Here is an 83635-nt window from a genome sequence, read left to right as displayed (position 1 = left end):
CCACGGGACTCCGTGGCGCGAGCCGCTTCCGGTTGTGCGGAAGCGCGAGGCGCGGCGCCGCGCGCGGCGCCTCGCGCTGCCGCGCGTCAGTCGCGCCGGGCGCCCTGCGCGGCGTGCACCGTGAACACGGTGGGCTCGCGGTACCCGGCCGAGGCGAAGGCGGACGTGACGGCGTCCGTGATCGCGCCACGGGCCTCCCGGTCGACCAGCGCGATCGCCGCACCGCCGAAGCCGCCACCGGTCATGCGTGCGCCGACAGCGCCGTGCGCCATTGCCGTCTCGACCGCCAGGTCGAGCTCCGGCACCGAGATCTCGAAGTCGTCGCGCATCGACGCGTGCGAGGCGACGAGCAGCTCGCCGATCGCGCGCGGACCCTGCTCGCGGAGCGTGCGCACCGTGTCGAGGACGCGCTGGTCCTCGGTCACGATGTGCCGGACCCGTCGGAAGGTCTCGTCGTCGAGGAGCTCCTGTGCGCGGGGCAGGTCCTCGACGGCGACGTCGCGGAGTGCCTCGACGCCCATGGCCGCAGCGCCGCGCTCGCACGAGTCGCGCCGGGCCTTGTAGCCGCCCGTCGCGTGGGCGTGCTCGACGCGGGTGTCGATGACCAGGACCTCGAGCCCGTTGGCCTCGAGCGCGAGGTCGACCACGGCGGTGTCGAGTGTGCGGCAGTCGAGGAAGACGACCGCGTCCTGCTCACCGAGCAACGAGGCGGACTGGTCCATGATGCCGGTCGGGGCGCCGACGGCGTGGTTCTCGGAGTACTGCCCGACGCGGGCGAGTGCCTTGCGGTCGAGGCCGAGCTGCCACAGGTCGGTGAAGGCGAGCGCGACGCCGCACTCGATCGCGGCGCTCGACGACAGGCCGGCGCCGACCGGGACGTCCGACTCGATGAAGACGTCGAAGCCGGTCTTGTCGGACAGGTCGGCTCCGGCCTGCTCGCGGAGCGCCCAGGCGATGCCGAACACGTAGGCCGACCAGCCGTCCATGTTCTCCGGCGACAGCGCGTCGAGCGAGAGCTCGTGCACCGCGTCCGGCTCGAAGGCCGACGCGACCCGGATCAGCCGGTCGTCGCGCTGCGCGATCGACGCCACCGTCCGGCGGTCGATCGCGAACGGCAGCACGTAGCCGTCGTTGTAGTCGGTGTGCTCACCGATCAGGTTGACGCGGCCGGGCGCGGAGTACCGCACCGCCGGCTCGTACCCGTAGACCTGCTGGAACGTCATGCGCGTTCGATCCCTCCTCGGATGAACTCGGCCGCCTTCTCGGGCACGAGGTCCCCGATCCAGGCACCCATGGCGGCCTCGCTGCCGGCCAGGAACTTGAGCTTGTCCGCCGCGCGACGCGGGGACGTGATCTGCAGCATGAGCCGCACGGTGTCCCGCGCGGTGTGCACCGGCGCCTGGTGCCACGCGGCGATGTACGGCGTCGGGGTGTCGTAGAGCGCGTCGAGCCCGCGGGTGAGCCGCAGGTGCATGTGCGCCAGCTCGTCCTTCTCGGCGTCGGTCAGGCCGGCGAAGTCGGGGACGTGCCGGTGCGGCAGCATGTGGATCTCGATCGGCCAGCGGGCTGCGAACGGCACGAAGGCGGTGAAGTGCTCGCCCTGCAGCACCACGCGCTCGGAGGCACGCTCGTTCGCGAGGTGCTGCTCGAACAGGTCGGGACCGAAGCGCTCGATCGACGCGAGGAGCCGCTGCGTGCGGGGCGTGACGTACGGGTACGAGTAGATCTGCCCGTGCGGGTGGTGCAGCGTGACGCCGATCGCCTCGCCCCGGTTCTCGAACGGGAACACCTGCTGGATGCCGGGCATCGCCGACAGCGCCGCGGTGCGGTCCGCCCAGGCCTCGACCACGGTGCGGGCGCGTGACTCGCTGATGGAGGCGAACGAGCCGCTCGTCTCGGGGGAGAAGCACACGACCTCGCAACGACCGACGCTCCGGAGCTGGCGGTTGAGCCCGACGTCGGACAGCGATTCGAGCGACTCCGGGCCGTCCTCGGCCTCGAGCAGGGGTCCGAACGAGGGCGAGCGGTTCTCGAACACCGCGACGTCGTAGCGGCTCGGGATCTCCGACGGGTTCGCGGCGGTCTGCGGCGCGAGCGGGTCCTGGTCGGCCGGCGGCAGGAACACGCGGTTCTGCCGGCTCGCCGCGATGGACACCCACTCGCCGGTCAGGACGTCCTGCCGCATCCGAGCCGTCTCCGGTCGGGGGTCGAGGACACGCTGGTCGATGCTGCGCTCGGCGGGCAGCTGCGTGTCGGCGTCGTCGAAGTAGATGAGCTCGCGGCCGTCGGCGAGCGTCGTCACGCGCTTGGTGATCACCGACCCACCCTACCGCGCTCGTGAAGCGTTGCGAAAGGCTCCGTAAGTGCGCGAAACTCGTGTCGTGGACGACGACCTCTCCTTCCTCGCCGGGTCGCTGCCCGCGCCGCTGCGGCAGGACCGCATCGTCTCCATCGTCGAGGGCGCGCCCGGTCTGGTCCGGACCGCCGCCCTCGCGGCGGCGCTGGGCACGAGCGAGGTGACCGTCCGCCAGGACCTCGCCCTGCTCGACCAGGAGGCCCGCATCCGGCGGGTGCGCGGCGGTGCGGTCCGCCTCGGGGTCGGTTCCACCGAGCGCCCCTTCGAGGAGACCGCCGTCGAGCACCAGGTGGCGAAGGCCGCGATCGGCCGCGCTGCGGCCGACCTGGTCCGGTCGGGTCAGTGCGTCGTGCTCGACGTCGGCACCACGCCCGCGGCGGTCGCGGAGGCCCTGGTGGCGCGGTCCGACCTGGTCGACGTCACCGTCGTCACGAACTCGCTCACCACCGCACTCGCGCTCGAGCGGGCGGTCCCGCGCTTCACCGTCGTCGTCACCGGTGGCACCCTCCGGCCACTGCAGCACTCCCTCGTCGCGCCGTTCATGGGTGCCGTGCTGCCGATGATCGCCGCCGACCTGGTGTTCCTCGGGGGGACCGGACTCGACGTCGGGCACGGCCTGACGAACGTGAACCTGCCCGAGACCGAGGCGAAGCGGATGCTCGCCGCCGCGGCCCGGCGTACCGTCGTGGTGGCGGACGGCTCGAAGTTCGGCCGGGCCCACCTCGGTGTCGTCCGTCCGCTCGAGGACATCGACGTCGTCGTCACCGCCGGGGTCACGGCGGACGCGGTCGCTCCGATCCGGGCGGCCGGCGTCGAGGTGGTCGTGGCGGACGAGGACGGCCGTGCAGCACCAGACGGAAGGAAGTCGCAGCCATGACCGCAGCAGCACCCACCGGAGGGCAGTACCACCTCCGGCACGCAGGACCGGACGGGGTCGTCGAGGCCGTCGTCACCGAGGTCGCCGCGGGGATCCGGGAGCTCCGGGTCGCCGGGTTCGACCTGACCGAGCCGTTCCCGGTGACGTCGCTGCCGCCGGGCGCCGACGGCATCGTGCTCGTGCCGTGGCCGAACCGCGTCGCCGGTGCCGTCTGGGAGCTCGACGGGAAGCGGCAGCAGCTGGACGTCTCCGAGCCCAAGTACGGCAACGCCTCGCACGGGTTGCTGCGGTTCTCGCCGTACCGCGTGGTGTCGCAGACCGGGTCGTCGATCGAACAGCAGGCGACGATCCACCCGCAGCACGGCTGGCCCTTCACGCTCGAGACCCGCGTGCACCACGAGCTCGTCGACGACGGTGTCCGGGTGACCCACACCATCGTCAACCGCTCCGGCGTCCGCGCTCCGTTCGCGGTCGGCGCGCACCCGTACCTCCGTGCGGGCGACACCCCCGCCGAGGACCTCGTCGTCACGCTCGACGCCGCCACGGCGTTCACGGTCGACGAGCACAAGATCCCGGACGGCACGGTGTCCGTCGAGGGCGCGCCCTACGACCTGCGGTCCGGACAGCGCGCCGGGGACGCCGACCTCGACACCGCGTACCGGGACGTCGCCGCCGACGAGCACGGCGTGCGCCGCACGTCGCTGCACGGCCCGGAGGGCGACGGCGTCGAGCTCTGGCAGGACGAGTCGTTCCCGTACGTGCAGGTCTTCACGTCCCGCGAGTTCCCCCGCGGCGACGGCACCGGGCTCGCCGTGGCGGTGGAACCGATGACCGCGCCCGCGAACGCCCTGAACTCCGGCGAGGGCCTGCGCTGGCTCGAGCCCGACGAGTCGTGGACCGGCACCTGGGGCATCCGCCGCGTCTGGTCCTGAGCGCCGCGGTCTCGCCTGGGACCGCTCTGCCGGATCCTGACCCGGACCCGGACCCGGACCCGGCCGGACCCGGTCGTGGTTCCTGGTCGCGAGACATGCCGCTCAGGTCCTCGGCCAGCGGCACGTCGTGCGACCGGAACGATCTCGGGCGGCGCGTTGTGCGACCAGGACGGCGGGCACGAGACCTGCGAACGCGAGATGCATGCGCAGCACGTGAGCGACCACGAGACCTCCGGACACGACGAAGGCCGCCCCGTCCGGGGCGGCCTTCGTCGTACGTGCTTCCGGTGCGTCAGGCGCGGCGCATGCGCAGCGCCTCGACCGCGAGGGACTCCGTGCCGTAGCGCCCGATCTCCTGTGCCCAGGCCGGGTCGTCGCCGCGCAGGGCCGTGTACTCCTTGCCCTGCCGGCACACGTAGCCGAGGACGGCGGTGGCGGTGGCGACCTCGACGAAGTCGGTGCGGATGTGCCGCGTGGTGACGCGGGCGTTCCGGCGGAGGGTGTCGAGGAGGAGCTGGTTGCTCATCGTGGTGTTCGTCGCTGCGGCGAGCTCGACGATGCGGCGCGCGTCACCGGTGGTGCTGGCCTGCGTGGCGTCGATGGGCTCGGTCACGGTGTACCCCGTTCGTTCTCTGGTGCTGCGGTGCTGTTCGGTCCGTGGATCAGGACCGGGAACGACACTATCGGCGCTGTGCAGGCAAACCGCTGAACAGGGTCTGGACTGTGCACAAGACGCACCATGAACATCCTGTGACGGAGTTGTACCCCGGTAGGCGTCTCACGAGAGAGGAGGTGGGCCCCGTGGGGCTCGAACCCACGACCCTCGGATTAAAAGTCCGGTGCTCTACCAACTGAGCTAGAGGCCCTCACCCGCAAGGCTAGCGGGTGAGGGCCTCCAGACGAGAACCAGTGCTGTCGGTCAGCTGCGGCGCCCGGTGAGCGTCCGCAGGAGCCACATGACCACCGCGATGACGAGCAGCACGATGCCGACCCACAGCAGGAACTTGAGGCTCGCGGTGAAGCCACCGACGAACAGCAGGACGACCGCGATCACGGCCAGGATGACGAGCAGGGCGTTCATGGAGTCTCCTCTTCTCAACGTCCGGGAGGAGTGCCTCCCTGCCGGAGCACGGTACCCGTGCGCGCCCCGTTGCGTTCGTGGCGAACGGGGGACGTGGGCGTCGGCGGCCGCGCCTACACTCGCCGGGTGCCTCGCGATCACCACCGTCCCGTCCACTTCACCGACCAGGAGTTCGCCGCGATCCAGGGCGGCGAGGACCCGGCACTGGTGAACCGTGTCGCGCACGAGACGGCGAACGCGCTGCTCCACCGCGTGCGGCAGGACCCGGACCCGGCGGTGGTCGAGCGTCTCGTGACGTACACGGACGTGCACGGCATCGATGCGATCGCCGAGCTGTGGGCCCGCGTGGGCGCGCACACGCTCCCGGGGGCACTGTGGCGCATCTACCTGGTGCGGGTCGTCATCCGGCAGAACCCGGAGGAGATCGCGTACTTCTTCGAGCGGGGCACGGAGCGGATCGGCACGATCGACGAGGCCGTCGCGGGTGCCGAGCAGCCGACGGGTCCTGCGGAGATCCTGACCCTGGCGGACCACATCCTGCACGGCCTCTACACGGGGGACCTCGCGGTGGCGCTCGACCGCGGCGCGGCGTTCTGCCGGCTGACCGCGGCGGGCGCGACCTCGGTGGCGGACGACGCCGACCTGACCGCGGGGGACCGCGCGAGCGAGCTGACGCGTCGGGCGCTGCGCTTGACGGAGCTCGCGGCCGACCTGACCGAGGCGGCGGCGCTCTGGCGTCGCGACAGCCTGGACTGAGCGAGGGGCGGGGCGGATCGACGCCGCGCCTCCAGACCGGCTACCGCCCACGCCGGATCGCGCCCCCGCTCGGACGTCACACGCCTGAGCACACGGGGCGACGTCCGGGCGAGGGCGGGGCGCAGCGACAGACCGCGACGGCGGACGGCGACGAGCAGGGCCTGCGACGGTGGACGGCCTGACCCGACCGCCCCCGGACATGCGAAGACCGGGCCGCAGAAGCGCCTCTCGGCGCGAGGCCGCTCGAAGCGGCGAATTTTGGAGCCCGGGGCTTGCTGCGGCCCGGCGAGATCGATCCTACGAGACACGTCCTGTGCACGTGGCCGTGTTCACTCTCGGTGGACACGTTGCGCGGTCGGGCGCGTCACGGACACTCGCAGCCGCAGCGCACGCAGCCGCAGCGCGCGCAGCCGCAGCGCGCGCAGCCGCGCAGACGTGCCGTGCGTACATCCGCACCCTGCACACCGGGCGGGCGGACGCGCAGCAGGCGACCAGCAGACACGAGCCGGACACAGTTCCTGCACCCGGGACGGGCACGTCGCCCAATCCGCTCGGGCGACGGTGCCGAACAGTTGGTGTGACGCTCCTCGCGGACGTCACAGCGAGGGCCCGCTCGACCCGGTCCGGTACCCGCCGGTCAATTCCCTGCGGGTCGTGCGGCCCTCGCCCAGACTCCACCGCCGCGAGGATCCGAACCACCCGAACCCGACCTGCGAAGTGATTGCACATGTCGGAACCGATGCCACCGAGAGGGGGGAAACCTGCAATGCTTGCGCTCGTGGAACACGACACCGAGGCCTGGAGCTCCACCGAGCCCACCCCCGTGTCGCCTGACGATCTGCTCGCCCGCGTCGCCTCCGGCGACCAGGCAGCCTTCTCCGACCTCTACGACGCCCTGTCGGGTCGTGTGCTCGGTCTGGTGACGCGACTCCTGAAGGACCGCGCCCAGTCCGAGGAGGTCACGCAGGAGGTCTTCCTCGAGGTGTGGCAGCAGGCCACCCGCTTCGACCGTTCGCGCGGCACCGCCGCCAGCTGGGTCCTCACGATGGCCCACCGACGAGCGGTCGACCGGGTCCGGGCATCGCAGGCGTCGCACGACCGGGACACCAAGATCGGCATCCGCGACCTGGAGTCCGGTTTCGACCAGGTCTCCGAGTCGGTCGAGATCCGGATCGAGCACGAACGCGTCAGCCGCGCGCTCGCCAAGCTCACCGAGTTCCAACGCCAGGCGGTGCAGCTCGCGTACTACGGCGGCTACTCGCACAGCGAGATGGCCGAACGGCTCGGTGTCCCGATCGGCACCGTCAAGACCCGTCTCCGTGACGGGATGATCCGACTCCGAGACGAGATGGGGGTGACGTCATGACCGAACGCCACGACGACCCTGCCCTGCTCACCGGGTCGCACGCCCTGGACGCCCTCTCGGACGACGAGCGCGCGCTCCTCGAGCACGCTCTGACGACGTCGCCGGAACTGCAGGCCGAGACGGACTCGCTCCGCGAGACCGCGCTGCAGCTCGCGTACGCCGTCGAACCGATCGACCCTCCGGCGTCGCTCAAGGCGTCGCTGATGGCACAGATCGCACGGACCCCGCAGGCCGCGCCGACGGACCGCACGGCGCCGGTCGCCGGCCTGGAGGCTCCGCTCGCCTCCGCCGCGTCCCCCGCGCCCGTCGTCGGAGCAGCTCCCGCCCCGGCGCCGGTCGCCGAGACCGGGAACGTCATCGGTCTCGGAGCGGCTGACGCCGCCGGGTACGCCGACGGTGCGGCATCCGCGAAGGCCCGCCGCCGCTGGTTCCAGCGTCCGGCAGCCGCCCTGTCCGCCGCCGCCGCCGTCGCCGTGGTGTTCCTCGGTGTCGGGCTCGGCGTCGGCACGAACTTCGGCCAGACCGAGGGGACCAGCCCCGGGACCACGCAGGCCTCCGGCACGCTCGACTCGATCTACGCCGCGTCCGACTTCCAGCGCACGACCGCGAAGGTCCCCGGTGGGGGCTCCGCGACCGTGGTCTGGTCGCACGACGTGGGCAAGTCCGCGGTGATCCTCGACGGCGTCGAGCAGGCGCCGCAGGGCAAGACGTACGAGCTCTGGTACATCGGCTCCGAGGGTGGCGAGATCGTCCCCGCCGGTCTGGTCGACAGCGCCCGCAACGGCGTGCACACGGCGGTCCTCGACGGCAAGCTCACGCCGGGTGCGGCGATCGGCATGACGGTCGAGCCGGAGGGCGGCTCCGACCAGCCGACCTCGACGCCGCTCATGGCCGTCCCCACGACCCAGGCGTAGCACCCGCAGGGACGAACGGCGGGCGGCGGATCATCCGCTGCCCGCCGTTCGTCCGTGCGGGGCAGTGGAGCGCACGACGGAGGCCCGGTGCCGTCCGTGGCGGACGTGCACCGGGCCTCCAGGCCGACCGTCAGGAGACGGACCGGGCGCCGATCACCCGAAGCGACCCGAGACGTAGTCCTCGGTCGCCTGCACCGACGGGTTCGAGAAGATCGTCGCGGTGTCGTCGAACTCGATGAGCTTGCCGGGCGCACCGGTCCCCGCGATGTTGAAGAACGCGGTCTTGTCGCTGACGCGCGACGCCTGCTGCATGTTGTGCGTGACGATCACGATCGTGAAGTCCTTCTTGAGCTCCTCGATCAGGTCCTCGATCGCGAGGGTCGAGATCGGGTCGAGCGCCGAGCAGGGCTCGTCCATGAGCAGGACGTCCGGCTGCACGGCGATCGCCCGGGCGATGCAGAGCCGCTGCTGCTGCCCACCGGACAGGCCCATGCCGGGCTTCTCGAGGCGGTCCTTGACCTCGTTCCACAGGTTCGCGCCCTGCAGCGAGCGCTCGACGACGTCGTCGGCCTCGGACTTCGAGACGCGCTTGTTGTTGAGCTTCACGCCGGCGAGCACGTTGTCGCGGATCGACATCGTGGGGAACGGGTTCGGACGCTGGAACACCATGCCGACCTGCCGGCGGACGAGCACGGGGTCGACGCCCTGGCCGTAGAGGTCGTCGCCGTCGATCTTGACGGAGCCCTCGACGTACGCGCCGGGGATGACCTCGTGCATGCGGTTCAGCGTGCGGAGGAAGGTGGACTTGCCGCAGCCCGACGGGCCGATGAAGGCGGTGACGGTGCGGGGCTCGATCGTCATGTCGACGCCCTCGACGGCCTTGAACTTCGAGTAGTAGACGTTGAGGCCGTCGACCTCGATGCGCTTGGACACGTGGTTTCCTCCGGGGTGGGTGGTCGTTGCCGCTCCGCTGACGCGGTGCGCGGGCGGGCCGTGCTGGCCGATGCTGTCGGCCGGAGCGCGGGCGCTCGGTGCTAGCGGGGGAGCTTGGGGGCGAAGAGTCGGGTGATGAAGCGGGCGAGCAGGTTGAGCACCATCACGATGAGGATGAGCACGAGTGCCGCGGTCCAGGCCCGGTCGACGAACGGCACCGGGTTGGCGCCCTGCTGCGAGTACTGCGTGTACGCGAACACCGGCAGCGTCATCATCGGGTCCTTGAACAGGTCGTAGTTCATGCTCGCGGTGAAGCCGGCCGTCACGAGCAGCGGCGCGGTCTCGCCGATGACGCGCGCGATCGACAGCATGACGCCCGTGGTGATGCCGGCGAGGCTCGTCGGCAGCACCACCTTGAGGATCGTCAGGTACTTCGGCACGCCGAGTGCGTAGGACGCCTCGCGGAGCTCCATCGGGACGATCTTCAGGACCTCCTCGGTGGAGCGGACGACCACGGGGATCATCAGCACGCTCAGAGCGATCGAGCCGACGAGACCGAAGCGGGCACCGGGGCCGAGGAACAGCGCGAACAGCGAGTAGGCGAAGAGACCGGCGACGATCGACGGGATGCCCGTCATGACGTCGACGAAGAAGGTGATGCCCTTCGCGAGGGCGCCCTTGCCGTACTCGACCAGGTAGATCGAGGTGAGCAGGCCGATCGGCACGGAGATGAGCGCGGCGAACAGCGTGATCTCGAGCGTCCCGACGAGGGCGTGCAGTGCGCCGCCGCCCTCGGAGATGACGCCGCGCATCGACGAGTTGAAGTACTGGGCGTCGAAGCGGGCGAGGCCGTCGGCCAGGACCGTCCAGAGCAGCGACACCAGCGGCAGCACCGCGATGACGAAGGCCGTGACCACCAGCGAGGTGATCAGCCGGTCGACCGCCTTGCGCCCGCCCTCGACGATGCGCGAGACGACGACGATGAGCACGTCGAACAGGACGGTGCCGAGGAACAGGGCGGCGACGACGTTGAAGTCCTTCACCGCACCGCCTGCGTTCAGCAGGGCGAAGACCGCGACCAGGGCGACCCAGGAGCCGACGAGGAGGAGCCACGGCACGGACTTGTGCAGCTTGCCGTTGGCGTAGACGTTGCCGGCGGTGCCGGTCTGACGGAGGGCGAGGGACATCGGGCGTGACCTCTCAGGAGACCCGCTTGCGCACGATGTAGCGCGCCAGCATGTTGATGACCAGGGTGATGACGAAGAGGATCAGGCCCGACGCGACCAGTGCGTTCAGGGCCGTGCCCGACGCCTCGGCGAACTGCAGGGCGATGTTCGCCGCGATCGTCGAGGGGTTGAGCGACGTCAGCATCTGGAAGGTGACGTTCGTCGAGACCGACAGCACGAGGGCGATCGCCATCGTCTCGCCGAGCGCACGACCGAGGCCGAGCATGATCGCCGACACGATGCCGGACTTCGCGAACGGCAGGACGGACAGGCGGATCATCTCCCAGCGCGTGGCGCCGAGGGCGAGCGCGGCCTCCTCGTTGAGGGTCGGCGCCTGCAGGAAGATCTCGCGCATGACCGCGGTCATGATCGGGATCGCCATCACCGCGAGGACGATCGACGCGGTCAGGATCGTGCGGCCGGTACCGGACACCTGGCCGGAGAACAGCGGGAACCAGCCGAGGTACTCGTTGAGGAAGCCGTAGAACGGCTTGAGGAGCGGCGCGAGGACCACGATGCCCCAGAGGCCGTAGACGACCGACGGCACCGCGGCCAGCAGGTCGATGACGTACCCGAGCACCGGCGCGATGCGGCGCGGTGCGTAGTGCGAGATGAAGAGCGCGATGCCGAGGGAGAGCGGGACGGCGATCACGAGCGCGATGAGTGCCGAGTAGACGGTGCCGAAGACGAGCGGACCGACGTAGACCCAGAAGTTCGAGGCGTTGTTCGGCAGCTCACCGACCTTCGCCGAGAAGGCCGGGAGGCTCTGCCACACCAGGAAGGCGGCGACGAGCACGAGCACGAAGAGGATCAGGCTGCCGGCGACCACCGAGGCGGTCGAGAACACCCGGTCGCCGACGCGGACGACGGCCTTCGGCTTGGCGGGGGAGACGGTGGCCCCTGGCTGGGCCGGTGCGGTCGTCATGGGACTCCTGTCGGAGGGGAGGCCGGGCTCGTGGAGGAGCGGCCGGGGGAGGCGACGGGGTGGTGCTGGTGGGGCCGGGCGTACCCGGTGGTGCTGGTGCTGCGTCCGGGCCGGACGGGCGAGAACCCGGACGCCGGTCAGGGTGGGTGGGACCGGCGTCCGGGTGCTCAGCGGGCCTTACTTGATGGAGGCGACGGCCTTCGCGGCCTTCTCCGACAGGTCGGAGGAGAGGGCGGCCGACTTGGCCTCCTTCGCGGCGGCCTCCTGCGCGTCCTGCGTGACGACGTAGTCGAGGTAGCCCTTCACGAGCGCACCCTTGTCGGCGTCCTTGTACTCCTGGCAGGCGATCGCGTAGGAGACGAGGACCAGCGGCCACGCACCCTCGGCGGTGTCCTTGCGGTTGATGTCGATCGCGAGGTCGTTCTCCTCACGGCCCGAGACCGTCTCGGAGTCCGCGACGACCTTGGCAGCACCCTCGGCCGAGATCTCGGTGGCCTTGTCGCCGACCATGAGCTTCGCCTTGTCGAGGTCACCGGCGCCCGAGTCGTCGATGTAGGTGATGGCGTTCGAGGCGCTGGCCATCGCCGAGGCGACGCCCGAGGTGCCCTTGGCCGAGTCGCCGACCTGGTAGGGGAAGGTCTGGCTGGGCTCTTCGGTCCAGACGTCCGACGCGTTCGCCGAGACGTACTCGGAGAAGTTCTGCGTGGTGCCCGAGTCGTCCGAGCGGTGGATCACGGTGATGTTCGAGTCCGGCAGGTCGACGCCCTTGTTCAGGTCGGCGATCTCCGAGGCGTTCCACTTGGTGATCTTGCCCGAGAAGATGCCCGCGATGGTCTTCGCGTCGAGCGTCAGGTCGGAGACGCCGTCCACCTTGTAGGCGATGGCGATCGGGGAGATGTAGACCGGGATGTCGATGGCCTTGTCCGTGCACAGGTCGAACGAGCCCGAGAGCTCCTCGTCCTTCAGTGCAGCGTCGGAGCCGGCGAAGTCCGCGGCACCCGAGATGAAGTTCTTGCGACCGGCGCCGGAGCCGTCCGGCGAGTAGTTGACCGTCACGCCGGAGGCGACGTTCTGGAAGTTCGCAGCCCAGGTGGCCTCAGCGGTCTGCTGCGCCGACGAGCCGGAGCCGGTCAGCGTGCCCGAGAGCTTCGAGTAGTCGGTGCCCGAGCTCGAGGTCGGCGCTGCGGCGTCGCCGCTGCCGCTCTCGTTCGCCGCGCAGGAGGACAGCACGACGGCGCCGGCGATCGCGATCGCTGCGATCGAACCGATTCGCTTGATGTTCAACAGGGGTCCCTTCGGGAATGTCAGTGCAGGCGGGACCGCTGCTGGTCCCTCGGGCCGGTGCTGACCCGGGAGCGACTGTAGGGACGCGAGGTGACGGGGATGACGCTCCTCGGTGAACGGGAGGTGAACGAGGGGTTGTCCCGGCTCGGGTGCCGGACGACCGAGCCGTGGTGGGTGCAGGATCGGGTCACCGTGCGTGGGTGAGACCCATGCAGGTGCATCGGTTCACGCGGCGGCGGCGCGGGTCGGATCGCCGCGCCGAGCGCTGGTCCGAAGGGTCTTCGTCGTGGACTGTCCGGAGGCGCGGCTCACGACCGTCGCGGAGCCCGGCCTGGAGGCGCGGCTCACCACCGCCTCGGTTCTCGGCCTGGTGTTCACCGAGCGGACGGTCGTCTCCGCCCCGGTCGACTCAGGCCGGGACGGTGTTGCGGTGCGTCTCGACGGCGACGAGCTTCTCGCCCGCGATGTGGAGCACGGCGAAGTCCCCCACCGAGAGCATCGCGGCGCGGCGCAGGTCGAAGCGACGACGGTCGTCCGCGGTCGCGGAGGCGATGCGGGCGATGATGTCCGGCAGCACCGGACCGTGGGAGCAGAGCACCGCGGACTTGGCCTTCGCGATCCGCTTCTGCACGACGCCCTTGACGTCGGCGGCGCCGCGGTCGTGGGCGTCCTGGCTGATGTCCGTCGTGCTGGAGACACCGACCTTCGTGCGCGCGGAGAGCGGCTCGACGGTCGCGAGGCACCGCGCCGCCGTGCTGCTGACGATCTTCTTCGGACCGAACGCCGCGACGGGTGCTGCGACGGCCTTGGCCTGGGACCGTCCGACCGGCAGCAGCGGGCGGGTGGCGTCGGGGCCGTCCCAGTCCGAACCGGGCACGGTCTTCGCGTGCCGGAGGGCGATCAGCGCGAAGGTCCGGTGCTCACCGGCCGCGACGCGGTCGGCGAACCGGTCGAGGATCGCCACGTCGCGCTCGTACGTGAGCCGTGCCCGTGCCTGGTCGACGGTCACCCACTCGATCGCGGCGACCTCGTCGTTCGGACGGAACTTGCCCGCGCGGTCGTACTCCTTCGATCCGACGCGGGCGGCCCAGTAGTGCACGACCTTCTCGCGACCGCTCGGGAGCACGTACTCCGCCGTGCCGAGCGGCGCCCCGAGGTGCACGCGGTACCCGGTCTCCTCGTCGATCTCCCGGACGGCGGTCGTCGGTGTGCTCTCGCCGGGGTCGACCTTGCCCTTCGGCAGGGAGACGTCCTGATGGTGGTCCCGGTGGACGAGGAGCACCAGCGGTACTCCGTCCCGTTCGCGCCAGACGACCGCGCCCGCCGCGACGACGGGCCCCGTGGGGCCGCCGCTCACCGAGCCGAACGCTTCCGGGCCGAGATCTTCCGCATGAGCACATTCTGCACGTCGTCGAGCGGGCGGCCGTCCGGGTCGGTGGAGCGGCGCGTCCACTCGCCGTCGGACTCGAGGTGCCACGAGCTCGTCGTCTCCGCCATCGCCAGGTCGAACATCTCCTCGACTTCGGCCACGTGTGCCGGGTCGGTGAGCCGGACCAGAGCCTCGACGCGACGGTCGAGGTTGCGGTGCATCATGTCCGCCGAGCCGATGAACACCAGCGGGTCGCCGTCGTTGTGGAACGTGAAGGCACGCGAGTGCTCGAGGTAGCGGCCGACGACGCTCCGGACGCGGATCGTCTCGCTGACGCCTTCGATGCCCGGCTTGAGCGAGCAGATGCCGCGCACCCACACGTCGACGGGCACACCGGCCTGGCTCGCCAGGTAGAGGGCGTCGATGATCTGCTCGTCGACCATCGAGTTGACCTTGATCCGGATGCCGGACGGCTTGCCGGCGCGGGCGTTCGCGGCTTCGGTCTGGATCCGCTTCACGAGCCCCTTGCGCAGGTGCAGCGGCGCGACGAGCAGGCGCTTGAACTTCTTCTCGATCGCGTAGCCCGACAGCTCGTTGAACAAGCGGGTGAGGTCCTTGCCCACCGTGTCGTCCGCGGTGAACAGCCCCATGTCCTCGTAGATGCGGGACGTCTTCGGGTTGTAGTTGCCGGTACCGATGTGGCTGTAGTGCTTGAGCGTGCCACCCTCCTGCCGGATGACGAGCACGAGCTTCGAGTGCGTCTTCAGTCCGACCAGGCCGTAGACGACGTGCACACCGGCCTTCTCGAGCTTGCGCGCCCAGGTGATGTTGTTCTGCTCGTCGAACCGCGCCTTGATCTCGACCAGGGCCAGGACCTGCTTGCCCGCGGCGGCGGCGTCGATCAGGGCCTCGACGATCGGGCTGTCGCCGGACGTGCGGTACAGCGTCTGCTTGATCGCCAGGACGTTCGGGTCGGCGGCCGCCTGCTCGAGGAACGCCTGCACGCTCGTCGCGAAGGACTCGTACGGGTGGTGCACGAGGACGTCGCGCGAGGCGATGGCGCGGAACAGGTCGGGCTTCGTGTTCGGCTCACCCGGCTGGAACTGGACCGGCGTCGTCGGGACGTGGCGCGGGTAGTGGAGGTCCGGGCGGGCGATCTTCGCGATCTCGAACAGCCCGCCGAGGTCGAGCGGCGACGGCAGGCGGTAGACCTCCTGCTCGGTGATGTCGAGCTCACGCACCAGCAGGTCGAGGGTCACCGGGTCCATGTCCTCGGTGATCTCCAGGCGGATCGGCGGACCGAAGCGCCGCCGGAGCAGCTCGCGCTCGAGCGCCTGGATGAGGTTCTCGGCCTCGTCCTCCTCGATCTCGACGTCCTCGTTGCGGGTGACGCGGAAGACGTGGTGCTCGAGGACCTCCATCCCCGGGAACAGGTCGTCGAGGTGGTTCGCGATGAGGTCCTCGAGCGGGATGAAGCGCATGCGCCCGGATCCGTCGTCGGGCAGCGCGATGAAGCGGGAGAAGTTCTGCGGCACCTTGAGGCGCGCGAACTCCTGCCGCTGGGACTTGGGGTTGCGGACCCGGACGGCGAGGTTCAGCGACAGCCCCGAGATGTAGGGGAAGGGGTGTGCCGGGTCGACCGCGAGCGGCATGAGCACCGGGAAGATCCGCTCGTTGAAGTACTCACGCATGCGCAGCCGGTCGGCCTCGTCGAGGTCGGACCAGTGCTCGACGTGGATGCCCGCGGCGTCGAGGTCGGGCTTCAACGACTCGATGAAGGCGGCGGCGTGCCGGTCCTGCAGCTCGTGTGCCTTCGCCGCGATGTCGCGCAGCACGTCGCTCGGTGCTCGCCCGACGTTGGTCGGGACCGCGATCCCGGTGTCGATGCGACGCTTGAGGCCCGCGACGCGCACCATGAAGAACTCGTCGAGATTGGACGCGAAGATCGCCAGGAAGTTGGCGCGCTCGAGGAGTGGCTGCGTGCGGTCCTCACCCAGCTCGAGCACGCGCTGGTTGAAGCGGAGCCAGCTCAGCTCGCGGTCGAAGTAGCGGTCCGAGGGCAGCGACTCGTGCTCGATCTCGACGACCTCGTCGAAGTCGTCGAGGTCGGGAGCGACGGATTCGCCGTCGAGCTGCGGTTCGGTGTCCATGCCGACATCCTGCCACCAGCCCCCGCTGCCCGGAGGAGCACAGGTGGCCGCTGTGGAAACCGAGCGTGAACGACCCGCCTGTGCAGGGGCGTCTGCCTGTCGCGCCGGTCGTACCCCTCGAAGTGGGGGAGGAAACGTCACGATATACGGACGGTGACATTGCCGGGCTTCGCGGGTATGGTGGGCGGCGTTCAGGCCTCCGGGGGGATTCCACTGCGCGGGGGTGCAGGTACGAAGAGAATGAGGTTGACCATGTCGCGTGTCCTTTCCACCGAGCAGGCGAAGTCCGCCATCCGACAGATCCAGTCCATCGTGAACGGCGGCTTCACGGACCAGATCTCGCAGCTCGACGCCCAGGGGCGCATCCTGTCCGACTCGAACGTGTGGGACGGCCCGCTCGCCTCGACGTTCCGTGGGTCGACCTGGCCCGAGACCAAGGCTGCCCTCGACAAGGCGAAGACCGAGCTCGAGCAGCTCCGCACGCAGCTCGACAAGATCTCGCAGGACATCTTCACCGCGGGTGGCGGCGCGTAAGCACCCACCCCACGCCCGGTCCGCCGTCTCGGTGGGCCGGGCGTTCGCGGTCGGGGGGCCGACCGCACCACGAGAACGACCAGAACGAGCTGCAACACATCCGGGGGATGCACCATGGCCGACCTGCACGGCAACGAGCCCGTCGAGTTCGACAACGCGACGGCTGATGCGCTGATCCACGCGCTGAACGGTTCTGCTGAGTCCATCGACGGACAGAGCGGGAGCCGCACGTCCTACGTGACCACCGCGGCGCAGGAGTTCCGCGGGCACTTCTCCGACCTGTTCGCGAGCAACTCGGACAAGGCGCACAACGACGGCAGGACCATCGCCGACAACCTGCGGACCGTCGCGACATGGGTGCAGCAGATGAAGGAGGCGGCCGAGCGCGAGAACGCACGCCGCAAGAAGGCCCGCGACTGGTACGAGGAGCACGAGGACCGGAACTTCATCGAGTGGCTCGGCGACAGGTTGCACGGTGCGCCCCAGCCGCCGGAGGTCCACCACGAGGCAGCTCCGACGTTCCGTCCCGCTGACGGCCCGAGCACCGCGCGCGACACACCGGCCCCCGGCTCGGGTGGTGGTGGCGGCGGTGGTACCTCGTCAGCGCGCCCGGCTGATCTCCGTGCGTTCGCAACCGGCACGCGTTCCCTCGACCAGGCGCTCGAAGGGAAGCCGGCGCAGCTGCGGGGCAAGCTCGCCGAGTTCGCCGCGCGTTGCTCGTGGGGTCACATCGACGCGGGCGGACTGGTGAACGCGTTCGACAAGTGGCTGCAGGCGAACGGCCAGGACGCCACCTGGGCCGACACCGTCGCGGACGCCTTCACCGCGGCCGGGGGCGAGGGCAACGTCTCGACGGTCGCGGACTCCGCGCTCGCCGCGGCCCTCGCCGCCGCCGGTGTCTCCGAGACCCGCCAGGACCTGCAGTTCGAGCCGCCGTCGGCGTACGGCGCCCAGCCCACGACGGGCTTCTCGATGGACCCGGTCAACACCACGACCGGCAACTTCCTCGAACCGGAGCTCGACCTCGGGTTCACCGGTGCCTCGGCCTCGCTCGAGGTCACCCGCATGTACAACTCCCTCGACGAGCACGTCGGGGTCTTCGGCCCCGGCTGGTCCTCGATCCTCGAGACGCGCCTGCTCCTCGACGACGAGGGGGCGACATTCGTCGGCGCCGACGGCCGTCAGATCCGCTTCCCGCGTTCCGGCGAGGGCTGGGACCGCGGTGTCGGCGAGAACCGCTGGCTCGCCGCCGAGCGCGACCTCCTCGTCGTGCGCGACAACGCCGGGGTCCGGATCGACTTCACCCCGTCCGGTCTCTGGACCGGGCAGCGCGGCGGAGTCGGGACGGCGGTCCGGGTCGTCCGCGACGCCGACGACCTCGTCGTCCGCCTCGAGCACGAACGCGGCCGCTGGGTCGAGATCGAGCACGTCGACGGACGCGTCGCGGTCCTCCGGGCGTCCGACGGCCGACGGGTCGAGTACGGCTACGACGACCACGGGCGGCTCGTCAGCGTGACCGAACCCGTCGGGACCCGCCGCTACGTGTGGAACGACGACGACCTCATCGTCACCGTGACATCGGCTGCCGGGGTCGTCGAGGTCGACAACACCTACGACGACCAGCGCCGCGTGGTCGAACAGGTCAGCCCGCACGGCCGAGCGGTGCGCTTCGCCTACCTGCCCGGTCGCGTCACGGTCGTGTCCGACCACGACGGTTCGCGCGCGAACTCCTACATCGCCGACGCCAAGGGTCGGCTCGTCGGGGTCATCGACTCCGACGACCGACGGCAGTCGATGAGCTACGACCGGCACGGCAACCTCGTGTCGGCCACTGAGCGAGACGGCTCCGTCACGGTTCACGCCTACGACGACCGCGGTCGGAAGACCCGGACGGTGACCCCCTCCGGCGGTGACATCACCTACGGCTACGACGACCAGGACCGGGTGACCACCGTCGTCACCGAGGCCGGGGCGGTCGTGTCCTACCAGTACCACGGCGACGACCGCGACCCGTCCGTCATCGTCGATCCGGTCGGCGGCCGCACCGAGCTCACGTGGACGGACGGGGTCCTCACCCACGTGGTCGACCCGACCGGGGTCGTCCTCGACCTCGAGCACGACGACTTCGGCGAGCTGGTCGCGACCACGAACGCGGTCGGGGACACCGCCCGGATCGAGCGCGACGCCGCTGGTCGTCCCGTCGCCGCGGTCAGCCCGTCCGGTGCCCGGACCGAGTACCGCAGGGACGCGGCGGGGCTCCTCGTCGAGCGCCGCGACCCTGACGGTGCCGTCTGGCGGTACGAGCACACGGCCGGTGGGCGCGTCGCGGCGGTCATCGATCCGCTCGGAGCTCGCACCAGCTTCGAGTACGCGGCGAACGGCGAGCTGGCGACGACCGTCGACCCCCTGGGTCGGCGGGTCACGCGGACGTTCGACGACCAGGGGAACGTCGCCGCCTTCGCCCTGCCGGGTGACGCGGTCTGGACGTTCGCGCACGACGGGTTGTCGCGCCTCCAGGCCGTCACCGACCCGACGGGCGCGACGTGGCGGCACGAGTACGACGCCAACGGCGGCCTCGCCGCCACCGTCGACCCGACCGGCGTCCGGCAGGAGATCGCACGGGACGTCGCGACCGGCGTCGCGACCCTGCGTGATGCGTTCTCCGCGACCACGTTCCGTTTCGACGAGTTCGGGCGACCCGTCGAGCAGACGAGTGACGAGACCGGTTCCGAGCTGGCGACGTACGACGCAGCCGGACGGCCCGTCGAGCTCGTCGACGGCGAAGGCGGCCTGACGCGCATCGAGCGCGACCTGGGTGGGCGGGTGACCGCGATCGTCAGCCCGTCCGGCGCCCGCTCGACCTACGAGTACGACGCGTGCGGGCGTCCGTCCGCGGCCGCCGACGCCACAGGAGCGCGGACGACGCTCACGTACGACGCGGACTCCCGCGTCGTCGCCCGGACACTGCCCACCGGCGAGGTCGAGGAGACCACCTACGACGCCGTCGGCCGCGTGGTCGCGCAGACGACGGCGGGATCCGGCACGAGCCGGTACCGCTACGACCGGGCCGGGAGGCTCGTCTCCAGCCACGACGCACGCTTCGGTCACCGACGGTTCCGCTACGACGCTGCAGGGCAGCTCGTCGAGGCCGTCGACGGGCTCGGGGGCGCCACCCGCTTCGCCTACGACGGGCGGGGCCGGCTCACCGAGGTCACGGACCCCGCCGGCGGTGTCACGCGGCGCCGGTACGACGGAGCAGACCGCGTGGTCGCGGTCGTCGACCCGCTCGGCCGTGAGACGACGGCGCGGTACGACGCGGCCGGTCGCCAGGTGGAGCAGACCGACCCTGAGGGGCGCACCACCAGCTGGACCTTCGACGCTGCCGGCCGCTCGACGAAGGTCCTGGTCGACGGTCAGCTGGTGAGCGAGACCCGACGCGACGCCGTCGACCGCACCGTCGTCGTCACCGACCACACCCGTGGAGCGGGTCGGACGGTCGACCACGAGCTCGAGTACGACCGCCGCGGGCTCCTCGTTCGACGGAGCCGGGGTGGGCGTTCCGTGCGGTGGGAGTACGACGCCGATGGCAACCGGACTGCGCGGATCGACCCGACGGGTAGGCGAACAGAGTGGCGCCGTGACGCAGCGGGACGTGCGGTCGCGGTCGAGCGGAAGGGTCTCGCTACCGCCGCGTTCACGTACGACGCAGCCGGGCGGATCGTCCAGGCGTCGACCGGCGACGTCGTCCAGTCGTGGTCGTACGAGCGGGGTGCGCTGGTCGCCCACACGACGACGACGCCCGATGGCGCGTTTGTCACGCGCATCGAACGCAACGACCAGGGCCGGATCGTCGCGCTCGACGGTCCGGGCGGTCGTGTCGAGTACGCGTACGACGACGCCGGGCAGCTCGTCCGTGCCGGGAGCTCCGCGTGGGAGTACGGCGACGGTGGGCGGCTGCTCCGCGAGGTCGTCGACGGTGCTGCGACGACGTTCGAGTACGACGCTGCCGGGCAGCTCACGGCCTCCGTCCGAGGCGAGGAGCGGACGGAGTACCTGTACGACGGGCTCGGTCGACGGATCCGTCGTACCCGCCCGGACGGGTCGACCGAGAAGTACGCCTGGTCCGGCCTCGGGTCCCTGACCGCCGTCGTGTCGCGGGACCGTTCGTACGGTGAGACCGGTCGGGTCGAGATGTGGACCGACGTGCTCGGGGAACTCGCCGAGGTCGGCGGCGCCGAGGTGTGGTGGGACTCCGCCGCGCCGCTGCCCGCGATGGTGTCGATCGGCGGGAAGAACGTGCTCGACCTGCCGGGCGGCGCGGTCGCCGTGGGCGATGCCTGGTCGATCGCAGGCTGGCGGAGCGCTCGTTCCACGGACCCTTCGGACCCGTGGGCGGTGCTCGCCTCGGTTCAGGGAGCGGCGCTACCCACCGGCGTCTCGCTCACCGCGGACGGAGGGCTGTCGATCGCCGGGCTGGAGTGGCTCGGGGCGCGCGTGTACGACCCGGCGGCGCGGGGCTTCCTGTCGACCGACCCGATGGCGCCCGTGCTCGGTGGAGCGTGGTCGGCGAACCGGTACTCGTACGCCGGGAACGACCCGATGCACGCGATCGACCCCCTGGGGCTCCGACCGGCGACGGACAAGGACCTGGCGGCGTACCGGGATGCGAACCAGGGCGTGATCGGCGCAGTCCGAAACTGGGCCGATGAGCACTCGGATGTCATCTCTGCCGTCGCCATCGGAGTCGGTATCGGTGCGTCCATCGCGCTGATGTGCACCCCTGTCGGTCCTCTCGCCGCGATTGCGGTCGCGGCTGCCGGTGGCGCCGCCTTCGCTGGAGGAATCTCGATCCAGACGAACAAGGGCAAGGACGGCAAGGTCGATTGGGGGAAAGTTGGAGTGGACACAGCGATCGGCGGGTTGCTGGGTGCCTTCGGTGGAGCTGGTGTCGCGGCCGGCGCTCGGGTTGCACAGACCGCATCCAACGCCGGCCGAGTAGGGAGAGCGGTCGTCGCCAACATGTCAGTGAACGGCGGCGTTGGAGCAGTGGGATCTGGGGCGTCTTACTCGATCTACAATCAGGACAACTTCTCCTGGCGCGGGCTGGCGGGGAGCATGGTTGGCGGAGGTATCTCGAGCAGTCTTGGCGGCATTGCGGGGCCGACGGGCGGAACCTTGGCGAAGATCGGGCAGCCTGACGCGGCTTCAGCGGCGGCAGCGCGCATCTGGAGCGCAGGCATTGGTGGCGGTGGCAGCATGCTCGGCGGCTGGGCTGGCGACAAGGTTGGGGGCGAAGAGACAACCGGTTTCGATCTCCTCTGGGACGGCTCGTGGGGAGTGGCGGGAACATTCGTGCCGGGTGGTCCCACGCAATCATCGACGCTGAACCAGTTCGGACGCTTCGCGCCGAGTACCGTGGAAGGCGTGTTCAGTAATGGAGCCAATGCAGTGAGAACTTGGACTTCAGCGGGTGTTGGGGCCACCCTCGGTGTCGGAAGCGACGGCATGCGGGAAGCTCTCAAGAGCGTGGGCGGGCCGTGACGAACAAGCGAAGCCGTCCTAGAGCTGACGGTGGTGGCGTTCGACAGCCACGGGGAGTGCTGGTCACTTGCGGAGTGCTCGTCGTTGTCGGCACTCTGATCCCTCTCCTCTTCGCTGGTAGGGCTGCTTCCCAGGTGCTCGTGTACGTGCTGATCGGTACTTTCTTTGGATGCCTTGTCGGCGGTTTGAGCCTGCGCTTCCGTCCCGTCACGATAGGTATGCCGATAGTCGTGGTACTGATCTTCGTGGCGCTCTTTGTGTTCGAGCGTCTCGACGGGCTTTGGGCCTTTTCAGTACCGCCCTACTTGTTCGGATCTTTCGCTGCCGCCAGCGTGGGCTCGCACCTGCGCAGCCAAGCCAGGACGGCGCGGGAGCGTCGACTGACTGATCGCACTTGATTTGGAGTCGGGATGTTCAAGAAGACACCGAAGCGGGATGATGGCATTCCGGAGGCTGAGGTTGTCCCCTGGTCGACGTCGGAGGTGCGACTGAACCTCGTCAGAGAGGGTGCCAGACGAGGGCGACCGAAGTGGTTCGTCCAGGTCGAGTGCGGCGGTGTTTTCGGGCGTTTCCTCCGTTCAGATCTCGAAGCGCTTCTCGCTGGGCAGAAGCGGGTTATTGAGTCGCTGACGGAACAGCCGCTCCTGTACTTTGCATCACCAATTGATCTAGCTCCCACTTCTTTCGCGATGGAGTCGATGGCCGACGTGGCGCAAGACTCGGTCGCCCTTCTGGTCGAGTCCGAAGACCCACGTCCGCTCGCGGTATTAACGGCACCCGAAATCGACAAGGCCCGCCGATGGCTAGCGGTGTGACCGCGATCGCGCTGGGAACCGCTCCATCCCTCTTGGGGCCTTCGGTTGTCGGAGGGCGGAGCGACTCGGCCAAGAGTGGCACAGTCCTTGGTGTTCTCGCACAAGCGGCATTTCTTTCTTGCTCGGAAAGGCGGGCCGATCAACAATATCGACTGCGGCTCATTGGTGGGATCAAGCGCCGCGGATGAAGGAGTGAAGATTGGGTGGAGCGGCGATGCAGGGGGATATCTCGCTGAGACCGGGAACGGAGCAGCAACTTCGGCCTATTTCGGCGCCGACCCGAGCCTGCGTCGGCTGACCGGACGTGAGAAGCGCGGCCCAGTCGGCGGATTGAACGTCCCGACGGGGATCGCGGTACTTCCTTGATTCCGGACGCACTCAACGGAGTCGTGTCGGATGCGCAAGGGCCAAGATTCGTGCAGCTTCAAGGGCAAGGAGCCAACTGAGAGGTGGGAGTGCACGAGACACTCGGGGATTCATCGCAGGAGCGAGGTTGGAGGTCGAGGCCGAACGGGAATGCCGTTCGCCTGGTCTTGTTCGGAGTATTCGTCGTAGGCGCAGTCTTCTCGCTCTTCATTGGTCCGGCGTTGTTGACCAACTTCGATCGCTCGCATCGTACGGAAATTCGTTGCCACGTTGACGGAGCTGACGGGCGCGCAGCAAGGCCATCAAATCGCGGCGTCGGTGGCTCGATTCCGCAGGTGACGATCAGAACCTCGGATTGTGGCGACCTGATCTTGCGCGAGGGTGTGACGCGCGCAAACTCGGCTGATCTTGTCAAACAACTCAAAAGGAGCTCTGTCTTCGATATCCAAGTTGGAGAGGGTAGCTGGAAGTTACGGGGCGTGCTTGACGCTCTCCATCGCGATCCGACGGCGTTCAGTTTCTCGCCGGTTGACTGATGAGTAATCTCCCCCGGCTTCTCCGGCCGCTCAGCGGATCGGCACGCAGTTGAAGCCGGGGCAGTGGAGCTATGATTGGGGCGTTTCGAGGTGCAAGGATGAACCATGCTCGGCCAGTGGTTGGGAAGCGGGTCAAGGTGTTCGCCGTGCTTGCCCTTATCGTGCTGGGGCCTCTCGCCCTCCTGATCGGAGGGTCGTTGGCTCTTGTTGCTCATGACAAGTCGCACCTCATCTCGATTGACTGCACAGTCACGAGTGCAGAGTCAGCTGCCGGCTCTACGCGTTCGTCGAAGGGGATCGGCAGTTCCACGAACCAGGTCTTCATCAAGACGAACTGCGGAGAGTTCGTTCTCGAGGCTGGCGTGACTACTGCCAACTGCGCTGAGATAGCAAACGAGCTTGATCGCGGAGGCCGTTACGAATTCGATGTCGGCGAAGAATCCTGGAGGTTGCGGAGCTTCCTTGAAGCCGTCGGCATCGCTCGCGTGGTGTACGGGTACGAGCCCGTCTTGGGGAGCTGAGCGCCTTCAGCTGGTGTTTCTGGACCGAATCTTCGGCGGTCCTCGGGTGCTTCGCGGGCCGATCGGCAGTCTCGAGTGAGATTCATGGACCGGGATCAAATGCCGAGACAAAGGAATGAAGACTGGGTGAAGCGGCGATGCAGAGGCTGTGGATCGCGGGGTGAGGGCGGCCGTGGAGGACTGATGGAAGAACCGAAGGCTGAGTCGGGACCGGCAAGACGGGTGGGATGGCGCTTCTACCGTGCCCTCGGACTCGTCGTCGTCGTCGCCTCGGTTGCGCTGGTCGGCCCGTTCGCGCTGAGTTGGATCGACGCCGCCATTCGTGTGCAGATCATCTGTTCCGTAGAGGCGGCAGAACCGCTGAAAGGAGGGAGTGTGACGAGGGCGGGTTCGGGCACGTCGTTCAATGAGATCGAGATCACAACGAGTGACTGTGGGAAACTCTTGCTGCGTCGGGGGGTGACAGCGGAAAACGCTTCGGAACTCGCTGGGCAGTTGATGAGCGGAGGCAATTACCGATTTGAGGCCGGGCAAGGGTCCTACGCTATCCGCTCCGTGCTGCGACTGATCGGACGGGATGTGACAGTGGAGCGACCAGTTCAAGTCCATTGATCACGCCTGACCAAGGCGTCGGCTACTCCTTGGCTGAGATCGCTCGGCCGGCACAGCGCTCTACTCGCCGATGGTACCGCCAGCGGCGTTGTCGGCGGTCTGGCCGGTCCAGCAGGTGAACACTCGGGCAGAGGCTGTGGCCCTGACTAAGGACCTTCTCAGTAACGGGGCAGTCGCGGAGACGATTTGGCTGGCACTCACCGGAGGGGGTCATGCGCTCGGCTCGGTGACGCAGAACCTCGTTGGTGGTGAACGAGTTGATGCTGGTAGGGCACTCACATCGGGCGGCATCGGTATGAGCGCGGGCGCATTGACGGACGCTTTGCCCTGCAACAAGATGCACGGAGTTGGTACGAATGGGTCACCGGTCCGGAGGTCAGCAATCGGCGCACGCTCCCGTCATGAGCAGCTGAGGCGGTCGTCGTCGCCCGGGTTCAAGAGGGAAACTGACGTGAGCGACTGTCGTGCGGAACATGCGATTCGTGAGACCGATGGTGGTCCGGTAGCCGGAGTGGCGAATTGAGAGCGAGGGGTGCGTGTCGCACAGCAGGCTGAATGGTGGCCACTCCTCACCGAGCGTGCTGTCGGTCGTCAGGGGGCGACTCGTCTTCGCGGCGGCAGTCCTGGTCATACTCGCGGTGGTGGCCTTCTTCTTTTTCGGGCGGCAATGGATCGCGGCATACGACGAGGATCACCCGGTCACCTTTGACTGCGTGATCTCGAGCGCGAAAGCTTCCGCAGTTTCTACGCACTCCGGCCGCGGTGTGGGTTCGTACACAGAGCAGGTAGACCTCCACACGTCGAACTGTGGGCATCTCGTGATCCGGGACGGCATCACGAGTGAGAACAGTGCTGCTGTCGCATCGACCTTCGAGAGGGGCAAGAGGTACCGGATCACCTTGGGTGAGGCCTCGCTGAGTCTGCGTACACCGTTGTCCGTGCTCGGGGCGGTGCCAGAGGTTCGGGGATGGGAACGAGGATGAGAAGAGAACGGGTCAGGAAGGCGCAGGTGAGGCGCGCGTCGGGGGCGAAGCGAGGGAACCGATTCGTCTTCGGGATGCTCGGGGTGATCGTCCTCGGAGTCGCTGGGCTCCTGGTAGCAGGGGAAGTGTTCAGGCACTACGACCGGGAGCACCCCATCTGGGTGACCTGCGTTGTCGAATCGGCGTCTCCCGCTACGGGTGGATCGACGTCAGGACGCGGGATCGGGGCCACGTACGATCAGGTCGAGATCGCCACGGATGGCTGTGGACCACTCGTGCTGCGCCGGGGCGTCGACGAGGCCAACAAGGAGCGTCTGGCTGCAAGCTTCAAGCGAGGCACTGGTCACCGGTTCGCGGTGGGCGCTGCTTCCTACCGGTGGCGTTCGGTGCTGCACTTCTTCCGGGCGCCGGTGATCGTGACGGATTCGGCACCACTGCCCGAAGAGGGTCGAGGTTGACAGACAGACAGGTGCGTCGCGAGGCGTCGGAGCCTCGACGCTGGGGATCGCCATGGTGCTGACGTAGTTGACCGTGCCGGAACGGGAGCAGGGTCGGAGCCACCCAGCCTGATACGTTGGATGCAGGCGCCGGCCCTGCCGGCGCCTGCACATCGAGTACCGCGCACAGGGGGCGCCGGCGCTCGAGGGGGCGTGTACGACCGGCCGCGGGGCGGCAGGAGCACGGAACTTCGGGGACGTCCGGCGCGCGAGTGCTGACCGCGAAGGACCATCATGACGACGCCGAACAACGGGCAGCCCGGCGACTGGCAGCCGAACGCGCAGCAGGCACCCGGCTCCCAGCAGCCGAACCAGCAGGCACCCGGCTTCGGGCAGCCGGACCAGCAGACGCCCGGGTACCAGCAGCAGCCCTACGCCGGTACCGGCGCGGGTGTCCCCGCCTGGCAGCCGCCGACCCCGGAGAAGAAGGGGAAGAGCGTCGTGCTCCGCATCCTCATCCCGGTCGTGTCCGTCCTCGCCGCTGTCGGTGCCTCCGTGGGCGTCCGCGCGCTCTTCAACGCCAACGCCGAGCCGTCGCCGTCAGCTCTCGCGACCGAAGCGGCGAAGCAGGTCAACGAGAACTACACGTTCCCGCTCGAACTCGACGAGGTCACGCGGTGGGACGGCGTGACGGCGGACGGCGCGGAGCTCGACTACGCCTACACGATCGACTCCTCGGTCGATCCGGCGAGCCTGACCGCGGCGGACCTCAAGTCGTCGGTCGTGTCGAACGTCTGCCAGAAGAAGGAGTCGCGCGACCTGCTGTCGAAGGCGATCGTGATGCGGTACTCGTACGTCTTCGAGGGCACCGACCGCACGATCGACTTCTCGGTCACCAGCGCCGACTGCTGAAACCCGAGCGGGAGGACTGAGGAGGGGTGACTCCAGCACGGCGAGTCTTCCACGTGCTCCTCGCAGCGGTGGCCTTGACCAGCAGTGCGTTCGTCGAGGTCGGGCACTTCCACGTCACGGGCGGGGCGTTCGCCGTCGTCGCCGGCCTCGGGCTCGCCTACGGCGCGGCGCTCGTCCGCGTCGGGGCGGCGGGCTGCCTCGTGCCGACGGTGCTGTTCCTCGGGAGCTTCGTGGTGCTCGGCGTCCTCGTCGAGCATGCGTCGGACTGGGGGCCGCTACAGTACGGGTGGCTGCCCGCGGTGCTCGCCGGCGCGTTCCTCGCCAGGGTGCTGTTCCCGAACGTCGGGGCGCGGCGGCGCAAGGAGACGGCGGGCCGCGGGCTGCGCACGGCCGGCGGGGAGTGGCTGCGCGAGCTCGGCCCGATCATGCTGTGCATGGGGGCGTTCTGCGTCGCCGCGATGGGGGCGCTCCTGCACAGCGAGGGCGATGAAGCGCTGCGCTACGACGATGCACTCCGGCGGTCCGGTGTGGTCGTCACCGGCGAGGTCGTCCACGTCGAGCGTGCACACTTCACGGGCTACAAGGGACGCGGTCGGACTGAGTACACGCCGGTCACGCGGCAGTCGTTCGAGGGTGTCGAGTACGAGACGGCGCTCGACGAGTACACGGTGACGAACGACCAGGACTACTACCGCGTCGGGCAGCGCCTGCGGATCATGGTGGATCCGGACGACCCGACGACCGCAGGCATCCGATCCGCGGAACTCCGCGAAATGTTCGTCGGCAGGGTCGACCGGGGCCGCGGCTTCGCGTTCACGGCCCTGCCGCTGCTGGCCGCGGGGGCGCCGCTCCTCGCGGTGCAGACCATCGAGGGCATCACGCGGAGGATCCGCACCAGGCACACCCGGCGGTGGGCGAAGGCCCGGCAGCAGGTACTCGCCATCCGACGGCGCGCGCGCCGTCGGGCCGCCGGAGTCGCGTCAGCCCACCGCGCCGGTGCCTTCCCGCCGAGGGACTCGCGGCCGCCTAGGGAGCCCCGCTCGCCGGCCCGGTGATCACGCGACCGTCACCGGAGCAGCAAGCGACGGGGCGAGGCGACCGACCTGACAGAGCGGGCCGTCCGGAGGACCTGCACCGCGCCTCCAGTCCGGGTCGTGCAGATCAGCGGACGACGGTCAGCGCGGCAGGCCGCTGACCCACGCGCGGAACGTGACAGCGTCGCTGTCGCGGAGCACGACTGCTGGTGCCTCCTGCGCGTCGTACAGGAGCGCGAGGCTCTCCGCTGGCAGGCCGGCCAACTGCCGACTCCCGAGAGACGTCGGGGCGACGAGCGCAGGGCTGGCGAGGAACGCGAGGGGCTGCGAGTCGGACTCAGCGACCGCCATCCGGCCGTCGATGAGCGCCCGGACCTCGGCGGGCTGTAGCACGACGACGTCACCGCCGACGAACAGGCGGATGACCGGACGCACGCGACCGCCGGAGCCGAGCGGGACGGTGGTCCAGTCGGCGCTGCACGCGACACCGCGCCAGGGTGGGATCGAGACGCCGTTCGACCCGAGCGCTGCGGGGGCCGCCGCGCGGGGACGGACGACGCGCTCCTGCAGGTACGCCTCGAGCTCCGCGTACCCGCGGGCCAGCCCCATCACGTGGAAGAGTCGCTTCCCCGTCGCGTCACGTGCCTGCAGGCCGCCGTACTGGTTGGCGATCGGCAGCACCGCCGCGATCTCGCTGAGGTCGACCCGACGCTCCTGGTGGAGGCCCTGGCGGACCAGCAGGTGGTCCTCCATTGCGAGCACCCGGGTCCGGCGCATCGAGCGGGAGAGCACGATGCCTCCGATGCCGGCCAGCAGGAGGACGATCGCAATGACGACGAGGCTGGGTTCGACACCGGTCGAGATCGTCGTCGCGGCGCCGAGTGCCAGCAGGGCTCCGACCACGAGGAAGACGATGCCGACGACCCGGATGAGGACCCACTGGAAGGTCCGCAGGCGCACGGTGACGATCGCGCCTTCCTCGTTGGGCAGCGACTCTCCCCGCTCCCGACGGCGGCGATCGCTGCGCTTGGTCGCCGCCGTCACGGATGTCGTGATGACGAACGCCGCGACCATCGCGATGCCCACGGACGTGATCGTGATCCACATGTGCCGTCCCCCTCGTGCTGCGGCCCCTGGACCGAGTGGCCGACCGCCACGTTCACGACGGTCGACCACTCGATCATGCATCCCCGACCACCATTTGGCGTTCGGCGATCCCCCCAGGGCAATGTGCAGAGTATCAATTCCAGGAGGAGCTGCAAGTTCGTATGTCGCCGTGCTGTGGCTCGAACGGGGGTGGTCTCCTCCTGTGGAGGACGGAACCTCACGGTATTTCAGCGGTTAGGATCGATCACGCAGTCGATTCTTGAGGGGGACGATCGTGATGTTGACGCGCGCCGGGGGAACCGGGAACCGGCAGGGGAGCCGCATCGGGGGAGTGGTGGCCGTCACGGGCGCACTCGCGCTGGTGCTCGCAGGGTGCACCGCCGACCAGGACCAGGTGACGGATCCGTCACGCGTGCTGCAGACGGTGGACACGACGCTCACGACGAACGGCGCCGTGAACGCGATCTCGGACACGACGATCTCGGTCGCCGGAGAGCGCTCGTCCTCGAAGACCGTCGACCACGACGTGCAGGACGCGGCGGGGGACCTGCCGCTGCGGATCACCACGCAGTACACGACCGACAAGCGCTCCGGGACCGACCTCGCCGACCTCGACGGGTACTCGGGTCGCGTCGAGATCGACGTCACCGTCGAGAACCTCACGGTCCGGTCGCAGAACCTGTCGTACGACGTCGCAGGATCCTCTCGTTCGACGCCGGCCCTGGTCGGCGCACCGTTCAGCGTCGCTGCCTCGACCGTGCTCGACGGCGTCGCGCCGGACCGCATCGTGACCGAGTCCGTCGACGGTGGCGCCGCCACCGACGGCGTCGTGAGCACGAACCCCGCCGGTGACGCCGTCGTCCAGTGGGGACGGCTGCTCGCTCCGCCGACCTCGGGTGCGAGCAGCACGCTGCACCTCGTCGCCGACGTCCGCGACTTCTCGACGCCCGCGATCGACGTCGCAGCGCAACCCGGGCTGACGACCGACCTGTCGACCAGCGGCGTGATGAACGGGGCGTTCGGGTCCGAGACGGACTCCGAGCTCGCCCTGCAGCGCCGGACGATCGACCTCATCGCACAGGTCAACGAGGTGCTCGCCCGTGCCGGCGGCACCATCACCGAGGTCCGCACGAACCTCGAGTCGACGTCCGAGACCCTCGGTGTGCGGACGGCGGAGCGGCTGCAGGAGAGCAGCGCGTCGCTCGCAAGCACGATGCAGTCGCTGTCGGGGGAACTCGGTTCGCTCAACGGCGACCTCGGCTCGACCGTGCAGGCCACGCAGTCGACGGTGCTGCAGCAGCTGCAGCAGACGACGGGCAGCCTCGACGCGCTGCTCGGGGACACCTCGGCCAAGGCACCGGCGCCCGTGTTGGACGGCGAGGGGTGCGCTGCGGTCCCGCAGACCGGGGCGGCGGGCTCGAGCGTCTACGGCAACCTCCTGCGCGTCTCCGCGCAGCTCGAGGGGTACGCCGACGCGAGCGAGGCGTGCAAGCAGCAGGTCAGCGCCCAGCTCGCCGCCGCCGTCGGGCCGGAGCAACCGGACGAGACCACCTGTGCGATCAACGACAACGTCGACTCACTGACGTGTTCTCTCTTCACTTCTTCGAAGTCGATCAATCAATCGCTCATCGGTCTTGTGAAGGCTGGGGACGACATCGCCACCGTCTTGCGCGGACAGAAGTTCGAGGAGGCCTCGGGCAGCGTCGTGAAGCTGGAGACGACTCTCGATGGCCTGTCGAAGGCGCTCGACGATTACCAGACCGGTGCCGACGCGTCGACCCTTGGAAAAGCGCTGGATGCTCTCGCCGAGAGTTCCACCGCCTTGGCTTCGCGCTCCGACGAACTGCAGGCCGCGCTGAAGTCGGTCCACGACCAGGCTGATTCGGCTCGGTCGCTCATCGACGGGGTCGGTCTGCCTTTCTCAATGGAGCGTCAGAACGCAGCAGTTGCAGATCAGCTGTGCTTACTGGCGGCGCTGAACCGCATTTCGGAGGAAGATGCAGCGCGCCTGCGCGGCTACCTCACAGCAGAACCTTGTGCAGGGGCCGAGCCGGACACGACCTTGAGCCCGGGTCCAGGGTTCGACACTCCGCTGGACGCGCGTCTCGAAGACCAGGCGAACCGCTGGCAAGAAGTCGCCGACGGCACGAAGTCCGAGGGAGCGGCACAGGGAACGGTCGGCGCGTCGGTGAGCGATCTCCGATCCGATCTCGACCAGCTTCGCGCTGCCATCCGGGATGTGCGCGATGCGTCGGCAACTGGTGGTTCGAACGTCGACAAGACCGTGCAGGACCTTCGCGAGGGCATCCAGCAGGCCCAGTCGGAACGCGCGACTGTTGCGAAGCAGCTCGAGTCCGCGCAGCAGACGCAGCTCGACCTGGCGAATCAGGTTCAGGAATCGTTCGCAGATGCTTCCGACAGCTCGACAGCCGCGCTCGCGGAGGCGCTGCGATCGCAGGTGCGAGTCGTCAGCGAGGCATCCGCGACGAGCCGGAAGGCCGTCGTCGATGCGTTCGACAAGTCGATCGCCGGCCTGCGCACCACCTCGGGCGAGGTCACGAGCGACTCGAAGGGCACGATCGACGAGCAGAAGGGCTCGCTGCAGGAGCAGAGCAACAGCCTCGCCTCGTCCGTGGACGAGCAGACCGCGGCGAGCCTCCAGCGCATCGACGCGAGCACCAGCGCCTCGGTCCGCGACGTCGAGGGTGCCAGCACGCTGCTCACCGGCGACCTCAACCGCGTGATGCTCGACCTCGGCGACCGCGAGGTCAACGGCTCCGGCATCCTCGGCGCGATGGCCACGAGCGCAGCGAAGTCCGACTCCGCCGACTACCAGCTCGCCCTCGCATCGCAGAACGCCTCCGGCTACGCCAACGTCCGTGCCGAGGACGTCGCGGGCATCCTCCTGCAGCAGCAGCAGTTCCGCGCCTCGCTCGACCGGGCGGCGAAGCTCCCCGCCTTCCGTCTCGACGTTCCGTCCAGCGCGACGTCGACGACGCTCTACGCCTTCCGGATCGGAGCCGAGCGATGAGCCACGTGCAGGACCACTCGACCGAGGCGGCCGCAGCGGAGCCCGCGGAGACCGCAGCGCCCGACGCCGCCCGGACCCGGAAGCGCCGCCGCACCGCGATCATCGTCGCGGTGGCCGTTCTCGTGGTCGCCGCCGTCGTCACCGCGCTGCTCGCGGTGCGTGTCTCGGCCTCGACCCCGGCCGAGGCGGTCTCCGCGACGGCACCGGTGCCGATCAGTGTCTCCCACGTCCCCGACGGCACGAAGATCGGCGTCGTGGTCACCCTCGGCGACGGCGAGGGTGCCCAGTGGGACGACGCCGCGCAGGGTGCCCTGGTGGCGCAGCGTCGCCTGGAGCTCGGCGGCACGGACGTGCAACTCGTGACGAAGAACGACGGCGGGTCCGCCGACGGCGCACGGAAGGCCGTCGAGGCCCTCGCGTCCGACGGCGTCTCGGGCATCGTCGTGGCCACGTCCGGCGACCACGTCCGTGGGGCGTTCACCGCGGCGGCCGACGCCGGCATCCCGGTCGTCGCACCGTACGCGGCCGGCGCGGACGACGCCTGGTCGACCGCGCCGTCGACGGAGTCCGTCGCGACGGCGCTGCAGGACGCGCTCGGCGACGCCGCGTCGCCGCTGCTCGTCGACCTGGGCGGCGGAGCGCCGTCCGGAGTGCGGTTCGCCCACGTCGTCGACGCGACGAGCGCACCCGACCTCGGCGCTCTCGCCACCACCGTCGCGCAGCGCACCGGCGCGGCGGCGGGCTCCACCGACGCCACGACGGCCGACGACCAGGCTGCAGCCGAGCAGGCCGGAGCCGAGCAGGACGGGGACGAGCAGGCGGCACCCGACTCCGACGCCGTGGTCGTCAGCGGTCCGGCCGGACGACAGGGAGCGCTCGTCGCCGCCCTCCAGGAGGCCAACGTCACCGCTCCGGTCGTCCTGACCCCCGAGGCCACCAGCCCCGCCTTCGCGGCTGCGCTCGCCCAGGCGGGCGGCAGCCTCAGCGGCGCCTTCCGCACCGTCGGGGTCGAGACCGACGACGCCCGTGCCCTGTCCTCGGACGCCGAGGGCCGCGCCATGTCGGCGTTCCTCGGCGGCGTGCGGGTCCTCGCCGACGACGCGGACGCGAAGAACCTCACGGGCGACCGGTCGTTCGCCTCGGTGGCGACCGTGGCCGACGCCCGCAGCCACGACGCCGTCGTGGCGCTCGTGACGGCCGTCGGGACGGCCCGGAGCACGGACGCCGCCGCGGTGTCGGACGCGTTGGCCCGGCTCGACCTCGGGGCCGGAGACGGCCTCGCAGGCCCGGCACTCGACTTCGGCTCGCGACAGGCCCTCGGCGATCCCGCCGGCGTGCTCGCCGCCTCCGCGCAGGACCTCGGGCTCCGCCCCGCCGCTGCGACCGAGGACGACGGGGCCACGCCCGCGCTCGTCTGGTTCTCCGACTCGACCGACTGACCCCGTCCCACCTGCACCACCCGCACCGCCGCACCACGCCCAGGGAGGACCGCCCATGCGCCTGCTGATCGAGCTCGACGACCGCCGCGAGACGATCGAGGCCGACGGGTGGGCGGAGTCCTCCACGCTGGGAGACCTCGTCGCGGCGTCGCTCGGCACCCCGCTCGACCCCGGCACACCCCTGGCGGTCGACGGTCACCGGACGAGCTCCGACACCCCGTTGCGCGACCTGGTGCTCCTCGAAGGGTCCCGGGTCGCCCGCACCACCGAGGAGCCACCGCGCGCCGTCGACGGGTGGAGCGTGACCCTGGCGGGCGGCCTCGGGGCGGGCGTCGTCGTCCCGGTGCCGCGCAGCCGTCGGCTCGTCGTCGGACGCGCTCCGCAGGCGGACGTCGTGCTCCCCACCGAGAGCGCGTCCTGGGAGCACTGCACCTTGGAGCGCGAGGACGACGGTGTCCGGGTGCGCGACTCCGGGTCGACGAACGGCACGGTCATCGCGGGGGAGCGCATCGACGACGAGGGCGTCCTGCTGACCGGGACCACGAGCGTCATCGTGGGCGGCGCGGTCCTGCTGCTCCGTCCCGAGCTGCCGGAGACGACCGTGCCGGCAGCGGGCACGTTGCCCAACCTCACGCCGGCCGCCACGGCGCCGTTCAACCGACCGCCCCGGCCGGGACGGCTCACCGACACCGAGCCGGTGTCCCCGCCGACGCGCAGGGACGTCGCCCCGGCGTCGAAGTTCAGCTGGATCACGGTGGCGGCTCCGCTCGTGCTCGCCGGGGCGATGGTGCTCCTGCTCGGGGACGCCCGCTTCGCGCTGTTCGCGCTGCTCAGCCCCGTGACCGCGATCGGCATGTGGTTCGAGCAGAAGCACCGCCGGGCGAAGAACCTGAAGGAGGAGGAGACGCGCTTCACCGAGGCGGTCGAGACCTTCCGGGGCGAGATCGCCGCGGCGGCAGCCGTCGAGGCGGCCCGCCGGCAGGACCTCGTGCCCGACCCGGCGACCGTCGTGCGTCGAGCGCTCGTCCCCACCACCGACCTGTGGCAGCGTCGGTCGGACGACGACGACTTCCTCAGCCTGCACGCCGGTACCGGTGACGCGCCGTGGCGTCCCGAGGTCGACCAGCGGGCGGCGTCGTCGAAGCTCGAGGACGAGGCGAAGGCCGCGATCGCGGACAGCCGGCTCACGGCGGCGCCGGTCGTCGCCGACCTGTCGGACGCCGGCGTGGTCGGCATCGTCGGTGACCGCGACGGTGCGCTCGCCCTGGCCCGCAGCCTGCTGGCGCAGGCGACCGTGCACTGCGGACCCGCGGACCTGACGGTCGGGGTGTTCTGCGACGCGGGCCGCGAGGACGACTGGTCCTGGGCCTCCTGGCTGCCGCACACGCGCGTCGCGGGCAGCAGCACCGGCGCCCGGTGGATGTCGGCGCAGCGCGACCAGAGCGCCGCCGTCCTGCGTGGGCTGCAGGAGTCGCTCGACGAGCTGCCCACGCCGAACCTGCTCGTCGTCGTGGACTCCGACGTCCTCACTGAGGGCCGCGACGCCCCGGCACGCAGCCTGCTCGGCCGGGGCCGCGCGGTCCCCGGTGTGTCGCTGCGCCCGGGGGAGCGACGCCAGCGGGTGAGCGGCATCGTCATCGCGACGAACGAGCAGCAGCTGCCCGCCGCCTGCACGTCCATCGTCACGGTCGGTGCGGACGCGGCTGCGACGGTCTACCGCCCCGAGGACCGCACGCGGGTCGAGGACGTCGTGCTCGCCGGCCTCACCCCGGACACGGCGGAGCGCGCCGCCCGCGCCGTCGCCCACTTCGACGACCCGGAGCTCACGGTCCCCGGTGCATCGCTGCCGTCGCTCGTCCGCCTGCCCGAACTCCTCGCGCGGAGCGCCGCGGCCCCTGGCGGCACCGCCCGCGCCACCGCCCCGGGCGCGGGCCACGGCGCCGCCGCCGTCGACACGACCACCGCCGAGGGCGTCCGGACCCTCTGGCAGACCAGCACCGGTACCTCGACCCCGGTCGGTTCCTCGGAGTCCGGTCTCCTGGAGATCGACCTGGTGCGCGACGGCCCCCACGGCCTGGTCGGTGGGACCACGGGTTCCGGCAAGAGCGAGTTCCTCCGCTCGTTCGTCGCCGGCCTCGCGGCCCGGAACGACCCCACCCGGCTCAACTTCCTCCTCGTCGACTTCAAGGGCGGCGCCGCCTTCGCCGCCTGCGAACGGCTGCCGCACACCATCGGCACGATCAGCAACCTCGACGAGCAGCTGGCAGACCGAGCCATCCGCGCGCTCGAGGCCGAGCTCGAGCGTCGCCAGCGGGTCTTCGCGACGGCCGGCGCCGACATCGACAACCTCGACGCCTACCTGGCGACACGGCCGACCGAGCCGATGCCGCGCCTGCTCTTCGTCGTCGACGAGTTCGCCATGCTCGCGAAGGAGTTCCCGGACGTCCTGACCTCGCTCGTCGCGATCGCTGCGGTCGGCCGGACGCTCGGCGTGCACATGGTGCTGGCCACCCAGCGGCCGGCCGGCGTCGTGAGCGAGGACATCCTCGCGAACACGAACCTCCGGGTGGCGCTCCGCGTGCAGAGCCGCGAGGACTCGACGAACGTCATCGGCGTGCCCGCCGCGGCGGGCATCGGCCGCCAGCAGACCGGCCGCGCCTACGTGAAGCTCGGGCAGGACGACATCACCCCGGTGCAGACCGCCCTGGTCACCGGCCGCGCGCGCGACGAACGGGTCGAGCAGCCGGTCTCCGTCCGCCCGACCGACGTGTTCGGCGTCCCGGCACCGGCGCCCGCACCCGGGCCGAGTGCGTCGGACGGCACCGACCTCGACGTCCTCATCGAGGCGATCCGCGCCGCGAACGACGCCGCCGGGTACGCGGCACCCCGCCCCATCTGGCCCGAGGCGCTGGGAGCCCGGGTCGACCTGGCAGACGTCCCGGAACCGTCCGACGGTGCCCGCCGCTTCGTGCCCGTCGCGCTCGCCGACGACCCCGACCACCAGCGCCAGGTCGCCGGCGGCTGGGACCTCGACGAGGGCAACCTCGTCCTGATGGGCATCCCGGGCAGCGGCACGAGCACCGCCCTGTCCGCCCTGGCCCTGCGTCTCGCGCGGACGACGAGCCCCGACGACCTCGACCTCCTCGTCCTGGACATGGGACCGGGGGACCTGGCACCGCTCGCGCAGCTGCCGCACACGACGGCCTACGTCGGGTCCGGCGCCGGGGCGGGCGAGCTGCAGGCCCGCTTCCTCCGACACCTGCGCGCCGACCTCGAACGCCGTCGTGCGAGCCCCGGCGGACGTCGCGCCGTCGTCCTCATCGATGGCCTCGCCGCACTCCGCGACGAGTACCAGGACTTCGAGGGCCAGCAGCTCCTCGACGCCCTGTACCGCGTCTACGCCGAGGGGCCGGCGCTGGGGATCTCCTTCGCCGTCTCCACGACGCGGGCGAAGGCCGTCCCGTCCGCCATGGATGAGGTCACGACCCAGAAGTGGATGTTCCGCCTGGCCGACCCGTACGACTACGCGTCCATCGGGGTCCGTCCGAAGGACGTCCCACCGCCCGTGCCGGGTCGGTACATCGACTCGACGACGAAGCTGCAGAGCCACGTCGCGACGCCGTCGGTGCCCCTCGCCGGAGCCGTCGCCGAGGTCGCCGCGGCGTGGCCGGACGCCGCGGCGAAGACGAGCGCCGTCGGACGTCTGCCCGATGCGGTCCGGGTGCAGGACCTCCGGACCCCGGCCCGCTTCGACACGGAGCCGTGGCGCCTGCCGGTCGGCATCGCGGAGGACGACCTCGGCACCGCGGCGCTCGAGGTCTACGACGGCGAGCACGTGCTCGTCGCCGGCCCGGCGCGCTCCGGCAAGTCGACGGTGCTCCTCGCCCTCGCCGACCTGGCACGGTCCGCCGAGGGCGTCCGCCCCGCCGTGTGGGCGGTCTGCGACCGCCGGTCCCCGCTCGCCGACGGCGTGTTCGACCGCCTCGCGGTCGGTGCGGACGAGGTCCCCGCCCTGCTGGCCGGCCTCCGCCTGGAGCGGGGCCCGGTCCTGCTGCTCGTCGACGACGCCGAACGCTTCGACGACGCCGACCAGTCGATCGCCTCGCTGCTGTCCTCCGAGCGGCCGGGCCTGTGCGTGGTCGCGGCCGGCCGGTCCGCCGACCTCCGATCGCTCTACAGCCACTGGACGCGATCGGTCCGGAAGTCCCGCTGCGGCGTGCTGCTGCAGCCCGACGTCGACTACGACGGCGAACTGCTCGGTGTCACGCTGCCGAGACGGGCCCCCGTCGCGCTGACCGTCGGCCGCGGCTACGCCGCATCGGGCGGTGCGGTCCGGCTCGTCCAGACCGCCGCCGCCGGCGCCTGACCGGCGCGACCACCACCGGACGGGAGGCGCATCGCACCGCCGCCACGTGCCTCCCGTCCGGCGGGTCCGCGACCGGGAGGCACGGCACACCGCCGCCACGCACCTCCCGTCCGGCGGATCCGCGACCGGGAGTCGCGGTGCACGCCCGCCGCGCGCCTCCCGGCGTGACCCACGTCACGTCCCGCGACGGCGGACGCCGGTCAGTCGCGGGTGGTGATGCCGAAGGGCGAGCTCTCGAGGTCCGTGAAGTTGCCCACCGTCGCCCGGACGGTGCAGGACGGCGCGACGGACAGCGCGGTCACGACGAGGCCGTCCGAAGACACGGCCAGCGCGCCCGAGCACCCGTCGGCGAAGCGCACCCCGGCCTCCCCGCCGGCGACGTCGGTGAGCATCTCCGACGGCTTCCCGGTCGAGGGGCTGCGGTAGAGGGGGTTCAGTTCGTCGGCACCGCTCGGCCACACGGGTACGAGCGTCACGGGCAGCGTGGTCTGGCTCACCGTGCGGTCGGGCGTGCGGACCTCGACGCCCTGCAGTCGCTGCACGGGGTACGAGGTCCCGGTCACGGCCTGGTCGGTGACGGCCGTCGTGGTCGCGCTGCCCGCCGCGTCGAGCCACTCCTGGAGCCCGGCCTGGTCGGGCACGTCGGACAGCCGCACGGTCGCCTGCACGGTCAGGTCCTCGCCCGCCGGGACCACCACGTCGGAGAGCGTCCAGCCGCAGCGGACGTCGACGCCGGTCAGCGACGGTTGGTTCCGGGCACCACTCGCCTCGTCGCCGGTCCACGTCACCGCGGGACACTCGGACCGCGCTCCGACCCCGGGCACCACCTCGAGCAGCGGGCCGCGGAGCGTCGCGGACTGGGCGGCGTACGTGATCGACAGGTCCACCGTGCCGGCCTGCGGGTCGACGGTCGCCTTGCGGGTCGTCGAGAGTCCGGTCGGCAGCGGACGGTCCTGCTGGTAGGCGCTCGCGGCCTGCGCCGTGCGGGCCGCACTCGGGGTGTCCTTGCCGCCCACGGCGCCGGGGAGCCAGACGACCCCGCCGACGACGAGTGCGGCGACGAGCACCACGCCGAGGGCACCGAGCCCGAGCATGCGGTTCGTGAGCCAGTCCGGGCGCTGCCACCGGCCGCGCGCCGGGGCCTCGGGTTCGCGAGCGGCGGCGACCGGAGGGCGTGCGAGCGGCCGGAAGACCGTCTGCGAGCCTGCCTGCCCGAGTTCGGGCACCGGTCCGGCGTCCTCAGCAGCAGGTGACGGGCCGGAGCCGTCCGCCGGGGGACCGTCGGACGCGGTACCGCCGCCGGGACGGAGTCCGCGCACCACGGTGGCGGGCCGCTCGACCTCGGCGAAGGACTCCGGCTCGGCAGTCGGGGCCAGCGCCGGGGCGTCGGCCAGCTGTCGGGCGAGGCGGCGCAGGGTGGCCGCGGCGTCGGCGGCCGCGGGGCGTGCGGCCGGGTCCTTGGCGAGCATCGTCGACACCGCCGTCCACAGCGACGCGGGGACGTCGAGCTGCGGCGGGTCCGAGGTGACGTGGCGGTAGGCGACGGCGAAGTCGGTGCCCGGTCCGGCGAAGGGGGTGCGTCCGGCGAGCAGCTCGTAGAGCATCACCCCGGCGCCGTACACGTCGGCCGCGGGGCCTGAGCGCCCTTGGCTGATCGACTCGGGGGCCATGTACTGCGGCGTGCCGAGCAGCCCGGTCGTGGTGCGCTGCCGGTCGGCCATGACGGACGCGATCCCGAAGTCCGACACCCGGACGTCGCCCGTGGCGCCGGGTGCCCACGGGGACGCGAGCAGCACGTTGTCGGGCTTGACGTCGCGGTGGGTGACGTCCTGCCCGTGCGCGGCGGCGAGGGCGTCGAGCGTCTCGGCGGTGATCGTCAGGGCGTCCCGGGGCGGCAGCGTCCCGGCGTCGGTGAGCAGGTCGCGGGCGGAGCCCCCACCGACCAGGTCCATGACGATCGCGAGTCGGTCGCCCTCGACGACGAGGTCGCGCACCCGGACGATCGACGGGTGCTGCAGGCCGAGCAGCACGGTGCGTTCGCGGACGAACCGCTCGACCACGGCCGGGTCGGCGGCGAGCTCGGCGCGCAGCAGCTTGGCGGCGACGTGCTCCCCGGTCGCGGTGTGCTCGGTGCGCCAGACCTCGCCGGTCGCGCCGGTGCCGAGCAGGTCGACCAGCCGGTACGACGCACCGAGCGGTTCGCCGCGGCCGTACTGCGCCCGACCCTGCTCCGTCACGTTGCCCCCGACTGCCCCCGGTCGACCCCTCGTCGACCTCGCGTCATGTTACCGGCCGGACCCTGCGGCGTACTGCACGTCGATCGCGTGCTGCGTGAAGCCGGACCGGCGGTACAGCGCCAGCGCGGGCTCGTTGTCGCCCTCGACGTAGAGCGCAGACGCGGTCAGTCCGCGACCGGCCAGCCGGGCCGAGCCCGCGCGCATCAGGACCCCGCCGAGCCGACGCCCCTGCAGGTCCGGCCGGACCGCGACCGCGTAGAACTCGCCGACGCCGTCCTCGACCTTGAGCCAGCACGATCCCGCGAGCGCGCCGGAGTCGTCGCGCAGGAGCAGCAGGTCGTCGCCGGAGAACCACGGCTCGGCCTCGCGGGCGCGCAGGTCCTCGAGCGTCATCCGGCCCTGCTCGGGGTGGTGCGCGAAGGCCGCGGCGTTGAGGGTCAGCCAGGCGTCCTCGTCCTCGGGGTCGCCCGGGCGGAAGGCGTCGAGCCGGTACCCGTCGGGGACATCGGCCCCGGTGGGTTCGTCCGACACCGTCGCCCGGAGCTGCAGCAGGGTCCGTACCGGAGTCCAGCCGTACCGGTCGGCGAGGGCACGGGCGGCCGGGTGGTCCCCGTGCGCCCACGCGAGGCGCGGAACGCCCGAGGCCGCCGTCGCGCCCCCGGCGCCCGGGGTGAGCACCTGCGCGACGAGTGCCGACCCGACGCCCTGGCCACGGGCCTCCGGGGCGACGACGAGTTCCAGCTCGCCGTCCCGGACCACGGCGACCCCGCGTTCGTCCCCGACCACCGCGGCACGGCCGGCGCGCACGTCGACCAGGGTCTGGTCGGAGAACGGCGGGGCCTCGCCCGCGGCGGTCGCGGCGGCGGCGAGCATCTCGACGACGGCGAGCACTACTGGGCCGCCAGCCGGTCGGCCTCGTCGTCGTGCACGTTGAAGCGGTAGCCGACGTTGCGGACCGTGCCGATGAGCGATTCGAGGTCGCCGAGCTTGGCGCGGAGCCGTCGCACGTGCACGTCGACCGTGCGGGTGCCGCCGAAGTAGTCGTAGCCCCAGACCTCGCTCAGGAGCTGCTCGCGGGTGAAGACGCGCGAGGGGTGGGAGGCGAAGAAGCGCAGGAGCTCGAACTCCTTGAAGGTGAGGTCGAGCGGCCGGCCCCGCACCTTCGCCGAGTAGCTCGCCTCGTCGATGACGACCCCGGAGGCCTGGATCTTCGAGCCCGACGGGTTCTTGGCGGCGCGTCCCGTGGTGAGGCGGATGCGCGCGTCGACCTCGGCGGGCCCGGCGCTCTCGAGCACGACGTCGTCGACGTTCCACTCGCTGTTCACCGCGGTGAGCCCGCCCTCGGTCACGACGAGGATGACCGGCGTCGTCGAGCCGCTCGTCGCGAGGATCTTGCACAGCGCCTTGGCGCTCACGAGGTCGAGGCGGGCGTCCACGAACATCAGGTCGCTCTGCGGGGCGTTGACCAGCTGGGCGGCCTCGGCCGGGACGTGGCGGATCCGGTGGCTCAGCAGACCGAGACTCGGCAGGACGTCGCCGGGCGCGGCTGAGGTGAGTACCAGGAGCTGGGCCACAGGACCTCCAGAACGAGGGGACGTCGTGGAGCCATCCTAGTGATGTGTCGGAAGAGGCCCGCCGACCGGCCGGTCGGTCGGGCGTCCCGGTCGGCGAGGCCCTGTCATGATGGAACGCGTGACCGAGCCCGTCCCGCCCCTCGACCAGCGCCGCCTGCGGCTCACCTCCGTGCTGCCGGTCTGGGTCCTCGCCGTGGTCGGTGCGGTGCTCGTGCTGGCCCTGACGCAGAAGGACTCGTTCGCCTGGCTCCTGCTCGTCTTCGTGCTCTGCGTGCTCGTGAGCTTCGTGCTGCAGCTCATCACCGCGACCAAGGACGGGCTGGTCGAGCGGATCAGCATCGCGTCCTCCGGCGCCTTCGTCGTCGTGCTCGTCACGGCCGTGGTGCTGCTGGCGCGCTGAGCCGCGCGACCCGAGACCCGCGACCGCGCGACCTGCGACCGCGCGGCACGCCCCCTGGCGCCGTCAGGCGTCCCGCGTAGACTCGCGGCATGGATTCGCTGCTTGCGCTCGAGCTGTTCTACGTGGGCCTCCTCGGCCTGGCGTCGCTCGCGATCGCGTTCATCTCGGTCGTCGTCGTCGTGAAGCTGTTCAAGGGTCAGCGTTGATCGAACTGCCCGAGGGTCTGGCGCCCGAACTCGTCCCGCTGTCCTGGCTCGTCGGTGTCTGGGAGGGCACGGGCGTCGTCGAGTACCCGGTGGGTGACGAGGACGAGCCCCGCAAGTACGAGTTCGGCCAGCGCGTGAGCTTCAGCCACGACGGCCTGCCGTACCTCAACTACTCCTCGACGACGTGGCTGCTCGACGACGACCACACGCCCCTCGCCGCCGAGATGGGCTACTGGCGCATCGACCGGCCGAACGAGCCCGGTGACCGCGGTCCCGCGATGCTCATGGGCGACGGCCCCGCGCCGTTCAGCACGGTGGAGAGCGTCGAGGCGCTCCGGAACACGACCGACGGCTTCGACGTCGAGGCCGCGATCATCCACCCGACCGGGGTCAACGAGCTCTACGTCGGCCGCGTCAGGAAGGGCCGGATCGACCTGGCCACCGACGCCGTGATGCGCTCGCCGAACGCGAAGGACTACTCGGCCGCGACCCGCCTGTACGGGTTGGTCGAGGGCAAGCTCTTCTGGGCGTGGGACATCGCTGCGCTCGGGCAGCAGCTCACCTCGCACGCCTCGGGGCAGCTCGCGAAGGTCGACTGATGTCCGCCTTCAGCGGGCGCGACGGTTTCGTCGCGACCGAGGCCGGTCCTGCCGCCCACTTCGGCAACCCCGTCGGTGAGCAGCGGGCGCTCGCCTCCGGTCGCGCGGTCGTCGAGCTCGGCCTCGGGGTCGTCACGGTCAGTGGTCCGGACCGCCTGTCCTGGCTCAACTCGATCACCTCGCAGCTGCTCACCGGGCTCGAGCCCGGCGTCAGCACCGAGACGCTCGTCCTCGACCAGTCCGGCCGCGTCGAGCACGCCGCACGGGTGGTCGACGACGGCGAGCTCACCTGGCTCCTCACCGAGCCCGCGGACGCCGCACCGCTCGCGGCCTGGCTCGACTCGATGCGCTTCATGCTCCGCGTCGAGGTCGCCGACCGGTCGGCCGACCTCGTCACGCTCGGCCGCTTCGCGGGTTCGGCAGCGCCCGACGGCGTGGTCGTCGAGTGGGTCGACCCGTGGTCGTCGGTCACGCCCGGCGGATGGGGCTACGCCGCCCCGGAGGCCCATCCCGCCTCCGACTGGACCCTCCGCATCGACGTGGTCACCCCGGACGCCGTGGCTGCGCTGGCAGCGTCGGACACGCCGGTCGCGGGGCTGCTCGCGTTCGAGGCCCTGCGCATCGCCGCGTGGCGGCCCTCGCTCGCGGACGTCGACGAGCGGACGATCCCGCACGAGCTCGACTGGCTCCGCTCCGCCGTGCACCTGTCGAAGGGCTGCTACCGCGGGCAGGAGACCGTCGCCAAGGTGCACAACCTCGGGCACCCGCCGCGCCGCGTGGTGATGCTGCACCTGGACGGCTCGGACGGCGTGCTGCCCGCGCCGGGCACCGCGGTCGAGCTCGACGGCAAGGACGTCGGGCGGCTCACCGCGTCGGCGCTCCACCACGAGCTCGGGCCGGTCGGGCTCGCGGTCGTGAAGCGCTCGCTCGACCCCGCCGTGACGCTGACCCTGACCGTGGACGACGTCGTGGTCACGGCCGCGCAGGAGACGATCGTCCCGCCGGAGGCCGGCGCGACGGCGAACGTCCCGCGCCTGCCCCGGCTCGGAGCCGTGCGCCGCTCGTAGTCGTCGTCGGACGCGGTCCGGCGAGACTCGGCCCCGCGGACGTGTTCGCGCCCGCACGACCGTGGACGTGTCCGCTTGGGCGAGTCTCGTGGCGCGGCGGCCGCTCAGGCGGGAGCGACGGCCGACCACGGGACGCTGAGCTCGCCGAGACGCCAGCGCGTCACCCCGTGCAGTACCGGCCAGCCCCGGTCGCGCATGCCGTGCACCGTCGCGATCCACCGCTGGCGGGGGCCGTACGTGCCGAGCGGAGCGGCGACCGCCCACGCACGGTCGAGGTCGAGCAGGAACGCGTGCACCCGCTCCCCGGGGACGTTGCGGTGGATCAGGGCCTTCGGCAGTCGCTCCGCCACGATGCTCGGCAGCTCGAGGTCGGCGACGCGCAGGGACACCGTGAACGTGTGCGGCTCGTGCTCGTCGAGCGTGACCCAGGACGCCACGCGGCCGACCTCGTTGCAGGTGCCCTCGACGAGTGTCCCGCCGGGCTGCAGGCGGTCCTGCATGATCCGCCACGAGTCGACGACGGCGGATTCGTCGTACTGCCGCAGGACGTTGAACGCCCGGATCACGGCGGGACGGCGGCCACCGGGCGTCGGCGTCTCGAAGCCGCCGAGCCGGAACGTCACCCCGTCACGGGTGCCCGCGTTCGCCAGCGCCACGCGTGACGGCTCGATCTCGATGCCGGTGACCTCGACGTCGGGTCGGACCCGGGCCAGCCGGTCGCGGAGCTCCAGGGTCGTCGTCGGTCGAGCGCCGTACCCGACGTCGGCCACGAGCGGGTCGTCCGTCCGGCGCAGGACGGGGAGCGCGGCGATCCAGCGGTCGACACGACGGAGCCGGTTGTACCCGGTGGTCCCGCGCGTGACGTTCCCGATGGGCATGGACCCCAGGGTACCGAGGCGCACCCGCTCGGTAGACTCGGACGCATGACCTCCACGCTCGTCCTGCTGCGTCACGGCAACAGTGACTGGAACCAGAAGAACCTGTTCACCGGTTGGGTCGACGTCCGGCTCTCCGAGCTCGGCGAGAAGGAGGCGAAGCGTGCCGGCACCCTCATCGCCGAGTCGGGCATCGTCCCCGACGTCCTCTACACGTCGCTGCTGACCCGCGCGATCCAGACCGCCGACATCGCCCTGCTCGAGGCCGACCTGGCCTGGCTGCCGGTGAAGCGCGACTGGCGCCTCAACGAGCGCCACTACGGAGACCTGCAGGGCAAGGACAAGGCCCAGACGCTCGAGCAGTACGGCGAGCAGCAGTTCATGGAGTGGCGTCGCTCGTTCGACGTGCCGCCGCCCCCCATCGCGGACGACGCCGAGTGGTCGCAGGCCGGGGACCGCCGCTACGCCGACCTCGGCGACCAGCTGCCCCGCACCGAGTCGCTGAAGCTCGTCATCGACCGGCTGCTGCCGTACTGGGAGTCCGACATCACGAAGGACCTGGGCGAGGGGAAGACCGTCCTGGTCACCGCGCACGGCAACTCGCTCCGCGCCCTCGTGAAGCACCTCGACGGCATCTCCGACGACGACATCGCGGGCCTCAACATCCCGACGGGCATCCCCCTCGTGTACGAGCTCGACGACGACTTCCGTCCGACGAAGCCCTCGTACTACCTCGACCCGGAGGCCGCCGCTGCCGGTGCCGCCGCGGTCGCCGCGCAGGGCGCCAAGAAGTAGCACCAGCACGACGAACGCCCCGCCGGACACCGGCGGGGCGTTCGTGCACCTCGGGCGGGCCTCAGACGAAGTGGTCGGCGATCTCCTGCACGAGCGCCCCGACGTCGTAGGGGCGACCGGTGTCGACCCGCACGACGGGGACGCCCGGCAGCCCGATCGGTGCGGCCGCGTCGCCGTGCTCGTCCCAGAAGGCCAGGATCTCCGCCAGGTCCCCGTGCACCTCGTGCCGGACGGGCAGTGTGCCGGGCTCGTACCGGTCGCGCAGCCGGTCCGCGGCGGTGACCCGGTCGACCTGGCAGAACACCTCGACGGCGCGCGGTGAGCCGGCGGAGGCGAGTCCGGCCTCCAGACGGTCGCGGTCACGGGACGGCAGCCAGACGGCGTCGAGGACGACCCCGTTCTCGACGGCCTGCGCCATCGACCACATCGTGTCCATCGCGATGCCGCCGAGCTCGCGCGAGCCGATCATCGGACCGACCACGTCGGCCAGGGGTTCCTTGATGCGGTCCTTCGACAGGAAGGGACAGCCGAGCACCTCGGCCAGGGCGGCGCCCACCGTGCTCTTGCCCGAACCGGGCATCCCGTTGACGACGATCGCGACCTGAGCCATGCCACGATCCTGGCAGAACCCGTCAGGCGGGGGAGGCCGTCACCGACGCGGCGCCGGTCCAGTCGCCGGTCGCCAGGTACTCGACCTTCTTGGCGATCGACACCGCGTGGTCCGCGAAGCGCTCGTGGTAGCGCGAGGCCAGGGTCGCGTCGACCGTGTCGATCGGGTTCCCCTTCCAGGTCTCGCCGAGCACGAAGTCGAACACGCTCGCGTGCAGCTCGTCGACGGCGTCGTCCTCGTCGCGGATCTCCGCGGCCAGGGCGATGTCCTCGGTCGCGAGCAGGCGCGTGAGCTTCTGGGCCATCTGCACGTCGTGCGCGCCCATCTGCTTGAAGGTGCCGCGCAGGCCCTTCGGCACGACCTTCTCGGGGAAGCGCTGGCGGGCGAGCTGCGCGATGTGCTCGGCCATGTCGCCCATGCGCTCGAGCGACGAGCTGACGCGCAGCGCGGTCACGACGACGCGGAGGTCACGGGCGACCGGCGCCTGCCGCGCGAGGATGTCGATCGCGATCTCGTCGAGGCTGTTCGCCGCGTGGTCGATCATGGCGTCGTCGGCGATCACCTCCTCGGCGAGGGCGACGTCGGACTCGCTGAACGCCTGCGTCGCACGGGTGATGGCGGACTCGACGAGTCCGGCGATCTCGGTCAGACGCTCCTGGACGTCCTGGAGCTCCTGCTGGAAGACTTCGCGCATGGGGGATGTGCCTCTCTGATGCGTACCGGACGAGTGTCGTCAGCCCAGGTGAACGAACGGTGACCTGCGGCTGAACACCTCACGATCCGGGGCCTCGACTGAGCGGAAGCGGGGTGAACGGCGTCGGAACCCCGCGTGACGATCCCTACACTGGCGGCATGGACAACGCGTGGCTCGTGCCACTGTCGATGCTCCTCGGCGGGGTCTTCGGCGCAGGGGTCGTGGTGCTGGTCATCACGGCGGAGCGCACGGCCCGGGCAGCCGACGTCGCGGAACGGACGCTGCCCGACGGCGTCGCCGCGGTCATCGCCACGATGCACAACCCGGCCGTGGTCGTCGACCCCTCGAACACGGTCGTCGCCGCGTCGCCGCAGGCACTGACCGTCGGGCTCGTCGTGCGGCGGAAGCTCGTGCACGCCGAGCTCGTCGCCCTGGTGGACCAGGTGCGCAGGAGCGGGGAGATGGGGTCGGAGGACCTCGAGCTGCCCCGCGGGCGCAGCGGGGAACTGGTCGGCTACCTGAGCTTCCGGGCGGCGCAGCTCGGCAACCGCTACGTGCTCGTCACGGCCGACGACCTGACCGAGAGCCGCCGCATCGACGAGGTCCGACGCGACTTCGTGGCGAACATCTCGCACGAGCTGAAGACCCCCATCGGGGCGATCGGCCTGCTCGCCGAGACCCTCGTCGTCGCCGCCGACGACCCGGACCACGTGAAGCGGTTCGCCGGGCAGCTCATCACCGAGTCCGAGCGGCTCGGGGCCCTGACGAAGGACATCATCGAGCTGTCGCGGCTGCAGTCGGTCGACACCCTCGAGAACAGCGAGGAGACGTCGGTCGACAAGATCGTGCAGGCGGCGGTCGACGCGAACGAGGTCGTCGCCCGCGCCCGGGAGATCGAGATCGTGCGGGCCAAGCGGTCGAAGCTGCGGGTCATGGGCGACCCGGGGCTGCTGCAGGTCGCGGTGTCGAACCTCATCGCCAACGCGGTCAAGTACTCCCCGGACCACACCCGTGTGGGCGTCGGCGTCCGCTCGACCAAGGGCTTCGTCGAGATCGCGGTGACCGACCAGGGCGTCGGCATCCCGGAGGCCGACCTCGACCGCGTGTTCGAGCGCTTCTACCGCGTCGACCCCGCACGGTCGCGGGCGACCGGCGGCACCGGTCTCGGGCTCGCCATCGTCAAGCACGTCGTCGGCAACCACGGCGGCGACGTCCGCGTCTGGTCGCAGCCCGGCAAGGGCTCGACCTTCACGATCCGCCTGCCCGAGGCGGATCCCGAACTCACCACCGCACTCGAAGAGCAACTGGAAGAGCAGTCATCGTGACCAAGATCCTCATCGTCGACGACGAGCCGGCCCTGAGCGAGCCCCTGGAGTTCCTCCTGCAGCGCGAGGGGTACGAGACCGCCGTCGCCGCGGACGGCGTGACCGCGCTGTCGAAGTTCGACACCGAGAACCCCGACCTGATCCTGCTCGACCTCATGCTGCCCGGGCTGAGCGGCACCGAGGTCTGCCGGCAGGTCCGGACGCGCTCGAACGTGCCGATCATCATGCTCACCGCGAAGGACTCCGAGGTGGACATCGTCGTGGGGCTCGAGCTCGGCGCCGACGACTACGTGACGAAGCCGTACTCGACCCGTGAGCTCCTGGCCCGGCTCCGGGCGGTGCTGCGTCGGCGCACCGAGGACGACCCGGGCGACAGCGGCATCCTGCAGGTCGGCGGGATCCGGATGGACGTCGAGCGGCACACCGTGTCGGTCGACGGGGCGGAGACGCCGATGCCCCTCAAGGAGTTCGAGCTGCTCGAACTCCTGCTCCGGAACGCCGGACGCGTGCTCACCCGCGGGCAGCTCATCGACCGCGTGTGGGGGTCGGACTACTTCGGGGACACGAAGACGCTCGACGTGCACATCAAGCGCATCCGGTCGAAGATCGAGCGCGTGCCGAGCGCCCCGGAGGTCCTGGTGACGGTGCGCGGTCTGGGGTACCGGATCGAGGGCTGACCGGCGACGCACGGGAGGCCCGGTGCCGGTTCTCGGAACCGGCACCGGGCCTCCGGTGCGTTGCGTCAGATCGTCGCGCCCGTCCGGCGCGCGGCGGTCAGTTCGTGCCGCTGTCGCCCTCGGACGAGTCGGTCTGCGAGTCGCCCGACTGGGTGCCAGGAGCCGTGGCGTCGCCGGTGGGCTCGGAGCCGCTCTCCGACGGCGAGGTCTCCGTGCTCGACGGGGTGGCCGACGGGGACGTCGTCGGGGCGAGGGTCTGGTACTCCTCGAGGGCGCTGGTGAGCACCGGGACGTTGGCCGAGACGCCCTCGGCGCCCGAGTACGAGAAGTACGTCTTGACGAGCGAGCCGGGGACGGCGTCGGCGCCCGAGAAGACGAGCTCCGGCTGGCCAGCGGAGCGCGTGCCCTGCGTCTCGGCTCCGGACTGGACGCTGGACTCGGCCTCGCTCGAGGGACCGGCCGGGACGGCGGGATCGACGTGCGAGTTCGCCGGGATCTCGACCGTCTGGGTCACGCCGCCGACCTCGACGCTCATGGTGACGTCCTTCGACCCGGTGTTGATGAAGCTCCCGACGAAGCGCGCGTCCTCGCCGCCGTCGGAGATGAGCAGCGCGTTCCGGATGTCGATCGAGCCGGTGCTGACGTTCACGCCGTCGGTGATCTGCTTGATCTCCTTGGTGTGCGCGGGCGACATGAACTCGCAGCCGGTGGCGCCGAGCGCGATGGATGCCGCAACGGCGACGGACACGAGTACCCGAGCTCGCAAGAGATTCCTCCGGAAGATCACGATGTGGACCAGGCGGTCCGCGTCCATCCTACCGATCGTCGGGGGTGCGGGCCGCCCAGGCCCCTTACCCGAAAGGTCCTTGTGGTAAACTGGGGGTCCTGGGAACGGAGCCTGATACATGCAATTCGAGGTCGGCGAGACCGTCGTCTACCCCCACCACGGGGCGGCAACCATCTCTGAAGTCAAGACGCGCGTCATCAAGGGCGAGGAAAAGGTCTACCTGAAGCTGCGTGTCACGCAGGGTGACCTGACGATCGAGGTGCCGGCGGACAACGTCGACCTGGTCGGCGTCCGTGACGTCATCGGCAAGGAAGGCCTCGACAAGGTCTTCGAGGTCCTGCGGGCGCCCTTCACGGAAGAGCCCACGAACTGGTCGCGCCGGTACAAGGCGAACCTGGAGAAGCTGGCGTCCGGTGACGTCATCAAGGTCTCCGAGGTCGTGCGCGACCTCTGGCGCCGCGACCAGGACCGCGGGCTCTCCGCGGGTGAGAAGCGGATGCTGGCCAAGGCCCGGCAGATCCTGATCTCCGAGCTCGCCCTGGCCGAGAAGACCGACGAGGACAAGGCATCGACCGTCCTCGACGAGGTCCTCGCCTCGTAGCGCGGACCGCCGCTGGACGACACGACGACGACCGCCCTGCTCCCCGATCGGGTGAGCAGGGCGGTCGTCGTCGTCGCAGCCGGGTCCGGCACGCGGTTGGGCATCGGGGACGCGAAGGCGTTCGTCCCGGTCGCGGGCGAACCGATGCTCACCCGCGCCCTGCGCACCGTGCTCACCCTGGCCGAGCCGACCGTCCTCGTGGTCGTGGCACCCGCAGCCCGGCTCGACGAGTGCCGCGCCCTGGTCGCGGCGACCGCCGGACGCGCGGTCGACCTCACCGTGGTCGTCGCGGGCGGTGCTGACCGCCACGCCTCGGTCCAGGCGGGCCTCGACGCCCTGCCGCACAGCATCGAGTGGGTCGGTGTCCACGACGCCGCCCGCTGCCTGACGCCGGCGGCGCAGTTCGACGCCGTGTTCGACCGTGCACGCGCGACCGGTGACGGCGTCGTCCCGGCCCTGCCCGTCACGGACACCGTCAAGCGTGTCGACGCGGACGTCGTGGTCGAGACCGTCGACCGGTCGGCGCTCGTCGGGGTGCAGACGCCCCAGGTCTTCCCGCTCGCCGCACTCCGGGCCGCCTACGCGGGCGCCGAGCGCTCCGAGACCGACGACGCGGGTGTGTTCCGGGCAGCCGGGGGAACGGTCCGCACGGTGCCGGGTGACGCCGACGCGTTCAAGATCACCACGCGGTGGGACCTCGCACGGGCCGAGGCGCTCGTGGCCTCCCGCACCGGTGCGGCAGCCGCGGCGCCCGACGTCCGCGTGGGCCTCGGGGTCGACGTGCACGCCTTCGACGCCGCGTCGCCGTGCCGGGTCGGGCTGCTCGACTTCCCCGGCGAACCGGGGCTCTCCGGGCACAGCGACGGCGACGCGGTCGCCCACGCGGTCTGCGACGCACTGCTGTCGGCGGGCGGCCTCGGTGACATCGGCGGGCGCTTCGGCACCTCCGACCCGCGCTACGCCGGGGCCACCGGTGACGTCTTCGTCCGCGGGGCCGTCGAGCTCCTGCGCTCGGCCGGTCTCGCGCCGACCTCGGTCACGGTCCAGGTGATCGGGAACCGTCCCCGCATCGGTGCCCGACGCGACGAGATGCAGGCCGCCCTGGCCGCGGTCGTCGGTGCTCCCGTCGCGGTCTCCGGCACGACGACGGACGGCCTCGGCCTGACCGGGCGCGGTGAGGGGCTCGCGGCGATCGCGACCGCCGTCGTCCGGCCGCGCTGACCGCTGCCGACCCCCTCCGTCACCCGGCGCGTCCGACGTCCTAGGCTTGGGGCGTGACCGTTCGCCTGTACGACTCCCGCGCCGCAGCCGTCGTCGACCTCGTCCCGCTGGTCGACGGACAGGTGAGCATGTACGTGTGCGGGCCGACGGTGCAGTCGTCGCCGCACATCGGGCACCTGCGCTCGGCACTGGTCTACGACGTGTGGCGCCGGTGGCTGACGTACCGCGGGTACCGGGTGACCCTCGTGCGGAACGTCACCGACATCGACGACAAGGTGCTCGACCTGGCCGCGGGCACCGACGAGCAGTGGTTCGCCCGGGCGTACCGCGTCGAGCGGGAGTTCACCGCCGCGTACGACGCCCTCGGGATCCTCGCCCCGACGTACGAGCCGCGGGCGACCGCGAGCGTGCCGCAGATGCACGAGATCATCGAGCGGCTGATCGAGCGCGGGCACGCGTACGCCGCCGCCGACGGCACGGGCGACGTGTACTTCGACACCGGCAGCTGGGAGTCCTACGGCGCCCTGACGCGCCAGCGACGCGAGGACATGGTCGAGGCCACCGACGCCGACCCCCGCGGCAAGCGCGACCCGCGGGACTTCGCGCTGTGGAAGGGCGCCAAGCCGGGCGAGCCGACGACGGCGACCTGGGACTCCCCGTGGGGGCCGGGCCGCCCGGGCTGGCACATCGAGTGCTCGGCGATGTCGCGGCGCTACCTCGGCCCGGCGTTCGACATCCACGGCGGAGGCCTCGACCTGCGCTTCCCGCACCACGAGAACGAGCTCGCGCAGTCGACCGCGGCCGGCGACCCGTTCGCGTCGTACTGGCTGCACAACGGCCTGGTGACGGTCGAGGGGCAGAAGATGTCGAAGTCCCTCGGGAACTCGATCTTCGCCGCCGACTTCCTCGCGTCCGCCCGTCCGGCCGTGGTCCGGTACTTCCTCGGCGCGGCGCACTACCGGTCCTCGATCGACCACCACGACGGCTCGCTGGCCGAGGCCGAGGCCGCCTACGACCGGATCGAGGGGTTCCTGGCCCGCGCGGAACCCCGGCTGGAGGGGGTCCCGCTCCGCGACGCCCCGGCCGTGCCCGACGCGTTCGCGGCCGCGATGGACGACGACCTCGCGGTGCCGCAGGCGCTGGCCGTGCTGCACGAGACGGTCCGTGCCGGGAACGCCGCGCTCGACGCCGACGATGCGGAAGCGCTCGGGGTCGCGTACCATCAGGTGGCCGCCATGGTCGAGGTCCTCGGCATCGACCCGCGAGCGGCCCACTGGTCCGGTGGTGCGCAGGACGTCTCGGCCGCACCGCTCGCCGCGCTCGTCGACCGCCTCGTGCAGGAGCGCGCCGAGGCCCGTGCGGCACGCGACTTCGCCACGGCGGACCGGGTGCGGGACGACCTCGCAGCCGCGGGGATCACCATCGAGGACACCGCAGCAGGAACACGCTGGAGCATCGCCTGACAACGGCCGTGCCGGACAGGAGAGAGCAATGAAGAACGTCTCGGGGAGCAAGAAGGGTCGGCCCGGCGCCGTCCGCTCCGGCCGCAAGGGCAACAAGCAGGTCGGCTCCGGCGGCCAGGGCGCGCAGGCGCTCGAGGGGCGCAAGCCCACGCCGAAGGCCGAGGACCGGCCGTACCACCCCGCCGGCAAGCGCAAGGCGGCGAAGGACCGGCTCGACGCTGCCCGCGGCCGTCACGGTGCGTCGAGCTCGCCGCAGCAGCGCACCGGTCGGCCGCCGCAGCGCAAGAGCGACGACTCCGAGCTCGTGACCGGGCGCAACTCCGTGCTCGAGGCCCTGCGCACGAAGACCCCGTCGACGACGCTGTACATCGCCGCCCGCATCGAGGTCGACGACCGTGTCAAGGAGATCCTGGCGCTCGCCAACCACCGCGGCGTCCCGATCATGGAGATCATGCGGCCGGAGCTCGACCGCATCACGGGCCACGACAGCGTGCACCAGGGTGTCGCGCTGAAGGTCCCGGCGTACGAGTACGCCGTCGCCGAGGACCTCGCCGAGCGCGCGTTCTCCCGCGACCAGGTCCCGCTCATGGTCGCCCTCGACGGCATCACCGACCCGCGGAACCTCGGCGCGATCATCCGCTCGACCGCGGCCTTCGGTGGCCACGGCGTCATCGTGCCGCAGCGCCGCTCGGTCGGCGTCACGGCGTCGGCGTGGAAGACGAGTGCCGGTGCCGCTGCGCGCACGCCCGTCGCGATGGCGCCGAACCTGACGCAGACGCTCAAGTCGCTGAAGTCGATGGGGCTCTTCGTGCTCGGTCTCGACGGCGACGGGGACGTCGAGCTCGATGCTCTCGAGCTCGCCGACCGGCCGATCGTGATCGTCGTCGGGTCCGAGGGCAAGGGTCTGTCCCGCCTGGTCACCGAGACCTGCGACGCGATCGTCTCGATCCCGATCTCCAGCGCCACCGAGTCGCTCAACGCGGGCATCGCCGCGAGCGTCACCCTGTGGGAGGTCGCCCGGCGCCGTCGCGCCGAGTAGGCGAGCGCTGCGCGGTGGCGCAGCGCGCAGCCACCCGACCACCTGGAGGCCCCCGGGGGGGGGCCCCCGGCCCCCCCCCCCCCCCCCCCCCCCCCCCTCCAGTCCGTCCGGCTACACCGTCGCGCGCCAGTCCTCGACGTCGTCCTCGTGTGCCGTGTCGTCGTCGACGACGGGGATCGGCAGCGTCATGGACGACGTCGGCGGGTTGATGAGCAGCCGCTCGTCGCGGCGGTGCCGCAGCACGTCGTTGATGTACGCGGTCGTGGCCTCGGGCAGGGAGACCGAACGCTCTTCCTCCTGGGACATGAACCAGCGGTGCTCGAGCAGCTCGTGGAAGACCTCGGCGGGCTCCAGACGTCCGCGCAGGTCACGCGGGATCGAGCGGATCACCGGCTCGAACACCCGGGACACCCACTCGTGCGCCACCATCTCCTCGTCGAGCTGGTCCCGCCCGTTCCGCGCCCGGTAGGCGTCGAGGTCGTTGAGCAGGCGCCGCGCCTGGTTCTCGCCGGCGTCGAGCCCGGTCAGCCGGAGCAGACGCCTCTGGTGGTGTCCGGCGTCGACGACCTTCGGCTGGATCCGCACCTGCGAGCCGCCCTCGGTGGTGTGGATCGAGAGCTCCTCGATGTCGAACCCGAGGGCGTTCAGACGCTCGACCCGGTCGTTGATGCGCCAGCGCTCCTTGACGTCGAACTGCTCGGTGCCGGTCAGTTCCTTCCAGAGCGTCCGGTACTGCGCGACGATCCGGTTCGACACGTCCACGGGGTCGGCGTTCTCGTCGAGGCGCCCGCCGGCCTCGAGGTCGAGGAGCTCACCGGCGATGTTGACCCGGGCCACCTCGAGGTCGTTCTCGCGCTGGCCGTTGGAGAGGCCGCCCGGGTAGAGCTTCCCGGTCTCGGCGTCCACGAGGTACGCGGCGAAGGCACCCGCGTCGCGGCGGAACAGGGTGTTCGACAGCGAGACGTCGCCCCAGTAGAAGCCGATGACGTGCAGGCGCACGAGCAGCAGCGCGAGGGCGTCGACCAGGCGTGTGGCGGTCTCCGGTCGCAGGGTCTGCGAGTACAGCGCGCGGTACGGCAGCGAGAAGCGCAGGTGCCGGGTCACGAGCACCGGGTGCAGGGGCTCGCCGTCGGCGTCGGCTCGGTTCGTGATCACCGCGACCGGGTCGACGCACGGCACGTCCATGCGCTGCAGCGTGCGGAGCATCTCGTACTCGGCCCGCGCGACCTCCTCCCCGGTCTCCTTGACTGCCGCGACGTACCCGCTCAGGTGCACGAAGCGCACGAGGTGCCGCGAGATGCCCTTCGGCAGGGCGACGATGACGTCGTCGGGCCAGTCCTCGAGCGGCAGGTCCCACGGCAGGTCGAGCAGGCCGGGGTCGACGGTGGCGGCGGTGATGGCGAGGGAGTCGGGCACGGTTGGCTCCTGGAGGGCGCGGCACCGGACGTCGGGCTCGTGGCGGCGGCACCACGCGCACGGCGTCCGGTGGGTGGAACAGCGGGAGCCCGCGCCCGCCCTGGTGAGGCGGGCGCGGGCTCCCGGGGGAACTGCGCAGACTACGCGCTGACGACTGCCTTGTCGTCGAGGCGCTCGCCCGACTCGGTGTCGAAGGCGTGCACGTGGCCCTGCTTCGGCGTGATGACGATCGTGTCGCCGATCGACGGGTGCGAACGCCCGTCGACGCGGGCGACGATGTCCGTGCGCTGGCCGTTCACGTCGGCGTGGCCGTAGAGGTAGCCGTCGGCGCCCAGCTCCTCGACGACGTCGACCGTCACCGGCAGGCCCTCGCCCGAGGTCGACACGACGACGTCCTCGGGGCGGATGCCGACGGTGATGTTGCCGGAGCGCGCGTTCGACAGGGTGTCGCGGTCGAGCGGGTGGTTCAGCGTGCCGAACTTGATGCCGCCCTCGATGACGTCGGCCGGCAGCAGGTTCATGGCCGGCGAACCGATGAAGCCGGCGACGAAGACGTTGTTCGGCTTCTCGTACAGGTCGCGCGGGGAGCCGACCTGCTGCAGGATGCCGTCCTTGAGCACCGCGATGCGGTCACCCATGGTCAGGGCCTCGGTCTGGTCGTGCGTGACGTAGACCGTGGTGACGCCGAGACGACGCTGCAGCGACGCGATCTGGGTGCGGGTCTGCACGCGGAGCTTGGCGTCGAGGTTCGACAGCGGCTCGTCCATGAGGAACACCTGCGGCTGACGGACGATCGCGCGGCCCATCGCGACGCGCTGACGCTGACCACCCGAGAGCGCCTTCGGCTTGCGGCCGAGGTACTGCTCGAGGTCGAGGAGCTTCGCGGCCTCCTGCACGCGGGTGGCGCGCTCCTCCTTGCCGACACCGGCGATCTTGAGCGCGAAGCCCATGTTCTCGGCGACGGTCATGTGCGGGTACAGCGCGTAGTTCTGGAACACCATCGCGATGTCGCGGTCCTTCGGCGGGACGTCGGTGACGTCGCGCTCGCCGATGCGGATGGCGCCGGAGTTGACCTCTTCGAGGCCGGCGAGCATGCGCAGGGAGGTGGACTTGCCGCAGCCCGAGGGGCCGACGAGGACGAGGAACTCGCCGTCGGCGACGTCCAGGTCGAGGGAGTCGACCGCGGGGCGGGTGCCTCCGGGGTAGAGACGGGTTGCCTTGTCGTAGGTGACGGACGCCATGAGCGTTCGATCCTTCCTTCACCGGCAGGTACGTGCCGGACGATCCGTTGTGAAGCGGTTGCCCGTGGGGGCCCCGGATGGTCGTCGTCGACCATCGGTGCTCATACAACACGAGTTCCCCCGCCAGCGCCAGTGTCCGGTCCGACCTGGTTGGCTGGTCCCAGGAAGGACCACTACGATCGGCGGGTCCGTCCGGCGTACGGGGGAAGGCGAGGCCGTGCGGACGTCAGGAGCAACGTGAGGACCAACGACGCATGACCAACCGCCCCGAGGGTGACGCACGCGCCGCGCGCAACGAACGACGAGAGGCCGCACGGCAGCGTGCCCAGCGAGCACGCACCCAGCAGAAGCGCCGGCAGCGCGGCACACGCCTGGGACTGCAGATCGGGCTCGGGGTCGTGCTCCTCGCCGCGGTGGCGGTCGTCACGCTGGTGCTGGTCGACTCGGTGAAGCCCGCCGGCCCCGGACCGTCCACGATGTCGCAGGGCGGCATCACGATCGGCGAGGGTCTGCGCCCGGTCGGGGCGTCCTCGTCCCCGACGCCCGACGCGACCGACGCGTCCGACCCGGTGCGGATCACCATGTACGTCGACTACCTCTGCGACACCTGCGCGCAGTTCGAGGACGCCAACAGCGAGTACATCGCGAGCCTGGTCGACTCCGGCGCCGCGACGGTCGACATCCACCCGGTCGCCGTGCTGACGAACCGGTCGCAGGGCACGAAGTACTCGCTGCGCGCCGCGAACGCCGCGGCCTGCGTCGCGGACCGGTCGCCCGACCAGTTCTACGCCGTGAACCAGGCGCTCTTCGCGCGGCAGCCCGACCAGGGCACCTCCGGCCTCACCGACGCGCAGCTCGAGCGGCTCGTCACCGGGGTCGACGGCGTGCAGGACGCGGCCGCGATCCGCGACTGCATCCAGGACCAGACCTACGCCAAGTGGGTCGACGAGCGCACGGCCGACGTGACCGGCGGCGACATCCCCGGCTCGTCGCTCGACGAGTTCCCCGGGCCGCCCCTGGTGCTCGTGAACGGCAAGCAGTACGAGCTCACCGCGCCGATCACCAACGACGACTTCCGCACCTTCGTGGTGTCGGCGGCCGGGGCGTCGGACGCGACGCCGTCGCCCACCGCGACCCCGACCCCCTCCGCGAGCGCGTCCGCCGGCTGACGTCGCGACCGGTCGGCGGACCGACGGACGGGAGGCTCCCCACCGGACCGGTGGGGAGCCTCCCGTGCGTCCGGGGGCGGCTCGTGACCCGAACGTGCGTCCGCGGCCCGCGGATCAGAGCTGGGAGCCCGGCACGCTGAACGTGTCGCAGGCGGTGGCCCCGCGCTCGTAGCCCCGCGTGAACCACGCCTGGCGCTGGGCGCTGGACCCGTGCGTGAACGAGTCGGGGTCGACGCGACCCGTGGCCCGTTCCTGGATGCTGTCGTCGCCGACGGCGCTCGCGGCGGACAGCGCGTCGGCGATCTGCGCCCGGGTGACGGGTTCGAAGAACGTCTCGCCGTTCGCGTCGCGGGTGGTCGCGGCCGAGCCCACCCAGGAGCCCGCGTAGCAGTCCGCCTGCAGTTCGACGCGGACACTCCCCGAGGACGCGCCGGTGCCGGAGCGGTCGGTGTCGGCGAAGGTGCCCTCGAGCTGCTGCACGTGGTGGCCCCACTCGTGCGCGACGACGTACATCTGGGCGAGCGGACCGCCGGACGAGCCGTACCGGGACTGCAGGTCGTCGTAGAACGCCGTGTCGAGGAAGATCGAGCGGTCCGGCGGGCAGTAGAACGGGCCGGTCGCCGCCGAGGCCTGGCCGCAACCGGTGTCCGTCGACCCGTCGAAGAGCACGAAGCCCGGCGTCGTGTACGAGATCCCGAGGTCGGCGGCCTCGGCCGTCCAGTAGGCGTCGAGCGACTCGGCCGCGCCCTCCATGCGGCACTCGACCCGCTGGTTCGCGTCGCGGCCGGTGCGGCACTCCTCGGCGGGCTGCACCGTCTCGTCCTGCTGCTGGATCTGGGTGGTGCCACTACCGTCGCCGACGATGCCGCTCAGGTCGACCCCGGTGAACTGCGCGATGAGGAACACCACGATCGCCGCGACACCGACGCCGCCACCACCGATCGCCGCCGTCCGCCCGCGGCGCTTCACCTTCCCGCCGCTGAGCTGCGAGTCCTCGTTGAACGTCATGCCGCCGACCGTACCCGCAGCCGGCCCGCGTAGCGTCCGGTGCGTCGGCACCGCCGACACCTGTCGTACAACAGCACGATCCACCCGGAAGGAAGCAGCACCATGGCCACTCCGATCAGCACCGTCATGAGCCCCGCCCGCTACGTGCAGGGCAAGGACGCGATCACCCGCGTCGGGGAGTTCGTCGCGCCGATCGGGAAGCGTCCGTTGCTCGTCGCCGACGACGTGGTGTGGGGCATCGTCGAGGACGCCGTCCGCACGAGCTTCGACGCCGCCGGGCTGCCGGTCGAGCGGGTCGGCTTCGGACGCTTCGCCACCCCGCAGGCGATCGACGACCTCACCGCGAAGATCCGCGAGACGGACTCCGACGTCGTCGTCGGCCTCGGCGGCGGGTCCGCGATCGACGCCGCGAAGGCCTCCGGGCACCTCGCCGGGATCCGCTGGGCGAGCGTGCCGACCGCCGCGAGCACCGACGCCCCGACCTCCGCGCTCGCGGTCGTCTACTCGGAGGAGGGGGAGTTCATCGAGTACCGCTTCTTCCCGCACAACCCGGACCTCGTGCTCATCGACACGAAGCTCGTCGCGAACGCCCCCGTGCAGTTCCTCGTCGCGGGCATCGGCGACGCCCTCGCGACCTGGGTCGAGGCCCGTGCCGCGAAGCGCGCGAACGCCGACACCATGGCCGGCGGGCTGCAGACCGAGACCGGTGTCGCGCTCGCGGAGCTGTCGTGGGAGCTCCTGCACGACAACGCGCTCCAGGCGATCGAGTCCGTGAAGGCGAAGGTCGTCACGCCCGCGCTCGAGAAGGTCGTCGAGGCGAACACCCTGCTCTCCGGGCTCGGCTTCGAGTCCGGTGGCCTCGCCGCGGCGCACGCGATCCACAACGGCCTGACCGCGGCCCCGCAGGCGCACGGCCTCGCGCACGGGCAGAAGGTCAACGTCGGCACGATCGCGCAGCTCGTGCTCGAGGGGGCGCCCGCCGACGAGATCGAGGACTTCGTCGTCTTCACGACGAGGGTCGGACTGCCGAACACCCTGACCGAGATCGGGCTGACCGTCGACGACCGGGACGTGCTCCGGGCCGTCGCCGAGGCCGCCACCGTGGAGAGCGAGACGATCCACAACATGCCGTTCCCCGTGACCGCCGAGGCCGTGGTCGATGCGCTCGTGGCGATCGAGGGCATCTCGCGCAGCATCCGTGCCGCCCACGGGCTGCCGGAGCCGGAACTGTACCGCGCCCACTGAGCGCGGACGGAGGGGGTGCGAGCAGCATGGCGGCATGGCCGACCTCGATGAACAGCACCCCCTCTTCCTCCTCGCGATGGACCAGCGGTCCTCGCTCCTGGAGCACACCTACGGCGACGAGTCCGGCGAGCCCGCGGACGAGGCCGACGCCCAGCGCGTCCGTGCCGGCAAGCAGCTCGTGTACCGCGGTGTGCTCACCGCGCTCGCCGCAGGGGCCTCCCGTGCACGCACCGGCGTGCTCGTCGACGAGCGGTACGGCGACGACGTCGCCCGGCTCGTCCGCGAGGCCGGGCTGCAGCTCGCGATGCCGATCGAGCGGTCCGGCCGCGACTGGTTCGAGCTCGAGTACGGCGACGACTGGCTCGCGCACGTGGACTCGTTCGACCCCGACTTCGTGAAGGTCCTGGTCCGCGACAACCCCGCGTTCGACGCCGGTGACCGGCAGGCCCAGGCCGAGCGGCTCGCCGAGGTCTCCCGCGCCCTGCACGACGCCGACCGCGCGTTCCTGGTCGAGCTCCTCGTCCCGGGCACCGACGACCAGCAGGCGCAGGCGGACGACTACGACCGCGACGTCCGCCCGGGACTCGTCGTCGAGGCCATCGGGTACCTGCAGGAGCACGGGGTCGAGCCGGACGTGTGGAAGCTCGAGGGCCTCGACCGCACCGAGGACGCCGAGCGCGTCGTCGCCGCCGTGCGCGCCGGAGGTCGGGACCACGTGCAGTGCATCGTGCTCGGCCGCGACGCCCCCGAGGACCAGCTCGACCGGTGGCTGCGCGTCGCAGCACCCGTCGACGGCTTCGTCGGCTTCGCCATCGGGCGGAGCAACTGGGAGGACGCGCTCGACGACGTCGTGCAGCAGGGGCTCGACCACGAGGCGGCCGAGCAGGTGATCGCCGCCAACTACCGGCACTTCGTCGACACGTGGCTCGAGGCGCGTCCCGACGTCGTCGACGGGGTGGACGCCGGCGCGGCCTGATCCCGTTCCCGTCGACGCCGGGTCGGTGTCGGGCGCGGACCGGCGTCAGGTGCGGACGAGCGGCTCCATCGTCGCCAGGTCCGCTCCGATGCCGACGTCGACGAGCTCGATCCGCCCGGCGAGCGTCGCCCCGGGGCCGGTGAGCAGGCCCGCCTTGACCCCGCCGAAGGTCACGGTGACGTCGGCGTGGAGCACGTGGTCGTCGGCCACCGCGCCGGTGTCGACGTCGATGCCGCTCGGCACGTCGACGGCGACGACGAACGGGGCGCGCTGGTCGCGGGCGAGCTCGCGGATCGCGTCGACGACCTGCCGAGCGGGGGAGCGCAAGGGGGTGCCGCCGCCGGCACCGATGCCGAGGATGCCGTCGAGCACGAGGTCGGCTCCCGCGGCGGCCTCGGCGGCGACCGCCGCCAGGCGCTCGGCGTCCGGGGTCGCGGCGGCCCGCAGGACGTCGGCCGCACCGGCGTCGTCAGGGTCCGTCGGGCCGTCCGGGGCCCACGCCGCCGGTTCCGGAGCGACGCGCCAGCGGCGGTCCGGCCGTGCCGGTGGGGCGAGGCGCGACCCGGCGTCCAGCGCCGCTGCCAGGCCCGCCTCGTGGACACGTGCGCCGACGCGCAGCACCGTCACGTGCCTCCCGTCCGACGCCAGGTGCGCACCCGCGAACAGGGCATCACCGCCGTTGTCGCCGCTGCCCACCAGCAGCAGGACCGACCCCGGGCCGTCCTGCGGGCGGACCGCCGGGTCGTCGAGCAGCTCGCCGACGATGCGGGCCAGCCCCGCCGCCGCGCGCTGCATGAGGGGTTCGCCCGCCTCGAGGTGCGGCCGCTCCGCCGCCCGGACCTGATCGCCGCCGTAGCCGTCCATGGCCACCACCATGCCCCGGTAGCCTGGTCGCGCCATGTCACTCGTCCCCGAAGCGCCCCGTCCCCGTGCCGTGATGTCCCCGGACGGCCTGAAGCTCGCGACGTACGACTTCGGCGAGCCGGACGCCCCCGTCGTGGTGGCCGTGCACGGCTTCGCCTCCGGCGCCGTCCTGAACTGGCACGCCTCGGGGTGGACCCGTGACCTCGTCCGAGCGGGGTACCGCGTCGTCGCGCTCGACCAGCGCGGGCACGGTGCCTCGTCGAAGCCGCACGACCCGTCCGCGTACTCGATGGACCTGCTCGTCGCCGACGTCACCACGGTCGTCGACACCTACCTGCTCGACGACGTCGCGTTCCTCGGGTACTCGCTCGGCGCCCGTGTCGGCTGGCACACCGCCGAGCAGATCCCGGACCGGATCTCGCGGGCCGTCCTCGGCGGGATCCCGGACGCCGACCCGATGCGCCGCGTGGCGGTCGACCAGGCGAAGGCGTACATCGCCGACGGCACCCCGGTCGAGGACCGGGTGACGAACGGGTACCTGCAGATGGCGGCGAACGTCGAGGGGAACGACCTCCGCGCGCTCGTCGCGATGGTCGAGGGGATGCGGAACAGCGTCGAGCCGACGCCGGAGAACGCCCCCGCGCAGCCGATCCTGATGGCGGCGGGCAGCGAGGACGGGATCCGGGACAGCGCCGTGCGGCTGGCCGAGGCGGCGCCGGACGCGTCGTTCTTCGAGATCCCGCGTCGGAACCACTTCAACGCCCCCACGTCGCGCGACTTCCGTGAGCGTGCGATCGCCTTCCTGTCCGAGGGACGCTGAGGGGGCGGTGCGCACCCCTGACGGGTACTGGCAGGTCCCCGCTGGCGGAGGAGACCGGGCGTAGCGTCCCGGCCATGGACTACAGACTCCTCGGCAACAGCGGGACATCGGTGTCGACGCTGACCCTCGGCACCATGACGTTCGGCAGTGAGGCCGACGAACCCACCTCCCACCAGATCCTCGACACGTTCGTCGCAGCGGGCGGCACGCTCGTCGACACCGCGGACGTGTACTCCGGCAACGAGTCCGAGCGCATCATCGGCCGGTGGCTCGCCGCCCACCCGACCGAGGCGCAGCAGGTCGTCCTCGCGACGAAGGGCCGGTTCCCCCAGGGTGACGGCCCGAACGACCTCGGCCTGTCCCGCCGTCACCTGCGCGTCGCGCTCGACGCCTCGCTCGAGCGGCTCGGTGTGGAGCACATCGACCTCTACCAGATGCACGCGTGGGACGCCCTGACGCCGATCGAGGAGACCCTGCGCTTCCTCGACGACGCCGTGTCCGCCGGCAAGATCGGCACCTACGGGTTCTCGAACTACCTCGGCTACCAGGTGACGAAGGCCGTCTACGAGGCGAAGGCCCACGGCTGGGCACCGCCGGTGACGCTGCAGCCGCAGTACAACCTGCTCGTGCGGGACATCGAGCACGAGGTCGTGCCCGCGTGCCTGGACGCCGGCATCGGTCTGCTCCCGTGGTCGCCCCTGGCCGGCGGCTGGCTCTCCGGGAAGTACCAGCGCGACGAGGCTCCGACGGGCTCGACACGTCTCGGCGAGAACCCGCAGCGCGGCATGGAGGCGTGGGAGGCCCGCAACGGCGACGAGCGCACGTGGAAGGTGCTCGACGCGGTCTCCGCGGTCGCCGACGCGCACGGTGCCTCGAAGTCGCAGGTCGCCCTCGCCTGGCTGCTCGCGCGGCCCGCGGTGACGAGCGTCATCCTCGGCGCCCGGACGGTCTCGCAGCTCGAGGACAACCTCGGCGCTGCCGACCTCGTGCTCACCGACGACGAGCTGCAGGCCCTGACGGACGCGAGTGCCCCGCGGGTCGACGACTACCCCTACGGCACCGCCGGCGTCGCCCAGCGCGAGCGCCGCATCACGGGCGGACGCTGATCGCGGTCCGACACTGATCGCGGTCGGACGCGGAGCACGGCCGTGCGCGTCGGGCATCCGCCCGGCGCGCACACAGCGGGGACGCAGTCCGACCGGCCGGTTCCTGCACATCCGTGCGGGTTCGCGTGGATCGGACCGGAACCGTGGACACGTCACCGGGTGCGGTGACACCATCGAGGGACGACCGGCTGGTTACCGCGTCGAGCGCTCGGAACGCCTCCTGATCCGCGTTCCGCGCGCCGGAGGGCCCGGGACGTCCATCGTCCGGGCCCTCCGTGCTCCCGCCGGAGGGCGTCGGCTCCCGCCGTAGGATCGTCCGGTGCCCAGTCGACGCCACGCCCTCGTGCTCCAGGACCGCCGAGCGGTACGGATCGTCGCCCTCGTCCTGCTCGCCCTGGCGGCCGCCTACCAGTGCTTCTGGCGGATCGCCGACGAGAACATCGGCGGCGACGAGTCCACCTACGTCCGCGCCGGCTTCGCGTACGTGCACGGCGCGTTCGACCAGAACCGCGAGCACCCGCCGACGGCGAAGTACCTGTTCGGGCTCGCGCAGCTCGTCGGCGGCGAGGGGGCCACCGCGCCCCGGGTCCTCGTCGCCGCCCTCGTCGTCCTCGGCGCCGCCGTCATGTTCGTGTGGCTCCGCGCCGAGGTCGGCTTCTGGGCGGGGTGGACCGCCGCGGCGCTCTGGACGCTGACGCCCCGGGGTGGATCCGGTGCGCGGCTCGACCGTGTCGCGCTCCTCGACCCGGTGATGGTGTTCTTCGCCCTGGCCGCGCTCTTCGCCGTGTGGACCTGGACACGGACCGGCCGGTGGTGGTGGCTCCCGCTGTCCGCGGTGCTCATGGCCGCCTCGGTGACGTCGAAGGCGTCGACGCTCGTACTGGTGCCCGTGTTCCTGCTCGCCCCGCTGCTGTTCCGGCAGTGGCGTCGGCTCGTCGTCGGCGGCCTCGTCTGGGCCGTGGTCTTCGCGGTGACGGTCGTCGCGCTGTACGCCCCCATGGGCATGCGGTCGGCGGTGCTCTACATGCTGGCCTTCCAGGAGGGGCAGAACGAGAACGGCCACCTCGCCGTGATCGCCGGGCAGACCCACCAGTTCGCACCGTGGTGGGGGAACTGGTGGTTCCTCGCGCAGGGCGTCGGCCTGCCGGTGCTCGTCGTCCTGGCCGCCGGGGTGCTGCTCGCGGTCGTCGTCCGTCCGGACCGGCTCGTGGTGTTCCTCGCCGCACCGCTCCTGCTGCTCGTCGCGTTCTACACGGTGGCGGCGAAGATCGCGCTGCCGACCTACTACAGCGCGTGGACGCCCTGGATCGTCCTGCTCGCCGCGGTCGGACTCGGTCGGCTCGCGGTGCTCCGCCCCCGGCCGCTGACCGGCGCGCTCGCCGCACTCCTCGTCGTCGTCGCGCTCGTCGGCAGCATCCCGACCGCGCGGGCGGTCTGGCAGACACGCCCCGAGGGGGTCGCGCGCCTCCTGCCGCTGCTGCGGAGCGAGGGCATCCGGGACGGCCGCATCTTCTTCGGCGCGATCACCCCCAGCGACTACGACCAGTACGTCGGTGCGCGCGGCGTGCGCGACGTCGACGATGCACCGTTCGAGGCGATCGTGGTGGGCCGCGACCAGCGCTTCCCGCTGCCGCAGGAGGTCACGGACCTGCTGCGCGACGAGCGGTCGTCGTTCGAGCGGGTGCGCCTGGACCGCATCGTCGTCTGGATCCCGGACGGCGAGATCGAACGGGACGCGGACGGCGAGCTCGACGTGCGGTGACGACGCGCGACGGCTCCGCCTCGGGCTGCACGAGGAGCCGTGATCTGGGGCCGGCAGCGGGACTCGAACCCGCAACCCCCGTATTACAAGTACGGTGCGCTACCAATTGCGCCATGCCGGCTGACGCGCCCATCCTACCGGCGGACGCGTCGGGGTCTCATTCGCCCTGCTCGGAGAAGTTCAGCGACAGCGAGTTCATGCAGTAGCGGTCACCCGTCGGGGTGCCGAAGCCGTCGGGGAACACGTGCCCGAGGTGCGAGCCGCAGTTCGCGCAGCGGACCTCGGTGCGGACCATGCCGAGGGACTTGTCCTCGATGAGCTGGACCGCCTCGGGGCGGACCGACTCGTAGAACGACGGCCAGCCGCAACCGGAGTCGAACTTCGTGCCGCTCTGGAACAGCTCCGCGCCGCACGCCGCACAGGTGTACGTGCCGGCGCGCTCCTCGTCGAGCAGCTCACCCGTCCACGGGCGCTCGGTCCCGGCCTGCCGGAGCACGGCGTACTGGTCCGGGGAGAGCTCCTCGCGCCACTGGGCGTCCGACTTGTCGACGTTGTACGCCATTGCTTCCTCCTGCTTCCGGTCGGGGCTCGATGGTGATGCCCGACCCCTTCAGTAAACTCGCGACGATGTCCGAGCATTCCGTCCGCCACGCCCGCTGGACCCGCCTGACGACGGACGAACTGTACGGCATCGTGCGGCTGCGGAACCGCGTCTTCGCCCTCGAGCAGCGGGTCACCGCCGACGACTTCGACGGCCGTGACCGCGAGCCCGACACCGAGCACTGGTGGTTCGGAGCCGACGACGATCCGGTCGGGTACCTCCGCCTCGTCCGGCCCGCCCCGGACGAGGACCACCCCGCTGCCAGCGAGCCGCCGGCCTGGGTGATCGGCCGGGTCGCCACCCACCCCGACCACCGGGGGCAGGGGATCGCCGGACGGCTGGTCGCGGGGGTGCTCGAGGCGCACGGTCACGAGCCGTTCGTCCTGCACGCCCAGGAGTACGTCGCGAGCCTCTACGAGCGGCACGGCTTCGTCCGGTTCGGTGCGCCCTACGACGAGGCCGGCATCCGTCACGTCGGCATGCACCGCCCGTGACCGGCACGCGCGAGCGGTACGCCACCTACGCGGCGCGCATCGCTCCGGCCTCGCCGTCGTACGCGGCCTGGGCACGCTCGGTCGACGACGACCTGGTCGCGCTCCTCGACGCGGTCCCCGAGCAGCAGCGGCAACCGGAGTTGGTCTTCGCCGTCGCACGTCGGCTGGGTGCCGACCCGTCGGACCCCGGAGCGCTCCGTGCGCTCGGCCGGGAGGCCCGTGCCGCGTTCGTCACGGCGCTCGCCCTTTCCACGGTGCAGGCCAACGACCCGCGGCGGCTCGGTCCCGTCGTCCCGCTGTTCGCGGCGCTCGCCGCGGCGGACCCGCGGCCGCTCGGCCTCGTCGACGCCGGGGCCGCCGCCGGGCTCTGCTCGATCCCGGACCGGGTGACGCTCGACCACCGGACCGGGGACGGCACGGTCCGGGTGCACACCGCCGTCGCCGAGCCGTCGGTGCACCTGACGGTCGACGCCAGCGGCGCGGTCCCCGAGCCGGCCGGCACCCCGATCCGGATCGGCGCGCGGGTCGCCCTCGACCCGAACCCGATCGACCTCGCCGAGCCCGGTGCGTTCGACCGGCTGGTCGAGGCCGTCCCGCCCGAGGCGACGGACCGCACCGCCCTGATGCGCGAGGCGGCGCGCGCGACGCTCGTCGTGCCTCCCGTCCGGATCCGTGGCACGCTGCCCGGCGACCTCGACCGTGCACTGGACGCGTTGCCGGACGGCGTCCGTCCCGTGGTGCTCACCACCGGGACCCTCGTCTACGTGCCGGGCGCCGACCGCCAGCGCGTGGTCGACCGGCTGGCAGAGCGTGGCGTGCACTGGGTCGCGGTCGAACGGACGGGCATCCTGCGCGGGGTGGCCGCGACGCTGCCCGACGACGTCGACCCGGCGGACCCGGACGCCTTCGCCACGGTGTCGCTCGACGGTGTGGCGACGGCGGTCTGCGACCCGTTCGGCGTCCGGGTGCGGTGGTTCCGGCGGCCCGGAGCCTGAACCGGGCTTCGCGACAGTCCAGCCGTGTGCCAGGGTCGGACCGCCGGGCACCCCTACGATGTGCGAGACCCGTGACCGAACCGTGACCGGAAGTGCCGTGACCGCCCTCCCCACCGACGAGCTCAGCGAGCTCGACCAGCGCGTGCTCGCGTTCGAGCACGACCGGGCGCGGCACGACCGCACGAAGGAGGCGGAGATCCGGGTCGAGTTCGACATGTCGCCGGCGCGCTACTACCAGGTGCTCAACCGCGTGATCGACCTGCCCGCCGCACTCGCGCTCGACCCCCAGCTGGTCGGTCGGCTGCAGCGGCTCCGGCACGCACGCACCCGAGCACGAGCGGCGCGCGCGTTCGTCGCCCCCGCGCCCGATCCCCGTGAAGAGGAACGATGACCGAGAGATTCCCGCGAGACCGGTTCGACGACGTCACCGACGGCCCCCGGGTCGGAGCGCACCGCGGTGCCCGTCGTCGTGGACGCGGGTGGATCGCGTTCGCCTGGGGCGCCCTCGCGACCGGTGTGCTCGTGCTCGTCGGTGTCCTCGTGCTCGCGCTGCTGAACGGCAGCTACTCGTTCCCGGGGTCGACCTCGTCGCCGCGCCCCTCGTCGAGCTCCTCGGCGTCGGCCGCGCCGTCGGAGACGCCCTCGGAGTCGCCGTCGGCGCCCGCGTCCGAGGAGCCGAGCGCTGCGGAGCCCTCGGCGCAGGGCGCGACGAGCGTCGTCGTGCTGAACGGCACGACGACGACCGGTCTGGCCGCCCGCGCCAGCAGCGCACTGACCACCGCGGGCTGGCAGGTCGCCTCGACGGGTGACGCCGGGACGACGGGGACGACGACCTCGGTCGTGTACTACCAGCAGCCCGAGCAGCAGGCCGTGGCACAGGGTGTGGCGAAGGCGCTCGGCATCGCGACGGTGGAGCAGTCGGCGGCGTTCCCGAACGCCGACGTCAGCGTCGTGCTCGGCGCCGACTACGGCGGCTGACGCGCGCTGTGTGACGGAGGTGTTTCGGGCACGTTGATTTCTGACGCGATCGGCGTGCAAGAACGTCACACCTCTTGCCTTGCCGCCGTTGTTGCACGAGAGTCATCGCCAGACGGCGATGGCGTCGTCCGCAACTGCAGCACCAGGGAGCAAGAGATCATGGCCAACGGAACCGTGAAGTGGTTCAACGCCGAGAAGGGCTTCGGCTTCATCACCGTGGATGGAGGGGGCCAGGACGTGTTCGTGCACTACTCGGCGATCGACATGTCGGGGTACAAGGTCCTCGAGGAGGGCCAGGCGGTGACGTTCGACGTCGGCACCGGGTCGAAGGGCCCACAGGCAGAGGCGGTCCGTCCCGCCTGAGCCCAGGACCACTCGACGAACGCGCCGTCCCCTCGGGGGCGGCGCGTTCGTCGTGCACGGCGCTCCGCCCGCCGAGCAGCCACCACCCGGGCCTGAGCGTGCCGGGTCCCGGCCGCAACGTGTCCTGGGAAGTCGAGCCGCGCCTCCCGACTGTGTTGCACTCACACCCGGCGAGTGCCAGAATCGGCGTTGGCACTCGCTTGCGCTGAGTGCCAGCACGACCCCCACGCACGACGTCCGGGAGGGACGAGAAACTCACATGGCTAAGATCATTGCTTTCGACGAGGAGGCCCGTCGTGGCCTCGAGCGCGGCCTGAACACCCTGGCCGACGCCGTGAAGGTGACGCTCGGCCCGCGCGGCCGCAACGTCGTCCTCGAGAAGAAGTGGGGCGCCCCCACGATCACGAACGACGGTGTCTCCATCGCCAAGGAGATCGAGCTCGACGACCCGTACGAGAAGATCGGCGCGGAGCTCGTCAAGGAGGTCGCCAAGAAGACCGACGACGTCGCCGGTGACGGTACGACCACCGCGACCGTGCTCGCCCAGGCGCTCGTCCGCGAGGGCCTCCGCAACGTCGCGGCCGGTGCCGACCCCGTGTCGCTCAAGCGCGGCATCGAGAAGGCCGTCGCCGCCGTCTCCGACCAGCTCCTCGCCAACGCGAAGGACATCGAGACCAAGGACCAGATCGCCGCGACCGCGTCGATCTCGGCCGCCGACCCCACCATCGGCGAGCTCATCGCCGAGGCGATCGACAAGGTCGGCAAGGAGGGCGTCGTCACCGTCGAGGAGTCGAACACCTTCGGCACCGAGCTCGAGCTGACCGAGGGCATGCGCTTCGACAAGGGCTACCTGTCGCAGTACTTCGTCACGGACCCGGAGCGCCAGGAGGCCGTCTTCGAGGACCCGTACATCCTCATCGTCAACTCGAAGATCTCCAACATCAAGGACCTGCTCCCGGTCGTCGACAAGGTGATCCAGGCGGGCAAGCAGCTCCTCATCATCGCCGAGGACGTCGACGGCGAAGCCCTCGCGACCCTCGTCGTGAACAAGATCCGTGGCATCTTCAAGTCCGTCGCCGTCAAGGCCCCGGGCTTCGGCGACCGTCGCAAGGCCATGCTGCAGGACATCGCGATCCTGACCGGCGGCCAGGTCATCTCGGAAGAGGTCGGCCTCAAGCTCGAGAACGCGACCCTCGACCTGCTGGGCAAGGCCCGCAAGGTGATCATCACCAAGGACGAGACCACGATCATCGAGGGTGCCGGCGACGACGAGCAGATCGCGGGCCGCGTCCGTCAGATCCGCTCCGAGATCGAGGCGACCGACTCCGACTACGACCGCGAGAAGCTCCAGGAGCGCCTCGCGAAGCTCGCCGGTGGCGTGGCCGTCATCAAGGCGGGTGCCGCGACCGAGGTCGAGCTCAAGGAGCGCAAGCACCGCATCGAGGACGCCGTCCGCAACGCGAAGGCCGCCGTCGAGGAGGGCATCGTCGCCGGTGGTGGCGTCGCGCTCATCCAGGCGTCCGTCGCGCTCGACACGCTCTCGCTCGAGGGTGACGAGGCGACCGGTGCGAACATCGTCCGCGTCGCCATCGACGCGCCGCTCAAGCAGATCGCGCTGAACGCCGGTCTCGAGCCGGGCGTCGTCGCCGCCAAGGTCCGCGAGCTCGAGTCGGGTCACGGCCTCAACGCCGCGACCGGCGAGTACGTCGACCTCGTCGCCGCGGGCATCATCGACCCGGCCAAGGTCACGCGCTCGGCGCTGCAGAACGCCGCGTCGATCGCCGGTCTGTTCCTCACGACCGAGGCCGTCGTCGCCGACAAGCCGGAGAAGAACCCGGCCATGCCGGCCGGCGACCCCACGGGTGGCATGGACTTCTAGTCCCGGTAGCCGGAAGGGCCCCGCACGCAGCGCGTGCGGGGCCCTTCCGCGTGCGGGCGCCGCGGCCCTGGCTCGGTTTCGGTCGCAAGACTTGCCGCTCAGGTTCGACTTCGACGGCAGGTCGTGCGCCCGCAACGACCGCGCGCGGCATGCCGTGCTACCAGGACGTAGGTGCTTCTCCCGCACGGGAGGCTCGGCTGCGGTCGTTCTCCACAGGTGCGCCCGCCTCTGGCTCGGGTGGTGCCGTGCGCCTCCAGGCTACGAGCATGACCACTCCGCGCGCACTGCCCAACGGCCTCGCGGAACGGGCCTTCACCGTCGCACAAGCTCGTCGGTACGGCGAGGGTACGAGCCGCATGCGCCGCGCTGATCTCCGGCGTCCCGTCCACGGCGTCCGCGTGCCTCGTGACCGCGACGCGAGCCTGGTCGACTGCATCGCCCTGGTGCTCCGCCCCGACCAGCGGTTCAGCCACACGACCGCAGTCAGCGTGTGGGGAGCGCCGGTGCCGAGGGAACACCGCGAAGGGTCGCGGGTACACGTGGCGACCATCGGCGGAGCGAGCCTCATGCGGCGTCCGGGTGTCACGGCCCATCGTGTGGCCGACGACGAGACCGTCGAGCAGGACGGCCTCCCGGTCAGCACGCCGGCCCGCGCCTGGGCCGAGTGCGCGACCCTCTTCGACTTCCGAGCGCTCGTCGTCCTCGGCGACCACCTCGTCGGACGGGCGGGACTCGCCAGGATCGAGGATCTCGCGCGTGCGCTCCGTCCCCGCGGGCACGGGGTCGTCCTCGCGCGGGCTGCACTCGAGGCCGTGCGTCCGGGGAGCGAGTCACCCATGGAGACGCTGATCCGCCTCGACGTCGTGGATGCAGGATTCCCGGAGCCCGAGCTCAACCACGAGGTGTTCGACGAGCGCGGTACGTTCCTCGGACGGGTGGACATGTGCTGGCCACAGCTCCGTATCGCGCTCGAGTACGACGGCGACCATCACCGCGAGCGCGACGTCTTCCGACACGATCAACGCCGAGGCAACGGGTTCGCTGTCAACGGGTGGATCGTGGTGCACGCGACGGCTGCCGACGCGGCTCGACCTGCGGTGCTGTTCGAGCGACTCCGTCAAGCGTTCGCCGCCCGTTCCTGAGCCGGTCCGGCAGCTCTGATGTCGCTCGCTCCCACAGGTCCGCGCCGTGCTCCGGTCGCACGACCTGCCGCCTGCGACCGTTCGAGTCGCACGACATGCCGCGTCGGCCGGAGTTGAGCGGCAAGCCGTGCGACCAGAACGGGCGACGGGCGACGGGCGACGGCCGGCGCGTCAGGCGGCCGGGGACTTCGGGGTGGGGGTGTAGTCGCGGGGGAGCAGGGGGAGCCAGACGCGGAAGGTCGCGCCGCCGCCCTCGGTGTCGAACACCTCGACGGAGCCGTTGTGCGCGTGCACGATGCCCGACACGATCGCGAGACCGAGGCCCGAGCCGCCGGTGTCCCGCGCGCGCGAGGTGTCCGCCCGCCAGAAGCGCTGGAAGATCTTCTCGCGCAGCTGCGGCGGGATGCCCTCGCCGTGGTCGATGACGTCGATGTGGGCCATGCCGAGGTCGTCGTCCACGCCGATGCCGATCTCGATCGGGTCGTCGTGCTCGGTGAAGCGCATGGCGTTGCCCATCAGGTTGGTCACGACCTGGCGGATCTTGTTCTCCTCGGCCAGGACGATCGGCGGACGGGCCGGCAGCACGACGGTCGGCAGGGGCGTGGTCTCGTCGGTCGGTACGCCGCCCTCGACGCCCATGGCGCGGTTGCGGCGGGCTCGGAGGCGCGCGATCGTCTGCCGCGAGAACGCGATCGGGCCGGTCGAGTTCGCCGACGGCGGGGAGACGGGCGTCTCGCCGGTGTCGATCTGGCCGAACGCACCCGGGCGGACGGCCTGCGGCACGCTGACGCCCGTCACGGCGTCCTCGACGAGGACCTGGATCTCGCGGTCGGGGTTCGATGCCATGGTGTCGAGTGCCGAGTCGCGCGCGATGGCGACGAGGTCGACCGGGCCGAGCTCGAGCGGCTTCGACTCGTCGATGCGGGCGAGCTGGAGCAGGTCCTGCACGAGCAGGCCCATCCGCTGCGCTTCCTTCTCGATGCGGTCCATCGCCTGGGCGACGTCCTCCTCCTTGCGGAGCGCCCCCATCCGGTAGAGCTCGGCGTAGCCGCGGAGCGACACCAGCGGCGTGCGGAGCTCGTGGGAGGCGTCACCGACGAAGCGGCGCATCTGGTCGATCGTCCGCTCGCGGTCCTCGAACGCGGAGTCGATCCGCTCGAGCATCGCGTTGAGGGAGCGGTTGAGGCGACCGACCTCGGTGTTCGGGGTGTCGGCCTCGAGTCGCTGGTTGAAGTCACCGGCGGCGAACCGGGCGGCCGTGTCCTCCACGTCGCGCAGCGGGTCGAACGTGGCCGTCACGAGGAGTCGGGTCAGCATCGCGCCGAGCAGGATCACCGAGATGCCGAAGCCCAGGAAGATGATCGTGAAGCGGCCGATGGTCTTGTCGGTGTCGGCGCTCGACACGGCGACGAGCACGTACCCGGTCTCCGAGGTGCCGCTCGACTGGTTCTGCAGCGACGCCGGGATGATCTGCGCGCGCCACTCGTGGTCGTGCTGGCTGTCGTACAGCGAGAACCGCTGCGAGCTCTGCGCCGCGGCGGAGAAGTCGAGCGAGCGGATGTCCGGTCGGCTCGAGGCGCGGGTCTGGCAGATCTTGTCGCCGCGGGAGTCGTAGGCCGCGACGTAGGCGCTCTGCGACAGGACGATCGACAGCGTGCAGTACTGCTGGCCGTCGCTGATGTTCTGGCCCTCGAGCTGCTCGGACGTCTGCTTGACCGTGTTGTCGAGCTGCTGCATGAGGTACGTCGAGAGCACCGTCATGGTGCCGAGCCCGGCGACGAGCAGCCCGAGCGCGACGAGCAGCACCGTGATGCCGGTGATCTTGGTGCGGAGGGAGATCCCGTCCCACCAGTGGCTCATTCGCGTGTGCATGCTGCCCCAACGATAAGCGGCGACCGCCCGGTGAAACCGGACGGTCGCCGTGTGCCCGGCGTCAGGACGCCTTGGACGCCTTCAGCATGTAGCCGAACCCGCGCTTCGTCTGGATGATCGGCTCGGTCGAGTACTGGTCGAGCTTGCGGCGGAGGTACGAGATGTACGACTCGACGATGCCCGCGTCGCCGTTGAAGTCGTACTCCCACACGTGGTCGAGGATCTGCGCCTTCGACAGCACGCGGTTCGGGTTGAGCATCAGGTAGCGCAGGAGCTTGAACTCGGTCGGGGACAGCTCGATCTGCGCGTCGCCGATCGTGACCTCGTGCGTGTCCTGGTCCATCGTGAGCTCGCCGGCGCGGATGATCGCGTCCTCTTCGTCGTTCATGGTGCGACGGAGGATCGCCTTGATGCGCGCGACGATCTCGTCGAGCGAGAACGGCTTGGTGACGTAGTCGTCGCCGCCGACGGTGAGCCCGGTGATCTTGTCCTCGGTGTCGTCCTTCGCGGTGAGGAAGAGGATCGGCGACGTGTACCCGGACGAGCGGAGGCGCTTGGTGACGCCGAAGCCGTTCATGTCCGGGAGCATCACGTCGAGGATGATCAGGTCGGGCTCCTCCTCGAGCACGGCGGAGATCGCCTGGGCCCCGTTGCCGACCGCACGGACGGCGAACCCGGCGAAGCGCAACGAGGTCGTGAGGAGGTCGCGGATGTTCGGCTCGTCGTCGACGATCAGGATCTTGGGGCCATCGGTCATGGTCCCATCCTCTGACCGTTCCCTAGAGGTTTCCTGGGAGCGGGTCGTGTGGTGGCTACGCGGCCGCCAGCACCTGGTCGGCGTCGAGGATCGTGTACGCGTACCCCTGCTCGGCGAGGAAGCGCTGCCGGTTCTGCGCGAAGTCCTGGTCGACCGTGTCCCGCGTCACGAGCGTGTAGAACGACGCCGGCAGGCCGTCCTTGTTCGGGCGGAGCAACCGGCCGAGACGCTGCGCTTCCTCCTGTCGGGAGCCGAACGACCCGGACACCTGGATCGCCACGGTGGCGTCGGGGAGGTCCACCGAGAAGTTCGCGACCTTCGACACCACGAGCACGTCGATCGAGCCCTCGCGGAACGCCTGGAACAGCCGCTCGCGCTCGTCGACCGGTGTCGACCCGGTGATCTCGGCGGCATCGAGTGACGCGGCGAGGTCGTCGAGCTGGTCGATGTACTGCCCGATCACCAGGATCTGCTCGCCGTGGTGCTTCTCGATGAGCTCGCGCACCACCGGGGTCTTCGCCGGCGAGGTCGCCGCCATGCGGTAGCGCTCGTCGTCACCCGACGCCGCGTACTCCAGGCGGTCCTGGTGGGGGAGGTCGATCCGCACCTCGTAGCAGGCCGCCGGGGAGATGTAGCCCTGCGCTTCGATCTCCTTCCACGGGGCGTCGTAGCGCTTCGGCCCGATGAGCGAGAACACGTCGCTCTCGCGGCCGTCTTCGCGCACCAGGGTGGCCGTGAGCCCGAGCCGCCGCCGTGCCTGCAGGTCGGCGGTGAGCTTGAACACCGGCGCGGGGAGCAGGTGGACCTCGTCGTAGACGATCAGGCCCCAGTCGAGGGCATCGAGGAGCGACAGGTGCGTGTACTCGCCCTTCCGCCGAGCGGTCAGGATCTGGTACGTCGCGATCGTGACGGGACGGATTTCCTTCGTGGTACCGGAGTACTCGCCGATGTCCTCGGGGGACAGGGTCGTCCGGCGCAGGAGTTCGTCACGCCACTGCCGGGCGGACACGGTGTTCGTCACGAGGATGAGCGTCGTCGCCTTCACGGTCGCCATCGCCCCGGCGCCGACGAGCGTCTTGCCGGCACCACACGGCAGCACGACCACGCCGGAGCCCTGCGCGAAGAAGGTGTCGACGGCCTGCTCCTGGTACGGCCGCATGTGCCAGGACGCCGTGTCGAGGTCGATCGGGTGCGGCTGCCCCGGTGTGTAGCCCGCGAGGTCCTCCGCCGGCCACCCGAGCTTGACGAGTTCCTGCTTGACCTGCCCGCGTGCCCAGGGCTGCAGCTCGATCTCCGAGGGCGAGCGCTGGTCGCCGAGCAGGGGCTTGATGCGCTTCGACCGGGTGACCTCGGCCAGGACCGACGGGTCCTCGGCGGTGAGGAGCAGGAGCGGCTGGCGCTCGAGCTCCTCGCTCGGGGAGTTCGCGATCGCCGGGGCGTCCTCGCGCTCCTCGCGCCGGATGACGAGCCGCCCGTACCGCGAGACGGTGTCGCGGATGTCGACCGTGACGCTCTGCGGGACCGGGAACTTCGCGAACCGCTCGAGCGTGCCGATCATCGACTCGGCGTCGTGCCCGGCCGCGCGGGCGTTCCAGAGCCCGAGGCGCGTGATCCGGTAGGTGTGCACGTGCTCCGGGGCGCGTTCGAGCTCGGCGAAGGCCGCGAGCTCGTGCCGGGCGTCCTCGGCCTGGGGGTGGGCGACCTCGAGGAGTACGGTGCGGTCACTCTGCACGATCAGCGGTCCGTTCATGACGGATCAGCCTAGGCGGCGCGGCTGCGAGCCGCCGCCCCCGTTGCGCAACGGTGGAGAACCGGCTCGCGGGGCACGGTTGTGCAGGGACGCGCGGCTCAGGCCTCGCTCTCGACCGCGACGACGAGCGACAGCGGCAGCGTCCGCTCCACGTCGACCGCGGTGTCACGGCCGCGGACCCGTCCGGCGGCGACCGACGTCGGCACGATCGAGATCGGTCGCTCCGACCCGTCCGGCATGCGGACGGTCAGTCGGATCGGCGTCTTCCCGCGCACCGCCAGGTCGATCTGCCGCCCGAGCCACTCCTGCTCCGGCTCCGCGTCGCCGCGCTCCGTCGTCAGGCGCAGGCGTTCCACGAGCGCATGGGCGGCCTGTTCCGGCGTCCGACCGGCGCCACCACGCCGACGGCCGGGAGGCGCGTCCGAGGCCACGGGACGGGCGGCGGCCGTCAGCACGGCCGGGTACCGCTGCTCCTCGAGCGCCGCGTGGACCACGTGCGGCGGGTGCGGGGCGGTGAGCGTCGTCAGGTCGGCGCGTTCCCAGGTGAGCTGGCGCAGCTCGGCGTCGACCCCGACCAGGTCGAGCTGGTCCGGCGTCCCGTGCACGACCGCCCCGCGACCGTCCGGCGCGACGTCGACCACGAGGCCGCCGTCCCGCGACGCCACCTGGTCGACGAGGTAGGTGAGGGGCTGCGGCACGTCGGTCGCCGAGAGCCGGTCCAGCAGCGCGAGCAGGTCCTCACGCGTGCTGCCGGCCCGGACCGCCCGCCGCACGGAGTCCTCGGAGACGCGGTACCGGGCGGCCAACCCCGGCGCCTCGAGGTCGGCGACGCTCCGGAGTGCGTCGTCGTCGGCGGGAGTGAGCGGCCCCGGGGCGATGACCGTCAGGTCGTGCTGCAGGTAGACGCCGTCGACGGTCGGCGGCAGGTCGTCGGCTGCGGCGTCGGCATCGCCGTCGAGGACCGCTCGGCCCGTCGCCGTCACCGTGCCGTCGACCGCGAGCCCGAGGACCTCGGCGGTGCCGGCGACGTCGAGCAGGACGGCGTCGAGCCACCGCGCGCCCGCCGGGAAGGCCCAGCGTCCGACGGCGACCAGGTCGTGCAGGTCGTCGTCGGCCGCCCGGAGCACGTCGTGCACGGCCGGGTCGAGCGAGCGCCACCACCGCCCGGCCAGGTCCACCCAGCGGTCCGGCCAGGCCGCGACGAGCCAGGTGCGCCCCTCGGACGACACGGCCCAGCGCCCCTCGCCGGGGTGCGCGAGGCCGGTGCGGTCCAGCAGCGTGAGCCGGTCCGGCACGACGTCCGGGTCGGTGCCGACGCGCTCGCCGAGGGTCCGGGCGAGCGGCGTGCCGATGCCGCCCTTGACGAGTTCGCGGACCTCGCCGGCGTCGACCGCGCGGAGCAGCTCGGCGAGCACCGTCATCGTCGTGAACGCACGCTCCGCGCCGGTCGCGCGGGCGCGCTCCTGGTCGGCCACCTGCTCGTCGGGCGCGGCGGGGCGGACCGGTGCCGTGCCTCCCGGCCGGAGGTCGGCGACCTCGGCGTGGGCGGCCAGTCGTCCGGCGACGGCGTCGTCCACCGCGCCCGCGTCGTCGGCGAGGCCCAGCGCGACCGCCGGGGCGAGCGCGTCGGCGTCGGCCGACCCGTCGCGGAGGGCGAGGAGGGTCGCCCGGGGCAGGTGCTCGAGCGCGGCGTCGACGGCGTCGTCGGTGCGCAGCGCCTCGGCGAGGTCGAAGAAGTCGGCCGCGTGCTGCGGGCCGGACTCGGCGAGGACGGCCGCGGGCAGACGGCGGGCGACCACGAGCCGTTCCAGCTCGTCGTCGGACATCCCCCGCAGCCGAGCGGCGAGGTCGGCGGTGGTCGTCATCGTCCGCCGCTCCGGTCCGCGCGGGTCCTCAGCGGTCCGACCGGTTCTCGCGGGCGCGCTTGGTCCAGGTCAGTCCGAGCAGGACGAGGACCAGCACCATGCCGATCGGCAGACCGATGAGCGGGACCGCCATGATCACCGGCCAGGGCATCGATCCGTTGGCGCTCGGGACGGTCAGCCACATCACGACCATCGCGATGATGCAGAGGAGACCGGCGATGAAGATGCCGCCGATCATGAACCCGAGGACGCGTTCGGTACGATTGAACGTCACCGGGGTGTCCGCGGGTTCGCGCGTGTTCCCGGTGGATCGGGTCGGCTTGGCCATCGGCCCAGGATATCCGACGCACCACGGCCGTTCCACGACCACGAGGAGTCCACGCATGCCCACCGGCAAGGTCAAGTTCTACGACGACCAGAAGGGGTTCGGGTTCATCACCGGCGACGACGGTGAGCCGGTCTTCCTGCACGCGTCCTCGCTGCCGGACGGCGTCACCTCGGTCAAGGCCGGCACCCGCCTCGAGTACGGCGTCGTGCAGGGCAAGAAGGGCTCGCAGGCGCTGTCCGTGCGGCTGCTCGAGCCGGCGCCCTCGCTCGCGAAGATGTCCCGCCGCTCCGCCGACGACATGGCGGTGATCGTCGAGGACCTGGTGAAGGAGCTCGACCGGGTCAGCGGCGACCTGCGCCACGGGCGCTACCCGAAGAACGGCGAACGCCTCGCCGCGATCCTGCGCCACGTCGCAGACCAGTTGGACGCCTGATGGTCGACCACACGGAGCTCGCGCGGAAGGCGCTGCTCGAGGTCACGCCGGAGTCGACGGTCGGCCAGCCGGTCGGCACCGTGGACGAGGGTGACGGCGTCGTCTCGGTCCTGTTCTCGAACCGGATGCCCGGTTACCCCGGGTGGCGCTGGACGGTCTCGATCGCGCAGGTCGAGGGCGACGAGCCCACCGTGCTCGAGGTCGAGCTGATGCCCGGCGACGGCTCGCTGGTCGCTCCGGACTGGGTGCCGTGGGCGGACCGGATGGCGGAGTACCGCGCCGGCCAGGCGGACGAGGACGACGACGAGTCGGACGACGAGGACGACGAGGACGACGACGAGTCGGACGAGGACGACGACCTCGACGACGCCGAGGAGTCCGACTACGACGACCCGGACGACGACGAGGCAGACGACGACGCCTCGAACGACGACGACGACGAGTTCGAGGACGACGAGGACGACCTCGCGGAGTCGGACGACGACGAGCTCGACGGCGTCGACGTCGACGCGGCGGACGACGACTCCGATGACGACGCGGCGGACGACGTCGCCGAGGACCCCGCTCCGGTGCGCTCCCGCGGCTCGCGTCGTCGGGCTTCCCGCGTCCGGCCGACCGACCCCGACCAGGACCTCGAGCTCGATCGGCTCGACCCGTCCGTCCGTGCTGGCGCCTCAGCCGCGCAGCTCGCCGATGACGAAGTCGATCGCCCGCACCAGCTTCGCCACGTCGTCCGGGTCGATCGCAGTGAACGTGGCGACACGGAGCTGGTTGCGGCCGAGCTTCCGGTACGGCTCGGTGTCGACGATGCCGTTCGCGCGGAGCGTCGCGGCGACGGCCTTCGCGTCGATCGACTCGTCGAGGTCGATCGACGCCACGACCTGCGACCGGTGGGCGGGGTCGGTGACGAACGGGGTGGCGTGGTCGGAGGCCTCGGCCCAGTCGTAGATCGTCGACGACGACGTCTTCGTGCGGGTGTCGGCCCACGCCAGACCACCGGACTGGTTGATCCAGTCGACCTGGTCGTCGAGCAGCAGCAGGGTCGCGAGCGCCGGGGTGTTCAGCGTCTGGTCGAGCCGCGAGTTGTCGACGGCGTTCTGCAGGGAGAGGAACTCCGGGATGTAGCGGTCCGAGGCGGCGATGCGCTCGACGCGCTCGATCGCGGCGGGGGAGAACAGGGCGAGCCACAGCCCTCCGTCCGAGGCGAAGTTCTTCTGCGGTGCGAAGTAGTAGACGTCGGTCGCGGTGACGTCGAACGCGGCACCACCGGCGGCGCTCGTGGCGTCGACGACGGTCAGCGCGCCGTCGTCACCCGCAGCGCGGACGACGGGCGCCATGACGCCGGTCGAGGTCTCGTTGTGCGGGTAGGCGTAGACGTCGACGCCCTCGACGGGCTCGAGCGCGGCGAGCGAGCCGCCGGGTGCCTCGACGACGTGCGGGGTCTCGAGCCACGGGGTGTCCGTGGCCTTGGCGAACTTCGAGCCGAACTCGCCGAAGGACAGGTTCTCGGCACGACGTTCGACGAGCCCGAAGGCGGCGGCGTCCCAGAACGCGGTCGAGCCGCCGTTGCCGAGGACGACCTCGTAGCCGTCCGGGAGCTGGAAGAGGTCGGCGAGGCCGCGGCGGACGCTGCCGACGAGGTCCTTCACGGGCTTCTGGCGGTGGGACGTCCCGAGGATCGTCGCCCCGCGGGTCACGAGTGACTCGAGCTGCGCGCCGCGGATCTTGGACGGGCCGCAGCCGAAGCGTCCGTCGGTCGGGAGGAGTTCGGCGGGGATGACGATGTCTGCCATGCGCCGATCCTAGCGAGCGGTATCCCACCGTCACCGACCCTGGACCGGCCGGACGGGGCGGACCCGACCCGCGCCTCCAGGCCGTGGAGCGCGCCCGTCGGTGCGGTCTTGTCGCACTGCTCAAGTAGGGTGGATCGGGCTGGGCCCAGACATGAGAGGCGGACCGTGACCGATCTCGTCGACACCACGGAGATGTACCTGCGGACGATCCTCGACCTCGAGGAAGAGGGGATCGTGCCGCTGCGCGCGCGCATCTCCGAGTGTCTCGGACACTCCGGTCCCACCGTCTCCCAGACGATCGCGCGGATGGAGCGCGACGGTCTGGTCGTCGTCTCCGGTGACCGCCACCTCGAGCTCACGGGCGAGGGTCGCTCGCGGGCGACGCACGTGATGCGCAAGCACCGGCTGGCCGAACGGCTCCTCGCCGACGTGATCGGACTCGACTGGGCCTTCGTGCACGACGAGGCCTGCCGCTGGGAGCACGTGATGAGCGAGCAGGTCGAGGTCCGACTGCTCGAGATGCTCGGCAACCCCACGGAGTCGCCCTACGGCAACCCGATCCCCGGGCTCGCCGAGATCGGTGGACCGACGGCGGGGCAGTTCCTCGACGGTGTGCAGAACATCGTCGCGGCGACCGACGGCACGGACGCCGTCGCGGTCGGCGTCGTGCGTCGCCTGGGCGAACCGGTGCAGTTCGAGCCCGAGCTGCTGCACCAGCTGCGCACCGCCGGCGTCATGCCCGGCCGTGTCGCCCGGGTGCAGCGCGCCGGTGCGTACGTCGCGGTCCGGGTGGACGGCGAGGACGCCGGCATCGAGCTGCCGACCGAGGTCGCGCAGCACGTCTACATCGAGCGGGACTGACCGTCGGGGCGCCGTCCGAGCCTGAGAATCGGCACAAGGTCACGAGGGTCGATCGCCGCTGATCAGGGGTTCGTGATCGTTCCGTTACCGAACCGTCGTTTCATCTCGACAAGGTAACGGCCCCCACGTACACTCGTCGAGTCCCCGGGCCGCCCACGAGGCCCAGGACCCGTGGCAGGACGTCTCGAACCCGTCTCCTGCCTCGATCGGAAACGATGACGAACGGATGGGGTCCGCCCCTCCGCCCTGACCCAGGCGGAGACGGTGACGAGACGCCGGAGACACCACCCTTGACGCAGACCGGTTCCGCCGCGGACGACCAGACGCCCGCCAACCCGACGAACACCGCGAACGACGCCCCGCTCACCCGGCGGGCCGCGCGCCAGACCGAAGCCCCCGCCCGTCGCATCACCCCCGTCCGCGACGCACCGCTCCCCGGCGGCCGTCGCGCTGCGCAGGCCGCCCGCGCCGCCGAGACCGCCAAGGCGAGCAGCTCGGCCCGCAAGCGCCGGTTCCTCGCCCCCGTCGTGCTGACGGTCGCCGCCGGCATGTTCGGCACCGTGGCCGTCGCCCCGGCCTTCGCCGCGACGCAGCAGACCGGTTCGACCGCCGCCGACGCGCAGCGCCAGGTCCGCACGACCCAGGCACAGCAGTTCTCGGTGTCCGACGCCGTGGCCCTCGCCGGGACGTCGCGTGACGGCTACGGCGCGACCGCCCAGTCCACCCTCGACGCCGAGGCCGCGCAGAAGGCCGCCGCCGAGCAGGCCGCGGCTGCGCAGGCCCAGGCCGCAGCGACCCAGGCGGCGCGCGCGCAGACCGCGAAGCAGTACTCGTCGTACAGCGGCCCGTCCGCGAACGAGATCGCCACCACGGCGGCCGCCGCGAACACCCCGTTCTCGCTGCCGGCCGTCGTCGCCACCGCGAAGCAGTACATCGGCACCCCGTACGTCTTCGGCGGCGCGGACCCGTCCGGCTTCGACTGCTCGGGCTACATCATGTACGTCTACGCGCAGTACGGCATCAGCCTGCCGCACTCGGTCCCGCTGCAGGACGCCGCGGGCACCACGATCCCCGAGTCCCAGGCGCAGCCGGGCGACGTCGTCATCTTCAACGACGGTTCGCACGACGGCTTCTACATGGGCAACGGCATGATCATGGACGCGCCGAAGCCCGGTGGCTCCGTCTCGATCCGCCCGATCTGGACGAGCAGCTACCACATCGTGCGCTTCGGCATCTGACCCGAGCACCCGCACGACGGTGACGACCCTGGTGTCGTTCCCGTGAACACTCCCGGAAACCGGTCCGCACACCCTCGTGTCGGGCCGGTTTCCGACGTACCCTGGT

At 71.3% G+C, this 83635-nt stretch carries 73 protein-coding genes, 2 tRNA genes and 1 pseudogene; 45 read left to right on the top strand and 31 right to left on the bottom strand.

Annotated features, from left to right (window positions below; genetic code table 11):
• Positions 1-86 precede the first annotated feature (86 nt).
• Positions 87-1223 (bottom strand): galactokinase, encoded by a 1137-nt coding sequence (galK, locus tag PIJ49_RS06450; RefSeq protein WP_271826120.1) that lies wholly within the window; start codon positions 1221-1223, stop codon positions 87-89.
• Entirely contained in the window at positions 1220-2317 is a 1098-nt protein-coding gene (galT, locus tag PIJ49_RS06445) for a galactose-1-phosphate uridylyltransferase (RefSeq protein ID WP_251155251.1), read from the bottom strand. Before galT ends, galK begins: the two co-directional genes overlap by 4 nt.
• A 64-nt stretch (positions 2318-2381) precedes the next feature.
• On the opposite strand from galT, the gene PIJ49_RS06440 reads away from it, so the two are divergent.
• On the top strand, positions 2382-3233 hold the full coding sequence (locus tag PIJ49_RS06440; RefSeq protein WP_066656748.1) for a DeoR/GlpR family DNA-binding transcription regulator: 852 nt from the start codon (positions 2382-2384) through the stop codon (positions 3231-3233).
• Entirely contained in the window at positions 3230-4165 is a 936-nt protein-coding gene (locus PIJ49_RS06435; RefSeq protein ID WP_271826119.1) for an aldose 1-epimerase family protein, read from the top strand. The genes PIJ49_RS06440 and PIJ49_RS06435 overlap by 4 nt, the downstream gene beginning before the upstream one ends.
• 292 nt (positions 4166-4457) lie before the next feature.
• Here PIJ49_RS06435 and PIJ49_RS06430 read toward each other — a convergent pair whose 3' ends face one another.
• The 3 genes from PIJ49_RS06430 to PIJ49_RS06420 form a co-directional block, all read right to left on the bottom strand.
• Positions 4458-4778, bottom strand: coding sequence for a hypothetical protein (locus tag PIJ49_RS06430; RefSeq protein ID WP_066656746.1), 321 nt, complete (start codon positions 4776-4778; stop codon positions 4458-4460).
• Between the two features lie 180 nt (positions 4779-4958).
• Positions 4959-5031: transfer RNA gene (locus PIJ49_RS06425), tRNA-Lys, on the bottom strand.
• A 53-nt stretch (positions 5032-5084) separates the two neighbouring features.
• Entirely contained in the window at positions 5085-5246 is a 162-nt protein-coding gene (locus PIJ49_RS06420; protein ID WP_139197360.1) for a DUF2207 domain-containing protein, read from the bottom strand.
• Positions 5247-5372: 126 nt separating this feature from the next.
• Between PIJ49_RS06420 and PIJ49_RS06415 the strand changes: the two genes are divergently transcribed.
• The 3 genes from PIJ49_RS06415 (at position 5373) to PIJ49_RS06405 (ending at position 8282) form a co-directional block, all read left to right on the top strand.
• Positions 5373-6002, top strand: a complete 630-nt coding sequence (locus PIJ49_RS06415) for a DNA-directed RNA polymerase subunit beta (RefSeq protein ID WP_066658739.1) — start codon at positions 5373-5375, stop codon at positions 6000-6002.
• 766 nt (positions 6003-6768) lie between these two features.
• Positions 6769-7368 (top strand): sigma-70 family RNA polymerase sigma factor, encoded by a 600-nt coding sequence (locus tag PIJ49_RS06410; RefSeq protein WP_066656745.1) that lies wholly within the window; start codon positions 6769-6771, stop codon positions 7366-7368.
• A complete protein-coding gene (locus PIJ49_RS06405) occupies positions 7365-8282 on the top strand; it encodes an anti-sigma factor (RefSeq protein ID WP_066656742.1) in 918 nt (305 codons plus the stop codon). Before PIJ49_RS06410 ends, PIJ49_RS06405 begins: the two co-directional genes overlap by 4 nt.
• Positions 8283-8435: 153 nt before the next feature.
• On the opposite strand, the gene pstB is transcribed toward PIJ49_RS06405, so the two are convergent.
• From pstB to PIJ49_RS06375, 6 genes are all read right to left on the bottom strand, one after another.
• Complete coding sequence (pstB, locus tag PIJ49_RS06400) at positions 8436-9215, bottom strand: phosphate ABC transporter ATP-binding protein PstB (RefSeq protein WP_066656740.1); 780 nt, start codon at positions 9213-9215, stop codon at positions 8436-8438.
• Between the two features lie 101 nt (positions 9216-9316).
• A complete protein-coding gene (gene pstA / locus PIJ49_RS06395) occupies positions 9317-10402 on the bottom strand; it encodes a phosphate ABC transporter permease PstA (protein WP_066656738.1) in 1086 nt (361 codons plus the stop codon).
• Between the two features lie 13 nt (positions 10403-10415).
• The gene (gene pstC, locus PIJ49_RS06390; RefSeq protein ID WP_066656736.1) at positions 10416-11366 is read right to left on the bottom strand and encodes a phosphate ABC transporter permease subunit PstC; all 951 of its coding nucleotides are present in this window, start codon (positions 11364-11366) and stop codon (positions 10416-10418) included.
• 177 nt (positions 11367-11543) lie between these two features.
• The gene (locus PIJ49_RS06385; protein ID WP_251155256.1) at positions 11544-12650 is read right to left on the bottom strand and encodes a phosphate ABC transporter substrate-binding protein PstS; all 1107 of its coding nucleotides are present in this window, start codon (positions 12648-12650) and stop codon (positions 11544-11546) included.
• Between the two features lie 409 nt (positions 12651-13059).
• Positions 13060-14007: an NUDIX hydrolase gene (locus tag PIJ49_RS06380; protein WP_271826116.1), complete on the bottom strand. Its 948-nt coding sequence runs from the start codon at positions 14005-14007 to the stop codon at positions 13060-13062.
• A complete protein-coding gene (locus PIJ49_RS06375) occupies positions 14004-16169 on the bottom strand; it encodes an RNA degradosome polyphosphate kinase (RefSeq protein WP_251155257.1) in 2166 nt (721 codons plus the stop codon). Before PIJ49_RS06375 ends, PIJ49_RS06380 begins: the two co-directional genes overlap by 4 nt.
• A gap of 252 nt (positions 16170-16421) precedes the next feature.
• On the opposite strand from PIJ49_RS06375, the gene PIJ49_RS06370 reads away from it, so the two are divergent.
• The 10 genes from PIJ49_RS06370 (at position 16422) to PIJ49_RS06325 (ending at position 28481) form a co-directional block, all read left to right on the top strand.
• Positions 16422-16703 (top strand): hypothetical protein, encoded by a 282-nt coding sequence (locus PIJ49_RS06370; RefSeq protein WP_058740961.1) that lies wholly within the window; start codon positions 16422-16424, stop codon positions 16701-16703.
• Between the two features lie 114 nt (positions 16704-16817).
• Entirely contained in the window at positions 16818-22244 is a 5427-nt protein-coding gene (locus PIJ49_RS06365) for a DUF6531 domain-containing protein (RefSeq protein ID WP_271826114.1), read from the top strand.
• A gap of 140 nt (positions 22245-22384) precedes the next feature.
• The gene (locus PIJ49_RS06360) at positions 22385-22642 is read left to right on the top strand and encodes a hypothetical protein (RefSeq protein ID WP_271826113.1); all 258 of its coding nucleotides are present in this window, start codon (positions 22385-22387) and stop codon (positions 22640-22642) included.
• A gap of 12 nt (positions 22643-22654) precedes the next feature.
• The gene (locus tag PIJ49_RS06355; RefSeq protein ID WP_271826112.1) at positions 22655-23059 is read left to right on the top strand and encodes a hypothetical protein; all 405 of its coding nucleotides are present in this window, start codon (positions 22655-22657) and stop codon (positions 23057-23059) included.
• Between the two features lie 1018 nt (positions 23060-24077).
• A complete protein-coding gene (locus tag PIJ49_RS06350; protein ID WP_271826111.1) occupies positions 24078-24482 on the top strand; it encodes a hypothetical protein in 405 nt (134 codons plus the stop codon).
• Positions 24483-24665: 183 nt separating this feature from the next.
• On the top strand, positions 24666-25094 hold the full coding sequence (locus PIJ49_RS06345; protein ID WP_271826110.1) for a hypothetical protein: 429 nt from the start codon (positions 24666-24668) through the stop codon (positions 25092-25094).
• Positions 25095-25672: 578 nt separating this feature from the next.
• Entirely contained in the window at positions 25673-26077 is a 405-nt protein-coding gene (locus tag PIJ49_RS06340) for a hypothetical protein (protein WP_271826109.1), read from the top strand.
• Between the two features lie 125 nt (positions 26078-26202).
• Positions 26203-26535, top strand: a complete 333-nt coding sequence (locus PIJ49_RS06335; protein WP_271826108.1) for a hypothetical protein — start codon at positions 26203-26205, stop codon at positions 26533-26535.
• 273 nt (positions 26536-26808) lie between these two features.
• Positions 26809-27426, top strand: a complete 618-nt coding sequence (locus PIJ49_RS06330; protein ID WP_271826107.1) for a hypothetical protein — start codon at positions 26809-26811, stop codon at positions 27424-27426.
• A 74-nt stretch (positions 27427-27500) separates the two neighbouring features.
• Positions 27501-28481, top strand: a complete 981-nt coding sequence (locus PIJ49_RS06325) for a DUF3592 domain-containing protein (RefSeq protein ID WP_271826106.1) — start codon at positions 27501-27503, stop codon at positions 28479-28481.
• A 120-nt stretch (positions 28482-28601) separates the two neighbouring features.
• Here PIJ49_RS06325 and PIJ49_RS06320 read toward each other — a convergent pair whose 3' ends face one another.
• Positions 28602-29567, bottom strand: coding sequence for a hypothetical protein (locus tag PIJ49_RS06320; RefSeq protein WP_271826105.1), 966 nt, complete (start codon positions 29565-29567; stop codon positions 28602-28604).
• 274 nt (positions 29568-29841) lie between these two features.
• On the opposite strand from PIJ49_RS06320, the gene PIJ49_RS06315 reads away from it, so the two are divergent.
• The 3 genes from PIJ49_RS06315 to PIJ49_RS06305 are packed head-to-tail and all read left to right on the top strand — an operon-like array spanning position 29842 to position 38403.
• Positions 29842-32598, top strand: coding sequence for a coiled-coil domain-containing protein (locus PIJ49_RS06315; RefSeq protein ID WP_271826104.1), 2757 nt, complete (start codon positions 29842-29844; stop codon positions 32596-32598).
• Positions 32595-34037, top strand: a complete 1443-nt coding sequence (locus PIJ49_RS06310; RefSeq protein WP_271826103.1) for a type 1 periplasmic-binding domain-containing protein — start codon at positions 32595-32597, stop codon at positions 34035-34037. Before PIJ49_RS06315 ends, PIJ49_RS06310 begins: the two co-directional genes overlap by 4 nt.
• A 55-nt stretch (positions 34038-34092) precedes the next feature.
• A complete protein-coding gene (locus tag PIJ49_RS06305) occupies positions 34093-38403 on the top strand; it encodes a type VII secretion EssC family protein (protein WP_271826102.1) in 4311 nt (1436 codons plus the stop codon).
• Positions 38404-38603: 200 nt separating this feature from the next.
• On the opposite strand, the gene PIJ49_RS06300 is transcribed toward PIJ49_RS06305, so the two are convergent.
• The 3 genes from PIJ49_RS06300 to PIJ49_RS06290 are packed head-to-tail and all read right to left on the bottom strand — an operon-like array spanning position 38604 to position 42214.
• Positions 38604-40640 (bottom strand): serine/threonine-protein kinase, encoded by a 2037-nt coding sequence (locus PIJ49_RS06300; RefSeq protein ID WP_271826101.1) that lies wholly within the window; start codon positions 40638-40640, stop codon positions 38604-38606.
• Between the two features lie 48 nt (positions 40641-40688).
• A complete protein-coding gene (gene mshD, locus PIJ49_RS06295; RefSeq protein ID WP_271826100.1) occupies positions 40689-41531 on the bottom strand; it encodes a mycothiol synthase in 843 nt (280 codons plus the stop codon).
• Positions 41531-42214, bottom strand: coding sequence for a response regulator transcription factor (locus tag PIJ49_RS06290; protein WP_066656694.1), 684 nt, complete (start codon positions 42212-42214; stop codon positions 41531-41533). The genes mshD and PIJ49_RS06290 overlap by 1 nt, the downstream gene beginning before the upstream one ends.
• Before the next feature lie 118 nt (positions 42215-42332).
• Here PIJ49_RS06290 and PIJ49_RS06285 point away from each other — a divergent pair, with 118 nt between their 5' ends.
• The 3 genes from PIJ49_RS06285 (at position 42333) to ygfZ (ending at position 44486) form a co-directional block, all read left to right on the top strand.
• Positions 42333-42614: a hypothetical protein gene (locus tag PIJ49_RS06285; RefSeq protein ID WP_126891649.1), complete on the top strand. Its 282-nt coding sequence runs from the start codon at positions 42333-42335 to the stop codon at positions 42612-42614.
• A gap of 202 nt (positions 42615-42816) precedes the next feature.
• Positions 42817-43419 carry a heme-binding beta-barrel domain-containing protein gene (locus tag PIJ49_RS06280; RefSeq protein WP_066656691.1) on the top strand — a complete coding sequence of 201 codons (603 nt, stop codon included), beginning with the start codon at positions 42817-42819 and terminating at the stop codon, positions 43417-43419.
• Positions 43419-44486: a CAF17-like 4Fe-4S cluster assembly/insertion protein YgfZ gene (gene ygfZ / locus PIJ49_RS06275; protein ID WP_271826099.1), complete on the top strand. Its 1068-nt coding sequence runs from the start codon at positions 43419-43421 to the stop codon at positions 44484-44486. Before PIJ49_RS06280 ends, ygfZ begins: the two co-directional genes overlap by 1 nt.
• Before the next feature lie 104 nt (positions 44487-44590).
• On the opposite strand, the gene PIJ49_RS06270 is transcribed toward ygfZ, so the two are convergent.
• Complete coding sequence (locus tag PIJ49_RS06270) at positions 44591-45364, bottom strand: class I SAM-dependent methyltransferase (protein WP_209685415.1); 774 nt, start codon at positions 45362-45364, stop codon at positions 44591-44593.
• A 45-nt stretch (positions 45365-45409) separates the two neighbouring features.
• On the opposite strand from PIJ49_RS06270, the gene PIJ49_RS06265 reads away from it, so the two are divergent.
• Positions 45410-46156 (top strand): phosphoglyceromutase, encoded by a 747-nt coding sequence (locus tag PIJ49_RS06265; protein WP_066656688.1) that lies wholly within the window; start codon positions 45410-45412, stop codon positions 46154-46156.
• A gap of 61 nt (positions 46157-46217) precedes the next feature.
• On the opposite strand, the gene PIJ49_RS06260 is transcribed toward PIJ49_RS06265, so the two are convergent.
• Together PIJ49_RS06260 and phoU are read right to left on the bottom strand one after the other, a co-directional pair.
• Positions 46218-46766, bottom strand: a complete 549-nt coding sequence (locus tag PIJ49_RS06260) for a P-loop nucleotide/nucleoside kinase family protein (RefSeq protein ID WP_251155270.1) — start codon at positions 46764-46766, stop codon at positions 46218-46220.
• A 22-nt stretch (positions 46767-46788) separates the two neighbouring features.
• A complete protein-coding gene (gene phoU / locus PIJ49_RS06255; protein ID WP_066656682.1) occupies positions 46789-47460 on the bottom strand; it encodes a phosphate signaling complex protein PhoU in 672 nt (223 codons plus the stop codon).
• 158 nt (positions 47461-47618) lie between these two features.
• Here phoU and PIJ49_RS06250 point away from each other — a divergent pair, with 158 nt between their 5' ends.
• Both PIJ49_RS06250 and PIJ49_RS06245 read left to right on the top strand, forming a co-directional pair.
• Positions 47619-48785: a sensor histidine kinase gene (locus tag PIJ49_RS06250; RefSeq protein WP_066656668.1), complete on the top strand. Its 1167-nt coding sequence runs from the start codon at positions 47619-47621 to the stop codon at positions 48783-48785.
• Complete coding sequence (locus tag PIJ49_RS06245; protein WP_271826098.1) at positions 48782-49462, top strand: response regulator; 681 nt, start codon at positions 48782-48784, stop codon at positions 49460-49462. The genes PIJ49_RS06250 and PIJ49_RS06245 overlap by 4 nt, the downstream gene beginning before the upstream one ends.
• A gap of 97 nt (positions 49463-49559) precedes the next feature.
• Here the strand turns inward: PIJ49_RS06245 and PIJ49_RS06240 are convergent, their stop codons facing one another.
• Complete coding sequence (locus PIJ49_RS06240; RefSeq protein ID WP_209685419.1) at positions 49560-50276, bottom strand: hypothetical protein; 717 nt, start codon at positions 50274-50276, stop codon at positions 49560-49562.
• Positions 50277-50367: 91 nt separating this feature from the next.
• Between PIJ49_RS06240 and PIJ49_RS06235 the strand changes: the two genes are divergently transcribed.
• From PIJ49_RS06235 to rlmB, 4 genes are read left to right on the top strand one after another with little or no spacing between them, the layout of a single operon-like run.
• The gene (locus tag PIJ49_RS06235; RefSeq protein ID WP_017888066.1) at positions 50368-50850 is read left to right on the top strand and encodes a CarD family transcriptional regulator; all 483 of its coding nucleotides are present in this window, start codon (positions 50368-50370) and stop codon (positions 50848-50850) included.
• A 51-nt stretch (positions 50851-50901) separates the two neighbouring features.
• A complete protein-coding gene (gene ispD / locus PIJ49_RS06230; protein WP_271826097.1) occupies positions 50902-52071 on the top strand; it encodes a 2-C-methyl-D-erythritol 4-phosphate cytidylyltransferase in 1170 nt (389 codons plus the stop codon).
• Between the two features lie 53 nt (positions 52072-52124).
• Positions 52125-53534 carry a cysteine--tRNA ligase gene (gene cysS, locus PIJ49_RS06225; RefSeq protein ID WP_271826096.1) on the top strand — a complete coding sequence of 470 codons (1410 nt, stop codon included), beginning with the start codon at positions 52125-52127 and terminating at the stop codon, positions 53532-53534.
• Between the two features lie 28 nt (positions 53535-53562).
• Positions 53563-54573, top strand: a complete 1011-nt coding sequence (gene rlmB, locus PIJ49_RS06220; RefSeq protein WP_066656632.1) for a 23S rRNA (guanosine(2251)-2'-O)-methyltransferase RlmB — start codon at positions 53563-53565, stop codon at positions 54571-54573.
• A gap of 111 nt (positions 54574-54684) precedes the next feature.
• On the opposite strand, the gene PIJ49_RS06215 is transcribed toward rlmB, so the two are convergent.
• On the bottom strand, positions 54685-55989 hold the full coding sequence (locus PIJ49_RS06215; RefSeq protein WP_271826095.1) for a DUF4032 domain-containing protein: 1305 nt from the start codon (positions 55987-55989) through the stop codon (positions 54685-54687).
• 140 nt (positions 55990-56129) lie between these two features.
• Entirely contained in the window at positions 56130-57230 is a 1101-nt protein-coding gene (locus tag PIJ49_RS06210) for an ABC transporter ATP-binding protein (RefSeq protein WP_066656626.1), read from the bottom strand.
• 254 nt (positions 57231-57484) lie between these two features.
• Here PIJ49_RS06210 and PIJ49_RS06205 point away from each other — a divergent pair, with 254 nt between their 5' ends.
• A complete protein-coding gene (locus PIJ49_RS06205; protein WP_271826094.1) occupies positions 57485-58399 on the top strand; it encodes a DsbA family protein in 915 nt (304 codons plus the stop codon).
• Positions 58400-58513: 114 nt separating this feature from the next.
• Here PIJ49_RS06205 and ypfJ read toward each other — a convergent pair whose 3' ends face one another.
• Entirely contained in the window at positions 58514-59407 is an 894-nt protein-coding gene (ypfJ, locus tag PIJ49_RS06200) for a KPN_02809 family neutral zinc metallopeptidase (RefSeq protein WP_066656617.1), read from the bottom strand.
• Positions 59408-59509: 102 nt separating this feature from the next.
• Between ypfJ and PIJ49_RS06195 the strand changes: the two genes are divergently transcribed.
• Both PIJ49_RS06195 and PIJ49_RS06190 read left to right on the top strand, forming a co-directional pair.
• Positions 59510-60652: a glycerol dehydrogenase gene (locus PIJ49_RS06195; protein ID WP_066656610.1), complete on the top strand. Its 1143-nt coding sequence runs from the start codon at positions 59510-59512 to the stop codon at positions 60650-60652.
• Between the two features lie 34 nt (positions 60653-60686).
• Positions 60687-61628, top strand: coding sequence for a 2-deoxy-5-keto-D-gluconate 6-phosphate aldolase domain-containing protein (locus PIJ49_RS06190; RefSeq protein ID WP_251160907.1), 942 nt, complete (start codon positions 60687-60689; stop codon positions 61626-61628).
• Between the two features lie 45 nt (positions 61629-61673).
• On the opposite strand, the gene PIJ49_RS06185 is transcribed toward PIJ49_RS06190, so the two are convergent.
• Complete coding sequence (locus PIJ49_RS06185) at positions 61674-62528, bottom strand: NAD(P)H-hydrate epimerase (protein ID WP_209685431.1); 855 nt, start codon at positions 62526-62528, stop codon at positions 61674-61676.
• Between PIJ49_RS06185 and PIJ49_RS06180 the strand changes: the two genes are divergently transcribed.
• The 3 genes from PIJ49_RS06180 (at position 62527) to PIJ49_RS06170 (ending at position 66180) form a co-directional block, all read left to right on the top strand.
• Positions 62527-63312: an alpha/beta fold hydrolase gene (locus tag PIJ49_RS06180; protein ID WP_209685433.1), complete on the top strand. Its 786-nt coding sequence runs from the start codon at positions 62527-62529 to the stop codon at positions 63310-63312. The genes PIJ49_RS06185 and PIJ49_RS06180 overlap by 2 nt on opposite strands.
• Positions 63313-63386: 74 nt before the next feature.
• Positions 63387-64418, top strand: a complete 1032-nt coding sequence (locus tag PIJ49_RS06175) for an aldo/keto reductase (RefSeq protein ID WP_066656578.1) — start codon at positions 63387-63389, stop codon at positions 64416-64418.
• Between the two features lie 319 nt (positions 64419-64737).
• Positions 64738-66180 (top strand): glycosyltransferase family 39 protein, encoded by a 1443-nt coding sequence (locus PIJ49_RS06170; protein ID WP_251160906.1) that lies wholly within the window; start codon positions 64738-64740, stop codon positions 66178-66180.
• A 45-nt stretch (positions 66181-66225) separates the two neighbouring features.
• Here PIJ49_RS06170 and PIJ49_RS06165 read toward each other — a convergent pair.
• Together PIJ49_RS06165 and msrB are read right to left on the bottom strand one after the other, a co-directional pair.
• Positions 66226-66301 (bottom strand) — tRNA-Thr (locus PIJ49_RS06165).
• Positions 66302-66337: 36 nt separating this feature from the next.
• Positions 66338-66742, bottom strand: coding sequence for a peptide-methionine (R)-S-oxide reductase MsrB (gene msrB / locus PIJ49_RS06160; protein ID WP_066656573.1), 405 nt, complete (start codon positions 66740-66742; stop codon positions 66338-66340).
• 65 nt (positions 66743-66807) lie between these two features.
• Between msrB and PIJ49_RS06155 the strand changes: the two genes are divergently transcribed.
• From PIJ49_RS06155 to PIJ49_RS06125, 7 genes are all read left to right on the top strand, one after another.
• Positions 66808-67275 (top strand): GNAT family N-acetyltransferase, encoded by a 468-nt coding sequence (locus PIJ49_RS06155; protein ID WP_209685436.1) that lies wholly within the window; start codon positions 66808-66810, stop codon positions 67273-67275.
• Positions 67272-68270, top strand: coding sequence for a DUF2332 family protein (locus PIJ49_RS06150; protein WP_271826093.1), 999 nt, complete (start codon positions 67272-67274; stop codon positions 68268-68270). The genes PIJ49_RS06155 and PIJ49_RS06150 overlap by 4 nt, the downstream gene beginning before the upstream one ends.
• A 97-nt stretch (positions 68271-68367) precedes the next feature.
• Positions 68368-68661, top strand: coding sequence for a DUF3263 domain-containing protein (locus tag PIJ49_RS06145; RefSeq protein ID WP_235426381.1), 294 nt, complete (start codon positions 68368-68370; stop codon positions 68659-68661).
• A complete protein-coding gene (locus PIJ49_RS06140; RefSeq protein ID WP_066656550.1) occupies positions 68658-69248 on the top strand; it encodes a LytR C-terminal domain-containing protein in 591 nt (196 codons plus the stop codon). The genes PIJ49_RS06145 and PIJ49_RS06140 overlap by 4 nt, the downstream gene beginning before the upstream one ends.
• Before the next feature lie 159 nt (positions 69249-69407).
• Positions 69408-69611, top strand: coding sequence for a cold-shock protein (locus tag PIJ49_RS06135; protein ID WP_066656547.1), 204 nt, complete (start codon positions 69408-69410; stop codon positions 69609-69611).
• A 259-nt stretch (positions 69612-69870) separates the two neighbouring features.
• Positions 69871-71490 carry a chaperonin GroEL gene (groL, locus tag PIJ49_RS06130; RefSeq protein WP_066656544.1) on the top strand — a complete coding sequence of 540 codons (1620 nt, stop codon included), beginning with the start codon at positions 69871-69873 and terminating at the stop codon, positions 71488-71490.
• Between the two features lie 266 nt (positions 71491-71756).
• Positions 71757-72632: a putative endonuclease domain-containing protein gene (locus PIJ49_RS06125; protein ID WP_271826092.1), complete on the top strand. Its 876-nt coding sequence runs from the start codon at positions 71757-71759 to the stop codon at positions 72630-72632.
• A 171-nt stretch (positions 72633-72803) separates the two neighbouring features.
• On the opposite strand, the gene PIJ49_RS06120 is transcribed toward PIJ49_RS06125, so the two are convergent.
• From PIJ49_RS06120 to PIJ49_RS06100, 5 genes are all read right to left on the bottom strand, one after another.
• The gene (locus PIJ49_RS06120) at positions 72804-74504 is read right to left on the bottom strand and encodes a sensor histidine kinase (RefSeq protein WP_271826091.1); all 1701 of its coding nucleotides are present in this window, start codon (positions 74502-74504) and stop codon (positions 72804-72806) included.
• Between the two features lie 61 nt (positions 74505-74565).
• The gene (locus PIJ49_RS06115; protein ID WP_056120555.1) at positions 74566-75261 is read right to left on the bottom strand and encodes a response regulator transcription factor; all 696 of its coding nucleotides are present in this window, start codon (positions 75259-75261) and stop codon (positions 74566-74568) included.
• Positions 75262-75316: 55 nt separating this feature from the next.
• Complete coding sequence (locus tag PIJ49_RS06110) at positions 75317-77011, bottom strand: DNA repair helicase XPB (RefSeq protein WP_066656535.1); 1695 nt, start codon at positions 77009-77011, stop codon at positions 75317-75319.
• Between the two features lie 98 nt (positions 77012-77109).
• Entirely contained in the window at positions 77110-78876 is a 1767-nt protein-coding gene (locus PIJ49_RS06105) for a helicase-associated domain-containing protein (protein WP_251160902.1), read from the bottom strand.
• 28 nt (positions 78877-78904) lie between these two features.
• Positions 78905-79204: a hypothetical protein gene (locus tag PIJ49_RS06100; protein ID WP_066656531.1), complete on the bottom strand. Its 300-nt coding sequence runs from the start codon at positions 79202-79204 to the stop codon at positions 78905-78907.
• Between the two features lie 55 nt (positions 79205-79259).
• Between PIJ49_RS06100 and PIJ49_RS06095 the strand changes: the two genes are divergently transcribed.
• Positions 79260-79637, top strand: a complete 378-nt coding sequence (locus PIJ49_RS06095) for a cold-shock protein (RefSeq protein WP_066656529.1) — start codon at positions 79260-79262, stop codon at positions 79635-79637.
• Positions 79637-79984: pseudogene (locus PIJ49_RS06090) on the top strand (DUF3027 domain-containing protein); the annotation flags it as partial. The gene PIJ49_RS06095 and the pseudogene PIJ49_RS06090, both read left to right, overlap by 1 nt.
• A gap of 327 nt (positions 79985-80311) precedes the next feature.
• Here PIJ49_RS06090 and serC read toward each other — a convergent pair.
• Positions 80312-81430 (bottom strand): phosphoserine transaminase, encoded by a 1119-nt coding sequence (gene serC / locus PIJ49_RS06085; RefSeq protein ID WP_271826090.1) that lies wholly within the window; start codon positions 81428-81430, stop codon positions 80312-80314.
• A gap of 165 nt (positions 81431-81595) precedes the next feature.
• Here serC and PIJ49_RS06080 point away from each other — a divergent pair, with 165 nt between their 5' ends.
• Together PIJ49_RS06080 and PIJ49_RS06075 are read left to right on the top strand one after the other, a co-directional pair.
• Complete coding sequence (locus PIJ49_RS06080; protein WP_271826089.1) at positions 81596-82291, top strand: iron-dependent transcriptional repressor DtxR; 696 nt, start codon at positions 81596-81598, stop codon at positions 82289-82291.
• Between the two features lie 290 nt (positions 82292-82581).
• Positions 82582-83529 (top strand): C40 family peptidase, encoded by a 948-nt coding sequence (locus tag PIJ49_RS06075; RefSeq protein WP_066656519.1) that lies wholly within the window; start codon positions 82582-82584, stop codon positions 83527-83529.
• Positions 83530-83635 lie beyond the last annotated feature (106 nt).

The organism is Curtobacterium uvaldense (assembly GCF_028307415.1).
Classification (GTDB): Bacteria; Actinomycetota; Actinomycetes; order Actinomycetales; family Microbacteriaceae; genus Curtobacterium.
The sequence above is the reverse complement of the archived record's forward strand: the minus strand, read 5'-3'. Positions and strand labels throughout refer to the sequence as shown.

Coding starts and splice junctions, on each gene's coding strand:
- galK (WP_271826120.1), bottom strand. CDS start 1,223: ATGACGTTCCAGCAGGTCTACGGGTACGAGCCGGCGGTGCGGTACTCC.
- PIJ49_RS06435 (WP_271826119.1), top strand. CDS start 3,230: ATGACCGCAGCAGCACCCACCGGAGGGCAGTACCACCTCCGGCACGCA.
- PIJ49_RS06420 (WP_139197360.1), bottom strand. CDS start 5,246: ATGAACGCCCTGCTCGTCATCCTGGCCGTGATCGCGGTCGTCCTGCTG.
- PIJ49_RS06410 (WP_066656745.1), top strand. CDS start 6,769: ATGCTTGCGCTCGTGGAACACGACACCGAGGCCTGGAGCTCCACCGAG.
- PIJ49_RS06405 (WP_066656742.1), top strand. CDS start 7,365: ATGACCGAACGCCACGACGACCCTGCCCTGCTCACCGGGTCGCACGCC.
- pstA (WP_066656738.1), bottom strand. CDS start 10,402: ATGTCCCTCGCCCTCCGTCAGACCGGCACCGCCGGCAACGTCTACGCC.
- pstC (WP_066656736.1), bottom strand. CDS start 11,366: ATGACGACCGCACCGGCCCAGCCAGGGGCCACCGTCTCCCCCGCCAAG.
- PIJ49_RS06375 (WP_251155257.1), bottom strand. CDS start 16,169: ATGGACACCGAACCGCAGCTCGACGGCGAATCCGTCGCTCCCGACCTC.
- PIJ49_RS06370 (WP_058740961.1), top strand. CDS start 16,422: ATGTCGCGTGTCCTTTCCACCGAGCAGGCGAAGTCCGCCATCCGACAG.
- PIJ49_RS06365 (WP_271826114.1), top strand. CDS start 16,818: ATGGCCGACCTGCACGGCAACGAGCCCGTCGAGTTCGACAACGCGACG.
- PIJ49_RS06355 (WP_271826112.1), top strand. CDS start 22,655: ATGTTCAAGAAGACACCGAAGCGGGATGATGGCATTCCGGAGGCTGAG.
- PIJ49_RS06345 (WP_271826110.1), top strand. CDS start 24,666: ATGGAAGAACCGAAGGCTGAGTCGGGACCGGCAAGACGGGTGGGATGG.
- PIJ49_RS06330 (WP_271826107.1), top strand. CDS start 26,809: ATGACGACGCCGAACAACGGGCAGCCCGGCGACTGGCAGCCGAACGCG.
- PIJ49_RS06320 (WP_271826105.1), bottom strand. CDS start 29,567: ATGTGGATCACGATCACGTCCGTGGGCATCGCGATGGTCGCGGCGTTC.
- PIJ49_RS06310 (WP_271826103.1), top strand. CDS start 32,595: ATGAGCCACGTGCAGGACCACTCGACCGAGGCGGCCGCAGCGGAGCCC.
- PIJ49_RS06305 (WP_271826102.1), top strand. CDS start 34,093: ATGCGCCTGCTGATCGAGCTCGACGACCGCCGCGAGACGATCGAGGCC.
- ygfZ (WP_271826099.1), top strand. CDS start 43,419: ATGTCCGCCTTCAGCGGGCGCGACGGTTTCGTCGCGACCGAGGCCGGT.
- PIJ49_RS06270 (WP_209685415.1), bottom strand. CDS start 45,364: ATGCCCATCGGGAACGTCACGCGCGGGACCACCGGGTACAACCGGCTC.
- PIJ49_RS06265 (WP_066656688.1), top strand. CDS start 45,410: ATGACCTCCACGCTCGTCCTGCTGCGTCACGGCAACAGTGACTGGAAC.
- PIJ49_RS06260 (WP_251155270.1), bottom strand. CDS start 46,766: ATGGCTCAGGTCGCGATCGTCGTCAACGGGATGCCCGGTTCGGGCAAG.
- phoU (WP_066656682.1), bottom strand. CDS start 47,460: ATGCGCGAAGTCTTCCAGCAGGAGCTCCAGGACGTCCAGGAGCGTCTG.
- PIJ49_RS06250 (WP_066656668.1), top strand. CDS start 47,619: ATGGACAACGCGTGGCTCGTGCCACTGTCGATGCTCCTCGGCGGGGTC.
- PIJ49_RS06240 (WP_209685419.1), bottom strand. CDS start 50,276: ATGGACGCGGACCGCCTGGTCCACATCGTGATCTTCCGGAGGAATCTC.
- PIJ49_RS06235 (WP_017888066.1), top strand. CDS start 50,368: ATGCAATTCGAGGTCGGCGAGACCGTCGTCTACCCCCACCACGGGGCG.
- rlmB (WP_066656632.1), top strand. CDS start 53,563: ATGAAGAACGTCTCGGGGAGCAAGAAGGGTCGGCCCGGCGCCGTCCGC.
- PIJ49_RS06210 (WP_066656626.1), bottom strand. CDS start 57,230: ATGGCGTCCGTCACCTACGACAAGGCAACCCGTCTCTACCCCGGAGGC.
- PIJ49_RS06205 (WP_271826094.1), top strand. CDS start 57,485: ATGACCAACCGCCCCGAGGGTGACGCACGCGCCGCGCGCAACGAACGA.
- ypfJ (WP_066656617.1), bottom strand. CDS start 59,407: ATGACGTTCAACGAGGACTCGCAGCTCAGCGGCGGGAAGGTGAAGCGC.
- PIJ49_RS06195 (WP_066656610.1), top strand. CDS start 59,510: ATGGCCACTCCGATCAGCACCGTCATGAGCCCCGCCCGCTACGTGCAG.
- PIJ49_RS06190 (WP_251160907.1), top strand. CDS start 60,687: ATGGCCGACCTCGATGAACAGCACCCCCTCTTCCTCCTCGCGATGGAC.
- PIJ49_RS06180 (WP_209685433.1), top strand. CDS start 62,527: ATGTCACTCGTCCCCGAAGCGCCCCGTCCCCGTGCCGTGATGTCCCCG.
- PIJ49_RS06185 (WP_209685431.1), bottom strand. CDS start 62,528: ATGGCGCGACCAGGCTACCGGGGCATGGTGGTGGCCATGGACGGCTAC.
- PIJ49_RS06175 (WP_066656578.1), top strand. CDS start 63,387: ATGGACTACAGACTCCTCGGCAACAGCGGGACATCGGTGTCGACGCTG.
- msrB (WP_066656573.1), bottom strand. CDS start 66,742: ATGGCGTACAACGTCGACAAGTCGGACGCCCAGTGGCGCGAGGAGCTC.
- PIJ49_RS06155 (WP_209685436.1), top strand. CDS start 66,808: ATGTCCGAGCATTCCGTCCGCCACGCCCGCTGGACCCGCCTGACGACG.
- PIJ49_RS06140 (WP_066656550.1), top strand. CDS start 68,658: ATGACCGAGAGATTCCCGCGAGACCGGTTCGACGACGTCACCGACGGC.
- PIJ49_RS06135 (WP_066656547.1), top strand. CDS start 69,408: ATGGCCAACGGAACCGTGAAGTGGTTCAACGCCGAGAAGGGCTTCGGC.
- groL (WP_066656544.1), top strand. CDS start 69,871: ATGGCTAAGATCATTGCTTTCGACGAGGAGGCCCGTCGTGGCCTCGAG.
- PIJ49_RS06125 (WP_271826092.1), top strand. CDS start 71,757: ATGACCACTCCGCGCGCACTGCCCAACGGCCTCGCGGAACGGGCCTTC.
- PIJ49_RS06120 (WP_271826091.1), bottom strand. CDS start 74,504: ATGCACACGCGAATGAGCCACTGGTGGGACGGGATCTCCCTCCGCACC.
- PIJ49_RS06115 (WP_056120555.1), bottom strand. CDS start 75,261: ATGACCGATGGCCCCAAGATCCTGATCGTCGACGACGAGCCGAACATC.
- PIJ49_RS06110 (WP_066656535.1), bottom strand. CDS start 77,011: ATGAACGGACCGCTGATCGTGCAGAGTGACCGCACCGTACTCCTCGAG.
- PIJ49_RS06105 (WP_251160902.1), bottom strand. CDS start 78,876: ATGACGACCACCGCCGACCTCGCCGCTCGGCTGCGGGGGATGTCCGAC.
- PIJ49_RS06100 (WP_066656531.1), bottom strand. CDS start 79,204: ATGGCCAAGCCGACCCGATCCACCGGGAACACGCGCGAACCCGCGGAC.
- PIJ49_RS06095 (WP_066656529.1), top strand. CDS start 79,260: ATGCCCACCGGCAAGGTCAAGTTCTACGACGACCAGAAGGGGTTCGGG.
- serC (WP_271826090.1), bottom strand. CDS start 81,430: ATGGCAGACATCGTCATCCCCGCCGAACTCCTCCCGACCGACGGACGC.